The sequence below is a fragment of the Acidobacteriota bacterium genome, assembly GCA_016716905.1.
In the GTDB taxonomy this organism is placed as follows: Bacteria; Acidobacteriota; Vicinamibacteria; order Vicinamibacterales; family SCN-69-37; genus SYFT01.
Window position 1 is genome coordinate 1 of the sequence record JADJUS010000003.1, and the last position, 115343, is coordinate 115343.

Genomic DNA, 115343 nt, shown 5'->3' on the forward strand with positions numbered 1-115343 from the left:
GATCGCCGTGGTGGGCGTGGCCGGTGTGCTCGCGTTTTCGGTGAGCGCGCGGACGCATGAGTTCGGTGTGCGTCTGGCGATCGGTTCGTCGCCGCGTCATTTTGCTGATGGGGGTGCTGCGGCAGGGCGCCGTCATCGCCGGCATTGGCATCGTGGCCGGTGTGGTGGGCGGTCTGATCCTTGTGCAGCTGGTGGGCGCCGTCGTTCCAGAGGTGCACATTCCAGGCGCACTGCCCATCGTTGGCGCGGCGATTCTGCTGGCGGGTGCGGCCGTCCTCGCATCAGTGGTGCCGGCTGCGCGGGCTGCACGCGTGGACGTGATGGAGGCGCTGCGCTCGGAGTAGGTGGTTTCGGGCCTACTCCAGCGGGTTTTCGATTCGAACGCCCTGAATCGTCTGCCCCGGATTCAGGTCTTCGCTGCCACCACCTCGCACCCGCTGGACGCCGCAGCGGCGACGATGAGCGCGTCCCAGAAGGAATTCGGTTGAGGACCGAGCAGTCGATGGCGTCTTCAATGAGGTCAGGTGACGTCTGGACGATCTCGAACACCTTGAACGTGTGCAGCACGCTCTTTGCGGCCAGAGGCGCGACGCCGAGTTTGCGCGTCGCGGCGACGTAGAACTCCTGGATTACTTGCGTGGAGATCACACCGGTGCCGGACACCGCCAAGGCGGCGATGACCTCGCGGCTGCGACGCCGTTTCGCGGGCGAGTCCTTGTCCTGCGCGTAGACCAGGATGTTGGCGTCGAGAAAGACCTTACCTGCGGGCATGGAGTTCGTCGCGGGTCCAGCGTTTGCCGCGCGAACGGCCAGGCGCATCGTCCATCAGGCGGAACATCTCGGCCGCGGTCGCCTGTCGATTGGTGTTGACCGTCTTGGCCAGCAGATCGCGCACCAGCGCATTCAGCGTCGTGTGGTGCCGCTCGGCATGCCCGGCCCGCCGCGAGCGTCTCTCTTCATCGAGCGCCAGGGTGATGTTCTTCATTTTACACATAATATGTGTGCACATGTCGTGTGTCAAACACACGCCTGTCCGTGACCTGCAGGGGCCCTACCAGTTCACCCGCGCTGGCGCTGATGGACTCGCGTCGTTGCGCGGACTCCCTGACGGCGCTCTCGGAAATTCCAGCCGCGTTGGCGCAGACCGCCGCGTGGTTCGAGTCGCTGGCGGCCGCTGCGTCGCCGATCGATGTGCGCGACGGCCGGCAGGCGTCCGTTACGCTGACGGTCGGACGGTGAACGTCATGGACGCGCTGCGCTCGGAGTGAGTAGGACTCGGGCTTGAGGAACAGCCCGAGCTACGTGCTTGAGCCCCAGCCCGGGTGAATTCAAGCGGTGATTGCAACGGTCCACGGAGGTGGAGCGTGCAAGCATTCGACATGAGCGAAGTCCTGAAAGCAGAGATCTGGGCGCGGCGACAACGGGGCGAAACGTACGCGGCGATGGGGGCGGCGGTCGGCGCGTCGGGCCAAACGATCCATAGCGTGATTCGCGAGTGGGGCGGCATCCCGCCGCGCCCCCGGCGTCGCGCCCCGCGGACGCTGACGGCGGCGGAGCGCGAGGAGATTTCGCGTGGGGTGGCGGCCACGACAGCTTCGCGGCCATCGGCCGACGGCTGCACCGTCCGACGTCGACCATCAGCCGCGAAGTGCATCGGCATGGCGGACGCACGCGGTATCGCGCGGCCACCGCCGACCACGCGGCGTGGCGGCGGGCCCGGCGACCGAAACCCTGTCGGTTGGCCCAGCAGCCGCGCTTACGCGCGGTCGTCGCGGCCGCCTTGACGCAGGATTGGTCGCCGCAGCAGATTGCCGCGTGGTTGCGGCGACGCTACCGTGATAATCCCGAGATGCAAGTCTCACACGAGACGATTTATCGCAGTCTGTTTGTCCAGGCCCGCGGCGTCCTCAAGCGCGCCCTCGTGCAGCATTTACGACGCGCGGGGGCGTTACGACGCCCACGGCGCCGGCCCGCCCTGACGCACTGCGCATTGCGGATCTGGTCTCGATTCGGGAGCGGCCGGCCGAGGCGACCGATCGCGCCGTCCCGGGTCACTGGGAAGGCGATCTGCTCCGCGGGGGCGCACCATTCCCACATTGCCACGCTGGTCGAACGGCACTCGCGGTTCGTGATGCTGGTGCGCACGCCGCAGATCGATGCGTCCAGCGTCGCGCGCACCCTCGCGCGTCACATTCGGCAGCTACCGCCACAGCTGCGACGCTCGCTCACCTGGGATCGGGGATCGGAGATGGCGGCCCATCGGCAATTCACGATGGCCACCAACGTGCAAGTGTATTTCTGCGATCCGCAGAGCCCGTGGCAGCGCGGCACCAACGAAAACACCAATGGGCTGCTCCGGCGGTGCTTTTCCCGAGGCACGGACCTGCGCACCTTCAGCCAGGCGAAACTCAACCGGATTGCGGATCGGCTCAATACGCGTCCGCGCAAAACGCTCGATTATGAAACGCCTGCGGATAGACTAGCGGCGGCCGTTGCATCGACCGCGTGAATCGAACCGAGCTACGTGCCGGCTCGATGTCTTCCCGTACGTAGCTCGGCCTGGTTCTCAAGGCCGAGGCCTGCGCCGGTGCAGCGGCTCGTAGCCGCGGCCGCGTAGCAGCGGCTTCAGCTGACAGCCGCGCTCGTCGATCAGGTAGTCGTAGCCCATCGCTTGCCACTGGTGGGCGGGGTCGATGGTCACGTAACGCTCGTGCCGTTTCCGGCGGTCCTCCGGGTCGATCATCCTCAGGTGATAGACGATGAGGTCGGCCCAGGGGAACTCGCCGTTCTCGCGGGCGTCGGCCGGCGCCCAGGTTCCGTGCAGCGCCCGATCGTTGAAGAGGTGGTCGGTGCGTGCGCGGAAGAGCGACGCCATTCGCTTCCGTCCCCACACCCCGTCATCACGATAGGTATCGGGACGATCCCACAGCTCAAGAAACCTGTACGCGTAGGCACGGTGGCCCTCGCGATCGGCACGCGCGATCGCGCGAAGCGCACGCCGGCGGAAATCACGCTCAAGCCGCTGATCGGCATCGTGCGCAAGCAGCCAGTCGGGCTGGTGGCGCAGCGCCGCCTCGATGAGCAACCGCTGGTTTCGCGGCTCGTCCCACTCGTGGTCATTGCGGGGCGGCAACCGGATCAGTTCGAGCACGCCGGACTGCGCCGCCACGAAATCCCCTGAGCCATCCACGGACCCGTCATCGAGGGCCACGATGCCGTCCACATGAGGCGCGACGTTCTCAAAGTAGCCGGGCAGGTAGGCCATCTCGTCGCGGAAGGCGAGGAGCGCGAGGATCCGCGGCGGCTGCGATGCCACCGGAACGGTATGAGCATTCGACACGCCGCTCGTACTCGCGCACAACACGCCGAGTGCGTCAGCACAGGAAGCCAGCGCGATCCAGGGCGATGCGGTCCACGCCAGCTTCATCGACTGCAGCGCGCCGGCCCCGACCTTCCGAAGCTCCCGCCACCGCCGCGTCCGCCCAGTCGTCTGGAGGTTCGCGACTACGCGCAGGGCGCCGCGCCGGTATTGATCGCGCGCGAGCGATGCCATTGTGGTTGGATGCTGGTGGGCCGTTCGGACTTCAGGGGCCCATTCGATCGGCACGGCGCCTGACAGCCGGCCGTTGAAATCCGTGTCTTCACCGGAGCGCAGATCCTCGCGGAACCGCCCGAAGCGATCGAACAACGTTCGGGCATACGAGACCCCGTAGTGTCGCGCAAACACCAGCGCCTGCGACGCGCACGCGGAGAAGTTGTCGGGCGTCGGGTTCGTAATCGCGCTCGACACGGCGAGCGCCCCACCTGCGTGCCGCTTCAGCCTGGCGCTCACCCATCCTGGTTCAGCGACACAGTCGGCGGCGAGGAACGCCACAAAAGGTGCGCGCGTTTGCGCCACGCCGATGTTGCGCGCAGCGCCCGCGGATAACTGATCCTCGACGTTGACGATGCGCACGCGGGCGGCGGCCTCGCCGAGCGTCTCGGTTGGCCAGCCTCCGCCCGAGTTGACGACGAGGATTTCGACGGGGGAGTCCTGATTCAGGAGTGATTGCACCGCGTCGGCGAGGCGGGGCGGGCTACCAACACTGATGACCACGCAGGCGAGGGTCACTCTTTAAGCACCCGCTGGATGGCCTCCAGATAGCCGCGGCCGAACTTCTGATCCGGCTCCAGGTAGTTTCCTTCGGCCCACTCGTTCCACGACCTGATCATCACAAGCCGCTGGTCCAGCGGACGGTCCCTGACCTGCGCGATCGCGCGCCGTAGATAGGCGGCGAACGCTTCGGGTGTTGAATTGGCCAGCACGGACCCGCGGCGTCCGCATCGCGGGGTGTTATCCCAGTTGGACATGACGAGAGGGAACTCGTGCGGCGCCAGCCGGCCCTCATAGACATTCCGGAATACGGTGGCGTAGTCGAGCACCGCCGGACCTTCGTCCAGCGGGCGCGGCCGCACGGCGCGGCGAAGGCGACGCGCGACTCGACTCAGCGGCGTTGAGGTGTCAGGGGGCCGCCATTTCGGCATCTCGAGCGGCACACGGGCGTCGAAGCCGTTCGCGATCGGATCCCAGTCGGCTTCATGCTGGCCCACGAGGAACAGGCCGCCGAGTCCGTGCTGCCTGGCCAGGTCGCGCCAGAGGGCAGCGAATCGCTGCGGCTCTGGCAACTGCGCCGGCCGGTAGACGAAGAACACGGGACGGCCATCTACTCGGACGTACCGCCGATCCGCGAATGCAGGGAGCAGCGCTGCGAAGTGCGCGCGATGATCGTCTTCGCCCGGGTAGGTCTGTTCGATCAGGACGCGTCCGGGGGCCCCGTGCCAGATGCCCGACCACGTCTGGTTGGCCCACGCCAGGCAGAAAGGGAAGTCCGGCGTCTGGGTGTGAAGGACTTCGTCGAACGGCCGTTCGAGTAACCGCCGGCCCGCAAACCAGTAGTGCCAGTAACAGAACGCCTCGATGCCGTGGGTCTGCGCCAGCGCAGCCTGCGCCGCGCGGACCTCGGGTACGCGCAGGTCGTAGAAGCCGAGTTCCCCGGGCAGTCGCGGCTGCAGGTGACCCGCATAGAGCGGGCGCGCCCGCGACACGTTGGTCCACTCCGTGAACCCTGGTTCCCACCAGGTGTCGTTCTCGGGAATCGGATGGAATTGCGGCAGGTAGAGCGCCAGCAACCGCGCGCGTCGTTCGTCCGGCACCGGCGCTGATGTTGTCACAAATCACCCGGCTGTGGACGCTGCCGCCAAGGGTCACCCGATAGTATGATGCGCACTCGGAGGCGGGCAGGTGCCAGAAGACACGAGGCGACGTCCTTCAGATGTCACGCGAATTCTCGCAGAGTGGCAGGCAGGAGCCGATGGCGCCTTCGACCGTCTCCTGCCCATCGTCTACGATGAACTAAAATCCCTGGCCCGCCGGCAACTTCGCCAGCGGCGCACCACGCACGACACGCTCGGCACGACCGCCCTCGTCCACGAGGCGTGCTGAAACTCGTCGGCCACACGCCGGCGACGATGCGCGATCGGCAGCATTTCCTGTCGGTGGCGGCCACAGCCATGCGCCACATTCTCGTGGACTACGCCAGGCGCCGGAACGCCGGCAAACGCGGCGGCGGCCGCCTCTGGCCGCTCGAGGACGCCGATCTCGCAGTGGACGACCACCCGATCGACGTCATCGCGATGCACGTCGCGATCGGCCGTCTCGAGTCCATTGACCCGCGACTGGCGCGTCTTGTCGATTTACGGGTGTTCGCCGGTCTGTCGGTCGAAGAGGCCGCCGCCCTGCTCGATGTGTCCGCCCGCACGGTCAAACGCGAGTGGCAGAAGGCCCGGACGTTCCTGGCCGGGGAACTGGGCGATCCGTCCGGAGGGTAACGTGCCGCATTCATCGGATGACTGGCGCCGGATCTTCGATCTCTTCGATCGTGCCGCCGACCGTCCCGTCGAAGAGCGCGACGCGTGGCTCGAACGCGAATGTCGCGGCGACGATCCGGCGATCCTCGCGGCCGTTCGCAGGATGATCGAGAACCCGACGGATCTGGGAGACGATCGGCTGGTCCATCACGCGGCGGCGAGCGTGCGTCATGAGCTTGAAGCGATGGCTGAGGGCGACGCGTCCGGCGCGGGCGACATCCGTCTTGGCCCGTGGCGCGTGATCAGGGAAATCGGCCGCGGCGGCATGGGTGTCGTCTATCTCGCGGAGCGCGCTGATGGCGGGTTCGACCAATGTGCCGCCGTCAAGTGCATCCGGCGTGGCCTGGATACCGACGAGGTGCTGGCGAGGTTTCTGCGCGAGCGCCAGATCCTGGCGCGACTGCAGCACCCCGGTATCGCGCGCCTTATCGACGGCGGTGCCGACCATCTAGGCCGGCCCTATTTCGTCATGGAGTATGTGGAGGGCGAGCCCATCACCACGTACTGCGACCGCCGCGGTCTCTCGGTGGAGCAACGCCTCCGGCTGTTTCTCGCCGCGTGTCGGTGTGGAGTTCGCCCACCGCAATCTCGTCGTGCATCGCGACCTGAAACCGTCGAACATCATGGTCACGGCCGACGGTGCGGTGAAGTTGCTCGACTTCGGCATCGCCAAGTTGCTGACCGGCGATGGGACCGAGGGGCGGACGCAACCGGCACGGGGATGGCCGCGCTGACCCCGGCCTACGCCGCGCCCGAACAGATTCGCGGCGAGCCGGCGACGACCGCGACAGACTGTACGGCCTCGGCGGCGTGTTATGCGAGTTGCTCGCAGGTTGCCGCGCCCTCGACGCGCCCGACGAGAGTCCGCTCACGCTGGCGCGCACCATCCTCGAACGGGATCCGGCTGCGCCGTCGTCGCGACTCACGGGCGCTGGGCGCCGGCGGCTCCGCGGTGAGCTCGATGCGGTGGTCCTGACGGCGCTTCGACGCGAGCCGGAGGCGCGGTACGGGTCAGTGGCCGCGCTCTGCGCCGACATCAATCGGCACCTCGACGGTCTGCCGGTGCAGGTGCGTCGCGCGCATGTGTCGTTGCGCATGCGCAAGTTCGTGTCGCGTCACTGGATCGGCGTCTCTGCCACGGGCCTCGTCTGCCTCGCCATCGCGGCCGGCATCGTCGCGACGCTCTGGCAGGCGAATCAGGCCGCCCGAGCCGCGAGCCGCGCGGAGGCGGTGACGGCGTTTCTGACCAGCATTTTCCAGGAGTCAGACCCGTCGGCAGCCCGCGGCGCCACGGTCACGGCCCGCGAGGTGCTCGACCGTGGCGCGGCGCGCGTCGAACACGAATTGGCCAGCCAGCCTGAGCTTACAGGCCGAGATGTACCGGGTGACCGGCGAGTTGTATCGACAACTGGGCCTGCTCGAGCAAGCAGCGCCGTTGCTGGAACGGGCCGTCACCCTCGCCGGCGCGCTGCAGGGCCCCGAGAGCGCTGAAGCGGGCGCCGCGCTCGATCGATGGGGCGTGCTGCTGTGGGATCGCGGCGAATATCCGCAGGCGGCCGGGGTGCTCGAGCGAGCGCTGGCCATCCGGAGAAGGGTCTACGGACCGCGCAGCGCCGAAGTCTCCTCGACGCTGGGCTCGCTGGCGTCGGTGTACTCCGATCTGGACCGGAATGACGAAGCGGAAGGACTGCACCGCGAGGCGTATGACATTGACCGTTCGCGGTACGGCGACGAGTCGCTCGATGCCGCCACGAGCGCGGCCAATCTCGCCACGAAGCTCGAGGAACGCGGCGCGATGGAGGAAGCCGAACAACTGCATCACCGCGCACTCGATGTCCGCCGGCGACTTGGAGGTCCGAATCACCCCGACGTCGCCGACAGCTTGTTGGCGCTTGGCGTGCTGCGCTCGAGGGGCGGCCGCTACGAGGAGGCCGAGCGCGATCTGCGCGAGGCGCTGGCGATCAGCCAGCGCGTGTTGGGGCCCGACCATCACAAGGTGGCGCACATCATGGACAACCTCGGGGTCGCGCTCGAACATCGTGGGGCCCTGGCCGACGCGGTCGCGACGGCACGCGAAGCCCTCGCCATTCGGCGCCGGGTGCTGCCGGTCGATCATCCCGATCTGGGACTGTCGGTCAACAACTTCGCGGTCCTTTCCTATCGGCTGGGGTTCTTCGAGGACGCCGAGCGAGGGTTTCGCGAAGCGTTTGCGCTCTTCGAACGCACCCTCGGCTCCGGCCACAATTACACGACCACCGCGATGGCGAACGTCGGCGTCGTCCTGCGGGAGCGAAGTGCGACCGCCGATGCCGAGGTCATGACGCGCCGGGCGCTCGCCCTGCGTCGCACGACGCGTGGCGAAGACAGCCCGGAAGTCGCCCAGTCACTCCGCACGCTTGGCCTGATCCTGACCGATCGCCGGGCGTTCGTGGAAGCCGATCGCGCATCTCACGGACGTGGTGGCGCGATCGCGGCGCGTCTATCCGCCGGCGCATCCACGTCTGGCCGAAGCCCTCGTCGCGTGGGGGCGATTGCGCCAGGCGCAGAACGCCCCGGCCGCGGCGGTGCCGGCGTTTCGCGAGGCCCTGGACATCAGGGAATCGAAGATCGGACCCGACGCGTGGCAGACCGCGGAGGCGCGCATGTTCCTGGGCGCGGCGACATGCACACCGGCGACGGCCGAGGAAGCGCTGGCGCTCATTCGCGCGGCTGAGAGCTCTCTCAGCCGCCAGCCGTCGCTGCCGGCCTGGCGGACGGCGGAAGCACGCGCGGCCGAAGGCGCTTGCCTCATTCAAGTGGGCCGCGAGGCCGCGGGCCGCCGCCTGCTCACACAGAGCCTGGGGGAGGTTGAAGCCGCCCTCGGCCCCCGCCATTACCTGACACAGTCCATCCGGCTGGCGCTCAGGCTCGAAGCTCCAATGGCCCCGCCCGCGGCCGGTTTGCGTTCTCCATCTTGAACAACCCGTCACGTGTTCGGGGTGGAGGAACCTATGAAGCCTGGAATGGGAATCCGAAAAGTGCTACTTGCCGGCGTTGCTGTGGTCACGTGTCTCGGATCAGCGACGCTGGCCACCGCGCCGGCGCCTGCGCCGGCACCCGCGCGCACCGCGATGCCGCAACTCCGGGGGGCGGGGAGTTTCTCGGGGACCATTGCCGTCCACGGATGCACCGTGACGCCCGAAGACCTCATGGTGCGGGCGCGGCGGGTCTCTCCGCGCAATCCCGTGGCGCCGGGCGGTCTGCGCCAGCCCGACGATGCGAGAGTTGGTTCGCAGGTCGTCAGAGTGCGCGCCACGGCGCCTGGCCAGTTCGAGTTCTCGTTCCAGGGCCTGATCCCGTTCACGCCGTACCGCGTGGGCGTGAAGCTGATGGGCCGGAGCGCAAGGCGCTGCGACCAGGTGGTGTGGGACGCGTCCCGCGATCCGCTCGTCCTAGCTGACTCCGAGCCGCTGGCATTCGATGCCTACGTCGTGAACTCGAGACTGGCGATCTGGGGCGCGGCGCAGGAGGGCCGATCCCGCGCCGCCTGGGTGGCCGCTGATTTCGTAGACTTTGACGACCCGACCACCGCCATGCGCCGGTTCCGGTGGCGCTCGGTCGATCCCGACGTCGCCGAAGGGCGATTGCAGGTGTCGACCGCGCCATTCCCGAGAGTGGGCAGCCGGGCATTCAATCCATGTTCGGCAGATCCAACCGCGGTCGTCTATCAACAGGACTTCACTTCCGAGCCCGGCGCCTGGGCCATCGTCCCCGTGGACTTCGAAGCCATCGTCGGAGGTGGAGGCCGCACGGACCTGCCGGGTGCAGGCCTCGACCCGGATGATGGTGACACCGGCCCTGGCCCGGTGATCGACGACAACATGCGGACCCGCCTCGAGCTTGGCCGTCCCCTGTACGTCCGGGTGCTGCCGATGCCCTGCGATCCCGAACGTGGGGTACCGGCGGAAGTGCTGGTCGCCAAACCGCCGAAGAAGAAGAACCAGGCTCCGCCACCGGAGGGACCTGTCTTCGCGATCACTGAGATCATCTACGCACAGCCGTTCATTGGCGCCAGACCGAAGGCGGGCGAGACTTGCTATCGCGTCACTGAGGACCATTACGTCGTCCCACCCACCCCGGGATCATTCGGAACGGTCTGGGACATGATGGTCGATGCACACATGTCTGGTGTGAGCTACGGCCAGACCGCCTCATCCACGTTTCCAAACAACATGTTCTGCGTGCCTGCCGCAAGCGATGATGATGGCTGGCTCGAATCGTTCACCAATACGGTCGGCGCCGTGTTGACCGGCCTGGTAGACGAGATCGCGAAGCTCGTGAATTCCGCGAGCGAACTGTGGGAGCAGATCCAGGACTATGCCGTGCAGGCGGTGGCTGCCGGGCTGAACGTGATTCCGGGCGTCAACTGTCCGCCGACACCGTGCCAGGCCGCCCTCGAGATGGGTCTTGAAGTCGCGCTCGCCACCATGGGCGTACCGCCGTCGATTCCGAACTTCGATCAACTGATGGACCAGGGGTTCGATTACGCCGCCGCGCAACTGGCGTCACAGGTCGGCGTGCCGAGTGTCATTGCTGATGTTGCTTCGGACGAAGCCCAGAAGTTCATCAAGCAGGCCGTGCAGGATATGCAGGGCCGGCCGTACAGCATTCCGAAGCTCCCGCCGTGGCTGGTGCCCGACATTCGTTTCAACCCAGCCGTGCTGACGCTCAGAATCCAGCGTACGACTGAGCTCTTCGACACGCTGCCCTCGCGCCCGACGCTCATCCGCGACAGCGATCCGATCTACCACGGCCGGTCCGTGCAGTTGCCCACGAAGCTGCCGCCGCCATCGGCAGCGATGGGCCTCGCGTTTCCGATGGTGCTCGAACCGAATCTCACCAATCTGCCGGCGCCCCCGGCGAAATGCTCTGCGCAGCAGCGCGCGGCGTATGTCACCCTCTTCGGCCCGTCGGCTGCCGCTGCACTTTGTGACATCACGGAATACGAGGCCGCCGTGTGGGACAAGAACAAGTGGGTGTCGTTGCGCTACAAGAACGGCTGCTATCACCTCGTGCTGACCGGTCTGGCGCCCGTTCTTGACCCGATCTTCGTGCTGAGCGACGTACTTCACGACGGAGAACGTGCTGCCCTGCACGCCGAAGAAGTAGGAAGGCGGGGAGCCGCGCGCCCGACAGGCCCTGGCCAGCGGTGGTGGCGGGGTGGATTACCCGGCCGTGTCAGGCCGCCCCCGCTTCCGAGATTCCAGAAAGGCGACAGCCGCAGAAGCGGCGATGCCACTCGCGTAGCGCGCCACCTCCTGGCCACTGTGGTACCCTAGCCCGCGAAAAGCGAGGCTCCACCTATGCAGCATCCGCAACGATCCCTCAACGTCTACGCCGAAGTGTTGAACGACGAGTTGTGTCTGTGCGACCGGACACGCCGGACCGTACACGCGCTCAATCCCTCTCTGGCGCGGGTGTGGGACATGTGCGATGGACAGACGAGTCCGGCGGACATGGCCGCCCGCCTGCGCGTTGACCTTGCACCGGAGGTCAGCGCTGACGAGGCCGACGCCCTGGTGTGGAGCGGCCTGTCGCAACTCGGCGCGGCGCAGCTGCTGCAAGGCGAGTTGCCCCCGGCGTCAGCCCAGGCGGTGTGGTCACGGCGGGAAGTGATGAAGACAGGGTTGATCGCCGGGTTGGTGCCGGTCCTCATCTCGATTGTTGCGCCAACTCCCGCGGCAGCGCAGTCGGCCGGCACGCGCATCATCCTCTACCAGGCGAATGACGGCGCAAGTTTTGACGGCAACCTGGGTGGCCGCGCGGGTGCCGACGCGTTGTGCGCCAACAGCACGAACAAGCCTTCCGGCTACACCAACTACCGCGCGTTCATCTCGACGAGCGCGACGGATGAAATCCGCGACATGCCCGCGAACTACAGCGTGCCCACCACCCTGCCGATCACAGGACCTGGTCCGGGCTTCACGCAGGTCGCCTCCGACTGGGCGAACCTGCTCGACGGCGGCATCGACGCCACCTTGAGCGCCGCAGGCGTCTCTCCAGGCGACCAGCGGTGGTGGAGTGGGAGCAGCTCCAACGGACAGCTGAGCTCAAACCACTGCATCGGTTGGACGACGAACTCGGTCGACGTTGGTGCTGACGGTGGAAACAGCACGTTGACCACTTCCGGCTGGATGAACGATTTCACCGTGCCTTGCAGCGTGAACAACCGACGCGTCCTCTGTATTGCCTACTGATGTCAGCGGCAGGCACGCGACTGAGTCGATGCCCTTGCCCACCCTGCCACAGATCACGGTCTGCCAGGAGAAGGTCGACCGGCTCGGCTGGACCGAAGGAACCACCTATTCGGCGTTCGGTTTGCGCTTTGGTCTCCGCAGCAACGACCCATCGGCGCTGACCGAGGCCACACGACACGCACCACTGGGCTGGCAGTCCAGTCCAATGGAGGTGGTGGACATCCTGCTCGCTTCGCGTGGCCGCACCGAGTCCGCGACGAGGACAGCGCAATTTCAACCTGCTCTATTGCGGCTCTGGACTCATTGCGCGCTCGTTCGATCTGGCCCCGCTTTTCACCGCGTTCCACCGCCACGCCGAACTGCTGACGGCTCTTCGCGCACAGAATTGCGTGTTTCTTCATGCCGGCGTCGTCGGTTGGCGAGGGCGCGCACTGATCATCCCCGGTCGATCGATGACCGGCAAGACGACCCTCGTGAGCGCGCTGGTGCGCGCGGGCGCCGAGCACTACTCCGACGAATTCGCCGTTCTGGACAAGGCCGGGCAGGTCCACCCGTATCCGGTTCCGCTGTCGGTGCGGGGCACTGCTGGCGAGCCCGGCGTGCCGACTCCGGTCGAGTCGCTGGGCGGGCAGGCCGGCACCGGACCACTTCCGCTCGGGCTGATCGTCGTCACGCGGTATGCACCCACGGCCACGTGGTGCCCGCTCCCGCTTTCGCCGGCGGTCGCGCTGCTTGCCTGCATGGACAACGCCGTTGCGGCGCAACGCGAGCCCGAGTCCACCATGCCGATCCTGCGCCTGGCTGTGCTTGGCGCCCATGCAATCGAAAGCGAGCGCGGTGAGGCGCACGTCGTCGCGCCCCTGCTGCTGCAAGAACTCGACGGCCGATAGTCCCATGAAGAACGTCCGGGATGTGCTGGGTGGTCCGGATGTCGTCCGCGACTGGCTCATGACCGCTTCGCTCGCGCAGAGCGATGAGGCCGTTCGCGCGTGGAGGGAATGGTCCGGCCGCCGAGCCGCCGCCGCGCGCACTGGAATCGAAGCGCGCTGGTTGCCACTGGTCGCGCGCAATCTCGCGAGACTTGGTGCACCTGAGGCGAATGACGAACTCTTGCGACGCGCGCGCCGTGAGGCGTGGGCCAGCAACCAGCTCATCTTCGACCGGGCCAGGCCTGCGCTGACTGCCCTCCATCGCGCCGGCATCCGCACCGTGCTGCTCAAGGGCGCCGCGCTGTCACTCGCTGTGTACCCCGATCGCGGGGCGCGGCCGTTTGGCGACGTGGACGCGTTGATCGAACCGACGTCGATCGATGCGGCGCGGCCGATCCTCGCCGAACTGGGGTGGACGTGTCCCCACACACCGGGTGCATTGGCTCAAACAGGCCGGCACAGTTTCAGCTACTCGTCGCCAGACGGCGGGGCCCTCGACATGCATCAATATGTGCTCCAGGAAAACACATGGCCCGGAGTTGATGCGGGGCTCTGGCGACGGACAGTGTCAATCGAGGACGAGCAGACGCGTTGGCTTGTGCAGAGCCCTGCCGATCAGCTGCTGCATGTGTGCATCCACGGTCTGAGGTGGAGTCGCGTTCATGCCGGTACCTGGGTGGCCGACGCAGTCGAAGTGCTCCATCGGGCTGGCGATACGCTGGACTGGGACGTAGTTGTGGCCGAAGCCCGACAGCGGCAGCTGTCCCACCAGCTGCTGTCGGCCCTCCGGCTAATGGCCGACATACCCGGCATCGTCGTGCCGGCGAAAGTGATGACGGAGTTGGACCGTTCGCCCACGTCGTGGGTAGACCGTCTGGAACGCCACGTGAAGACGCGACCGGTGGCCCCGCCCGTGAGCCTCTGGTTGTTCTGGCGTGGCTGGCGTCGAGCGAGGCGCGCCCATCCTGGAACCCCCGGGTTCGTGCGATTCACGGCTGGCCTTGTCGGGCTCGACTCCCGACGCCATCTGGTTCCATGGCTGATGCGCCGCGTGCGACATCGATAGCCGGACAAGGCGCCAATGTCTCGCGGCGGAGGCACGGCCGGTATGTAGGGCGTGGCTTTAGCCGCGCCAATTGCAGTTCGGAGGGCATGGCTTTCCGCCTCCGCGCGGCTACAATCGCGCCATGCGCGCATGGGCTTTTGCGGCGGCGACCTTGGCAGCGGTCGGCATGACGATCAACGCCCAAGTGATGAGTCCAACCCAGGTTCAGTCGGCCGAGGAGCGTGCTCGAAAATTCGTTGAGAAGAAGGCAGAGGAAGTGCTGCCTCGAGCCATGGCTACGACGGTGGGAGCATTAAACGCCGAGACGAATTCGGCGTTGTGGCGATGGGATGAGGCAGTCTGGATCTGGAAGAAAGAAAAAAACGCCGGAGCCGCGCCTTTGCTGGCTGAGGGCGTCTTGCTGGACTGCCTCGGGCGAATGCAAGGAGTGACTACTCGACTGGTGAGCAACGAAAAACCTGTGCCGCCGCCCTTTATCAATCAAAGCCAACTCAGGCCTGGCCTGGCCGCCAAGCTCTTCGATGCGGCCCTCAAGATTGATCCGCGACTGACGGAGGCTCGCATGCGTGCGGCTCGAATCCGCGGCGCTGGCAACCGGGACGCCATGCGCGCACTCGAAGCGATTGCGGAAACGCCTGATGGCGGGTCACTTGCATATGTGGCAGCGGTGAGTCGCGCCGAAGCCGCGCGCCAACGTGACGAACCGGCAATTGCGTCCAGGTGGTATCAGCGCGCGCTCGCCCTTCATCCGGGCTCCGCTGCCGCAACGATCGGCCTGACGTCCATGAGACCTCCCAGCTCAGTGGCGTTTGAGGAACTTGACGCTGACGATCTGTACTATTCGTACCCATGCAGGGTGCTGACACCACACGTCCAGTCGGCGCTCGCCGAGCGCATACAAAAAGTGGTGCCTGGGCCGAGGAAGCGGAAGTGAAGGCCTTCTTCATCATCGCGGCGCTGGTGTCGGTGGTGGTGTCGGCTTCGACGCAGCAGCCGCAGTTCAAAGCCTCCACAGCAGCGGTCCGGCTCGAAGTGAGCGTCACTGATGAACGTGGCGCGGTTCAGGGGTTGCAGGCGCGCGACTTTGTCGTCGAAGACAGCGGCAAACGCCAGGTGGTGCGGAGCGAGGAGTCGACCGACGTGCCGCTCGACCTCGTCATGGTCGCGCAGCCACTATCGTCGCTCGCTTACACGTCCCAAGAACAAACTCCCCTCATGGGGGCGGGACTCACGGCATTCCTGACCCAGGTGGAAGAGCGCGATCGACTGGCGGCGATCGTTGCGGGCGCGCCTCCGTCCCGAATTCAGCCCCTGACATTCGGCAAACCGTCGTTTGATAGTCGAGCCTTTAAGGGAGGAGACTTTGCAGCGCCGTTCGATGCCATTGCTGCCGCACTTGGTGAATTTGTCCCGTCAGACCGCCGACGAGCTCTGGTCGCCTTCACCAGCGCGGCGGACTTTCGGAGCACACTCAGCTTCGAAGCGCTTGAAAGGATCACGCGCCGGCTAGGCCCGGCTTTTGTGCTGGTTGGCACTCCTGTCAGGGTGGAGGAGCATAACCGATTCTTCGTTGATGGACCGACTGGACGACAAATCGCCGACACCCAGGACGCCGTTGTCTCCGGGGCAGTCTTTCCTAGAAACCTGGAGAGGCTGGCAGATCGGACCGGCGGTATCACCGTCAATCTGGGCGATGGCAATCCCGACGAGCTCATGGAGCGCATGTTCACCTGGCTCCGAACCCAATACGTGATTTCGTATCAGCCGCCGGCCGGCCAGGGTTGGCACCCCGTCAGCGTGAAGGTCAATCGCAAGGGTGCGACTGTCACTGTCCGCGAAGGCTACTTCGTTGATGGGCCGCCGGGCTGAAGACCCCGGGCTTGGGGATCCCGTTCGCTGTTCGCACACCAGCAACTCGGTCCGGACCGAGCACGATTCTTGCGTCATCTGCCGGCCTGCGCGTCATGTCCCTTCGTATCACGACGATTTTCGGGCGCTCAGCGCAATTTTACCGGCCAACTCGGTCCAGACCGAGTTGGACGCGACGTCGCGCAGTACGGGCTGGGAGCAAGCCCCCGTACCCGGTAGGCGTATCATCTGTGGCCATGACTACATTTGGACGGTTCCTCACGGTCGCGGCTGTGGTGATGGCCACTTCGGTTCAGGCGCAACGCGCGGACGATCCGATTGCCAAAATTCGGGAGGCGGACATCAAGGCCGACCTCTTCGCGCTGGCCGGCGATGAGATGCGTGGCCGCGAGGGAGGCACCCTCGACGAGATGGACGCGTCGGTCTGGATCGCCGAACGCGCCCGCGAGGCGGGGCTGTTGCCGGCGGGGGATAACGGCACCTACTTTCAGTTCTTTCCGCTCGAACGATTTCGAACCTCACCTGGCAGCACGTTGACGATCGGCGGCACGGCGCTGCGCATGGGGCGCGACGTTGTGACCGATGCCCCCGTGCTCGCAATGGTGGACGCACCTGTCGTGGTGACGACGATGGAGGCGGCGGCGAAGGCTGACGTGAAGGGGCGCGCGATGATCGTGCGGTTTGTGCCCCCGGTCGTGGACCCCGCCGCACCGGCGCAAGCCGGCGCCGCCGCCAACGTCCTTCGCAACTGGGCGCGCGCGCTTCAGCGCAACGTCGCGCCCCTCGAGCCCGCCGCGGTGATCGTGCTGGTCGGTGAGGCACATGCCGACCAGTGGAATCGGGTCGCGTTTCCGTTTTCACGTGGGACCTATGCGCTCGATGTCGAAGGCACCGCGGCACCACGCGCGCCGACAAAGGGCATCCCGCTCCTGTACGTGCGCGAGTCGGCTGCCGGGACCATCGCGCCCGAGGCTCGGGTGGAGGCCGCGATCTTCACCGACACCTTCACCTATCCATCCGTCAACATCGTCGCCAAACTGCACGGACGGGATCCCGTGCTGGCGACTGAATACGTGCTCTTCAGCGCGCATCAGGACCATGATGGCGAGCGATATCCGGTTAACGGCGACGCGATCTGGAACGGCGCCGACGACAACGCGACGACGTCGGTGGCGCTGCTGGCGATCGGACGCGCGTTTGCCGCGGCGCCTGGGCGACGGTCGGCCTTATTCGTGTGGCATGGGGCGGAGGAGCGTGGACTCATGGGCTCGCGGTGGTATGCCAAACACCCGACCGTGCCGATCACCTCCATCGTGGCCGTGCTCAACGGCGACATGATGGGCCGCAACGATCCCAAGACGGCCGCGCTGCTGGGCGCGGTGCCGCCGCATCGCAACTCGCCGGATCTGGTGGAGATGGCGCACCAGGCCAACCAGGCCGTCACCCAGTTCGAGGTGGACTCGTCGTGGGATGAACCGGCCCATCGCGAAGGCTGGTATTACCGGAGTGACCACCTGCCGTATGCCCGCGTGGGCATTCCGGCGATCTTCTTCTCGACGTTGCTGCACCCCGACTACCACACGCCGTTCGACAATCCGGATCGGATCGACATCGGGAAGCTCACCAAGATGACCAAGTGGATGTACGCGACAGGCCGCGCCGTCGCGGAACGTCCCGTGCGACCCGCTTTGGACCCGGCGTTCAAACTCGAACGCTGCCGCGACTTCACCGGCAACTACTGCAGCTAGCACCGAGGGGTACTATTACGACCGCGATCATCACCAGGCGCGTCGATCTCACCGCCGATCTCTGGAAGATCCGCCTCAAGCCAGAGCGGCCTTTTGTCTTCATGCCGGGACAGTACTGCACCATCGGCACAGGCGGCGTTGAGCGACCCTATTCCATTGCGTCCGCGCCCCATGAAGAGGAACTCGAGCTGTTCATTGAGCTGGTCCAGCCGCCCCACGGAAAGCTCACCAGATTGCTCCACCAGTTGCAGGAGGGTGCGGCGGTCACCTTGAGACCGCAACCGAAGGGACGCTTTGCGTTCAGGCCGGAGTTCAGGAACCATGTCTTTGTCGCCACGGTTACGGGAATCGCGCCGTTCGTGTCGATGCTTCGATCGCACCTGCATCGTCCCACCGGCGAGCCGCAGTTCCACGTGCTGGAAGGCGCCAGCTACGCGGATGAGTTCGGGTACGCCACCGAGATGCGCGACCTGGCCGCCACTCATGCCTTCGTGCACTACGTGCCGTCGGTCAGCCGCCCCGGCGATGCACGCAACGCCGGGTGGACGGGAGCCACGGGTCGCATCAACGCACTCGTTGAGCCCCACCTGGCCTCCCATGCCCTTGCCCCCGACGAGACCTGCATCTACGCCTGCGGCCATCCCGCGATGATCGACGATGTGCGGGAGCGCCTTGGCGGCGCCTACACGGTCGAACTCGAGCGGTTCTGGACAGACGCCGTGTAGGTCACGGGCCCGCCATTGCAGAATCTGCAGGGTCTCCGGTAGGCTCCAGGAACTATGAAGGTCGATTTATCGCCCGCCCTGGAACGCTACGTGACCGAACAGGTTAAAGAAGGCCGTTATCTTGACGCCGCCGAGGTGGTCCGAGAGGCCGTGCGGCGGATGGAGGCGGCCGGGCCCGCAGTCCCCGGGTTGGGGACCCACATGGGCGGATTCGCCGGCGTGCCAGCCGGTGACGACATCATGGCCATGGCGTTTGCCGTGATGAGGGAGGCGGCGCAGTCGGCGCGCGAAGACCTCAAGGCGATCATGGCCGGCGTCAAAGCGATCAACGAACAAAAAGCCGGGTGGCGCGCGATTGCGAATACGTTGAACGGCTTCGCGGCCGCCGGTGCGGGTAAGCCCGATGACTTCGCGGCCCACCAGATGGGCAGCACGATCCCGCAAGGGCCGGCGTCCAGTCTGCAAGGCAAGCCGGTGGGGGCCGGGACCCTCGATCGTGACGCGCTGTTCTTCAACATGCCGGATTCCAACGGCGCAAGCGTCACAGGCGGCTTCAGTGTTCAGGGTACGGGGCCGCAAGGCGGCATGGTCACAAAGAAGGACATCGACCGCGCGAAGGAAATCGTCAAGGACAGGCTCGACAGCATGAGCGAGATGGGCGAAATGGAATCGCTGCGCCTACAGATGGCGATGGACCGCATGTCCAAGATGATGTCCACGTTGTCGAACCTGCTCAAGAAGATCAGCGATACCGCCTCGGACATCACGCAGAACATCAAGTAGCGCCGCTCTGTCTAAAAGGAGGATTCACTATGGCGTTGGACGCGTACCTCAAGTTGAAGGGGCAGCAAACCGGTGACATCAAAGGCGGGGTCATCAAGAAGGGACGCGAGGGCCGGATCGCGGTCATCGCGGTGTCTCACGAAATCGTCAGCCCGCGTGATGTCGCCACGGGGCAGGCCACCGGGAAACGGCAACACAAGCCCTTCGTCATCACGAAAGAAATAGACCAGTCGTCGCCGCGCCTCTATGGCGCGCTGGCCAACAACGAGGTCATGACGGAGTGGGAACTCCAGTTCTGGGCGCCCCAGAACATTGGTGTTGGCCCCAGCGGCGAAGCGGTGCTGCGGTACACCGTCACGCTCACCAGCGCCAGCATTGCGTCCATCGCTTTTCGCATGGCCAACAACAAGGATTCCGAGTTGGCGAACCGGGCAGAGTATGAAGAAATCGCCTTCACCTACCAGGCCATCGAGTGGAACTGGAAGCTCGGCAACGTGGCGATGACCGATAACTGGTAGGGCTCGTCGAAGCCGCGGCACAGTGGCTGTCCTCGTTGCCGGACAGCGGAAAATGCTCCGACGACTGGAATTCCTATAAAGCCCCACTAAAGAACACAAAGTGTTCCTCGCCGTACGGCACGTTCCTTGAAGAGGAAGGGTGCGAGGAGAAATACCATGCGAATTGTGCCTGGATGGGTTGTTGGAGCGTTGGGCGTTGGTGTTGTCGCTGGAGCGTTCGTCCTGGGTGGTCGATTGGCGGCATCTGACCTGTCGCCGGCAGCGGCTGTTGCTGTGACCTCCGCTCCGGCTCCGGGCCTTCAGGTGGAGGCGACGCCGTATATCGCGTCGGCACCGCGAATGGTGCGGACGTCATCGGTGCGAACGGTGTCGCGCGCACCCGTGCAGCGGAACCGCTCAACCAAAAAGAGCGTGGCGATCATTGCGGGCTCCACGGCTGCGGGTGCCATCGTGGGTGGCGTGGCCAAGGGCAAGAAGGGGGCGCTGATCGGTGGCCTCATTGGCGGCGGCGCCGCGGCCATCTGGGACCAGGTCACCCGTCGCAAAGGCAACTGACATCGGCGATGGAGGTGGGAGCCCGGGGGCACCCCCCGGGCTCCGCGACCTGCAGGGCTACTTGAGCACGAGGAACGGGTCGATCGGTTGGCCTTGCCACCACTTCTTCTCCTTCGTGAGCTCGAAGATGGCGAAGTGCAGGTGCGGCGTGTCCTTGGGTGCATTTCCCGTGACGCCTACGTAGCCAAGAGTCTGGCCACGTTGAATCACGGCGCCGTCGCTGAGACCCGGGGCGTAGCCGTCCAGGTGCGCGTAGTAGTAGGCGTACCGGGTTGTCGGGTCGAACTGATAGATCGTGATTCCGCCGGCGTCGCTCAGAAACAACTTGGCGATGGTTCCGTCCTCCACCGCCACGACCGGAGTGCCCTTCGGCGCCAGAATGTCGATCGCTTCATGCGCGCGTGAACTCCCGCGCGCATCGTCAAACATGCTTCGCAACGTGTCAGGTCGTATCCCGAGTACGGGCATGACGAGGTGTCGCTCGCGCAAGTCGGCGAGCGAATCGCCTTTGAATGCCGGGGCCGCCTCGGGCGTTGGCGCGTGCAGAGTCGCTGAAGGCTCCGGCGTGGGGTCGAGTCCCGTCAGCGCGTCGACCACGGCCGGAGGGCGCGTCGCATCGGCCCCTGCCGACGAAGCCTGTCTGCGCTCCCGCAGCATCACACCCACCGAAACGACGAGGGCTCCGCAGAGAAAACCCGCCGTCGCGCTGGACACGGCCAGTCGCATGTCAACGTGCGCGCGACCTGATCGTAAATTCCGTTCCCCGCACGAGCTGTGACGGTCCATCCTGGTTACCCAGCAGCACGGTCGCTGCACCGCCACCGCCGCCGAGCACCGCACCGATGGCGGCACCCTTGCCCCCGCCGACGATGGCGCCCACGACGGCGCCCACCGCCGCGCCAATGGCGCCGCGCTCGATCGTCTGTCGGGTCTGGTCGCCGGCTGTCGCCTGCTCACCATCAAACGGCACCGTCTCACCGTTGGGCCCGATCATCCGCTCGATGACGCCGTCGAACTCCGAGCTGCGGCCGTTGCGCAGCCGGATTTGATCGAACTGCAGGACCACACCCTTGTCGTCGGTGGACCGTCGCACATAACCTTCGATCGTGGCGCCGTCGAGTTCAGAGCGCGACGCATTGTGCACCACCAGCGTCACGCGGTCGTCATCACGAGCGGTACGGAGGTTGACGGTCTGGTCGAGGCGGGCCTCGAGCGTGACGCCGTCGGGCACGAGCATGTCGGATCGCTCATCCCTCATGTCTTCGCCGCGCTCGCTCATCGTCCAATCCGGCGTCTCTGAGGTGCGCCGATACACCGTCCGCACGGTGACGGGCTGGCTCAAGCCGTCGTTGTAAATGCGTCGTGTGACCTGCAGGTCACGGCCGCCGGCCAGCGGCTCAAACGTGACGGAATAGTCCAGATTGTTGGCGTTGCCTGAGTTGCGTGAGTTGCCAGAGTTGCCCGCGGTATCAGAGCCGCTCGTCGTGATTTCGAGCCGGTCGCCGAACAGCGTGGCGCGCGTGTTTAGCGCCCGCCCACCATTGCCCGATTCGCGGCGCGTCTGACCGTCGGCGTCAAACGTCACCTGGGGCCCAAGCGACGACGCGATGATGACGGTGCGGCCGTTGCGGTCAATGGCCAGCGTGTTCGGTGGATCCAGCTGGCGCCTGAGCTGACGGGTGACCCGGGCCTTGTTCGACGCAGACACCGTACGCAACGCCGTGTCGATCGCCCGCTGCGGGTTGTCGCTCCGTGCCGTGTCCACCTGATACGTGCCCGTCAGTCGCTCGTAGACGCCGGTGCCCGGGGTGCCCGGATATTCGGGGTTCTGCCAGTCCCAGGTGATGGAATACGCAGTCGCGAGGCTTTCGACGTCGCGGCGGATGTTTCGCCACGCGGTTTGTGAGGCGGCCGAGCCCGGGTTCCGGGTGAGCACCTCGTCAAGCGCCTCTGCACGGCCCAGCAAATCATCCACGTCCGTACGCGTGGTTTCCCGTCGGGTCACGTGGTCGCTCAGGTGCACGGTGGCCTGCACCAGATCGTCCACCAGGTACGCCACGTCTCCGGTTTGACGCGTGCGTGAACCAAAGATGCTGCCGCGAGGGCGAACGCCATCGACGGCGGTGAGGACCGCTTCGGCATTGCTGCGAATCCTTGTGAGGATGACCTGTATCTGCCGATCCGTCAGCCGCGACTGGATCTGATTCTGCGACACAGCGTGACTCTCCAGCGTCCGCGCCGAGAGCGCATCGCCGGAACCTGCGAACGCGAGTACGCCCGTCAAGACGACAGCCGATGTAAATGTTTTCATGAGGCCAGTCTCACACACGCACGTCACATGCTCGTGTGCACTTGTGCACTAGTACGCGGTGGGATCGCCACGCGCTCAAGGGGCGTGCAGCATTCGCAGCCAGGGCCGTATAATGCCCTCTGTCTCATGGCCCCGAGCGGTTCCAGCAAGAAGGTGGCAAACAGTCTGGTCACGCTGAGTTCAGCGGGGATCCTGGCGGTGTATGCCGCCGGCCTGATGAAGACCCGCGCTGCGGCCGAGCAAATGGACCAGGCGTCGAACGAACGCCGGCCAACAATGCCTGCGCCGGCGACGGCGGGCGAGACCACCACGCCGCCGCCGATCGAACCGCCCATCACCGTGGCTGTGCCGACCACCGCGAAGTCGCCCGCGATTCCGGTCGCGCCGCAGCCGGTGGCCACGGCACCGGCGGCGAGCGCGGCCCCAGCACTTCCGCCGAAGGCGAAGAAGGCCGTCGAAACGACGCCCACGGCTGCGCCGGCAGACCCGGTGCCCACGCCGGTCGCTCCGCCTGCGGTGCCCGCCACAACAGCCCCACCAGCCACGACGGTTGAGGCCGAAGACAAGCCGGCGCCCCGGCTGCGCCCCAAAGAGCACTACAACGACGGCACGTTCCTCGGCTGGGGGACGTCGCGCCATGGCGACATCCAGGCGTCGGTGAAGATCGAGGATGGCCGCATCGTGGCCGCCTCCATCGCACAGTGCTGGACGCGGTATTCGTGCTCGTGGGTGGCTCACCTGCCTCCACAAGTGGTTGCGCGGCAGAGCGCCGAAGTGGACTACGTGAGCGGTGCCACACAAAGCGCGAACGCCTTTTACTGGGCCGTCATCGACGCTCTCAACAAGGCCAAGTGAACGGTTCCTCGGCCTCCCGAAGTGAAGTGCACCTCGGGACCGTGGTTTCGATCTCGATCGAGGACCTGCCGGGTGCGTCGAGCGCCGTGGACCGGGCATTCCTGTGGTTTCGCGACGTCGAAGTTGTTTGCAGCCGTTTTGATCCCCACAGTGAACTGATGCGGTTGATCCAACAGGTCGGCTCCGCCGTGCCTGTCAGTCAACTGCTGTTCGAGGCGGTTCGATTTGCCTGTGAGATGGCCGCGCGCACCGATGGCGCGTTTGATCCGACGGTGGGGCGCGTGATGGAAACGCGTGGCTTCAATCGCGAGCACCGCAGTGGCGCTGAAGTGCGCACCGACATCAGTCCGACCGCGGACGTGAGTTATCGCGATGTCGTCTGTGACGCCGACGCCATGACGATCACCCTGAGGCGCCCCGTGGTGCTCGACCTCGGCGCAGTGGCCAAGGGCCTGGCGCTCGACATGGCCGCGATGGAACTGCGGCCGTTCCGAAATTTTGCGATCGACGCCGGCGGCGACTTGTACCTCGGCGGCCACAACCCGAAGGGCGAGCGTTGGTCGGTGGGCATCCGCCATCCGAGACGTGACGGCGAGTTGATCGACGCCGTACTGGCCTCCGATCAGGCGGTCTGCACATCGGGCGACTACGAACGGCGCACCAACGCCGGGCACCACATCCTGAATCCGAGAACGGGCCAGCCCGTCGAGGGCGTGGCCAGTGTGACGGTGCTGGCGCCATCAGCCATGCTGGCCGACGCCACGGCCACGGCGGCCTTTGTCCTGGGCCCGGTCAAGGGGCTGCAGTTGTGCGCGGCCATCGGCCTTGAAGCGCTCCTGATCACCACAGACCTCGAGCGCCGTGAAACGCCCGGCCTGCGAGACCAGTAAATAGCAGCCAGTGCGAAGGTTCTTTCGAACACCCAAAGGTCTGCTCTTGCTGGTACTCCTGGCCCTGACGGCGGCTGCGGCGCCTGTGGAAGGCACCAGCCGGGTGTTACCGGGCGTGCTGAGCGCCGTCGGTGCTGCCGCGCTGCTCGATCTGGTGCTGCTTCGTTTGCGTCACCCACGCTGGGAACTTCCCAGCGGCGCCATGCTCACCGGGCTGATCGTGGCGATGGTGTTGAGCCCGTTTGAGCCCTGGTATGTTCCGCCGGCCACGGCGGTGATTGCCATCGCGAGCAAGCATCTGCTGCGGACGCCCTCTGGAAACATCTTCAACCCGGCCGCACTGGCGCTGGTCGTGTCGTTTTATGCGTTCAATACAGGCCAGAGCTGGTGGGGGGCGCTGCCCGAACTGCCGCCCTTGGCCATCGTGGCGTTGTTCGCCACAGGAGTGTTCATCACAGATCGCGTCAACAAGATGCCTGTCGTGATCGCCTTCTTCGGCGTCTACTATCTGTTGTTCACGGCCACCGCGTTCATCGGCGACCCGCGCACGGTCGCTGAGATCTTCCGGGCGCCGGACCTGCACGCGGTGGTGTACTTCGCGTTTTTTATGCTGACCGATCCGCCCACGGTGCCGATCCGCTACCGTGACCAGATTCTTTGTGGTGTGTTGGTCGCCACCGTGAGCTACCTGCTCTTCGAACTCTCTGGCGTCGTCTACTACTTGCTGGCCGGGCTTCTTGTCGGCAATGCCTGGGAAGCGTGGCGGCGTATCTCGTCCAGGAGGCGCCCACGCGCAGCGGTGAGCCTTGCCGTGTAACCCACTGGGCGCGGAAGGTGTTCCTTCCGCGCCTGGGCCGAGTCACAACTACTTCACGGTGAAATTCAGGGGATTCGCCATCTTCTTCTGCTCGCCGGCCGCTCTGTCCTGCACCATGTTGCCCGCGTTGGTTGCTCCCCAACTGAAGCCGCCGGCTGCCTGCTCCAATTGTTCCGGGGTCAGCTCCTCTGGATCATTTTTCGGATTCTTGTCGTCAGCCATGTGATTCCCTTGTTTCGTTGCCCCAATCGGCACCACAGATTGCGGCCGGTAGTATACGCGAATAGAGGCCTTGGGCCGGCTTGCCGGCGGCCTCCGACGGACCGCAACGGCTGGTATCCTCTGTGCCATGCACAAGCGCGTTTTGGTGCTCGGCGCCGGCTTCGGCGGCCTCGAGCTGACCACCATCCTCTCAGAGACCTTCGGTTGTGACATCGATGTGACACTCGTCGACAAGGCCGACTCGTTTGTGTTCGGCTTCTCGAAGCTCGACGTCATGTTCGGCCGACAACTGCCGTCCGACGTTCGTCACGCATACGCCGACATCGTGAAGCCGGGCGTCAGGTTCGTGCAGGCCGCGGTGCTTTCGATCGATCCGGAAGGCCGGCGTGTTGTGACAGACGCGGGATCGTTCGAGGCCGACGTGCTGGTGGTGGCGCTCGGCGCAGACTACGACGTGGCTGCCACGCCGGGTCTGGCCGAGGGCGGCAACGAGTTCTATTCGATCGCAGGCGCCTTCGCGCTGCGCGACATCCTGCCGCACTTCGAAGGAGGCCCGGTCATCGTCGGCGTGACCGGGAAGTCGTTCAAGTGCCCACCCGCGCCCAGCGAGACCGCATTGCTGCTGCACGATTACCTCACCACGCGCGGACGACGAGAGGCCACGGAGATTTCGGTGGTGATGCCGTTTGGCACGCCCATCCCGCCGTCGCCAGATACCTCAAAGGCCGTGCTCGCGGCGTTCGCCGAGCGTGGGATCAGGTTCGTCAAAGACAACTTGGTGACGTCGATCGACCCGGCCAGGAAGGTGGCCGTGTTGACCGATGGCACCGAGATGCCGTTTGCACTGTTCCTCGGCATTCCTGTCCACCGGGTGCCGCAAGTGGTGATCGACTCCGGACTGTCAGCGCACGCGCACGACTGGGTGGCCGTGAACAAGCAGACGCTTGAAACGCGGTTTCCGGGCGTCTACGCCGTTGGTGACGTCAATGGCGTTGGCACGCCCAAGGCCGGCGTCTTCGCTGAAGGCGCCGCCCGCGTCGTCGCCGAAGCGATCATCGCGCAGGTGCGCGGTGATGCGGCTCCAGCAGCCTACACGGGGCAGGGCTCGTGTTACCTCGAGTTTGGCAACAACCAGGTGGGACGCGTCGACGTGGACTTCCTGAGCGGCCCCAAACCCACAGGCGCGTTTCACGAACCGTCAGAGGCGCTCGTCGCCGACAAGAAACTTTTCGGATCAAGCCGTCTGCGCCGCTGGTTCGGCAAGTAGGGCTACGGCGCACCGCAGGTCTTCCTCACCGCTGCCAGGCTCGCGATCGCGGCCTCGCGACCGTCAACCCTGGCGCCTTGCACCGCCGTGGTCAGCACATCGATCGACAGCGCGACGTCGCGGCAATCGCGCTTCTTGTCGAAATCGTACGACGTGCCTGGCTTCGCCGGCGCGATGAGCAAGTCGGCGGTGGCCTTGATCACGCCGAGCGCCTCCGCCGCGTACTTGCCGGACGGGTGGCGCCGCAGGTATTCACCGTGGAGACGATTGCGCCAGACGAGATAACAGGGCAGATGGCCCTCACATTCGCCGGCCAGTCCGTTGCCGACCGCGAACCAGCCAATCTCATCGGCCGACGTTGTCTCTGACTGTTCGCCGTGCACGTCCCACACGGTGGTGTCTGTGAGCATCCAGCGGCCGCCGGGTTCGTCGTATGTGACGAAGCCTTTGCGGGCTGCGAGCCACGACGCATAGGGCTCGCGCCGGCCGGCTCCAAAAGGAATCGCCGACAGGGCAGCCGAGGTGGCGCGCAGGCGTGCGAGTTCGATTCGTCCGCGGCCATCCCGATCGGTGTACTCAGGTGCGACCCGCTCGATGAACGCCACGAGTTCGGTCGCACTCGGAAACCCGTCGCCCTTGCGGTTCAGGCGGTCCGCGATGATGCGATCGAACGCGGGCCATGGCCAGTTGCGGTCAAACGGCCTCGCAAGACTCGCCTGCAGCCACCCTTCACGGCCATCCGTCTGGCGCACGCGCACCCAGGTTTTTTCGAGGCCCGCGGGACCGGCTTCGACCAGTTCGGTACCGAGCGGCAGTTGCGCCACCGCGGCCGCATCCGCCGACGGCATGGCGCGTAACGTGACATTCGCCGCAGCGGTGATCCGGGCGGATTCAACCTGCGACGAAGCGTAAGTGATGGGCGTGTGAATTGAGGAAAGCGCGGCGACAAGCACGAGGCAGGACGAGACGACGAGCGACGGGCGAACGAGCGACATGCGGTGACCCCTCCAGGGATCACCCGCCGCTATTGCAACTGGCGTGCCGTGGGAGACACGGCCAAAATTGCCGCGGAAGACCGTCCGGTCGCAGGAGCCGATCGTTTCTACACGGTCAGTTTCTCCTCCCTGCGACTCGCGGGTGCCAGTTACCGGATCTTCACCATGAAGGGCCATGAAGATCCATGAAGGCCTGGGGTTGAGCGCCGCCTTCGGCGGCATGCACGAGCGGAAGGAAGCCACAAACGAACACAGCGGTTAGGCAAAACGACCTCTGAGGTAATTACCGTCGCCGACTACCGGTAATTACCTCAGAGGGAGTTTTCCCAATCGCTGCGTTCGTTTGTGGCTTCCTTCCGCTCGCGCCGCCCGGCGCAGCCGGGCCCTCAACCCCGCGCTTTCAGATCGACCGCCCGACATCTGGTGAACCTTCATGGATCTTCATGGAGCTTCATGGTGAAGGGATCGGGCTAGACTCATGGCCGACGGCAGATTCCAGTCCGTCGGAGGGTATCGATGAGAATTCAGACGCTCGCCGTCGTCGCAATCGCGCTGGCCATGACCGGCTGTGCCGGCGCCAAACCTGACCTGGAAGCGCGCCGTTATATCGAGCCGCGCACGGCGGCCGACACCACGCAGGGCCCGTTCAGTGCGGCCGTGCAGGTGGGGAACACCCTGTATTTGTCGGGTGACATCGGTGTGGATGACAAGCTGCAGGTGCCCGCCACGGCGGAAGCCGAGGCGACCGCCGTCCTGAACGCCATTCAGGAAACACTCAGGAAGGCCGGCATGGCCATGGACGACCTGGTCTACCTGCAGGTGTTCTGTTCCAATGTGGCGCACTACGGCGCCTTTAACAGCGTCTACCGCACGTACTTCAAGAAGGAGTTCCCCGCACGCGCGTTCATCGGCTCCGGCCCGCTGCTGTTCGGCGCCAGGTTCGAAGTGCAGGGCATAGCCGTGAAACGCTGAAGGCGCAACGGCACGCCGACCGATTGAGTCGTGATTGACGACAAAAGTGCACAGGAGCAGACTGGGTTCAGGAGGGTTCCCCTCTGGAAGGAGGCAGTTTTGAGCTGCACCAAGCACTTTCTCAATCTGGAATGGCCGCACCACACCTGGAAGCGTGAGGTGGTCCACACCGACACGCTGTCGTTCAAGGAAACAGACATGTGGGGGCGCAAGTTCGGCGCTGATCATGTGTTGTGCCACGCGCGACTTGTGTGCCAGGAATGCGGCGCGGTGAAAGACGACGGTGATTGCGGGTGTGAGCCCGAAGAGGGCGCGCGCTGCCGAGTGCGGCTCGAACATCTGCGCCAGACGCCGCCGCAAAAAATCTGACCGAGCGCAGGGCACGGGGCTGGGTGTAGACTCCGACCGGAATCTTTCCGGAAGGGTCTCCTCATGCGAATCTCTCATCCCCTGCTGACCGTACTCCTGCCGGGCGCCTTCGTGGCCGCCCTGGCCGTCACTCCACGCGTGGCCGCGCAGTTCGGCGGCGCTCCCGCGCCTCCGCCGCCGATGCGCGCAGCCACAGGCGATGCTGTCACCGACGCGCTCCGCGGCCTGAGCTTCCGCTCGATTGGCCCCGCCAACATGGGCGGTCGCGTGACCGCGATCCTCGGCGTCCCAGGCGATCCCAAAACGTTCTGGGTGGGTGGCGCCGATGGAGGCGTGTGGAAGACCGTCGATGCCGGCACCACGTTCCAGGGCGTCTTCGAAGATTATTTTGCGTACTCAGTGGGCGCCCTCGCGCTTGCGCCATCGGACCACAACGTCGTGTGGCTGGGCTCCGGCGAGGGCGACCCTCGCAATTCCGTCGGATACGGCAACGGCGTCTATCGCTCAACCGATGGCGGGCTGACCTGGAAACACCTGGGCCTCAGCGACTCCGAACGTATCAAGCGCATCGTCGTCCACCCTAAGAACCCGGATGTGGCGCTTGTGTGCGCCATGGGCCACGAGTGGGGCGACAACGAAGAACGTGGCGTCTTCAAGACCACCGACGCCTGCCAGACCTGGAAGAAGGTGCTGTACCTCAACGCCCGTACCGGATGTTCGGACATCGATATGGACTTGAGCAACCCGCGCAACGTCTACGCGGGCATGTGGACGTTCCAGCGGAAGCCGTGGCGTTTTGACGACGGCGGCAAGGACACCGCGTTGTACGTGAGCCGCGACGGCGGCGACACCTGGAAGAAGATCACCACTACACCCAGTGAGCCGATGGCCCGCATCGGCGTGTCGGTGGCGCAAAGCAACCCACGCGTGGTGTATCTCATCACCGAATACCCGACCGCCGGCACGCTCTTCCGCTCCAACGACTACGGCGAGACGTGGACGATGGTGAATGGCGATCGGAACCTGAACTTCCGGCCGTTTTATTACTCTGATGTCGTCGCCGACCCAAATGACGAAAATACGCTGTTCACACTATCTGGCGGGCAGTCGAAATCCACGGATGGTGGCCGGACCTTCGTGCGCACGGCCAACAGTGTGCACGGCGACCATCAGGCGTTGTGGATCGATCCGAAAGACTCGGCCCGGGTCCTGAGCGGTTCGGACGGCGGCTATCAAATCAGTTACGACGGCGGCATCAATTACCACATCTTCCGCAACGTCGTGTTGTCGCAGTTCTACCAGATCAACTATGACGACCGGGACCCGTATTTCGTATGCGGCGGCCTGCAGGACAACGGCAACTGGTGCGGCCCCAGCCGCTCGAAGGCCGGCTCAATTCTCACAGACGACTGGTTCACCGTGAGCGGCGGCGACGGCTTTTATACCGTGCCCGTGCCCGGCAAACCGCACATCATCTATTCGAATTCGCAGGGCGGCTACTTCACCGTGACCGACACCCGCACCGGCCGCGCGCGCAGCATCCCGCCATATCCCAGAATGATTGGATCGGTCGGGCAGGGCATGTTCCGCGCCAAATGCCCGCTTCAACTGGGACGCGCCGATTCACATTTCGCCGCACGACGCGAACGTCACCTACTGGGGCGGCAACGTGTTGTTCCGCAGCAAGGACGAGTTCTACACATTCGACATCATCAGTCCTGACCTGACCAATGCCGAGCCGCACAAGTTGCTGGATTCCGGCGGCGAGATCTACCTCGACAACACCGCGGCCGAGTTTCACGCCACCATCCTCACGGTGGCGGAGTCGCCGCGCGAAAAGGGCGTGATTTGGGTGGGCACCGACGATGGCAACGTGCAGGTCACGCGCAACGATGGTGGCGCATGGACGAAGGTCAACGCGCGGATTCCCGGCTTCCCGGCAGAGTCGTGGGTGGGCAAGATCGACGCGTCGAACCACGTCAATGGGCGTGCTTACATCACGGTGGACCAGCATCGCCTGAATGACTTCAAGCCGCACGTGTTCCGGTGCGACGACTACGGCCAGCGCTGTGAGAACCTGTCGGCCGGCTTGCCGCAGGACGACTACGTCGTTGTGGTCCGGGAGGATCCGAAGAACCCCGACGTGCTCTACGCCGGGATGGAGCGCGGCCTTCAGGTGAGTCTCGACGCCGGCAAGAGCTGGCACGACTTCCGGCTGAATCTGCCGCGCGTCTCGGTGCGCGACATCAAGATTCACCCGCGCGAGAACGACATCATCGTCGCCACGCACGGACGTGGAGTCTGGATTCTCGACGACATCGCGGCCGTCCAGAACCTGGCGACGGCGATGACGTCGGATGTGACGCTGTTTGATGTCCACCGGGCCACGCGATGGGAGAGCTGGGACAAAGACTCGAACCTGGGCGCAAGCACGTGGCTTGGCGAGAATCCGCCGGCCGGCGCGATGATCAATTACTACCTGAAGGCCGATGCGCCGGCGACTGGCGCGGGGGCGGTGACGTTGACGATCACTGACGCCGCCGGCACGGTGGTGAACCGCATGACCAGCCGGGGCCGCGCGGGAGTGAACCGTGTGCTGTGGGATTTGACCTGGGCGAATCCGGCTGGGCTGGCGGCCGGCGGCGGCCGGGGTGGCCGTGGCGGGGGAGCGCGGCTACCCGCAGTGCCAGGAAGAAATACAGTCACGGTGAGCGCCGCAGGCAAAACGCTGTCGAAGCCGTTTGAGCTTCGCGGCGACCCGGACGTGAACCTGCCGGCGGCGGATTACCAGGCGCAGTTCGACGCGGCCAAAAAGGCGCGCGACCTCGCCGTTCGTGCCACGCAGCTGGTGACCACGGTGGACGACCTCACACAGCAGGTGACCAATGCCGAGTCGCAGGCGCGCAAGGCCGGCATGGCCAACATCGATCAGGTGCCTGAGCAGGCCGGCAGCGCGAAAGCGCAACTGACCGCGCTGATGGACAAGCTGCGCCGCCCGCAGCCGGCGATGAATTACCGCATGTATCCTCGACTGAGCGAAGAGGTGGGCACCACGCTCGGCGGCATCGTTGGACCGCAGGCGCGGCCGACGGCAGGACAACTCACCGTGCTCGGCGAACTTGAGGGGCGACGCAGCCGCGCGGCAGCAGGAGCTCACGAAAATCATCGATGGGTCGATCGCCGCGCTTAACAAGATGCTGGGCGATCAGCCGAAGGTGATCGTGCCCAGGGCCGGCGGGCGGTTGCCATGATTGCGCGAGCGAATCGACTACCGGTCATCGCACTGTTGTGCGGCGTGACGACGGCCGTCACTGCCGGTGGCGGCGCGGTGGCCGACCTCGCGCGCGGCCGGCCCGTGGTGCCGGCCGTGGAGGCGTCCACGGTGGACGTGACCGACACGCGGCTCCTCGAGCAGCCCGCGCTCAGCGCCGCGCATGTGGCCTTCATCTACGCGGGTGACCTGTGGGCAGCGAGCCATGACGGCAGCAACGTGCGGCGGCTCACCACCGACATCGGGGTCGAATCGAGCCCGGCGTTTTCGCCCGACGGTCGCCGCATCGCATTCAGTGCGCAGTACGAAGGCAACACGGACGTGTACCTCGTGCCCGTGGAGGGCGGCGTGCCCACGCGCCTGACCTGGCACCCGGGCGCGGATTTGGTGCAGGCGTTCACCACGGACGGCACTGGCGTCCTGTTCACGTCGCAGCGGTCTGTGTTCACCACCAGGTATTCGCAGCTGTTCAAGGTGTCGCTCACGGGCGGGATGCCAGAATTGGTGCCCATCCCGAATGTGGCAGAAGCGGTGCAGGGTCCGGGCGGCCGCATCGCCTACAACCCAATCGCCGGGCGCTACCAGCAGTGGAAGGAGTACCGGGGCGGCACGGTCTCGCGGATCTGGATCTATGACCCGCAGGGAAAGGAATTGGAAAAGATCCCGCAGCCCGCCACACGGTCGAATGATGCGGATCCGATGTGGATCGGCAACTCGGTGTTCTTCCGTTCCGATCGCAGCGGCGAGTTCAACATCTTCTCCTATGACCCCCGAACGAAGGCGGTGCGCCAGGTCACCCAGTACGACGACTTTCCGATCCTCAACGCGTCGGCGGGTGGCGGCAAGATTGTCTTCGAGCAAGCGGGCTATCTGCACCTGTTCGATCCGGCGACGTCGCGGTCTACCCGTCTGAAGATTGGTGTGGCGGCTGACCTGCCGGAAGCCCGGCCCAGATTCGCGAGCGGCGCGCAGTGGATTCGCGGGGCATCGCTTTCGCCTACAGGCATGCGAGCGGCGTTTGAGTACCGGGGCGAAATCGTGACGGTGCCTGCGGAGAAAGGCGACGCGCGCAATTTGACCAACACGACGAACTGGCACGAGCGGTCGCCGGCGTGGTCACCCGATGGTCAGCAGCTCGCGTATTTCTCCGACGACGGCGGCGAGTACACCCTGCGGATCGCCGGCCAGGACGGCAAGGCGCCCGTGCGCACCATCAAGGTCCAGGGCAACGGGTTCTACACCTCGCCGGCATTCTCGCCAGACGGCAAGCGCCTCTCCTACGTGGACAATTCGCAGAGTGTGTACTGGGTGGACCTGGACTCGGGCGTTTCGACGCGCATCGACGGCCACCGCGTCTACACGCCCCAGGGCATCTCGCCGCATGCCTGGTCGCCCGACTCCAAATGGATCGCCTACGTCGTCAACTCCCAACCATTGGTGACGGCCGTCCACCTGTACTCGGTGGATCAGAAGAAGTCATTCCAGATTACCGATGGCCTTGGCGATGTGGCGAATCCCGTGTTCGATCGCAGCGGCAAGTACCTGTTCTTCTTTGGTTCGACGGACGCGGGACCCGCGGTGGATTGGTTTGCGCAGTCGAGCGCGGACATGCGCGCCTCGCGCAACGTCTATCTGGCGGTGTTGCGAAACGACCTGCCGTCGCCGCTCGCGCGCGAAAGTGATGAAGAGAAACCGGCTGCGGCGCCCGGCCCACCGGCCGCACCACCTGCGCCGGGCGCCGACCCGATGCGCATCGACATAGACGACATCACGTTCCGCATCCTGGACATGCCCATCGCGGCCGGCCAGCTTGCCGACCTCCAGACCGGCGCAGCCGGGATGGTGTATTACCGCCGCACCGTGGACAACCGATCGGCGCTTGAACGGTACGACCTCAATGCCCGCAAGACCGAAACGCTGTTGCCCGAGGTGGCCGGCTACACACTCTCGGCCGACGGAAAGAAGCTGCTGTACGCCAGCGCCAACACCTGGTCCATCGTCTCTACGACGGGCCGCATTGAGCCGGCAGCGGGCCGCATCGGCGTCGCGGCCGTCCAGGTGAAGGTTGATCCGCGTGCGGAGTGGCGGCAGATCTTCGACGAGTCATGGCGCGTCAACCGCGACTTCTTCTACGCGCCGAACATGCACGGCGTGGACTGGGCCGCCATGAAACGCAAGTACGAGCCGTTCCTGGCAGACCTTGCCACACGCAACGATCTGAATCGCGTCATCCAGTGGATGTCGTCCGAACTGTCGGTCGGTCATCACCGCGTCGGTGGTGGCGACACGCCTGCGCCACCCAACCCGGTGCCCGGAGGGCTGCTCGGCGCAGACTACGCGGTTGAGAATGGCCGCTACCGATTCAAGAAGGTCTACGGCGGCCTGAACTGGAATCCGCAACTTCGGTCGCCCCTCACCGAGCCCGGCGTGAACGTTCGCGAAGGCGAGTACCTGCTGGCTGTGCGAGGGCGTGATGTGGTGCCGCCGGTGAACGTCTACAGCTTCTTCGAAAACACGTCCGGCAAAATCGTGGAGATTACCGTCGGCCCGAACGCGGATGGCTCGAGTGCGCGCACGGTTCAGGTGGTGCCGATCGGAAACGAGGCCGCGCTCCGCAATCGCGACTGGGTGGAGGGCAACCTCCGCAAGGTGAACGCGGCGACACAGGGCCGCGTGGCGTATGTGTATGTGCCGAATACGACGACGCAGGGGCACGAGTACTTCAAGCGGTATTTCTTTCCGCAGGCACACAAGGACGCCATCATCGTGGACGAGCGCTTCAACGGCGGCGGCCAGGTGGCCGACTACTACATCGATCTGCTGCGACGACCACACGTGTCCAATTGGGCGATGCGTTACGGTGCGGATCTCAAGACACCCACCGCGTCCATTCAGGGGCCGAAGGTCATGATCATCGACGAGTCAGCGGGGTCCGGCGGTGACCTGCTGCCATGGATGTTCCGCAAGTTCGAACTTGGCCCGCTCGTCGGTCAGCGCACGTGGGGCGGTCTCGTCGGCACTCTGGGATTCCCGACACTTATGGATGGCGGGTCGATTACCGCACCGAACCTGGCGATCTGGACCGCCGAAGAGGGTTGGGTCGTGGAGAACGAAGGTGTCGCGCCAGATATCGAAGTGGAGCAGACACCGGCCGATGTGATGGCTGGGCGCGATCCTCAGCTCGAGAAGGCGATTGAGGTCGTCTTGCAGGCGCTCAAGTCGAAGCCCACAGTCGATCCGAAACGGCCGCCCTATCCGGTGAAAGGGAAGACGTTGAGGGGAACGGTCAGATAGCCCGGTGATCTGCCCGGCGGCAGGCAAGGCGTCTGCGTCTGCGTCGGTGCGGCGCCCGAACACGGCGGTCGGTCGTCCGGCCTCCGCGTCGCAGGGCTCGAAACCTGCACCTCCGCCGGCTTGTCTCGCTGTCAGATCGCGTGGGGGCCCCCATCCCCACGCCTGGTGTCTTCGACTTCGGCGCAGGTTTCATGCATTCGATTCGCCCTGCTCCGAGTCGCCCTGACGACCGACCCCCGTGGTCGGCCGCCGATTGTCGGTGTCGCCACGGAGGGTGCGTGCCTGCGGGCATGGCTGTGACTCGCCTGCAGCCATCCCACCTGATGCCTTCATTGAGCAATAGCGGCAACCATGCAAGTGTTGAGGTTTGCCAGGTCGATGGCTATCATGCGTCAGGTCAACGAGATAGGGAGAGGCCGGTGTGGCCGTGCCCGTGCATGGCTGCGGGGGGTCGTTTAGCGGTCTACTCCATGACTTGTTAGCCAGATCAACATGCTATTGCAAAGAGCTGTCGCCCTTAGCCTGGCCGTCACGAGCGCTGCCGCATGCTCAGTCGAGCCCTCGGATGTGCCTACACCGAAGTCCCCGGCTTCCCTTGAGCAGCTCGTGCCTCAAGTTCCCCCAGCCCGACCGAAAGTGCCGTGGGAAGATGACATCTCAAGCCAGGACTTTCCGGATCCCCTTCCCGTTTCGGACGCAGAGCGGATTCTGAAGGAGACCGGACTCTTCAATCGAAACGCGTGGAGGCAGGTCCAAGCCTACAACGTGCTCATGGACCAACCTGACAGTCTCGCTCGATTCCAAGCCATCGCCAGGAACGCCAAGCGAGCAGGGCAAGTCTACGCGTTGTGCGCTCTGTGGGCACTCGACGAACCAGGCGCAAAGGCCTTGGCGGAACAACTGGCGCCGGTCACCGACGAGATTGCTGAAATGCACGAGGACGTGATCTGGAATCGGTCAATAGGTGAACTGGTTCGTCTCGTTCAGGACGAGCGTATTTGGGTCGAGCTGCGAAGTCTTCGAGACGAGGCCTACCTGCGCTACAAGAAGACTGGCTAACCAGCGCATGCAGCCGACAGCGGCGCGTGTCAGAATGACCGCCGCTGCGGCTGATGCCCAGCGTTAGGCAGACAGAAGTGTCGACATGACCAGAAAGGTAAGAGGACCTCTCAAAATGAGTGCCGACCAGTGGCAGCTCTGGATCGCAATCTATGGGGCGGTGATGGCATCTCTGGCTGTGGGCTGGCAGGTCTGGACGACCGTAAAAGACAAACCCCTCCTGCAGGCTTCAGCGGTCGCTCCCAATGCCCTCATGCGGCACGAGATTCGACTTCCCAATCCCGACAGCTCGCGATTTACCCTCGTCTATCCGATTGCGATCTCAAACGCTGGCTTGCGCACCATGACAGTTGTATCCGGCCGCCTGAGCCTCAATCTCACAACCAAGAACTCCGGAATGGGGTTCGAGGGAGCCGAACGAGAGAATTTCCCTTTAGGCACCTTCCCGCTCAAGTTGGAGGCTGGTGAAGCCAAGCACGTGTTTCTTCCGCTGTTGTTTGAAGCGGCACCTGGCTCACTGCTGAAGGCGGAGGACGACGGGCTGATCCACGGCGACCTGGTCCTCACGCTTGAGACAACAGAGGGGCGGATCCTTCGCACGGTCGAGTTCCGCGTCAGCCAGTTTCAGCTGAATGATGTTCGCACGCGCCACATTTATCACTGAACTCGTTCGGTTCGCCAAGGGTTCAGTGGATGATGCTGCCTAACACGCGTTGCACCGGACGGCGGCCAGTGCGATCATGAGCCGCCGCCGGTGAACGCTGGCGTTAGGCCGATAGAATCTCAGCGAATCTTTGGTGGTGTTTGTGAAATCCGACAAGGTTGCCGTTCTACTGCACGGGCCTCCATGCGCCGGGAAAACCCAAGTCAAACTGGCCATAAGTGCGTTAGCCGAACCTGGAGTTGTGCGACATCTGTCCCTTGACGAGGGTTGGGGCGTGGGCCAGCAGCGGCACTCAGGTGGTAGCCAGCGCTACTCGGATATCGTCAGCACCACGGAGTCCGTCCTAGTGATTGAGTTGGGGTGCGGCGAGCCCGCTGACCTCTCGTTCGACGGCGCCACTAGGGCAGCCGCTGAATGGGTTGGGATCCTGCGGAAGTGCGGGCGCACGCTTCATTCCTTCTTACTGGTCGTCAATCCGGATGATGTGCTTGAGCGGTTGAGAAAGAGGTACGCGGCAGACCCGGATGCCTTGTTTTGCATCTGGCAGGACTTCGGGCTGTACGGGCTCTATCAACAAGGCGATCCTATCGCGACGTTCCCGCCCAGCACGGACATCTTGGAACAGAAGATTTCCACGTCCGGCCGCTCCATCAATGACGTTGCGCTAGAGATCATGGGAAAGGCCGGGATACGTCACCACACGGCCTAACCCCTATCAGCCCTCCGGTTGTCAAGACGACAGACCCGTATCGTCACCGGGTGCGTCGCGTGTCCCAGTGAAGTAGGTCGTTACGGTCGCGGCCGTCCGTCGTCGCGGTCTTCGTTTCTCACACTGGTGCGTCAGATTGCGACGGCACCCAACACCTATTGAGGCTCAGCCTCCGCGTGGCGGAGTGCGAGCGCGCATGCGCTCGCGGCCTAGAAACTCAGTCGTGCCCTTGTACCGGCCTCCTCATGACGGGCGACGTCACCGTGCGGTGCGTCCGTTATCTCCAGGCTCGGGGAAGGGGCCGCGGCAATCGGGGCCGCGCGATGCAGCGAGGCGAAGGTGAGCGTCTCATCATCGGCGGGGGCTGCCGGACTTGGGGTCCATGATCATGCGGCGGCGCTCGAGACGCACGAGTGCACGATCCTGGGGACTCAGTCCCGAGTGGCTCCACTTAGACGTCTGGTTCGTCCCACCCTCGCCTCGCTACGCCGCGAGGAACTTCTCCATCGAGAAGACGGTGTGGCGCGCGAGCATGTAGTAGACCGCGCGTCCGATCTTGTGCGCGAGGATCGAGAGCGCTTTCCCCTTGCCGTGGCGCCGTTCGAGCCGCGCCTTGAGCCGTTGGCCCTCCCGGTTCTGACGCAGAAACGTGACGGCCGCTTCTGAAAACGCCCACTTGAGATGGACATTGCCCTGCTTCGCGCCTCCACCCCCGACGACTTTGCCCGCCGATTCGTGGCGGCCCTTCACCAGGCGGGCATACGAGGCGAACTCCTGCACGCGGTCGAAGCGCGTGATGTCATGAATCTCGTAGAGGATGGTCAGCGCGAGGATCTTGCCGATGCCCGGCACGGACCGCAACCGGTGAAACGCGTCGGCATCGTGCCGCTTCGCTTCGCGGACGATGGTCAGTTCCAGATCCGTGATGAGTTCATCGTAATGATCGATCAGCGACAGGTCGACCTCGACACTCTTGCGCACGCTGGGATCCGGGAAGTGGTCCGGGACTCCGTCGCGATTGGCCGCGTAGGCCAGGCGCTTCTCGAACACGGGCAGATTGTATTGGGCGCGGGTGTTCTGAATGTGCGCGAGGAGCTCGCCTCGCTTCCGCACGAGGTGGAGCCGCCGGCGAAGCAGGTCGCGGGTCGATCGCATCGTGGCGGGGTAGACGTACGCTTGCGGCAGCAGGCCGCCTCGCAGCAGGACGGCAATCTTGTGGGAATCGATCTTGTCGTTCTTGGCCTTGCCGCCGTGGATGGCCTTCATCGCCAGGGCGTGCCCCAGCACGAACGCGATGCCGTCGTCCGCACAGACATCGGCCAGCCAGTACCACGTGAACATGCACTCGACCGCGACGACCAGGCCCTGGCGATAGGGCGCGACGACGTCGCGGAACGCCTCCGGCGTCGATGGCATGTTCCGGTGCACCAAGACCTTGCCGGCCGCATCGAGGATGCACACGTACATGGTCTTCACGTGGAGATCGATCCCGCAATAGTGCTCGTGTGTCTGGTTGTAGAATCGCATTTGGTCCTCCTTCTGCGCGCTCTGCGCATTCACCCTGCTACGAGCCTACCGTCACGGTGGAGCAGGAGGAGGGCTGTATGAGAATCATCGGCTTGCAGCCGACGGCTGATCTTCCCTCGATAAAGTAGACACTTCGACCTAACTGCAGGAGGTGTCCCATGGGACGACCCGGTCCGCGGAAGGTGCAGTGTTACAGCCTGGACTTCAAACGCACGGCGGTGGGGTTGAGTCGTCAACCCGGCATGCAGGTCCAGGTCGTCGCGGCCGCGCTTGAGATTCACCCCTTCATGCTCTCGCGATGGCGCAAGGAGTTCCGCGAGGGACGTTTGAAGCCGTCGCGTCGCGCACCGCGACCGCGGCCGCCGAAGGTCGCGGTGGTCCGCGAACTCCGCCGCCTACAGGCCTTGGAAGTCGCGCACCGCGTGCTGCAGGAGGAGCACGCCCTGTTAAAAAAAGCCATCAGGTTCTGTTCCGCTCGAAGGGCGACGTCTTCGCGTTCATCGAAGCGCAACAGAGGACCTGGTCGGTGACGCGATTGTGTCGGCGGTATGGCGTCACGCGCGCCGGTTTTTATGCGTGGCGCCGCCGCCCGGTGTCGGCACGCCTCAGGCAGGACGAGCAGTTGCTGATGGTCATGCGCCCGCTCTTTGAGGCGAGCCACGGCACCTACGGGAGTCCGCGGCTGCATCAAGCGCTCCGACAGGCCGGGTACGCGGTCAGTCGGCGCCGCGTCGAACGTCTGATGCGGACGGCCGGCTGGCGGGCACGTATGGTGCGCGTGTACCGACCGAAGGCCGGCACGCATCGGTGGTTTGGGCAGCATACCAATCACGTGCAGCGCATCCGCGCGGATCGGCTCAATCAAATCTGGGTCGGCGACCTGACGTATCTGTCAGTGTCTGGGCGCTGGTGGTATCTCGCGGTGATCCTCGACCAATGCTCGCGCCGGGTGCTGGCGTGGCGCGTGGGATCGGTGCGCGACTCGCGCCTGACCAGCGCGGTGCTGTCGGCGGCCTTGCGGCGCCGACGCCCAGCGCCGGGCCTGATCTTTCACACCGATCGAGGGAGCGAATTCCTCGGGGCACGCGTGCGCCAACAACTCCATCAGGTCCACGCCCGCCAGAGCATGACGCGTGGGGGCGCGCCCGGCGAGAACGCCCACATGGAATCGTTCTTTCATTCCATGAAGGCGGACGGCATCCACGGGCGCACGTTTCACACCGTGCGTGACCTCCGCCAGCACCTGCGGCAGTACCTGCGCTACTACAATCACCAGCGCCTGCATTCGGCGCTGGGCTATCGTTCTCCAATTGACTATGAGCAGCACGCAGCGTAGAACATCTACCTGTCTACGAAACCGAGGGAAGATCCAAGCGGCGCGTGTCAGAATGAGCGCCGCTGCGGCTGATGCCAGTCGTTAGCCACACGAGGGCAAGATGCCAGACGCACCACCAGAAGTCGATGCGCAACAGAACCTGTCGGCCGCGCCGACGAAGTATGTGTTCTTCGTCTACATCGTGGAATCGCCGTCGGCTCCGGACTTGTACCACGGCCGCTCCGAGGGCGCCCTTGTGGCAAGCGCGCTCGCATTAGATCAGATACCCTGCGTCAGTCGGACCGCCATCAATCGGCAGGCTTTCGAGGCCGCTCTCCAGATCGGCTTGCCCGAAGCCATGAAACAGTTCGCCGGCCGGTACCCAATCCTCCATTTGAGTGCGCACGGCGCGAGTGATGGGATCCAGCTGTCGAGCGGCGATATCATCGGCTGGGCGGAACTTCGAGAATTGCTCGTACCCATCAACGAGAGTCTTGGGGGCGCACTCCTCTTGTGCATGTCAGCTTGCAAGGGCTACAGCGCATGCCGAATGGCAATGCAGCACCAAGACGACGCGAAGCACCCGTATTTCGCAATGGTCGGGAACTTCGGTCAGCCAACCTGGTCTGACACAGCGGTGTCGTATCTAGCGTTCTACCATCTATTGGCGAAAGGGCGCAGCATCCCGGAAGGCGTTGGTGCCATGAACGCGACCTCCGGCGACCAATCTTGGACAGCGGAATCTGCCGAAGAGACTCGCCAGAGCTTTATCGAGTTTCTAAAGACGAAGAGCGAGCCTCAAGAGGCACAGCGAGAACTTGAGGCCGTCGCTGACCTCGCGGAATTGTCGCCGGATGCCAAGGCTCTTGAAAGTGGGGTCGGTGGCTAACCTCGGCTTGCAGCCGACGGCGGATGGTGCAAGCATTCAATTCCGCCGCGGCTGAAGCCGGGCGTCAGCCAGACGAGGGGCGAATCATGGTGGTCGTGCGAAATACATTTCCAGAAGGGTGCGAGAAGTGCTTGCATTGTGGTGGTACAAGTAAATGCAGGTGCGCGACCTGCGGTAAGGAAATGAGCGAGTTCGAAGTGATGAAGAGTCCACCAGGAGTCTTCCGATTTGAAGGGGTCTGCACTGTCTGTAAGGGCCTCGGCTACGTGCCCTTGCCTCGGCGTTGAATAGCCGGTTCGCAGGGCTGCAGAGCGACACGTAAGCGAAGACCCATCGAATATGGACTCAGCCGAACTGAAACCGAGGCTTTGGCATCTGGCATCCATTCAGCCTCGCGCCTGAGCTGTCCGCTCAATTGGAGACAGTGACCGAGGAGGTTGTCGTCCTGGACAACGACGTCCGGAGCAAACGCCCCGTCTCTGAGGTAGTGGACCTGATTCGGAGAGCGCAACTATGGCTTTGGTTTCGAAACCAGCAGGATATGGGGCACGGCTGAGGTCAGGCGATCTGCTGCCATGGATGTTCCGTAATTCGCCGGCATACTCGGTTTCCCGACCCTTATGGATGGCGGGTCGATCACTGCACCGAACCTGGCGATCTGGACAGCCGAAGAGGGTTGGGTGGTGGAGAACGAAGGCGTCGCGCCCGACATTGAAGTGGAGCAGACGCCTGCCGATGTCATGGCCGGTCGTGATCCTCAGCTCGAAAAAGCGATTGAGGTCGTCCTGCAGGCGCTTAAGGCGAAGCCCGCAGTCGATCCGAAACGGCCGCCCTATCCGGTGAAAGGGAAGACGTTGAGGGGAACGGTCAGATAGGACTCGGCGCACTTGACGTGGCCACATGGACGACGATAATGTGGCCACATGTCAAATATTGGCGTTCGTGAACTGAAGGCGCAGTTGAGTCGGCAGCTCAAGCGTGTGCAGCGAGGCAGCCGTCTCACCATCACCGACCGCGGCAGGGCCATCGCCGTGTTGTCGCCTGTGGAGGCGCAGTCGGGTGCTGAATGGGCGTGGCGCATGGTGGCCGCTGGCAAGGCCAGTTGGAGTGGTGGCAAGCCGCGCGGTCTCACGCCGTTGGCCAACGCCAGAGGTAAGGCCACCTCCGAGATGGTGATCGAGGACCGGCGGTGACGTTGTACCTCGATACCTCGGTCATCGTGAAGCTCTACATTCGTGAAGATGACTCAGACGACGTGGTGGATGCCGTTGCAGAGGCGACCGTTGTGGCCACCTCGTGGCTCGCGTATCCGGAAGGCTGCGCGGCGTTTGAACGGCGGCGGCGCGACAGGAGCGTCAGCCCTGCCGCGCTGAAGGCGGCCAGGCAGGCTTTTGAGGCCGATTGGACGTCGTGGATCGCGGTGGGCATCGACACCGATCTCGTCCGCCACTCTGCGCGCCTTGCCGAGAAGTACGGCCTGCGCGCGGCCGATGCCGTGCACCTCGCCTCCTTCGAGCGCATTCTCGCCTCGGCTGAGGATGACGATGTGCGGTTCATGTGTGCCGACGATCGCTTGAGCAAGGCCGCACGCAGCCTCGGCTGAGCCTTGCCGAAGCCCGGCCATCGTCATTGAGCATAAACTGACCAAATGGCCAGTTCGGATCCTGCCAGGGCCCTTGTGGGGTGGCCGCGTGCCGGCCGGGCGCTTGCGGTCGCGCTCGTGCTGACCCTCGCCGCCGGCGCCGTCGATCTCCCTGGTCAATCGAAGCCGCCATCCACTCAGCCCGCCAAACGTTTCCGGACCCACACCGACACCTATCCAGCGCCCAGGTTCGAGTCGGTGGACGCGTGGAAGAGGCGCGCCTCGTACATTCGCGAACATGTGCTGGCGTCGGCCGGACTTTTGCCGATGCCCGAGCGAACCCCGCTGCGCGCGCACGAGTTCGGCAAGGTGCAACACGACGATTATTCCGTGTCGAAGGTGTACTTCGAGAGCTTGCCGGGGTTCCTGGTCACCGGCAATGTCTATCGCCCCGCCGGCAAGGGGCCGTTCCCAGCGGTCCTCTCTGCGCATGGGCACTTTGAGGGCGGACGACTGGAGAACACGCCGCTCGTCTCCGGGCCGGGCCGTGCGATCAGTCTTGCCAGGCAGGGCTTCGTGGTGCTGGCCTCCGACACGATCGGCTTCACTGACAGCCGGCAGCTGACACATGACTTCGGCGGCCGGCTCGAAGCACTGTGGGGCTTGAGTCTTGGGGGGCTGCAGCTCTGGAACTCGATACGGGCTCTGGATTTTCTTGAGAGCCTGCCCGAAGTGCGGCGCGGCGCTATCGGCGCGGCCGGGGCCTCCGGGGGCGCGACCCAGGCGTTCCTGCTGGCGGCGGTTGATGACCGCGTGGCCGCCGTAGCGCCTGTGAACATGATTTCCCTCAGCGAGCAGGGGGGATGCGTGTGTGAGAACCCGCCGGGGCTGCGCCTCGATACGACCAACGTCGAGATTGCCGCGACAATCGCGCCGCGCCCGCTCCTCCTGGTGTCTGCGATTGGAGACTGGACATCCAACACCCTTGAAAGGGAGTACCCGGCCATCCGCACGCTGTACAACCTCTCGGGCGGCCAGAACCTCGTGCAGGCGGTGCGGTTTTACGCCGAGCACAACTTCAATCGCGACGCCCGCGAAACGGTGTACGCGTGGATGGCGCATTGGCTTCAGGGCGCCCCCGCCGGTGTGGTGCGACTCGAGCGGCCATTCACCGTCGAGCCCCCGGGCGACCTTCTGGTGTTCCACGAACGTCCGCTGCCCGATGGCCTCCTGACCCCCTCAGAGCTGACCGCCGCGTGGATCGATGCCGCGCGCCGCCAGCTTGCTGTGACCTCTGCCGACGTTCGCGTTCGAGCGCTTCGGCACGCACTGGGCTACGGGTATGAAACAGCGGTCACGGCGCCGCCTCGGCCGAAAGCCGGCGACAAGACCGTATTGCTGGCCGGCGTGAGTAGTGCGCTGACCGCCGCGGTGCGACGAGCCGGCTACACGGTCCGGTCCATCGCGTTTTCGCCGTTCGACGCCAAAGCCGCCGCAGAGACGCCGCACTTCGACACGTACAACCGGACGCAGGCCGCCGCTCGAGTCGCCGATATGGTTGCCGCCATACGTGCGAATCCAGGCGCGCCTCTGATTGCGTCAGGTCACGCCGCGCTTGCCGGCCTGCTCGCTGTCGCCGTCGCGCCGGTGCCGCTGGCGGTGCTCGACGTTGACCGGTTCGATACGTCGAGTGATGCCGCGCTCCTTGAGCACCTCTACGTCCCCGGACTGCAGCGCGCGGGCGGGCTACAGACTGCAGCCACGGCGGCCGCCGGCCGCGTGCTCGTCCACGACGCAGGCACGGCCTTTCGGCTGAACGGAATAGACGTGCAGCCGGCCCCACTCACCCCCGCCGCCATCGTCAATCTCCTCCGCGCCAGACGGCCTTGAGGTAGCCATCCTCGTAGCGCGGCCTGGGTCTCAAGGCCGCGGACACCCGCGCTAGTGCGTGAGGCCGTAGATGATGGCGTTGACGCCCAGCTTGAACGCTTCGTTTGACTGCTCGATCGGCCGCAGCCCGCGGCCAGACCACTCCCAGAACTGCGAGATGTCGGTGTTGTAGTTCACGAACATCTGCATCCGCTTGCTCGGGTCATTGCCTTCAAACAGCCCGCGGAAGATCGGCCGGCCCGCGTTGTAGGCCTGCGGAAAGATGTCGAGCGATTCGATCGCAAAGAACTGGCTGAAGATCGGATGCGAGATATCGAGGTCGATGAACTTTCCCTGCGGCATCACGCGCTGCATGTTGTCGGCAAACTGATCCCACCCGCGGCCACCGCGCCACTCGGCCGTCTTGAAGTCGTCCACGATGACGAAGCCGCCTTTGTCGAGGAACGCGCGCAGATTACGTCCTTCGACGTCGGTCATCTGCCACCAACTCACTTCAATGAGATAGAGCACCGGGTAGTTGAAGATCTCGGGATCTTCGAGCGAAAGAGTATTGGTGCTTTGATGACCGGTGACCGTCGTGAACGACTCGAGAATCTTCATCAGATTCTGTTCCGACGTGGGGTAGCCGTGTGACCACGCCGGCTGGCCGCGGTACCAATAGCCGCCGGGCAACGTCTCGTATGTGAGCCGGACGAACGCGAAGCGGCCGTCGTAGGGAATGTTGGTGGCGGTAGGCACTCGGCCCAGCGCCGAGTCGAGCGCGCCGAAACGGCCCCTCTGGGCGATCACCACCCCAGCCCCTGCCAGGCCGGCCAGCAGGAGGGCGATGCCGACGCCGACGCGCACCTTCATGAAAGAAAGCATAGTGTATCGGAAGGATGTTCCGCGGACTGGCCCTCGCACTCATCTTCCTGCTGACCCCGCACACCGGCGTGGTCCAGGTGGCCAGTGTCCTCCGCATCACGGTCATCGTCGTCGACAGCACTGGGCGCGCGACGCCGGTGCCGCGCCATGCGCTGCTCATCAGCGAAAACCCCGCGAGCGCTCCGCCGCGGCGGATCCTGACGTCGCTTGAAGGCGCCGCCGAGATTCGACTTGCGCCGGGTAACTACACGGTGGAGTCGGACCGCCCCGTGGCGCTTGATGGCAAGGCCTACCAGTGGACGATGGTCGTGGACGTGGTGGGCGGCCGCGACGCGGTGCTCGAGTTGACGGGTGAGAACGCCGATGTGGGGCCCATCACGGATGCGGCAAATTCGACGGCGGCCGCACCAGATGCAGATCCATCCTCGCTGCTCGCCACGTGGAAGGACAGCGTCGTGGCCATCTGGACCGCCACAGCCCACGGGTCGGGACTCCTCATCGATGCACAAGGACTCGTACTCGCCGACCAGAACGTGATCGGCACGGCGGCGTCAGTGGAAGTGCAATTGTCGGCGAGCGTGAAGGTGGCCGGCGTCGTTGTCGCATCAGATGCCGTGCGTGGGATTGCGATCGTCAGAATCAACCCGTCAGTGGCGGCGTCGGCGAAGACCCAACCGCTCGCGTGTGAGACGACGGCCGGGCCTGTCGTGGTGGTGGGTGACGACATCACCGCGATCGAGGCGCCGCTTGACCGGTTGCGGGGAAGCAGGAGCGGATCGATCGACGTCATCCTCCCGAATGTCATCGACTCCAGCCTTCGCGCGAGTGTCGGCGGCAGCGGCGCACCAGTGTTTGGGCCCGCGGGCCAGTTCATCGGACTCACCACACTGGTTCCCGAGCGCGACGGCGAACGGTCCGACCGCACCCGGATTGTACGGGTGGGCCGATTGTGTGAGGTCGTCGGGTCGGCGGCAGAGAAAATCACAGCCACCCCGCCGCCTTCGGCCGCGCAATTACCCGTGGAGTCGCTCCGGCCGTTCCCGCCCGTTCCAGCCGGTGCTGCTCCGCAGAGCGGCGCAGGCCGGCCGACTCCGTATCAACTGGCGACGTCGGACTTCGATGTTGAGTTCATCACGCCGGTGCAGGTCAGGGCTTCCCAGGCCGCCCAGGCTACCGGGGTTCGACAATTCGGCTTTGGCAACTGGTCCAGGTACGTTGAGGAAGTGCCGCCGGTGTTGCTGATTCGTGTCACGCCAAGGTTCGTCGAGAGTTTCTGGGCGAGAGTCGCGCGTGGCGCGGTGATGACCCAGGGCGTCTCACTGCCGCCGCTCAAACGCCCCAAATCCAATTTTGAACGGATGCGCGCGATGTGTGGTGACGCCGAGGTGGTGCCTGTGCACCCTTTCACACTCGAGCATCGACTGACCGACAAGGACACCATCGTTGAAGGCCTCTATGCGTTTGATCCCGAGGCACTGACACCTACGTGCAAGACCGTCACGCTCCAGGTGTTCTCGGAAAAAGAGCCTCGGAATGCGGACACGCTCGTCGTGGACGCCAAGGTGATTCAACAAATCTGGCAGGACTTCGCGCCTCACCGGGTTACTCCGGGCCTGGCCGCAGGACCGGCCGGATCGTCATCACGTCCCGCTCAAACAGCGACGGCTGCTCGGGGTCGCTGAAGACCGCTGCGTGGTCGTCTGCCCCGAACGCACGCTCAAGCCGTGAGGCAAAGTTGTCGGTGAGGACGCGGACGTAGTGCGCGGCGTCGTAGTCGTGCGTGTCGATCCACACAGACGTCGCATACGCGTCCTCATCACGTTCCGGCACAAGCGCGCCGGTGCCTCGTGACGTCCTGTACACCCGTACGCGTTCGCCGACTCCCCACGTCGTGCGCCCGGACGCGAGGACCGCTTCATAAGACAGTTCACGCCGGGTTGCGCGGACGGCCTCGTACTCTTCAGGCGATTTCGTGAGACGCACTCGAGACGACACGTCATACGTCGCCATCGTCCGTCTGCGGAGGGCAAAGACGCTGTGGAGGTAGGCCTGTCTGACGCCCGGCACATCTTCGGTCAGCAGGCACCGAATCGCGCGGCGCAGAAACGCCTCGCCAAACGGTTCCGCGCGGCTTGAACGAAAGGCCACACCACGCAGGGTGAGACGGTCGTCGTACGAGAGCAGGGCGTAGTTCTTCGGCTCGTGCGACAGCATCGCGGCATAGCGGCCTTCGAACTCCAGGTGCACAAGCGGTGGCAGCAGTGCCGCCACTTCGGACACCACCCGGCGTTCGTCGCTTTCTGTCCAGGTGTCGCCGACTGAAAAATACACACCGTCTGTGTCAGCCTCAAGCAACTGGACTCCGCGAGCAGCCAGCTCACGGCAAATCAGCGCAAGCGTTTCCCGGCCCCGTCTGGTGACTTCGTTTGCCGCGTTGACGTCGGCAAATCGCGTCAGGCCCCCACCAGCCGCGAGATAGCCGTAGGCCGAGTTGACCACCAACTTGATGGCCGCCGACATCGCTTCGTGGGAATGGCGCTCCGCCGAACCCGGCGGCGCGGCCTTTCCTGCCGCCTTCGCAGCCAGGCGGCGCTCGACCAGGCGATCGACGATGGTGAGGAGGACGCCGAGGCGGTCGCGTGATGGCCCGATCCGGAAGGCACGCATGAGGGACGGGTACAGGCTGGCGACGTCGGCTTTGACCACGCGCTGGGCCACGCCGCTGGCAAAGAGGTGCAGGGCCGCGCCGGTGTGCTCGGTGCCATCACCGGGGCGATGGGCCGGCAGGGCCGCGTTGGCGCGCACGTACGCACGCACAATGAGAGGGTCGATGATGCCGGTGGCGGCCCCTGCGTCGGCGAGTCTCTCGTATCGTCGTGGCGCCATCTTCGCGAGCGCGAATGCGGCGCCTCCGAGGATGCGCGCGATGGCGGCGGCCTCCTCGACGTCTGCGGCCGCGTAGCGACGGACGCGGGCGGGATCGGTCCGAAAGACGTTGAAGATCTGATCGCCTCGGATCAACTCGCGATCGGGCCCCGCCACACCCAGGTGCCTTGCCACGGCCTTGAGGCCGTGCCCGGGCAACTCACGCACCGCGAAGTCATAAGCGCGAACAGCATCGAGCGTGTCGATCAGCTCACGGCCCGGTGCCACGAACCGCACGCGCCGCGCACTGCCTTCGTCATCACGCACGCCGCGACGAGCCGCCCGGCGACGAAGGGAGGCACCCGGCACTCTGCCCAGTTGCAGCTGGAGGCCGAGCGTTCGAGCGCGCCGTTCCAGGAACGGCAGATCGAATCCGTGCAGGTTGTGATTCTCGATGACGTCCGGATCGGCTTCCGCAAGCACAGCCGCCAGTCTGCGGAGCAACTCCCTTTCTGCCCGGTCGTCGTCGCCGTCGGCTTCCAGCATGTGCACGCGGCCTTCGGGGTCACGCACGGCGATCATGAACACCCGGCTTCGCCTCGGGTCAAGACCGGTGGTTTCAATGTCGAACTGAAGGCGCCGCAGGTCGTCGAAGGCGAGACCACCGAAATACGTTCGGCCACTTGCGACCAGTGCTGCTCCTCGGGCGAGAGATTCAGGATGGGCGTCTTGTCCAGGTCTCCGATGTGAGACACCGCGCGACCGAACCTGGCGGAGGCCGCAGCCAGAAGGGCATGGGTCAACGTACGGCCGTCATCGGCGCTGACGTGGAAGCGAAGCGCGCCCGGACCTTCGAGCTCGTGCCAGCTGACATTGGCTTCAAGCAGGTGATCGATGCTGTCCACCAGCACCCAGGGCCGATACCGGACCTGCTCACTATGCAGACTTCCACGTTCGCGCCGCCACACCCAGGCGCGACCGCTGCCGTCGGCCCAAACCGAGACGATGCCCGGAGTCTGGTCCCAGCCCCAGAGCCACTCGTCGTTTATTGCTGATGACTTTGCAGCCACGTCAGAAGCTTCTTCAACGGCCAGCAATTGATGACGCGCGCGGGTGGCACACCAGCGAGCCGTGCGTGCGCCAGCGCGATGTCCGAGAAGACGAGTTCTTCCGTGGCATGCGCATCACTGTCTATCGCGAACACGCAGCCGGCGTCGAGCGCCTGGCACACGAGCGCGTAGCCGAGATCCTGCCGGGACGGATCGCCGTCGAGTTCAATGGCCACGTTCCGGCGGGCGGCCTCCTTGAACACGCGACTCCAGCGGACGTTGAGGCCCGCGCGTTTGCCGAACTTGCGCCCGCTCGGGTGGGCCAGCACGTGCACGCCTGGCGTATTGACCGTCGCGAGCACGCGGTCGGTCTGGTCGCCCGGCTCATCCAGCCGTGAATGCGGCGCGGCTAGCACGATGTCGCAACGCTGCATCTCATCGGCGCTCACATCGAGCCGTCCGTCAGCCAGAATGTTGGCTTCGATTCCTTTGAGCACGCGCATCTTGCCGTCGAGCGAGTCGTTGAGGGCGTCGATCTCGCGGTGCTGTGCCTTCATAGACTCGGCCGACAGGCCTCGCGCAATGGTCAGGCCGCGCGCGTGGTCTGTGACGGCGAAATGGGTGTAGCCGCGTTCGGAACAGCCAAACGCCATTTCAGCGATGGTCTGTGCGCCGTCGCTCCACTGTGAGTGCATCTGGAAATCGGCCCGGTAGTGTTTCCGTCCGATCACTCCAGGCGCCGCCTGAACCAGCACCTGACGGGCGACCGCCATGCTCATGAATCCTTCGCGAAGCGTGTGTCGTCGCGCGATGTCCGTGCTTCGCCCACTCGCCGCCAGGGCCTTCGTGACCGTCGCCGATCCACCTGAAGCCAGTGCTTCATTGACGACGCGCAGTGCGGACTTTCCCATGTGGGGAAACGCCGCGATGTCGGCTGCAGACATGTCTGGGAGCGGCGACGGCATCAAGGCGGCGCTGCGTGCGGAGCGCTCATACGCACGCCTGGCGTACACCGACGACTGGATCGCGGCCATGTCGTCCAGCAGGCCGCCGACCAGCATGTTGAAATCAGTCACCACGTTCCGTTGGCACCAAGCGCAGCCTAACACGGCCCCAGGGCTACAGGCGGCGTGGCCCCGCGCCGAAATGATTGACGTGCGTTTTCCCCGATCAGGCGCCGTGGCGCTCACACTGGCCGCTCTGGGGCTGTATTTCCTGCGCGTCGATGACATCGCCGGCCTCATTGGCGACGATGCGTGGTACATGGTGTTGGCCAAGGCCATTTCGGAAGGGGCAGGCCCGCGGCTCATCAGTTCGGCGGGCACCGAGTTTCTTTCGAACGTATACCCCCCGGGTTTCCCGGCGATTCTCTCGCTGGTCTTCCTCATCAGCCCGCAGTTTCCCGATAACGTCGTGCTGCTCAAAGGAATCTCAATCGCCGCGATGATCGGCGCCGGGGCACTCACGTGCCCGCTACGTCGTGCAGCACCGTTCGTTGCCGCCCTCGCTGGCGATGGCCATCACGGTGGCAACCGTCGCCACACCGGCACTCGTGTTTCTGGCCACGTCGACAATGATGTCGGAGGCGGTGTTCCTGTTCATTCAACTGCTGGCCGTCCTGCTCATCGAGCGTACGGCGCGGTTGGCCGAGGCTCGATCATCGCGAGGGATGGCCGTGTTGGCCGGTGTGCTCGCGGCTGCGGCGTTTCTGACGCGCACGGCTGGCGTGACGGTGGCGGCGGCCGGAGTGCTCTACCTCGCGCGAGAGCGGCGGTGGCGGTCTGTCGCCATCTTCGGTGCGACGGCGGCGATCTGCGTGATGCCCTGGCTGCTGTACGCGCGTGCGCATGCGCCGACGCGAGCCGAACTCGTCGACCACGGCGGGTTGATGGCGGTGGCCTACGCAGACCAGTTCTGGACCACCGAAGCCGGCACCGTCACTGCCCGGCCGGCCGGCGTCGAAATGCTGCCGGGCCGCGTCGTGGACAATGTCACGAACATTGCCATCCGTGACGTGGGCGGCATATTTGTTCCGCTGTTGTTCCGCACATCCGGCGAGAGCGGGCTCGAGGTCATTGGACTTGGGCCGCCGCAGGACGTGGGCGCGCCCAGTATGGGTTCGGCGCTCGGCACCAAAGTCGTTTCCCTGGCGCTCAGCATGCTTGTTGTCCTGGGCTTCGTCGCCGCGTGCCGCCGGCGTGTGACAGTGGCCGAACCGCTGGTAGTGCTGGCGCTCGGCATGATCGTGTTGTGGCCGTTCTGGACGTTCCGATTCGTGCTGCCGCTGGTGCCGTTCCTGTTTGTGTACCTGGTGCTCGGTGCTGAAACTGTTGCGGGCTGGCTGGGCCGGCTTCGTCAGGGCGGAGTCGCGCCGTACGCGGTTGCACGAATCCTCCTGATGGTCATCATCGGGCTGCACGCCCTGGACCACGCGCAGTACATCGCACAGGCCTACGGTAACCCGCGCGGCGGCTCATGGAAGTCGCAGGCCGACGACATTAACCAGGTTCTGGATTGGGTCCGACAACATCCCGAGCCTGTAGGGGCGGTTGCGGCGGACAATCCGGCGTTGGTGTATCTGCACACCGGCCGCCGCACCGTGGCCATCAACAGCTTCGATGACAAGTGGAGCCGATGGCAGCGCATGGGCGTCCGTTACGTGGTCTCGCTCGTTGATGGCGAGCCGCTGCTCGATGCCCGCGCCGAGCTCCGCTTCAAGCTCCAGGACAAGAATGTCTGGGTCTACGAGCTTCTGCCCGGGCCCCCGCCGCTCAATCAGTAGCCTCGACCACCCACATCCCTGACCGCGTGGTTTTGAACAGCACGCGATAGGGCAGCGACGGGTCGGGCAGTTCCTGTCCACGCAGAGACACGACGTAGCGGACGCCAAGTGCGCGCCAGTCCTGCCATCGTCCGCGGGCGTCATCAATCGCGAGGCTCTTCCGCCCGGTGCGCAGGTAGATCAGCGCCGGGTTCGTGGAGGCGACGTGCCCTGGCGTCGTCAATTCGCGCTGCATCCAGGCGATCACTTCATCCGCCTCGCGGGCATCTTCAAGCCATGGTGCCTGCTGGCGCTGTAGCCAGTACATCCCGTGATCGATGACGTGCAGGCTCAGGATACATGCCAGGGCGATGCGAAGAACCCTTGGCCAGACCGGCGTCAACGTCTGCACACCCGCCACGAGGTAGCCGTAGAGAAACGGCGTCAACGGCAGTACGAGGCGGTACGCCCAGTGCGGAAAGAACACAATCGGCAGCAGCGCCAGCGGAACGAAGTAGTCGGCCACGTCAGCGCCGCGCCGCCATCGGGCCACGAAGCCGATCAATGCCAGCGCGCTCAAGAGGCCCGACACCACCATGGTGCCGGCCGTATTGCCCATGCTGCCGGTGGAAATCGTGCTGCGTTCACCGCCAACCGACAGCGTCTCTTCACCACTCTCCATCGAGGATCGGTACAGCTCGGGGAGCACGATCGCGCCGACGTCGCGGCCGAAGATGTCCACGATGGCATCCTTGACCCGGCCGGGCAGCTCACTCGCGGTGATTTGTCCCGACTGGATGTCGCCGGCGCGCCGCATCCAGAACTGCTCCTGATACGTGAACACATGCGCACCCCCGTGCGCGAGGCGCTGTTCGACTGGTGTCGCATACGCACGCGCATACATCGCCCAGGGGAGCAGCAGCACGATCGCCGTGGCGGCAAACAGCGCGGCCGCGCGGCGTTCGCGCCGCACCAGATACCAGATCACAGCGGCCACCAGCAGCGGCAGGCCAGCCGATCGAATCAGGACGCTGGCCGCGGCTGCTACGCCACCCAGTACGGGCCGCCGCCTCCCCACGAGCACCACGGTCGCGATCTGCGCCAGCGTGAACAACGGCTCCGACATCACCGTGGACGTCGCCAGCCAGACAAAGGCCGGCGTGAGGATGACCACGAGCGCAAGGGTGGCGGCGAGTGGCGCAGTCAGCCCGCGATCGCGGTAGTACGTCGCGGCCAGCAGGCCGACGCCGAGCATCGCGAGCACCGAGACCATCTTCAGGACGATGACGTTGCCGGGGAACGCCGGCGTGAGTGAGGCGACGAGCGCCAGAGTGAGGGCGAATCCAGGTGGACTGGATGGCAGCACCGCAGCCATCTCCGCCGACGGCGCGTTGATCAGGTGGTAACCCTGTCCAGAGGCAATCGCGTTTGCAAACAGCACGTACCACGCGTCGTCCACGTACATGCCGGCGACGCCGTTCAGGCGCAGCACGTAGACAAGGAGCGCCAGGGCACCGGTGGCGATCGCGAGCGTGCGCACGGACGTCATGAGCGCCAAATCATACGTCCGCGCAGCCCTGCCCGTATAATCCACACGGCATGACGCACTCGCGGATCCACCGCCTCCTGCACACGCCGGTGCCGGTTCCCCAGATTCGCCGTTGGAGCGCGCACGTCATCTTTGCCGCGATCGCGTGGCCCTGTCTCACCACCCTTGGCACGGCGTTCGCGCTCGCGATGATGCCGTACTACGCCCTCTCGCTGGGGCAGGCGCTGCTGGCCGGCGCCGCAGGGACGCTGCTCCGTCTGCCCGACATGATTCTGGTGGGAGCGATCTTCTTCGGCCTCTCGGGATTCATCTTCAGCCGCCTCGGGGCCGAGCCGCGCGCCGGACGGGGCGGCGCCGCCCGGCTTCTGCTCGAGCCTCTCGTGACGTTCGTCATCGGGTGCGTTGGCATCGCGGTGTGGTACCCGGCCGTGCTCAGCCAGCCACTGTTTGAACTGTTTGCCACCCTTCCGGTCGCAGGCCTGCTGCTCCTGCTTGCTGCCCTGGGACTTGTCGGCGTGGTCGTCACCGGCCGGTCCGGCATGCGTATGAAACTCGCGGCCGCGCTGTTCGCGGTGGGGCTCTTGAGCCCCGGGCCCCAGTGGCTGCGCGCGCGAATCGAACCGTTCTTTGGGGCCGCGCCATCGGTGGTCCTGCTCGGCGTCGATTCCATCTCGCACAGCGACGACATCGCGCCACTGGCCGATTGGGTGAAGGCCGGAGGCGGCACGTGGTACGAACGTGCGGTCACGCCAGGTCTGTTCACCAACGCGGTCTGGACGAGCATCCTGACGATGCGGCCGGTTCGGGAGCACGGCGTGTTCCATGGGTTCCAGCGCGTGCAACGTGCAGATGCGACGCTGCTGCACACCGCGCGGAGCCGGGGCTATCGCACCATCGCCCACTTCACGGACCAGCTCACAGCCGCTGTGGGGTCAAGCGCAGGCTTCGATGAGGACCACAGCGGTCCGGTGGGCTGGCGGCAGGTGCTGCTGCCGATGGTGGCGAACAGTTCGGTGCTGGTGCCAGTCCTGGGGCCGGCGTTGCCCCGGCCGTGGCCGGGCGCGTCCCCATCGAACGAGGCCGGTACGTTTACCTACGACGTGCGGCGCGAGGTCCGGCAAATCCTGAGAGCCGGCGCGAAAGGCGAGCGCACGTTTGTGGCGGCGCATCTGACGTACACCCATCTGCCTGCGTACCCAGGCTCCCTTGAGATGTCGATGACCGAGATTAAAGCGGTGCTGAGGGCGCCGGCGTGGACGGTGCGCGACCGCACGATCGACTGGCAGGATGTGGACGGACCCGACGATCCACTGCCGTTGAACCAATGGAAGATTCGTCGCCTGCAGACGGTGATTCAGCGCGAGGTGTCTGACGCGCAATTCCTGCAGCAGGGAGGCCAACTCGTGCTGTTCTCCGACCACGGCAGTCGCCGGTCGGTGACCCTCGACAATTTCAAGGACCACCGGTATCACCATGTTGTGTTGGCGACCTTTGGGTTGGCGCCTCGGTGTCCAGCCGAGCCCATCTCGCTCATCGACATCGGCGGGCTGATGGGTTTTTCCGACAGCCGGGCCGAGCCGACACTGGAGTTCACGTTTGCCGGGCCCGAGCAATGGCCCGAGCTCTTTCGAACCGCTCGTCTCCGCTGGTCGGGTGACGTCGATCTGGACGAAACGCTGCTTGCACAAGTCTTTGTCGGCCTGCGCCGGCACACGCCCTGGCCGGTGGCCGCAGCGACCGGTGCTGTCACCGATCCTGCGTGCCGCTGAGCGGGCGCAAAACGGCCATCCTGTGTGTGTGCTCTTCGGTACAGGCTTTCCTGCATCCGCGGGAATAGCGTGAGGGCATGACCTGGAAAGACAAGCTCGAGATTGGTTTAAAAGAAGATGCGCCGTTCCGGCGCGACAACCTGCCCGACTTTCAGAAAGATCCTGATGGTCCCGACACACGCCCCGACGATCCGACGCGATCGCCGGTGGAACCTGGTGCGCGGGAGGCCGCCCAAGCCGCCCAGGATACACACGAACTCGGGCCACTGGAGCCCGTCGCCGAGACCACCTGCGAGGACGGACACAGGGCCAAGCCCAAAGCCGCCCAATAGGTTTCATCAAAAAGCTGTGCAATTGCGAACAGCCATTGGTGGTTGAAGCGGATAGCCTGCGCACAGTGCCCGACACCAGACGAAAACGGCCAACCAAGGCGCGGTCACCCAAGACGCCCAAGAAATTACTGAAGTCTCCCACCGGCATCCAGGGTCTGGACGAAATTACAGGTGGCGGCCTGCCCACGGGCCGTCCCACGCTGGTCAGCGGCGGCGCCGGCTCCGGCAAGACCTTGTTCGGACTCGAATTCCTGGTGCGCGGCGCCACGCAGTTCGATGAGCCCGGCGTGTTCATCTCGTTTGAGGAAACGCTGCCCGATCTGGCGGTGAACGTGGCGTCGCTTGGTTTCGACCTGGACCAGCTCGTGAAAGAAAAGAAGCTGTTCCTGGACCACGTGCACATTGCGCGCAACGAGATCGCGGAAACCGGCGAGTACGACCTTGATGGCCTGTTCATTCGCATCGCCGACGCCGTCCGGCAAGTGGGGGCGAAACGCATCGTCCTCGACACGCTCGAGGCCCTGTTCAGCGCGTTACCGAACCCCGGCATCCTGCGCGCCGAGATTCGCCGTCTGTTTGGCTGGCTCAAGGACGAGGGGCTGACGACGGTCCTGACGGCTGAGCGCGATCGACCGGACCAGTTGACCAGACACGGCATCGAAGAGTTCGTGTCGGACTGCGTGATCGTGCTGGACCATCGCATCCGCGACGAGGTCTCAACCCGCCGCCTGCGCATCGTCAAGTACCGTGGGTCAACGCACGGCACGAATGAGTATCCCTTCCTGATCGATCAGCACGGTCTGTCCGTGTTGCCCATCTCGTCACTCGGCCTGGATCATCACGCGCCGCTCGAACGCATTTCCACTGGTATCGAGCGGCTCGACGGCATGATGGGCGGCAAGGGCTTCTTCAGGGGAAGCAGCATCCTCATGTCGGGCACGTCCGGTACCGGCAAGACCAGTGTGGCCGCGCACTTCGTTGATGCGGCGTGCCGTCGCGGCGAGCGGTGCCTGTATTTTGCCTTTGAGGAATCGCCCCGACAAATCGTCCGGAACCTGCGCTCGATCGGCATCGATCTGGAGCCGTGGATGAAAAATGGGCTGCTGCAATTTCATGCGGCTCGTCCCACGTACGGGGGCATTGAAGAAGTGCTGCTCGTGACCCACAAAGAGATTGCCAGCTTTCAGCCAAGCGTCGTGGTGGTGGATCCCATTACGAACCTGCTGACGGTCAGCACCATGAACGAAGTGCGATCGATGCTGACGAGGCTGATCGATGTGTTGAAGACGCAGCAAATCACCGCACTGTTTGCCAGCCTGACGGCTGCCGGCGGCGATCTGGAAACGAACGAGGCCGATGTGTCGTCGCTCATGGACACCTGGCTGCTGCTCAAGACGGTGGAGGTCGGCGGCGAACGCAACCGCGCGATGTATGTGCTGAAGTCGCGGGGCATGAATCACTCCAATCAGATTCGCGAATTCGTGATCACGAACGACGGAGTCCGCCTGCTCGACGTCTACCTTGGTCCCGAGGGTGTGCTGACCGGTTCTGCTCGGATGTCACAGGAGGCGCGCGAGAAGGCCGAGAGCACGTTCCGCAGCCAGCAGACCCTGGGCCGCGGCCGCGAACTGGAGCGTAAGCGCCAGATCTTCGAGGCGCGCATGACTATGCTCAAGGCCGAATTCGAAGTGGAAGAAGAGGTCATCCAGCAAAGCATCTCCGAGTCGAAGCTGCTCGACGCAGAAGTCCTCGAGGGCCGCGGCCAGATGGAACAAAGCCGGGAAGCGGATGCCTCGGCGTACACGAAGGTCAAGCGCGCGCCAGCGTCGCAGCGACGATAAGTGATGGCAAAAAAGACCGCGGCCTCCAAGTCTCCTGCGCCGACCATCTTCAAGCTGCGGCTATTCGTGGCCGGTGAGACCCCCAAGTCGACCCGCGCCATTGCCAACCTGAAAGTCCTGTGCGAGCAGCACTTGAAGAGCCGCTACCGGATTGAAGTCATCGACCTCCTGGAACATCCGCATCTGGCGCGCGGGAACCAGATCGTCGCCATCCCGACTCTCGAAATCAAACTTCCGAAAGAAGTGCGGAAGATCATTGGCGACCTGTCCGACACCGACCGGGTGCTGGTGGGTCTTGCACTGCAACAGGTTGTTTAAACGTCCATGCACGCACAGTCCCTTTCCGCGCAGGCCCTGTACATCCTGCACCTTTACGTGAATCCGGCCGCGGCGACGTCGCAGTTGGCCGTGAAGAACCTGAAGCGGGTGTGCGAAGAACACCTGAAGGGCCGCTACGACCTGAAGGTCATCAATATCCACACAAATGCCGGCCTGGCACGCACGCACCAGATCGTCGCTGTGCCCACTCTCATCAAGCGGTGTCCCGCGCCAGTGAATCGGCTGGTCGGCGACATGTCCAATGTGGACGGCGTGTTGCGTGGATTGGACGTTCAACTGTGAGAACCCCAAGTGCCGAGCGCTGAAAAGGGGCCAACGCCGCTGCCCCGACCGCCCGAGCCGGCCGTGATTGCGCGCGGCGCCCTGCCCCGGTTGGCCGTGCCGCAGGTGGCCGCGGCGATCGCCGACGCTCCGCTGGTGCAATGGGCACGCCTGCTGGCGGGGATCGCCGAAGGCAAGAGCCTCGTGGAATACCGGGCGAGCCGCACCATCTTCATGCAGGGGCAGCCGGCCGATTGCCTGCTGTTTGTGGTGCAGGGCAAGGTTCGGCTGGCCGTGGGATCGAAAGAAGGCAAGGAAGCGATCGTCGCCACACTGGGCCCGGGCGAGTTCTTTGGTGAAGGGTGCCTGGTGGGGCAGTCGGTGCGTATGTCCACGGCGACCACCGTGGGCGGTTGCACGCTCATACGGGTGGAGAGACAGGCGATGTCGGCGCAGCTGCGTGATGGCCAGCTCGCGGGAGTCTTCATCAACCAGTTGCTCGCGCGTCTGGTCCGTTACGAAGCGGATCTTGCCGACCAGATGGTCAACTCGAGTGAGAAGCGGCTGGCTCGGATGCTGCTGCTCTTGTCGCATTTCGGCCCGAAGAGCGTGACCGAATCCGTGGCGCCCGGCGTGAGCCAGGAGCACCTCGCGCAAATGGTAGGCACCACACGATCGCGCATCAACTTCTTCATGAACAAGTTCAGGAAGCTCGGGTACGTGACGTACACAAGCAAGGCCGGGCTGACGGTGCATCGCAGCCTCCGTACATTCACGATGCGCGACTAGTTCGTGTTGCGCGTAACGTGCAGGCCTCGGCCTTGAAGAGCAGGCCGAGCTACGCGGGCATTTATCGATCCGGCACGTAGCCGGGCTGCTTCTCCCAGTACGTAGCTCGGGCTGGTTCTCAAGCCCGAGATGACCTCAGCCGCCAAACGTGAGCGTCATCGCCGTGTAACCGTCGGTGTTGGCCCCGGTGGGTGGGAACGTGATCGTGATCGCCCGATCGGTGTCGGCGCCCGGCGCGCGGAGACGGAACACATAACTTCGTCCGGCGATGCCTTCCATCGACACGGCGTAACGCCCGCCCTCGACAAGCCGTTCGCTCAGGATGCGGGGCGCCGAGGACCGTTGCCCGATGAGCGGACGCGTGACGGGCGGCACGATGCTCCAGCCGCCGGAGTACGACACGGCCAACTCGGCCTGGCCGGTGACCATGGCCTTGATGGTTCCGTGGACATCGCCCTCGGTCGTCTGCGTCACGGTGCCGGGCCCCTCAATCCGGGCGCCCAGTGGCAGCGCGGGCGAGAACACCACTTCGAGCGGCGTCGCGTCGCCGGTGCGCCGCACTGATGCGGTGATGCGACCGGCCGTGCGTCGAATCGCGAACGACAATTCGCCGGCGCCAACCGGCACATGGTCCACCTCGATGGCGTCCCAGTCGGGAGGCAAGTGCGGAGCGATGGTGACGCGCCTGGCCGGAGCGTCCACGTCGATGCCCAGCAAGCCGCGGATGAGGGGTGTGAGCACCATCGACGTCGCGAAGAATTGCTGCGGCACGGCGGTGTCGAGTGGTTTGTACAACCGGCCGGAGAAGAGTTCAGGATTGCGCCCGAGCGACTGGTCGAAGGCCGTGCGCGCGATGCTCTGCAGGGCGAACCAACCCGCGGGTGCGTTGTGGTACCTGTATTCGGCGAGCGCGACGAATCCGGTGACAAACGGCCAGACCGCGCCGTTGTTGTAGTGCAGCGGATCGAAGAGCGCGTTGTCGGCGCCAAGCGGCCGGGCGCCCCAGTCCGTCATGATCGTGGATGACGCCAACCGGGCAGCCATATCCGCACCGCGCGCCGCGTCGAGGACGTCGAACGACATGGCGGTGGCCGGCCAGGCGGTGAGCGCAGGGTTGACTGAGCCGTCCTGCAACAGGGCGAAGGCGTACTGTTTCAGTGCCGGGTTCCACAGCTTTGACTCCATGGTCGCGAGCGCCCGCCGGCGAATGGCGAGCGCCTGATCGGACAGCGCCGGTTCACCCATGGCCACCGCCATGCGTGCAAAGCGATCGAGTGACGCCACCCACACGCCGCTGAGGTAGACGTCAGAGAGGATGCCGATCTGCAGGTCGCCCACCTCGAGGGCCCCGGCGCCGGCTGACGGATTCTCCATGAGGCCGTCGCCATCTACGTCGGTCGTGCGCGACCATTCAAAGGCGCGCTTGAGGTTGGGCCACAGGCTGCGCACGAGATCGTTGTCACCGGTCTGGCGCCAGTACTCACCGGCCGCCAGGATCCAATAGGGAGTCGTGTCGCCGTGATAGAAGGGATACGGATAGCTGAACCAGTCCACGCGCCCGGCGCCCTGGGAAATCTCGTGCGTGATCTTGCCGTCGGCGCGTTGATACTTCGCGAAAAACTGCAACACGCCCTCGCGCACCAGGGGCGATTGCCCGACGGCATTCATGGCGAAGGAGTTGATGGACGCATCACCGCCAAAGAACCATCCGAAACCCGGCCGGTCGCTCGCGCCGCCAGACAATCCGTAGCCGGCCACCAGCCCGCAGCCCAGGTCGGGATTGCAGACCATCGACTCGTCCAGGTTCACCTTGGCGTATTCAACGGCGCGGTTGAGCAACGCGTCGGGCGAACGCAGAGAGAACATTCGCTCGCGCAGGCCATCCGCATGCGCGACGCGCTTCTTCCATTCCTGCTCAGCTGCGCCTGGCGCAATCAGCCGGCGGTACAACGCCAGCGCGGCATCGCGCGGCATCTGCCCGCCGGCGATGACGATCGGAATGTAGGCTGCGCGCAGGTTGACGTTGCGCCCTGACGGTTCGCCCAACCGGGGTGCGGTATAACGCTCGGTCGCGCCACCCACGCCAAGCACGAGTTGCGGTCGCTCAGCCGCGAGCATGTGGGCCGGCACGTCGGACGCCTGCGTCACCGCTGGTGAGCCGAGGAACGCGTTGATCTGGCTCTTGCCTTCGGAGAAGAGGAAGGCGCGCGCGTTCTGCTCCCACACCAGGTACTGACCGCCAAGCCCGGCCGGCCACGCGTAATGAATGTCCGGCGTGAACTTCGCGACGATGTCGAGCGGGCGAATGGCGTCCACCTCGAGGAGCATCACCACCGCCGGTTCATCAAGTGGGACGAAGATGTGCTGCCGCACGGTGAACTGCTCGTGCGTGTATTCGATGGTGATGCCTTCGGGGCGCGTGAGCACCGACGTGGCGACCGAACGGCCGGGAATCGCAGCGGTGTATTTCGGGATGCGGAACGTGAGTTCGAAGTCGTGCAGCCACTTGATCGGCCACGACCAGAGCTCCAGCAGCCCGTCCTCAGTGCCCATCGCGATGGCGCGTCGCCCGACGGCCGACATGAACATGCCCGGGCGTGACGGCCCGCCCAACGCCAGGGGCGAGTCTCCCAGCGGGAAAAATGGAATCGTCGTCGCGCCGCTGTCAAAGACCTTGTCCGTGACCGCAGCAGGCGCGCCAGGCGCGCGCGGCGGCGGATCCTGCGCGGCGGCGGGCTGCCACAGCAGGGCGGCGCAGGCCAGGGCCGTGATCAACCCGGTGGTGCGAAACGTGGAGGGAGAGACGCCAAGTCCGATCATGCCGCGATAGTAACCGCGTTGCCGCCTCATCTACACTTGATGCGCCGTGGCCACAGAGACCGACCTCGATGCCCTTCGTGCGCGCATTCGCGAACTCGATCGCGGGCTGATTGACCTCGCGGCGGAACGTGTGGCGGTGGCCCGGCAGGTCGGCGAGGCCAAGCGCCGGGCCGACCAGCCGATTGTGGACTACGCCCAGGAGCGCGTGGTGCTCGAGCGCACACGGGTCGCCGCGCAGGAGGCGGGCCTCGATGCCCGTGTGGCCGAGGCCATTCTCGTCACGTTGATTCGCGCCGCCGTGAGCGCCCAGGATCAAGACAGCTGGCGCCATGCTTCGGTTGGGCTCGGCAAGACGGCGGTCGTGGTGGGCGGCGAAGGCCGCATGGGCCGCTGGTTTACGCGCTTCCTGGCCGATCAGGGATATATCGTTGGCGCGCTCGATATCAGCGCGGGTGGCGACGAGCGCGCATGGGCCGAGTCCGTCCTGCCGACCGCCGATCTGGTGGTGTGCTCCACGCCGCCGGCGGCCACCGCAACCTTGTACGAGAGTTGGATGGTTGCACCTCCAGCCGGTGTCATCGTGGACATCGCCAGCATCAAGACGCCGCTCATCGCGCCCATTCGCCGGCTGCAGGCGGCCGGCGCGTCGGTCGCATCAATTCACCCGATGTTCGGGCCGTCCGTGGTGCTCCTGCGTGAGTGCGACGTGGTGATCTGCGATACCGGAGACGCCGTGGCGACGGCGACGGTCGCCGAACTCTTCACCTCAACCACCGCGCGGCTGATCAGCCTGCCTCTTGAGGAACACGATCGCCAGATGGCCGATGCGTTGACGTTGGCGCATGCCACCGTCATCGCGTTTGCCCTGGCGCTGCCGGAGGCCGGCGTCCCCGTACGCAGCACCACGCTTGGCGCCCTGCAGACCCTGTCGGCGAATCTCGTCCGCGAGAGTCCCGACGTGTACTACGAAATCCAGGCCCTCAATCCCAATTCCGCCGGTGCGCTCGACAGGCTCGCCGGTGCGCTCAACCGCGTGCGCGACGCCATCAGGTCGCGTGATGCGGGAGCGTTTACCGCGCTGATGCGCGAAGGCGAAGGGAAGACCGGTCCTTCCTGAGGGGCAGGGTAAACGCCGAGGCCTCTCTGGTAGTATGCCGGGACCATGACCGAGCGTGTTTCCCAGATTCCTGTCGCTGAACGTGTGTTGCCAGCCATGCTGGCGTTGTTTGTCGGGAGCGGCTGCGCCGCCCTGATTTACGAAGTCGTCTGGTTCCAGATGCTTCAGTTGTCGCTGGGCTCGTCGGCGGTCTCGCTGGGGGTGCTCCTGGGCACGTTCATGGGCGGCATGTGTCTGGGGAGTTGGCTGTTCCCGAAATATGTGGGCAACCAGAACCATCCGCTGCGGATGTACGCGTATCTCGAACTCGGGATTGGCGTGTGCGGCATCCTGGTGCTTCTGGTGGTGCCGCTGCTGGGCGGCGTCTACACGGCGATTGCCGGCACCGGCCAGTTCAGTGTGTTCATGCGCGGCCTCGTCGCTGCCGTGGTCTTGCTGCCACCCACACTGATGATGGGCGCCACCCTGCCGGCAATTTCCCGCTGGGTGGAAGCGACGCCACGCGGCGTCGGCTGGCTGGGCTTCTTCTACGGCGGCAACATCGCGGGCGCCGTCGTTGGCTGCCTTCTGGCCGGCTTTTATCTGTTGCGCGTGTTTGACATGGCCACGGCGACGTTTGTGGCCGTCGCGCTTAACGTGATTGTGGGCCTGCTGGCCCTGACCATCGCGAACCGGGCTCCGTACGATGCGCCGGACCCGAACCGCGCCCAGGTCGGTCCTGCGCCAGGCTCCCGCGTGGTGTACATCACCATTGCGTTGTCGGGTCTGACGGCGCTCGCTGCTCAGGTGATCTGGACGCGTGTCCTTTCCCTGCTCTTCGGCGCCACGGTTTATACCTTCTCCTTGATCCTGGCGGTGTTCCTCGTCGGGCTGGGCATCGGCAGCAGCCTGGGCGCGTCGATGGCACGCAGTATGAAGAACCCGCGCGCGGCCCTGGGCTGGACACAGATGTTGCTCTGCGTGGCGCTGGCCTATGCGGCCTACATGACCAACGCCTCCATGCCGTTCTGGCCCATCAATCCGCAGATTACGTCCGGCCAGCCGTTCATGAATTTCCAGCTCGACCTTATGCGGGCAACATTCGTCATTCTGCCTGGCGCGATTCTCTGGGGCATGAGCTTCCCGCTGGCGCTGGCGTCTGTGGCCAGCAGGAACCAGGATCCCGCGCGCCTGGTCGGCGGCGTCTATGCCGCCAACACCGTCGGGGCCATCGTCGGCGCCTTGTTCGCCAGCCTCCTCGCGGTGGCGTGGATCGGATCGCAGCAGACGCAGATGGCGCTCATCGGCATTTCGGCGATCGCCGGCCTCATGATGCTGGCATCATCTGCCGACGATGCCGGCAAGGGCCGCACACAGTTGGCCACCATGTTCATCTTGATCCTGGTGACCGGCGGCGCGGGCCTGCTGGCGCGCTCGGTTCCCCCGATGCCCTGGCTGCTCGTGGCCTACGGCCGCTACGCGGCCACCTGGGTGGGACAGAACGAGATCATCTACATGGGTGAAGGCATGACCGCGTCGGTGGCCGTGTCGCGCACACCCAACGGCGTGCTGAATTATCACAACGCCGGCAAGGTGCAGGCATCGAGCGAGCCCCAGGACATGCGGCTGCAGCGCCTGCTCGGCCACATGACCACGCTGATTCCGGAAAACCCGAAGTCGGTGCTGGTCATCGGATGCGGCGCTGGCGTCACGGCCGGGGCGGTCTCGATCGACCCCGTGCTCTCGGCGGTCACGATTGCCGAAATCGAACCGCTCGTGCCCGAAGTGGTCTCGAAGTACTTTTCGGAGCACAACTTCGCGGTGGTGCAGAACCCGAAGGTGCGTGTGCACCTCGACGACGCGCGCCACTTCCTGCTGACGACCAAGGAGAAGTTTGACGCCGTCACGTCTGACCCGCTTGACCCCTGGGTCAAGGGCGCGGCCACGCTCTACACGCGCGAGTTCTTTGACGTGGTGAAGGCGCATCTCAACCCCGGTGGTGTGGTGACGTTGTTCGTGCAGCTCTACGAGAGCAGCGATGCGGCCGTGAAGAGTGAAATCGCGACGTTCCTGGAGGCGTTCCCTCAGGGCGTGGTGTTCGCCAACACAATCAACGGACAGGGCTACGACCTGGTCCTGGTGGGGCAGCTTGACCCGAAGCCGATCGATGTCGATCGCGTGCAGGCGCGCCTCAGCGACCCGGCGAACGCGGCGATTGCGAAGTCGCTGTCCGAAATCGGAGTGTTTTCTGCAGTTGACCTGTTCGGCACCTACGGCGGCCGCAAGGATGACATGGGAGGCTGGCTTGCCGGCGCCCAGATCAACCGCGACCGGAACCTCCGACTCCAATACCTGGCAGGGCTTGGCCTGAACCTGTACGAGGCGGCGGCGATTTACAGGAACATGTCCTCAGAGAGCCGGTATCCGGAAGGCTTGTTTACCGGATCGCCCGAAACGATTGAAGCCCTTCGGGCTGCCATCGCGAGGGCGCACGGCCGGTAGCCAGCTCGCGTCTTCGTGGTACCATCCCGGGCGACACCCGTCATGCCTATCCGTCACCGACTGACCGTCGTGGGCTTGGGGCTCGGCCTGTGGATGGCTGTGCCCGCGGCCCAGGCGCCAGTGCCGGCGCCGGTGACGGCCACGCAGGTGGCGAAGGCGCTGCCCGAGAAACTGTCAGACGCGGAGTACTGGGCACTCAGCGAGAGCCTGTCGGAACCCGGCGGCACATTCCGATCAGACAATCTGGTCTCAAACGAGATCTACATGCAGTCGATCATTCCCGAGCTGCAGACCGTGACCCGGCCCGGCCGCGTCTATCTGGGTGTGGGCCCCGAGCAGAACTTCACGTACATCACGGCGCTGAAACCGCGCATGGTGTTTATCATCGACATCAGGCGCGGCAACCTGCACACACAGTTGATGTACAAGGCGCTCTTCGAGCTCTCGAAGGACCGCGCCGACTTTGTGTCGAAGTTGTTCTCCAAGAAGCGGCCTGAGGGCTTGACCGCCAGGGCCACCGCGCAGGAGTTGTTCGCCGCGTTTGCCGGCGTTGATTCCAGCGAGGCGCTGTATAAGGAGAACCTCGCGGCTATCGAGTCGCACTTGACGCGTGCGCATGAGTTTCCGCTCTCGAAGGACGACCTTGAGGGCATCGCGTATGTGTATAACAACTTCTATTGGTTCGGGCCGAGCCTGACCTATTCGTCCAGCAGCGGGGGCACCGGCGGCCGAGGCAACTTCGTCAATTACCAGGCGCTGATGGTGGCCGACGATGGCGCGGGTGTCTCGCGCAGTTTCCTGGCCAATGATGAGAACTTCATGTTCATGAAGGACCTCGAGACCAGGAACCTGCTCGTGCCGGTGGTGGGAAATTTTGGCGGGCCAAAAGCCATCCGTAGTGTCGGCAAGTATGTTCGTGACCGGGGCGGTCTGGTGTCGGCCTTCTACCTGTCGAACGTCGAGCAGTACCTGACGCAGCAAGGGCTGTGGTACACCTTCTGCGGAAACTTCGCCACGCTCCCGCTCGACGAGTCCAGCACGTTCATCTATTCCCAGAGCGGGGGCAGTGGAGGTGGCGGCGGCGGCAACCTGCTCTCCTGGTATCGCCCGATTCTCGCCGACGTCAAGGCCAACAAGTGCGACGCTGGTGGACCGTCCTCGCTCAGCCGCTAGCGCTCGTTGCGGTTGGCCTGCTGCTGCTCGGGGCAGCAGCGCGTGCGGGTGCGCCCGACCACACCGTTCCCGATCGACTCTCCGACCGCGAATTCTGGGGCCTCGTGTCCGGCATGTCCGAGACCGGCGGCTACTTCCAGTCTGACAACCTCGTCAGCAACGAGCTGACATTCCAGTGGGTCATTCCAGAACTCCAGCGCCGATGGGTGACGGGCCGTGCCTACCTTGGCGTAGGCCCCGATCAGAACTTCACCTACATCGCCTCGCTCCAACCCAGCATCGCGTTCATCGTGGACATCCGCCGTGACAATTTGCGCCTGCAGTTCATGTACAAGGCGCTCCTCGAATTGTCGCCCACGAGAGCGGAGTTTCTGTCGCGCCTGTTTTCCCGCGAACGACCGGCTGGATTGGCCGACGACGCGCCCATCGGGCAACTCATGGCGGCGTACACAAGCGTGCCGCAGTCGCCAGAACGATTTCAGGAAACGCTGAAGCTCATCCGGCACCATCTGGCCGTGCAGCACGGCTTTGCGTTGACGCCGGAGGACTTCGCCGGCATCGAGTACGTCCTGTCGGCGTTTCAATATGGTGGACCGTTACTGGCGTACGCGAACACCGGACGTATGACCCGCTACCCGACATATCAGGACCTCATGGAGGCCACCGACCAGGCGGGTGAATTCCACGGGTATCTGTCCAGTGAGATGCAGTACGGCCGGCTGCGTTCGCTTCAGCTCAGGAACCTGGTGGTGCCGGTGGTGGGTGACTTCGCGGGCACCAAGGCGCTGCGCCAGGTGGCCGACTACCTGAAGGCGCGTGCCGCGGTGGTCGGCGCCATCTACACTTCGAATGTGGAGCAGTATCTGTTTCAGTACGGCACGTGGCAAAGCTACTACGCCAACATCGCGACGATGCCGATTGACGAGAACAGTATGTTCGTGCGGTCGTGTTTTAACTCGTGCGCCACCACAGCGCGCTCACGATCGGCGCAATTGCTCGACCCCGTCGCGTTGCTCCTGCGCGACGTCGCCGCCGGGCGAATCCAGGCGTACTACGACGTTCTCTCGCGCAGGTGATGTCGGTGTTGCCCCTGCGTCGCGGCGTGTCAGCGGGCGTCCTGGCGCTGGCGCTTGGCCTGGTGTCTCTGGCCAGCGCGCCGGGACTGCGGGTGGACACGGGGCCGCTGCCCGAACGGCTGGGGAATGCCGAGTTCTGGGCCCTTGTGGAAGCGTTCTCGGAGCCGGGCGGTTACTTCCAGTCCGACAACCTCGTCTCGAACGAGCACACCTTCCAGTACGTCGTGCCGACGCTCGAGAAGGTGGCGCGTCCCGGCCGCGTCTATCTGGGCGTGGCGCCCGACCAGAACTTCACGTATCTGTTGGCGCTGAAGCCGCAGATCGCGTTCATCGTGGACATCCGGCGCGGCAACCTGCAGACGCAGTTGATGTACAAGGCGCTTGTCGAGTTGTCGCTCGACCGCGCCGACTTCGTCGGCCGCCTGTTTGCCCGGCCGCGTCCTGAGGGCCTCACGACGTTTTCGACGGTGGACGACATCTTCATGTCGTATGCCCGGACGGTGTCGCAGGGCGATCTCCGGACGACAGTATTGGCCGAGATGCTTGATCACCTGACGGTGACGCGCGGGTTCCGACTTGCGCCCGAGGACATCACCGGCATCGAGGACATCTACGACCAGTTCGTGAGGTTCGGGCCGTCGATCACATACTCGTCCAGTTCCTCAAACCTCTCGGGCCGGTCGGGCTTTGGGCGGTCCGGCCGTGGCCGCAGCAACTTTCCGACCTACGCAGACTTGATGCGGCAGCACGATGGCACGGGTGTCCAAAGGGGCTATCTCGCCACCGAAGAGCAGTTCCGGGCCCTGAAGCAGATGCAGGAGCGCAATCTCATCGTGCCTGTAGTTGGAGACTTCGCCGGGGAGAAGGCGTTGCGCGCGGTCGGGCGCTACGTCCGCGACCATGGAGCGACCATCGGCGCGTTTTACACATCGAACGTCGAACAGTATCTGTTCCGCAACGGTGTATGGCGCGGGTTCTACGCCAACCTGGCGGGTCTGCCCGTGGATGATGCGAGTGTCATCATCAGATCGGTCTCGCCGCGCGACGGATACCTCGGCGTGCCGCAGGGCCCCGACGGCCGCGCCAACGTCCTCGATCCGGTGGCCGCGCTCGTGCGCGACTTCCGCGCGGGCCGCATCACGTCGTACTTCGACGTCACCTCGCGCGTCCAATAGAACGCGTCCCTTCTTGTTGCGTGTGTTGTTGGGTTTCTTACCATGAAGATCCATGAAGATCCATGAAGGGCGCGGGGTTGGGTGCCCGGCTCCGCCGGGCAGCACGATCGGAGGGAAGTCCCACACGAACGCAGCTGTTTTGGTTGTCGGCTGCGTTCGTGTGGGACTTCCCTCCGATCGTGCATGCCGCCAAAGGCGGCCCCCAACCCCGCGCCTTCTGACAGCGCAAACGCCTGAGCTTCATGGAACTTCATGGCCCTTCATGGTGAAGGGCTCTTGGCCACGCTTTACGGCATCGGGTGTGCGCGCTGAATCAGGTGCAGGATGTTGCCGTCGGGATCTTCGAAGAAGACAATTCGGTTGCCGGGCGCCGGCGACGGCTCACTGAGGAACGTCACGTTCAGGTGATGCAGGCGCTCGCAGGCGGCGTCGAAGTCGTCCACGCCGATGGCCAGATGGCGAATGCCGGGGTCGGTGCGCTGGTTTGGTCCGCGCGGCCCGGTCGACGGAATGATTTCCATCAGCGCACCGCTCCGGTCGCGCAGGAACACGTTGCCATCAGAGATGTGGACGACCCTGAACTCCAAGGTGTCGCAGTACCAGGTGGCCAGGCCCTCTGGATCGGGCGCTGCGATCGCGGTGTGTTCGACCCCGTTGAACATCCGGTGGATTCTAGCCTACGATACACCCGCTCGACAGGCTGCTGAATTCGAGCACCAGAAAGATTGCACTGTGTCGAGTTCTCCAAGTCCAACGGCGTTGTCCGGTGAGGAAATTCTCGCCCGCATCCATGGGCTGCGGCACGTCAGCAATTCCGACCCCGGCAGCGACGCCGAGACACGTCGCAAACTGAACGAACACGGCATCGACGACAACGAGATCGCCAGGCAGTTGGCCACTCTGCGGTCCAACACGGCCGGTGGCGCCGGAGTGTTGATCAATTATTCACTGCTGCACAGCCTGCAACATCTGGACGTCGTTCTGACGCGATCGCCCCGACTGCCACATGCGGCCGAAGCCGCGGTGACGATCTTCCGATGCGCCGAAATCGTGCTCGGTTGCATGGCCGATCTCGCCGAGCGCATGGCCGCGAATCTTGAACGAGAGAATGTGGAGCGGTTCGTGGCCAATGCGCGCTGGCGCGCGGCGCTGCACGAGCTGCTGTACCGCCTGTCGGCGCTTGTCGTGGAGGTTGCTCCGGGCCCTGGCTCAGACAGCGACGGGTGGCTCGATATTCGTTTGTCTGGCACGTGGAAGCGGTATGAGGCGCAGACGGCCCGCCTGCAGCAGGGCCTGAAGACTCGATGGCCCGAACCGGCATCCGACATCTTTGGTGCGGGCCTGGACCGGCCGAGCCGCTTCGTGTTCTTCAACGAATTCGTCAACACCTCCGACGAGCGCATCTGGTTGTCGCGCCTGAGCCGCGTACGCCTTGCCGGAGTGTCAGCGCACGAAGGAGAAGACGCCGCGGGTTTCTACGAACGCATTATTGGCGCCGAAGACATTGCCGCCATGCTGGCCGCACTTGAGACCCACGAGGAAACCGACCTTCTGCCGTTCCGCGTGGTGCACCAGGTCTCGGAAGTCATCGCCAACACCGTGCACCAGCATCTGAGCGACGTCGTCGAGTCGGTGCTCGATGCCGGCATACCGTTGGCGGATGCCGCACGCGTGTTTGAGGTCGCGAATCGGCTGCTGGCTGGTGTTGATGACAGCATCAAGATGATGTTGCGCGCGCTGACGCCGGCCGCGTACAGCGCTGTGCGCCCCAATCTCGGCATGGTCCAGGGCACGTCGTCGGTGGTGTTGCGCAAGGTCCTGTTCAACACCGTCTACCCGATGTTGGTGCGCGCGTACCGGCTGCGGCTTTGCGCCGGGGCAGCCGAATCGGCCGGCGATGATGCGGTGGTGGAGGCCGAGGCGCGCGAGCGACTACTTGGCAGCGGTGAGGTTCAACGGCAGGAAGCGGCCATCCTTCGCAGCCTGGTCGTGCTCTACCAGCATGTGCGGACGTGGCGCGACAACCACCTGCAACTGCCCAAGACCCATCTGGGTATCAGTCCGCCTCAGGCGCCGCCCACGGTGTCGTTGTCGGGATCGGATGGCGCGGTGGGCATCGCGCACCAGTTGCGACGGGTTCATGGTGCCGACCCGATTACGCCGCTGTACCGAGCCGCCCTGGGCACCGAGCCGCCGCCGGTTCATCCGATGATGGCCGAAGGTGGTTTCGACCAGTACATGGCCACCCAGACGGCCACCGCGGTCTTCGACGTCTACGGCGTCGTGCAGAAGCGCTTCGACGAACGCAAACGCCGGCTCGCCGGAAAACCCGCCGGCCGGGGCTAGTCAGATGGCAGCGCCGTCTCCCGCCAGGGACCTCCTGGGCTACGTCGGCATCTTCGCGCGCTTTCCGCGCGTCCTGCGCCGCTTCATCCGAAACCCGCTGACGCTCCCCGAGGCCCGCCGCCTGGTCCGTGAACAGCTGGCCCAACGCGACCAAAGTTTCCTCCGGCTCATGGAGACGTGTGTCTTCGGACATCCGCAGAGCCCGTATCGGCCGCTGCTGGAGATGGCCGGGTGCGAACTGGGAGACGTGCGGGCGATGGTGGCTGGCAAAGGCGTGGATGACACACTCCGCGCCTTGCGCGCCGCGGGCGTATACGTCACGTTCGAAGAGTTCAAGGGGCGTAAGCCCATCGAGCGCGGAGGCAGAAGCTACGTCGTCGCGGCGTCGGATTTTGACAATCCGAACGCCCGCCGCGATCTGACGCTCACCACCGGCGGCTCCACGGGCCAGGCGAATCTTGTGTATCAGGATCTGGATCACGTCGGCGAACTGGCGGTCAGCGAAATGGTGGGGTTGGCCGAACACGGTGCGCTCGACGCCCCGACCGTCCACTGGTCTCACATCCTGCCCGGCAGTGGCGTCAGGTACCTGCTGGAGCGAGTGCGGCACGGGCAGTTGGAACACCGCTGGTTCAGTCCCGGCGGCTGGCGCGATACGAAGGCCTGGCGGAAGTACGCTGCGGCCACGAAATACATGGTCTGGTGCCTGAGGCGCGCGGGCGTGCGTATTGACGGTCCGGTGATTGTCCGCCCCGACGACGCCCTCGTGGTCGCTCAGGCCGTGCGGGATGCGATCGATCGTCACGGCCGCTGCCTGGTGCGCACTCCGGTCAGCCTGGCCGTCCGGATGTCGCTGGCGGCCCGCGCCGCCGGTTTCAGCCTCGAAGGTGCTGTGGTGCGAGTCATGTCGGAGCCGCTGACGCCTGCCAAGCGGCAGCGCATCGAAGAGTCGGGCGCGCGCGTGATGGCCGGCTACGGCAGCATCGAGACGGGCGTCATGGCGCACGGCTGCCTCAATCCCAAACATGCCGACGACGTCCATCTGCTGCAGGACGCGTTTGCCCTGATCGACCATCCGCATACGGTGCCGGGCACCGACACGGTCGTGCGTGCCTTCAACCTGACCGGACTCCGTGCGTCGGCGCCGAAGGTGATGCTCAACTACCAGATCGACGATCACGGCGTGGTGGAGCGCCGCCGTTGCGGCTGCGGCTTCGATGCACTCGGCTACGACGTGCATGTGCACTCGATCCGCAGCTACACGAAGCTGGTGGGGGAGGGCGTGACCCTGGTCGGCAACGACCTCCTGCGCATTCTCGAAGAGGTTCTGCCTGAGCGGTTTGGGGGGACCACGCTCGATTACCAGTTGCAGGAGCAAGAGGACGAGCACGGGCTCACGCGTCTTGTGCTGGCCATCAGTCCGCGCGTGCATTTGGCCGATGAGGCCGAGGTCGTGGAGTTTCTGCTCCAGCAACTCAGCGCGACGTCGCCCATGGCGGATGCGGCCGGCTCCGTGTGGCGGCGCGCCGGCACCCTGCGCGTCGTCCGGCGCGAGCCCGTCCTGACCGCGCGCACCAAGTTCCAGTCGTTTCACACGGTGCGCAAGCCGCAGTGACGCCTCAGTAGCGCCAGGCCGTGACATCGGCGCCCTTCGGCGCGTGTTTCACGATGTGATTCACCATACGTTGATGCAGGTCGGCTCCGCGCGGTCCCCAGCAGTGAGGCGCCATCGGCTGGAAGACCACCTCGCCGGTGAAGGGCGGGTCCTTGGCACGCTCGCGGAAGAAGTCATCGAGTTGCCGCACACCCATGTTCAGGTAGTACGAGTCCATGTCGCCGATGTAGACGTGTGTCTTGTGCGCCACCTTCGGCCCGAGCGTCGTCCAATTCGTCTCGAGAATGTGTCGCAGGTCGTACTTCTTCCACGACGCTGCCACGGTCTTGTTGATGACGCCGGTCTTTTTGTCCCACAGGCGTTGCGGGTAGCCGTCGGTGCCGACTGGCGAATATGTCGCTTCCCAGATATCCCACTGGCCTCCCGACCGCGATTTGTCGCCGACGATGAGTTCGTACCAGTTCTCGTCTTTCATCATGGAGACGATGTTGCCGTCTGGGCGGCGCTGGTTGGGTCGCTCGATGCGGGTCCAGTCGCGATCGAGCCAGTAGGCGTTGGCGTCCTCGTAGATGTTGACGATCTGGTGATAGCGGAAGTCCACGCCATCCGGGCACAGCGAGAATGTGCCGCCGTAGAAATCGGGATACAGCACCTGGAGGGCCAGGGCGATCCAGCCACCGGTGGAGCCGCCCGTGAGGACGCGGGCCCAGGGTTCGCGAATCACGCGAAAGCGGGTTTCGATGGCCGGCACCAGTTCGTTGAGAATCGCCGTGCCGAACGGGCCGTTGTTCTCAGAGTCAACGGCATACGAGTCGTCGTAGTACGGCGACGGGTGCTGCAGCGTGACGTAGATCACGCGCGGCGTGCCGTCGGCCAGCCAATACTTGCGGAAGGCCTCGTCGCGATCGAAACCCGCGGGCGCGGCCGTGGAAAAGTGCCCATGCTGAAAGACGATGGGGTACTTCACGTCGGGGTGCTTGTCGTAGTCGCGGGGCAGCAATACTGTGGCGCCCAGAAAAATCGGGTGCCCCCACCACTTGGTGAGGATGTCGCTCTGAATCTTGAAACGCTTGACGTATTCGGTGTCGGCCGGGGGCGTGATGGGCGGGATGACCTTGTCGGCCACGAGTCGAATCGGGCTGCCGGCGGCGGGATTGACGGTGACTTTGACCGGGTCGCCGAAGAGGTTGCCCGGCGAGGTCCGCCAGTCCTGGCCTTCCCACTGGTCCATGTGGAGCCAGACCGTGTGACCGTCGGCCCTCGGGAACCGCGTGTAGACGTTGACGAAGGGTTGGACCCAGTATTCGCCTGCGGGCAACTGCCCCAGGGTGGCGACCGGGTGGCCCTGGACGGCCGGATTGAACCGAACCTCGGAGCCCGGGGCAAGATCGGTCACGGCGACCGAGAAGAGAGGGGCCCCTACCGGACCCGCCTGCCGCACCGGGGTTTGCCGTTCATTGACCCGGCTGATGGCCACATAGACCATGCCGGTGACGGCCTCGGGCCTGGCGCCGGCGGCAAAAGACACCGTAAACATTGGCTGGACCGCCTGGTCGGCGGCCAGGTTGAGGGCGGGGGCCAGGGTGAGGGCGAGCAGCGCCGCCAGGGCAAAACGTCTGAGCATGGGCGGATCTTGGCAGGAAAGGGGACGGGTGTCGATCTGTGGAAACTCCCGAGCGAAAACGACCTCTGAGGAGAAAAACGACCTCTGAGGTAGTTTTTTTCAAAGTAAGCAACAAAAACTACCTCAGAGGTCGTTTTTTTCCTCCAGAGGTCGTTTTCCTGGGGGAGTTTTCCACAGACCGACACCCGTCCCCCTTTTTTTCGTAGGTACGTTGCTGTTGAAAGGTTGTTCTGCTAGACTCGACAGGTTCTTCGGGCTGTAGGACACCCTATCTATAGCCCGCATCAAGCCGAACGAACGAATCAGGCTTGGCTGTAACTGAGCGATTTGCCCGCCGCGTCATGCGCGGTCACTGCAATCGCCACGCTGACACCAGCAATAGGGGGAATGTCTCAAGTACCGAACCGCGAGGTGACTCGTCGTTCCCAGGCTTGAGGCGACATGCATCGCCGGATGCTGGCGACGCCATTGGCGTTGCCGTCTGGCGACTCGCGTGACCGACGTATTTGTGAGTGGGACGAGAAGGTTTCAGCTATGCCGACGATTAGCCAACTGGTTCGCAAGGGTCGAGACCGGGTGCTCTGGAAGACCAAGAGCCCCGCACTGCAGGGCAGCCCGCAAAAGCGCGGCGTGTGCGTGCGTGTGTTCACCCAGACTCCCAAGAAGCCGAATTCCGCGCTGCGCAAGGTCGCCCGCGTGCGCCTGACCAACGGCATTGAAGTGACCACCTACATCCCGGGCGTGGGCCACAACCTGCAGGAGCACTCGCTGGTGCTCATCCGTGGCGGCCGCGTCAAGGACCTGCCGGGTGTGCGGTATCACGTCGTGCGCGGCACGCTCGACACGGTGGGTGTCGCGGGCCGTATGCAGGGGCGTTCGAAGTACGGGGCCAAGCGCCCCAAGAAGGCATAAGGGGAAGCCATGCCGCGTAGAAGAGAGATTGCCAAACGTGAAGTGCCCGCGGACCCGATTTACGCGAGCCCGCTGGTCACCAAGTTCATCCGCACCATCATGGAAGATGGCAAGCGCAGCACGGCCGAACGCATCATGTATGGCGCGCTCGACATCGTGAAGGAAAAGACGGCCGACGATCCGCTCAAGGTCTTCAAGAAGGCCGTGGACAACGTCAAGCCGGCGCTGGAAGTGAAGTCGCGCCGCGTGGGCGGCTCCAACTACCAGGTGCCGATCGAGGTCAACCCCACCCGTCGTTTGTCCCTGTCGCTCCGCTGGCTGTCGGGCTTTGCCGCCGACCGCGGCGACGGCAAGACGATGCAGGAAAAGCTGGCCAACGAATTCATGGATGCGGCGAACCTGCGCGGTGGCGCGGTGAAGAAGCGCGAAGACGTGCACCGCATGGCCGAAGCCAACAAAGCGTTCGCGCACTACCGGTTCTAACGATCATGGCGAGACAAGTTCCCCTGTTGCGCTGCCGGAATATCGGCATCATGGCGCACATTGATGCCGGCAAGACCACGACGACCGAGCGCGTACTGTTTTATACGGGCATCACCTACAAGATCGGCGAAGTGCACGAAGGCACCGCCGTGATGGACTGGATGGAGCAGGAGCAGGAGCGCGGCATCACGATTACGTCGGCTGCCACCACCTGCACGTGGCGCGACATCCGCATCAACATCATTGATACCCCCGGCCACGTCGACTTCACGGCCGAAGTTGAGCGCTCACTGCGCGTGCTCGACGGCGCCGTGGCCGTGTTCGACTCGGTGGCCGGCGTCGAGCCACAGTCCGAAACGGTCTGGCGCCAGGCCGACAAGTACCGCGTGCCGCGCATCTGCTTTGTGAACAAGATGGACCGCATCGGCGCGGACTTCCTGCGCACGTATGAGCAGATCACCACGAAGCTGCAGGGCAATCCGGTGGCCATCCACCTGCCGATCGGCTCCGAAGACAAGTACCTGGGCGTGGTGGACCTCATCCAGATGAAGGCTCTCGTGTGGGAAGCCGACGCCGCGATGGGTTCGGAAGCCACGGTCAAAGAAATTCCGGAAGACATGATGGAACTCGCCAAGGAGTTCCGCGAGAAGCTGATCGAAAAAGTCAGCGAAGTGGACGACTCGATTCTCGAGAAGTACCTGCACGGCGAAGAGATTCCGGCCGAACAGATCAAGGCCGCCATTCGCAAGCGCACCATTTCGTCCGTGCACAAGGAAAAAGCGGCCTTCGTGCCGGTGATCTGCGGCTCGGCCTTCAAGAACAAAGGCGTGCAGCCGCTGCTCGACGCCGTTGTGGACTTCCTGCCCTCGCCGCTCGACATTCCGTTTGTCACCGGGATCGACCCGAACGGCGGCGAAGGCGCCACCACCGAGCGTCGTCCCGATGACGATGCGCCGATGTCGGGGTTGGCGTTCAAGATCATGACCGACCCGTTTGTCGGCCAGCTCACGTTCATCCGGCTCTACTCGGGGCAGTTGGTCTCGGGCCAGGCGGTCTACAACTCGACCAAGCAGAAGTCGGAGCGTATTGGACGCCTGCTCAAGATGCACGCGAACAAGCGTGAAGAAATCAAGGAAGTGCTCGCCGGCGACATCGCGGCGGCCGTGGGCCTGAAATCAGTCTCAACGGGCGACACGATTTGCGACGAGAAGCACCCCGTGATTCTTGAAGCGATGGACTTCCCGGAGCCGGTCATTTCGCTCGCCATCGAGCCGAAGACCAAGGCCGACCAGGAAAAGCTGGGCCTGGGCCTGTCGAAGCTGATGGCCGAAGACCCGACCTTCCGCGTGAAGACCGACCAGGACACCGGTCAGGTGGTCATCGCCGGCATGGGCGAACTGCACCTGGAAATCATCGTGGACCGCCTCAAGCGCGAGTTCAGCGTGGAAGCCACCGTCGGCAAGCCTCAGGTGGCCTACAAAGAGACCATCACGAAGGCCGCGCAGGGCGAAGGCCGCTACATCAAACAGACCGGTGGCCGCGGCCAGTACGGTCACGCGAAGATTCGCCTCATTCCCCGCAAGCCGGGTGAGGGGTACCTCTTCGAGAACAAGATTGTCGGCGGCACGATTCCGAAGGAATTCATCAAGCCGATCGACCAGGGCATCCAGGAAGCGCTCACCACGGGCGTGCTTGCCGGCTACCCGATCGACGACGTGCTGATTGAGCTCTATGACGGGTCGTACCACGACGTGGACTCAAACGAAATGGCGTTCAAGATCGCCGGGTCGATGGCGTTCAAGGACGCCGCCGCCAGGGCGCATCCGGCGCTGCTCGAGCCGGTGATGCGCGTGGAAGTGACGGTGCCCGAAGATCACATGGGCGATGTCATCGGCGACATTACGAGCCGGCGCGGCCACATCCAGTCGATGGACTCGCGCGGCGGGACGCAAATCATCAATTCGCGCGTGCCGTTGTCCGAGATGTTCGGATATTCGACCGACCTGCGGTCACGGACCCAGGGGCGCGGCGCCTACTCGATGCACTTTGATCGGTATGAGCAGGCGCCGGCGGCAATCAGCCAGGAAGTTATTGCGCGCGTGCAGGGAAAGTAGACCATGGCCACTACATTCAGCGACAAAATCCGCATCAGGTTGAAGGCGTACGACTACCGGGTGCTTGACCAGTCCACGACCGAAATCGTCGAGACGGCAAAGCGCACGGGCGCCCGCCTGGCCGGCCCCGTGCCGCTGCCCACTGAGAAGAACAAGTGGACGGTGCTGCGGTCGCCGCACGTGGACAAGAAGTCGCGCGAGCAGTTCGAGATTCGGACCCATCGGCGGCTGATTGACATCTTTGAACCGACACCGCAGACCGTGGACGCGCTGATGAAGCTCGACCTGCCGGCCGGCGTCGACGTCGAAATCAAGGCGTTCGGGAAGGAACACAAATAATGGTCACCGGAATTCTCGGTCGCAAGCTGGGCATGACCCAGATCTTCCTGCCGGACGGCACGGCGGTGCCGGCGACGGTCATCAAGGCCGGACCGTGTGTGGTGGTGCAGGCCAAGACAGCCGGCAAGGACGGTTACGAAGCCGTGCAGCTCGGTCTGGTGGATGCCACCCCCGCGCCCGCCAACAAGGCCACCGCGGGCCACTTCAAGAAGGCCGGCGTCCCTGCCACGCGCATTCGTCGCGAGGTTGCGGTGGCCAAGGGCGCTGAAGCGCCGAAGCCCGGCGATCAGGTGCTCGTGGACATGTTCAAGGCCGGCGAGCGCGTGGACGTGGTCGCGAACGGCCGCGGCAAGGGGTTCCAGGGCGTCATGAAACGGCACGGGTTTTCCGGCGGCGCCGCGACCCACGGTTCGATGTTCCACCGCGCCCCCGGCTCGATCGGCGCGTCCTCGTATCCGTCGAGGGTGGTCAAGGGCATGCGGATGGGTGGCCGCATGGGCGGCAAGCGCATCACGACGCTGAACCTCAAGGTGGTGAGCATTGACACCGAGCAGAACCTGCTGGTGTTGCGCGGCGCAGTGCCTGGCGCACCCGATGGCGTGGTGCTGGTGCGGCGCGCGGTCGCCAAGAAGAAGGATCCGCAGCCCCAGGTCGAGAAGGCCAAAAAGGGAAAGAAGTAGGCCATGACTCTAGATGTAGTCAATTCGCAGAATCAGAAGGTCGGCGCCGTCGACCTGAGCGATGCGGTATTCGGCGGCACCATCAAGAAGGATCTCGTCTGGGAATCCGTGGTGCGCGAGAACGCGTCGGAACGTCGCGGCACGCATGCGACGAAGAACCGCGCACTGGTCAGTGGCGGCGGCAAGAAGCCCTACAAGCAGAAGGGCACAGGGCGCGCGCAGGCTGGGTCGTCGCGGTCGCCGCTGTGGCGCAAGGGCGGCACGGTGTTTGGCCCCCAGCCCCGCAGCTATGCCTACCAGTTGCCGAAGAAGGTGGAGAAGGGTGCGCTTCGCGCCGCTCTGCAGTCGCGGCTCAAGGACGGCGTGGTGACGATCGTCGACGAAATCTCGGTCGGCGAGGTCAAGACGAAGGGCGCCGTGGAATTCCTCAAGCGGCTCGGCGCGACCGGCAAGACGCTGGTGGTGGACGTGCAGCTCAATGAAAACTTCGTGCTGTCGGCGCGCAACATCGCCGGCGTCCGGATGGTGCGGAGCGGGCGGTTGACCGCGCGTGACGTGATGAATACCGGGCGGATCGTGGCCACGCGCGCCGCGGTGGAACGCCTGCAGGAGGTGTTGGGATGAAAACGACACGCGTCATTCGTCGTCCGTTGATCACCGAGAAGACCACGGTTGCCAGGGAAACCGGCAACGTGATGGTGTTCGAAGTGGCCCGCGAGGCGACCAAGATTGATATTCGTAGGGCCGTCGAGACCCTGTTTGGCTCGAAGGTCGCCGCAGTGCGCACGCAGTTGCAGCACGGCAAGATCAAGCGCCAGGGACGTTTCTCGGGACAGCGACCGGACTGGAAGAAGGCATGGGTCCGGTTGAAGGCTGGCGAGAAAGTGCCTGAGTTCCTGGAAGGGGCCTAAAGGATCATGGGGATTCGTAACTACAAGCCCACCTCACCGGCGCGCCGGTTCTACAGCGTGCAGACGTTCGACGAGATCACCTCGACGACGCCGCACAAGCCGCTGCTCGAACCGCTGCACCGCTCAGGGGGCCGCAACAACAAGGGCGAGATCACGTCGTGGTGGCGCGGTGGCGGCCACAAGCGCAACTATCGCGTCATCGACTTCAAGCGCGACAAGTTCAATATCCCCGGCAAGATCACGACGGTCGAGTACGACCCGAACCGCAGCGCGCGTATTGCGCTCGTGACCTACGCCGATGGCGAAAAGCGCTACATCCTGCATCCGCTCGGGATGAAGGTGGGCGACCCGGTGATGTCGGGCGACGGCGTGGACATCCTGCCGGGCAACTGCCTCAAGCTGAAGCTGATTCCCCTGGGCACCATGGTGCACAACGTGGAACTCAAGCCCGGCAAGGGCGGCCAGATCGCGCGGTCGGCCGGCTCGGCCGTGCAGCTGGTGGCGAAGGACGGCGAGTACGCATCGGTGAAGATGCCCTCGAGCGAAATCCGTCACATCAACAGCGAGTGCCTGGCCACCATCGGGCAGGTGGGCAATCTCGACCACGAGAACATCTCGATCGGCAAGGCCGGTCGCAGCCGGTGGCTGGGCAAGCGGCCGCACGTGCGCGGCGTCGCCATGAACCCGGTGGACCACCCGCTCGGCGGCGGCGAAGGCAAGACCTCGGGTGGACGTCACCCGGTCACGCCGTGGGGTATTCCGACCAAGGGCTACAAGACGCGCCGTAACAAGCGCACGGATTCGTTCATCGTCGAACGGCGGAAGAAGTAGTTATGGGCAGATCACTCAAGAAGGGCCCGTTCATCGACCTGCACCTGCTCGAGAAGGTGGAAGCCATGAACCGGGCGAACGAGAAAAAGGTCATCAAGACCTGGTCGCGCCGGTCCACGGTGGTTCCCGAAATGATCGGGCATACCGTGGCGGTGCACAACGGACGGAAGTTCATCCCCGTGTACCTGACCGAGAACATGGTTGGCCACAAGTTGGGTGAGTTCGCGCCGAGCCGGGCCTTCAAGGGCCACACGACGCGAGCCGACAAGGCGGCAACCGCCGCGCCCGCCAAGGGAGGCGCCTAATGGTGCAGGCTCAGGCAACCGCGAAGTTCGTGCGGACCTCGGCGCAGAAAGCCGGGCTCGTGCTGGACCAGATTCGCGGATGTGACGCGAACAAGGCGCTGGCCACCCTGATGTTCTCGCGCAAGAAAGTGGCGAAGGACATCGAGAAGGTGCTGCGCTCGGCGATGGCGAACGCGCGGCAGGCCGAAGGGTTTGGCGGCGACGACGACCGGCTGTTTGTGTCGAGTTGCTACGCCGACCAGGGCCCGGGCATGAAGCGTGTGCGGCCTGCCCCGATGGGCCGGGCGTTCCGCGTGGTCAAGCGCACGACGCACCTGACGGTGGCGGTGGGCGAGCGGCCGGCGAAGGCGTTGGGCGTGGGCGGATCGGCAACGTCGAAGGCGCGTGCGGCGCGTGTTGCAGGGTCGGCTGGCGCGAAGAAGAAGACGGCCGGCGCGCAGGGCGCCGCTGCGGCGAAGGCGGAGTAACGCATATGGGTCAGAAAGTTCATCCCTACGGATTCCGGCTCGGGTTCAACAAGACCTGGCAGTCGCGCTGGTTCGCGGACCGCGACTACAGCAAGTTGCTCCACGAGGACTTGAAGCTGCGTGCCGAGCTCAAGACGCGGTTCGCGCACGCCGGTGTGGCGCGCATCGACATCGAACGTGCGGCCAACAAGCTGAAGATCGACATTCACACGTCGCGCCCCGGCATCATCATCGGCCGCAAGGGCACCGAAGTGGACAAGCTCCGCCAGGAGCTCACCAAGGTGACTGGCCGCGAAGTGTTCATCAACATCCTCGAGATCCAGAAGCCGGAACTCGATGCGCAGCTCATCGGTGAGTCGGTGGCGATGCAGCTCGAAAAGCGCGTGGCGTTCCGCCGTGCGATGCGCAAGGCCGTGGAATCGGCGCTGCGGTTTGGCGCCAAGGGCATCAAGGTGCGCGTGTCGGGCCGTCTCAACGGCGCCGAGATCGCGCGGTCGGAGTGGTATCTGCACGGGCAGCTGCCGCTGCAGACCTTGCGCGCGGATATCGATTACGGGTTTGCACAGGCGTTTACAACCTACGGCACGATTGGCGTGAAGGTGTGGTTGTACAAGGGCGAGCGGCTGACGCCGCGTGTCGGACGCGAAGAAGAGTACCGGCAGCCGCGTCGCGCGGCGCGGGCGTAACAGAACCCGTTCGGATTAAAGAAGAGAAAGGTTCGGAGACATCGTCATGTTGATGCCGAAGAAGGTCAAGTACAGGAAACAGCAGCGCGGCCGGATGCGCGGCAAAGCCTACCGTGGGTGCACGGTGGCGTTTGGCGACTTCGGGCTGATGGCGATGGAACCGTGCTGGATGACCGACCGACAGATTGAAGCGGCGCGAGTCGCGATGGCGCGCGGAATCAAGCGCGGCGGCAAGATCTGGATCCGGGTGTTCCCGGACAAGCCGATCACCAAGAAGCCGCAGGAAACGCGAATGGGCAAGGGTAAGGGCGCCCCCGAAGGTTGGGTGGTGGTCGTGAAACCAGGCCGCATTCTGTTTGAGATGGAAGGCGTGTCGGAAGTGGACGCGCGCGCCGCCATGCGTCTGGCGCAGGCGAAGCTGCCGATCAAGACCCGGTTTGCGACGCGCTTTGCCGAGGAGAAAGTGTCATGAAGGTAAGCGAGCAGCGCACCGAGCTTCGCGGCCTGTCGGCTGACGAGCTGCAGCAGCGCGCGAAGGATTTGGAAGACCTGACGTTCCGGATGCGAATCCAGAAGTCGATGGGCCAGACCGAGTCGGCCAACAAGATGCGGCCGCTCCGCAGGGAGATGGCGCGGATTCAGACGCTCCTGCGCGAGAAGGGTGTCAGGAGCTAACGATGGCGAACACAGAGATTACGGGCAGGGTTGTCAGCAACAAGATGACCAAGACGGTGGTGGTCACCACGCAGCGCCAGGTCCGCGATGAGCGGTACGGCAAGCAGATGAAGCGCACGACGCGGTTCATGGCGCATGACGAAAAAGAAGACGCCAAGATTGGCGATTTGGTGGCGATCGTGCCGACGCGTCCGTTGAGCCGGCTGAAGCGCTGGGTTGTGACGCGGATCGTGGAGCGGGCGCGGCGGTAGCCGTTTCGCGAGCAGGCAGCAGGCAATTCAGGAGATACGACCATGATTCAAATGCTTTCGGTCCTCGACGTCGCCGACAACTCAGGCGCGCGCAAGATCGCCGTCATCAATCCGATTGGCGGATCCACGGGGCGCTACGCGCGCATCGGGGACATCGTCACCGCGTCGGTGAAGGAAGCGACGCCGGATGCCACGGTCAAGAAGGGCCAGGTGGTGAAGGCCGTGATTGTGCGCACCCGCAAGGAACTGCGCCGGCGCGACGGCTCGTACATCCGGTTCGACCGGAATGCGGCGGTCATCGTGAACGACGAAGGTGAGCCGGTGGGGACCCGCGTGTTCGGGCCCGTGGCGCGCGAACTGCGCGAGCGCCGGTTCATGAAGATCATTTCATTGGCGCCGGAGGTGCTGTGATGGCAGCGGGACAGTCATCGCTGAAGAAGAACGACAACGTGCTGGTGATCGCCGGCCGTGATCGGGGCAAGCGTGGGCGCGTGCTGGTGGTGAACCGCGTGAAAAACGGGGTCATCGTCGAGGGCGTGAACATGATCAAGCGCCACACGAAGCCGAATCCCCAGAAGAACGTGAAGGGCGGCATCGTCGAGCGCGAGACGTCGATGTCGGCCGCCAAAGTGCAGCTCGTGTGCCCCCAGTGCGGGGCGGCCACGCGCATCGGGCATCAGTTGTTGGAAGACGGCCGCAAAGTGCGGACCTGTCGCAAGTGCAAGGGAGTGGTGGACAAATGAGCCGCCTGAAAGAACGTTACGTCAAGGACGTCGTGCCGGCGTTGAAGCAGGAGTTCGGTTACACGAACCTGATGGCCGTCCCCAAGGTCACGAAGGTCGTCGTGAACATGGGCCTGGGCGAAGGCACGCAGAACGGCAAGATCGTGGAGACCGGCGCCGAGGAACTGGGCAAGATCACCGGCCAGAAGGCGGCGATTACCCGCTCGAAGAAGTCCATCGCGCAGTTCAAGGTGCGCGAGAACATGCCCATCGGCGCGATGGTGACCCTGCGCGGCCAGCGGATGTACGAGTTCCTGGACCGTCTGATTGCGGTGGCGCTGCCGCGCGTGCGCGACTTCCGAGGCATTTCGCCGAAGGGGTTTGACGGCCGCGGCAACTACACACTGGGCCTGCGCGATCAGCTGATCTTCCCGGAAATCGACTACATGAAGGTCGACAAGAACCGCGGCATGAACATTTCGGTCGTCACGACGGCCAAGACCAACGAAGAAGCGCGACGGTTGCTCCAATTGCTGGGCATGCCGTTCCGCCAGAACTAGTTCCGGACGGAAAAAGGACGATATCGATGGCCACGACTGCAAAACGCGTCAAGGATGCCCAGGGGCTCAAGTTCGAAGTGCGGCGGCGTAATCGCTGCCGGCGATGCGGCCGTCCGCGCGCCTACATGCGCAAGTTTGCCTTGTGCCGCCTCTGCTTCCGCGAACACGCGCTGCGGGGCGAAGTGGCCGGCGTCATCAAGAGCAGCTGGTAGGGCTGCCTGGGTTTTTGGACAGACTGAAGGACGACTGACATGACCGATCCGATCGCAGACATGCTGACCAGGCTCCGGAATGCCGTCAACGCGCGCCACGCGCGTGTTGATGTGCCGACCTCGCGCCTGAAGGCCGAGATCGCGCGCATTCTCGAGCGCGAGGGCTACATCCAGGGATACAAGATGATTGAACCGGTCGCCGAGAGCGACGGTCCGGTCATCAGGATTTTTCTGAAGTACGGCCCGCGTGGCGAGCAGGTGATTGCGGGCATCAGCCGCGTCAGCCGGCCCGGCCGCCGGGTGTACTTCGGGCGCGACGACGTGCCGAGGGTCATGGGCGGCCTGGGCACCAGCATCCTCACGACGTCGCACGGCGTGATGACCGGCCGCGAAGCGGTGAAGGCCGGCGTCGGTGGCGAAGTGCTCTGCAATATTTGGTGAGAACGCATATGTCACGAATTGGCAAGAAACCTATTCCAGTCCCCAAGGGCGTCACGGTCAACGTGAGCGCCGGGGCCGTTGAGGTCAAGGGGCCGAAGGGCTCGTTGAAGCAGGCTCTGCCTCCGGGCATCAAGTTCGAGCTCAAGGGCGCCGAACTGGTGGCCACGCAGGAGCAGGAAGGCAAGGAGTGGGGCAAGTTTCACGGCCTCGCCCGCAGCCTGGTGGCCAACGCGGTGGCCGGTGTGACCGACGGCTTCAAGCGCGAACTCGACATCGTCGGCGTCGGCTACCGTGCGGAGTTGAAGGGGTCGCAGGTCATCTTCGCGCTGGGGTACTCGCATCCGGTGGTGTTTGATGTGCCCAAGGGCATTGACCTGGTGGTGGACAAGCAGACGCACATCACGGTGACGGGTGTGGACTGCCAGCTCGTCGGGCAGGTGGCGGCCAACATCCGCCGGCTGCGCAAGCCCGATCCGTATAAGCAGAAGGGCGTTCGCTACATGGGCGAAGTGCTGAAGAAGAAGGTCGGCAAGACGGGCGCGTAAGCGCACTGTCTGCTGAATAACGGAGCGAAGTGTTATGAAGATCAAGACAAAGAGCGACCGCCGCGAGCGAATCCGCGTACGCCAGCGCAAGCGCATTGCCGGCACTGCCGAGCGGCCGCGCCTGTCCGTGTTCCGGTCCGTGTCGCATATCTATGCGCAGGTGATCGACGACCAGTCGAGCGCGACGGTGGCGGCGGCGTCCACGGCCGAGCCGGGCCTCAAGGCCCAGTTCACGGGCGAGGTGCGCGGCGGCAACAAGGCCGGCGCCGAAGCCATCGGGAAAATTATCGCGGAGCGCCTGAAGGAAAAGGGCATCACGCGCGTGGTGTTTGATCGCGGCGGACGTCTGTATCACGGCCGCGTGCGTGCCGTGGCGGAAGCGGCGCGCGCAGCGGGACTCGAGTTTTAGGCCGGAGATCAGATTATGGAATTTCGCGACAAAATTGACGGGTCCCAGATCGAACTGAAGGACACCGTCGTGAACATCGGCCGCGTGACGAAGGTCGTCAAGGGCGGCAAGAACATGAGCTTCAGCGCCCTGGTCGTGGTGGGTGATGGCGCCGGTGTGGTGGGCTTCGGCATTGGCAAGGCGAAGGAAGTGCCGTCGGCCATCAAGAAGGCCATCGAGGCCGCCAAGAAGTCCCTGATTCGTGTGCCGATGACGGGCTCGTCCATTCCGCACCCGGTGCTCGGCAAGTTCGGCGCCGGCGCCGTGCTGCTCAAGCCCGCGCCGGATGGCACGGGCATCATTGCCGGTGGCGCCGTGCGCGCCGTGGTGGAATCGGCGGGTATCCATAACGTGTTGACCAAGTCGTTGGGCTCGGCCAACCACCACAACGTGGTGCGCGCGACGTTTGATGCGTTGTCGCGGCTGAAGGATCCGGCGCTATCGCCCGGCTCCGCGGCAAGGAACTTGAAGAACTGGTGGGAGCGTAAGTCATGGCACGCGCAAAGGCCGCCGCGGCGAAAGTCACCCACGTGAAGGTCACTCAGTTGAAGAGCCCGATCGGGTTCAACAAGTCGCAGGCCGTGGTGCTGCGATCGCTCGGGTTGCGGCGCATCCGTCATTCGGTGATGGTGCTCGACACGCCGTCGATCCGGGGCATGCTGCGTACCGTTCGGCATCTGGTTGAGGTTCAGGAGTAACGATGTCACTCAATAATCTGCGTCCTCCCAAGGGCGCGAAACACAGCAAACGGCGCGTCGGTCGCGGTCATGGTTCGGGCTACGGCAAGACGGCCGGGCGCGGCCACAAGGGCGCGCAGTCGCGGTCGGGCTTCAGCTTCAAGCGCGGATTTGAAGGCGGCCAGATGCCGCTGCACCGCCGGGTGCCCAAGCGTGGATTCACGAATCCCTTCCGCGTCGAATACGCCATCGTCAATCTCGACACGCTGGTGGAGGTGTTTGACGCCGGTTCCGACGTCACGCCCGAGCTGCTGCGCGAGCGCGGCCTGGTGCGCGAGAAGCGGGCGCTCATCAAGGTACTCGGTCGCGGCGACGTGACCAAGAAGCTGACGGTGCGTGCGCACAAGTTCAGCGACACGGCGGCGCAGAAGATTGCGGCGGCCGGAGGCGTGGCGGAAGTCATCGCCGGGTAATCTATGGATAGCCTCAAAAACATCTTCGCCGTTCCGGAACTGCGCAAGCGGGTGTTGTTCACCTTCGGCTTGCTCGCGGTGTACCGGCTCGGCAGCAAGATCCCGACTCCCGGCATCAACACCGCGGCACTGCAGGAGCTGGCGGATAGGGCGCAGGGCACGATGTTCGGCCTCTACGACATGTTCTCGGGGAACAACCTGTCGCAGATGACGATCTTCGCGCTCGGCATCATGCCCTACATCAGCGCGTCGATCATCCTGCAGCTGCTGACGGTGGTGTGGCCGTATCTGGAGCGCCTCTCGAAAGAAGGCGATCTGGGCCGCCGCAAGATCACGCAATACACACGCTACGGCACGATCGCGCTCAGCATCGTGCAGGGCCTGGGCATTGCGTTTTTCCTTGAAGGCAACACCAACATGACCGGCGGTCTGCCGCTGGTGTTTAATCCGGGCTGGGGCTTCCGGATGATGACGGTGCTGACGCTGACCACCGGGTCGGTGTTTGTCATGTGGCTCGGTGAGCAGATTACCGAACGTGGCATCGGCAACGGGATGTCACTGCTCATCTTCGCCGGCATTGTCGTCGGGCTCCCGAGCGCGGTGGCGGCCACCATCGGGCAGTTGCAGACGAACGAGATGGGTCTGTTCCGGTTGATTGCCCTCGTCGCCGTCATGGTGCTTGTGGTGGCGGTCATTGTGTTCGTGGAGCGCGCGCACCGGAAGGTGACTGTGCAATACGCCAGGCGCATGGTGGGCCGGCGGATGTACGGCGGCGCGAGCACGCACATTCCGCTGAAGGTCAACACGGGCGGCGTCATGCCGGTGATCTTCGCGTCGTCGATTCTGGCGTTCCCCGCGACGATTGCGTCGATGCCGTTCCTGGCCAACAACGCAGTGGCGCGTGGCATCGTGGCGCAACTGGGCCAGGGGTATCCGCTCTACATCCTGCTGTATGTCGGGATGATCATCTTCTTCGCGTACTTCTACACGGCCATCATCTTTAATCCGGATGATGTGGCCGAGAACATGCGGAAGTACGGCGGGTTTGTGCCCGGTATTCGGCCCGGCAAGCGGACGGCCGAGTACATCGATGGCATCCTGGCCCGCATTACGCTGGCCGGCGCGATCTATCTGGCCGTGGTGGCGTTGCTGCCCGAGTTCCTGCTCACCGGTTTCAAGGTGGAGCCGATACCGTTCATCGGCGAACGGCTTGACGCCATCATGCCGGGCTGGATCACGAACGGCATGAACGTACAGTTCTATTTTGGTGGCACGTCACTGCTGATTATCGTTGGTGTCGCGATGGATACAGTGCAGCAGGTGGAATCCCAGCTGATCATGAGGCATTACGATGGCTTCATGAAAAAGACTCGGATTCGAGGGCGACGAGGTTGAGCGCCGGGACCAACGGCGTGGTGCGGCTGGTGATGCTGGGGCCGCCTGGAGCGGGCAAAGGCACGCAGGCGGAGCGGTTCGCGAAGACGCGCGGCATCCCGCGTGTCTCCACGGGCGACATCCTGCGCGAAGCCGTGCAGGCCGGCACCGAGATGGGCCGGGCTGCGCGTGAAGTGATGGACGCCGGCCGCCTGGTGGGCGACGACATCATGATCGGCATCGTGACCGAGCGGCTGAGCCGCCCCGACACACGCGCCGGATTCGTGCTGGAGGGTTTCCCCCGGACGGTGGCCCAGGCCGAGGCGCTCGATGCGATGCTCGACGATGGGGCGCCGCTGGTGGTGGTGGATATCGAGGTGCCCGAGGACGTGCTGGTCAAGCGGCTGCAGATTCGCCGCATCTGCGGCGCGTGCGGCTGGACGGCGCCCCCGGGGACGAAGGTCTGCGCCAAGTGTGGCGGCGCGCTGGTGCAGCGCACCGACGACAACGAGGCCGTGGTGCGGGAGCGCCTGTCGGTGTATGCGCGCAGCACGCAGTCGATTCTGGACTTCTACCATCGGCGGAACACGTTCCGGTCGGTGGACGGGGATCAGACCGAAGGCGGCGTGGCGGCGGATTTGTCGGCCGCGGTCGCATCGGTGCTGGGGGGATCGCGCTAATGCCCTGGGGCGTCCGGTGATCAACTGCCGTTCTACGGCTGAGATTGCCCGGATGCGGGCCGCCAATCGGCTGGTGGCCCAGGTGCTGGAAGCGCTCGAATCGGCGGTGGCGCCTGGAGTGACGACCGCGGACCTGGACGCAGCGGCCGAGCGGATGGTACGGGATGGTGGCGCAGTGCCGGCGTTCAAGGGGTATCGCGGGTTTCCCGCCACCCTGTGCACGTCGGTGAACACGCAGGTGGTGCACGGGATTCCGTCACCGAAGGTGGTGCTGGCCGACGGCGACATCGTGTCGATTGACATCGGAGTCAAGCTCGACGGGTTTTACGGCGATTCCGCCGTGACGGTGCCGGTGGGTGTGGTGCCGGCGCGCACGCAGGAGTTGTTGAAGGTCACGCGCGAGTCGCTCGAGCGTGGCATCGCCGAAGTCAAGGTCGGCGGGCGGTTGTCGGACGTGAGTCACGCCGTGCAGAAGTGGGTGGAAGCGCACGGGTTTTCAGTGGTGCGCGAGTTCGTGGGGCACGGGATTGGCGAGCAGCTGCACGAAGAGCCGCCCATTCCGAACTTCGGGCAGCCCGGACGAGGGCCCAAGTTGGCCGTCGGGATGGTGTTGGCGATTGAGCCGATGGTGGCGATGGGGCGACCCGAGGTGAAGGTGCTGGGCGACGGCTGGACAGCCGTCACCAAGGATGGCAGCTTGGCCGCGCACTTCGAGCACACGGTGGCCGTGAGCGAAGACGGGCCGCTCATCCTGACCGCACGGACGGTGTCGGCGGGAGTGGTGGCGGCCGCGCGGTAGTCGCGAGGCCAGGGACAGCATGGGCGGGTCCCCGGTTGAGGTGGAAGGTACGGTGCTGGCGGTGTTGCCGCGGGCGTTGTATCGGGTGGCGATTGAAGGGGGACGTGAGGTGCAGGCACATGCGTTGTCTGGGCCCCGCGCCAACTTCATCCGGTTGATTGTCGGGGATCGCGTGATGGTGGCGCTGGCGCCGAAGGATCACACGCGGGGCCGGGTCATCAGGCGGTTGCCGAAAGGCAGATGAGGAACAGGCGATGAAGGTACGAGCATCGGTGAAACGAATTTGTGTCAAGTGCAAGATCGTGCGGCGGCAGGGTGTCGTGCGCGTGATCTGCCCGAATCAGAAGCACAAGCAGCGTCAGGGATAAGAACATGGCACGAATTTCAGGCGTCGACCTTCCGCGCACGAAGCGGATCGAGATTGGACTCACGTACATCTACGGCATCGGGCGGAAACGCGCGACCGACATTCTTGTCGCGGCCGAGGTGAGCGGCGACATCCGGGTGAAGGACCTGTCGGAAGACGACGTCCGCAAGATCAGCCGGGTCATCGAGGAGCAGGGGCGCGTCGAGGGCGACCTGCGCAAGGAAGTCTCGATGAACATCAAGCGGTTGGTGGAAATCGGCAGCTATCGCGGCTCGAGGCATCGGCGCAACCTGCCGGTCCGTGGCCAGCGCACGCGCACGAATTCCCGCACACGGAAGGGTCCGCGCAAAGGCGCGGTTGCCCGTAAGAAGACAGAGTAGAGGACGTCACACATGGCCAAGACCCAAGCAGCAGACGCCGCCACGCCTGAAGGCGCCAAAGGCAAATCCAAGGCAGGCAAGCCCAAGAAGGCGTTCAAGAAGCGCGGCGAAAAGCGCGTGGTGCACCACGGTTTCGCCCACATCCAGGCGTCGTTCAACAACACGGTGATCACCATCACGGATACCGAAGGCAACGTGATTGCCTGGTCGAGTTCGGGTGGCATCGGCTTCAAGGGGTCGCGCAAGGGCACGCCGTTTGCGGCCACCCAGGCCGCGATGTCGGCGGGCAACGTGGCGAAGACCTACGGCCTGCGGTCGCTTGAAGTGCGCATCAAAGGACCCGGCGCCGGCCGTGAGTCGGCGATTCGCGCCCTGCAGACGGTGGGCATTGATGTGAAATCGATTCGCGACGTGACGCCGATTCCGCACAACGGGTGCCGCCCGTCCAAGCGCCGGCGCGTCTGAGTTTCAGCAGAGGGATATAAAAGACATGGCGAGATATATCGGACCGGTTTGCCGGTTGTGCCGGCGAGAGGGCATGAAGCTCTTCCTCAAGGGCGAACGTTGCTACACGGAGAAGTGCGCGATCGAGAAGCGCAATGTGCCTCCGGGCCAGCATGGCCCCTCGCGGCGTCGGGCGAAGGTGGCCGGCTACGGCATCCAGCTGCGCGAGAAGCAGAAGGTCAAGCGCACTTACGGCGTGCTCGAGAACCAGTTCCGCCGCTACTTCGAAGCGGCCGACCGGCAGAAGGGCGTGACGGGCGAGTTGCTCCTGCAGTCGCTCGAACGCCGGCTCGACAACGTCATCTACCGGGTGGGGTTCTCCACCTCGCGTGCCCAGGCACGGCAGCTGGTGCGCCATGGTCACTTTCTGGTGAACGGCAAAAAGGTGGACATCCCGTCGTACGCAGTGCGCCAGGGCGACACGATCGCCGTGCGCCAGGGCAGCGTCGAGAACGCGTCCATCAAACACGCGATGGAAGAGGTCAAGGGCCGCGGCGTGCCCGAGTGGCTGACCATTGATGCGTCCGGCTCTGCCGCGCGCATTTCGTCGCTGCCGACACGCCAGCAGATCAATCTGCCGGTGCAGGAACAGCTGATCGTCGAGTTGTATTCGAAGTAAGAACGGAGGCCGGGTCTTCAGACCCGGCAAATTAGCGCACGACGCGCCAGTTCCCGGCCCGCAGCTCTTCAGACCTGCAGCGGGAGGCCGGGAACATCATTGCAGGTCTGGACGAGCCGGGATTCCGGTTCGTGCGGCGAAAGGAAAAAGACGATGTTGTGGAAAGGTTTTCAACGGCCCAAGCGGCTGGACTTTGAGCGCGAGACCCTGACGGACCGGTTTGGCCGGTTCACGGCGCAGCCCTTCGAGCGTGGCTTCGGCACGACCGTTGGTAATGCGATGCGTCGCGTGCTGCTGTCGTCGATCGAAGGCGCAGCGGTGACGGCGGTCAAGATCGAGGGCGTGCAGCACGAGTTCTCGCCGATTCAGGGCGTGGTCGAGGACGCGACCGACCTGATCCTGAACCTCAAGCAGATCCCCCTCAAGGTGCACACTGACCAGGCCAAGACGCTCACGTTGCGCGTCACCAAGGCCGGCGAAGTGCGTGCGCGCGACATCCAGGTGGACAGCGACGTGGAAATCCTGGAACCGGATGCCCACATCGCCACCGTGAGTGAAGGCGGCAAGCTGGAGATGGAACTGCGGATCAAGCGCGGCCGCGGCTACGTCTCGGCCGACAAGAACTTCGACGAGGATCTGGGCATCGGCTGGATTCCGATGGACTCGGTGCACTCGCCGATCAAAAAGGTCAATTACGTGGTGGAAGCCGCGCGTGTCGGTCAGACCACCGACTACGACAAGCTCACGCTTGAAGTGTGGTCGAATGGCGCCGTGACGCCGCGTGACGCCGTGTCACTGGCGGCCAAGCTCATTCGCGACCACTTCACCATCTTCGTGAGTCTCGAAGACCTCGGGGAGTCGGCGCTTGACGCGGCCGGCGACCAGCCAATGACCTCGGGCAACGAGCACCTCGACAAGAGTGTCGAGGAGCTGGAGTTGTCGGTGCGTTCGTACAACTGCCTCAAGAACGCGAACATCCGCACGATTCGCGAGCTGGTGCAGAAGAGCGAAGGCGAGATGCTCAAGACGAAGAACTTCGGGCGCAAGTCGCTCAACGAAATCAAGGAAATCCTCACCACCATGGGCCTGAGCCTGGGCATGCGCCTGGATCAATCGGGTTCGGGCGAGTAGGCACGAACAGTCAGGAACGGATGTTATGCGTCATCGGGTAGCACATCGAAAACTCGGCCGGGTTACTGAACACCGGATCGCCATGCTTCGCAATCAGGCCTCCGACCTGATCAAGTACGGGCACATCACCACGACCGTGGCGCGGGGCAAGGAACTGCGCCCGTTCGTCGAGCGGCTCATCACGCTGGCCAAGCGCAGTCTCGGCGACGAGCCGAGCTCGCCCAAAGGCGTGACCGCGCGACGAGCCGTGGCCATGGACATCGTGGACAAGGCGGTGGTCAAGACGCTGTTCACGACCATTGCGCCCCGTTATGCGGATCGCAAGGGCGGCTACACGCGCCTGCGTCGTGCCGGGTACCGGCGCGGCGACAGTGCGGAAATTGCGGAAATCGAACTGCTCGGCAGCGAGTTCGATCCGAATGCGGAGGCCGCGAAGACGAAGTCGGCCGAAGCGGACAAGCCGAAGAAGACCTCGGTGGGCGGCCGTATCCGTCAGGCACTGACGGGCGGACGTTCGAAAGCCGATGGCGCCGGCGGCGCCAAGGCCGACAAGCAGGCCAAGGGCGGCAAGCGTGTCACCACGCCGCGCAAGGCCGGCGGCGCGTAGGCGAATCGGCAATCTCGAAAGACCAATCGAAGGGCCCGGCAGCATCTGTTGCCGGGCCCTTCGTCTTTTTGCATCCACGACGGATCACAGGAGGCGCAGAGACACAGAGGCTCTTTTTCGAAGGGCTTCACGTCACGCTGCATCCCTGACTCCAGGATCCGCCTCCGCGGGTGCGGCAGGCCAAGTCAGTCGATACAGATCCAGGCGCCGACAGATGCCGATGCGACGCCCGGCAGAGCCCGAACCTGCGCCACCAGGGCATCCTCGATGAGGACCGTGAAGATCTTCGAGAATGAATACCGCGACAGAACTTGCCCTCCGAGGTTCTGAACAGCCGTGACGTCTTCATTCGTCGGGATATGGTCGAGCGAGACGTAAAGAGTTACCAGCGTTGACGCCAGGTTTACGACCGTCACAGCCCGAGAGAGCCCGACTGGGGCTGCCATCAGGGGTGGCAGGCGGTCGAGGTCGATTTCTACGCGAACTATGGGCCCGGCGACGAACTCGTGCTTTATGACGCCGCCGTTGAGACGAAGTGTCTGGAGGACGAACTGGGAGACAGGCGCGGGACCAGGGAACTGCGCGTCCACCACCGTGCGTGCCACAGGGGGCACCGACGGGCTCCATTGTCCGCAGGCCAGGATGAACGGGATTCCCAAGAGCTCAACTTCGGGCGTCGGTGCCGTCGGACTCGAGCTTGAGCAGGCGCCGAATGCGATCAAAGTCGAGAACACAAACCAGAGCGTGAACCGCCGTCGCATCGACCCATCATGTGGCCAGGCCTGTCCGCCTGTCCACGCCGGATCACAGGAGGCGCCACACTCCATCGCTGCCCCCTGGACTCCTGGCCCCCGGGACCCCGACGAGGACCCTGGCCCCTGGCCCCTGGACCCTGGACCCTGGACCCTGGACCCTGGACCATAATGTGTGGCGATGCTTGCCCCCACACTCTCCGATTTTGTTGCCGCGCGCGCGCGGATGGAACCGCACGTCAAACACACGCCGCTGCTGACCTCGCGTGTGTTGTCGGAACGCACCGGATTCGACGTGCGCCTCAAGGCCGAATTGTTTCAGCGCACCGGGTCGTACAAGATTCGTGGTCCGCTCAACAAGTTTCCGTTTCTCACTGATGAGCAGAAGCGTCGCGGCGTGATTTGTTCGTCCGCGGGAAACCACGCGCAGGGCGTGGCGCTGGCGGCAAAGATCCACGGCATCCGCGCCGTGGTGGCGATGGCAGAGAATGCGACGCCGTCCAAAATCGCAGCGACAAAAGGTTATGGAGCCGAGGTCGTCCTGCATGGCCGCATTTGGGATGAGGCCAACGAGAAGGCTCTCGAACTGGTGGCGAGCGAGGGGCTCACCTACATCCATCCGTTTGATGACGACCAGCTGATCATGGGGCAGGGGACCGTCGGCCTCGAGATTGTGCAGGACTGGGCGGATGTTGATGTGGTCGTTGTGCCGATTGGCGGAGGCGGGTTGATCTCTGGTGTCTCCATGGCGCTCAAAGCGCACAACCCGAAGATCCGCGTCATCGGCGTGGAGTCATCAGGGGCCCCGGGCATGCAGCGCAGCGTCGCTGAGGGGCACCTCGTCACGCTCGACAAGGTGGACTGCATCATCGACGGCCTGCGCGTGAAGCGCGTCGGCACCCGTAACTTCGAGATTGTCCGGCAGTTTGTGGACGAAATCGTCTCGCTCCCCGATGAGCAGATCTTTGACGCGGTGCTGTGGGTGATGCACTACGCGAAGCTGGTGCCGGAAGGCGCGGCCGCTGCCCCCGTTGCCGCGCTGCTCCAGGGGCTGATCAACGTTCCGCCCGGCTCACGCGTCGTCTGCATCCTCAGCGGAGGCAACATCAACCTCGATCAGCTGAAGGGCAAGAGCTGGAACTGATCGCATCCGTTGTAATGGCGAAATGTCACAAATGTCCGAAATGGCGAACTGCGGACAAACCAATGCGGACAACCATTGCAGGGGAGAATGTTCGAATGTCGAAGGCGCGCAGTGGATGAATGACCTTGAAGATGCAGATTCAACCATTGGAGGGCAAAGACATTCCTACACTCTTCCCTGCAATCGGTTTGTCCGCATTTCGCCATTTCGGACATTTGTGACATTTCGCCATTTACAGGTGGTTCAGGCTAATGGACTTTATCGGACAGCACCCCCGCCGAAATGGCATAGGAGTTGGAACAGTTGTAATCAATGAGCGCGTGGTAGTTGCGATAGACGAGGAAGTGCTGATTGACGCCGCGCACGAGCGACGCGTCCATCGCGGCGGTGGGCAGCGGACGCCCGTTGGCCTGCAGCACACCGAGCTTCGCCCACTGGCTGAGCGGCCTGGCCTGGGTCATCTCCCTGACCGCGCGGCATCCTGATGCACGCATGGGCACTTGCCGTTCGATGCGATCCAGGACCGCCCGGCTGACCCTGACCTGCCGTCCCCATCGTTCACCCTTCGTCCAGCCGGCGTTTTTCAGGTAGTTGGCAATCGACGCGAACACGTCCGCTTGCGTGTTCCAGATGTCGGCGCGTCCGTCTTCGTCGAAGTCCACCGCGTGTCTGAGGTAACTCGACGGCATGAACTGCGGCTGGCCCATGGCGCCCGCCCACGAGCCCTTGAGCTCATCGATGGTGATGTGCCCCTGATCGAGGATGGTCAGCGCGTGAAACAGCTCGGCGCGAAAGAGCGTGGGGCGCCGCGTGTCGAAGGCGAGCGTCGCCAGAGCTGTGATGACCGGTCGTGAGCCGGTGAACTGGCCGAAGTTGGATTCGATGCCCCAGATCGCCACGAGGGTTTCGCGTGGAACGCCATAGCGCGCCTCAACCCGCTTGAGCACCGCCTGATACTTGTCATGCATCGCGTTGGCTGACGCGAGCGTCCGTCGCGACAAACGCTGCTTCAGGTACGCATCCAGGCTCTGCACCTGTTCAGGTTGGGCGCGGTCCCGAGCCACCACGACGGGCTCGATCTCAAGGCCGGTGAACGCCCGGTCAATGGTGGCAGCGCTGATGCCCCTCTGGACGGCCTCAGCGCGCACGCCATCAAGCCACGCGCCGAAGTCTGGCTGCGGCGCCGGCAGCGGCTCCTGCGCGGCGCCAGGCGTCAGGAGCACGGTCAGGACGGCCACCGCTCCCACGAGCAGGGCAAGGCGGAAACGTGTGGGCATGTGAAAACCACTGTAACAAAGTCCGTCGGCGCAGGTTCTACCGGACCCCTGGGACCCCTGGGACCCCAGGACCCCAGGACCGCAGGACCCTGGACCCTGGACCCTGGACTCTCTGGACCCTCTAGTCGGCTCTGATCGCCTCTGCTGGATCGATTGCCGCGGCCCGGCGGGCGGGGCCCACTCCGGCGATGATGCCCACGAGCGCGAGGAGGCTCACCGCGACAAATGCGGTGAACACGGAGATGTGTGGCTCGGCGCCCTGGGGAATGGGGAAGAGGCGTGCGACTTGTGTGAGCAGCCACGCCATCAGGATCCCAATGGCTCCACCGCCTACGGTAAGTGCGAGGGCCTCAACCAGGAAGCCAAGGAAGACATCCTGCTTCCTGGCGCCGATGGCCCGTCGCACGCCAATTTCCTGCGTGCGTTCACGCACCGAGACGAGCAGGACATTCGCCACGCCGACGGCGCCGACGAAGAGCCCGATGCCGCCGACCAGCCCCACAGCCAGCTTGAGTCCGTTCACCACGAGTGTGAACTCCGCCATACGCTCGGCCGCATTCCGGAACTCATAGTGACCGCTCGTCTTGCCAAGCAACGCGGCTCGCCTGGTGAGCAGGCCACGGACGTCGGCCACAGCGGCGGCCTCGGTACCTGGTGTCTTGACGCGAAGGGAGAGCTGAGTGGCCACCTGGTTGCCACGGAAGACCGAGGCCACCGTTTGAAACGGCATGTACATCATCCGGTCGTTGAAGTTCCTGAATTCCCCCGTGGGTTCGCCCAGCCACGCCAGTACGCCGATGACACGGAACGGCCAATCGCCGAGGATCACGTTCTGGCCCACAGGGTCCGTTTTTCCAAACACCTGCTCGGCTGCGGCCGGGCCCAGCACCACCAGGCGTGCGCCGTCGGTGAACTCCAGCGGCGTTGGCAGTCGGCCGTTGGCCAGCCGCAATCCCAGAACCTCAAAGCCGCCGTCGGTGATGCCACGAATCTGCGCGGAGTACGCGCGCGGGCCGCGCATCTGCACAAACTGCCCCGTCGCCTGATTCATGACGAAGTTGCGGTCTTGCACCGCCACTCCGCGCACCGTGGCGTTCGTGCCATTCAGAGCCACCGCCAGGTCATAGTACGGGCTTGCCCGAAGCACCGCCTCGGCATCACTGGCGTAGAGGACGATCTGTGCGGAGTCGGGCTCGGTGTTGGCTGGGTCTTCCTGCGCGAACACCGACACCACGTTGGCACCGGCCGCATTGATTTGCTGCAGCGCCATGCGGTGAATGCCCGACACGATGGAGACGAGCAGCACCACCGCCGCGATGCCGGTAGCGATCCCGAACGCAGACAGGGCAGCCTGCATGCGCCGTGCACTCAGATTCGCAAACGCCTCGATGATGACCGAACGCAGAATGATCATCCGCGAGGTCACGGGGCGCATGGCGGTCAGCGGCACAGAATGACCTGCCCGGCCGTCAGGCCCTTCTTCACTTCCACCCGATCCTTCTCGACCGTGCCCAGTTCAACGGTCACGCTCGTCGGGGGGCCCGACCCTGATTTGATGAACGCCTGGGGCTGGCCGCCTGGCGTCGTGCGCAGGCAGCCGTCGGGCACCACCAGCACCTCCGGCCGCTGGCCGATGACAATTTCAGCCTGGGCCGGAATGTTGATCCACGACGAGTTGGGATCCACTTCCACTTCGATGATGACCGGGAACGTCGTGAGTCTCGTTGCGGTGTCCTGTTCGCCCGCGGCGGCCACCGACTGCACGCGCCCATTGCGAACCTTGTCGGGTTCGGTGTCGAGTTTGAGCCGCGTCGCCAGGCCCGTCTTCAGGCGACGCGCGTCGGCCGCGGTGACCTTGGCCTGCAGTGAGGCCTGCCGCGCATCGCCGAGCGTCACAACGATCGTGCCGCCCGTGGACGACTGCGCCACACCGGCAACACCCGATCCCACTTCGACATGGCGCCGGATGACCCAGGCGTCGAGGGGCGAGCGCACAATCGTGTGCTGCAACTGCGCTTGCGCGCGTTCGACGGCCGCCTTGAGTTGTTCGATGCGCGCGCGGTTGGTGTCCATGTTGCGCCGCGCCCGTTCCAACGCCCGCTCCGACACCCTGACTTCGAGCTCCCGTGTTTCCAACTCGCTGCTCGCGACCAGGCCCTTGGCCAGCAGTTCCTTCGTGCGGTCCCGCGTCTTGCGGCGCAGCGCCAGCGTGTCTTCATCCAGGTCGATTTCCGCGGCGGCCTGCTGCATCTCGGCCTGCTTGAGATTGGCGTCCGCTTCCTGCACCGCGGTGTGTGCCACGCGGGAATCCAGGCGAATCAACTCCTGGCCCGCCTTGACGCGGTCGCCGTCCTTCACGAACACCGCTTCCACCAGACCCGACGCTTCGGCGCGCAGGTCGATGGTCACCGCCGGCTTGACCAGACCGTTCACCAGCAGCAGATCTTCGATCGTGGCCGTCGCCACCGTGTGTTCCTTGCTTCCAGTTTCGGCAACCGGCACGGCAGACTGAAACGCAAAGCGCCAGCCGATGGCTGCGCCCGCGACGATCAGCAGGCCAACGATATTGCGGAGTCTGAAGAGTCGTCGCAGTTTTGACATCACATCCTGGGGCTAACCCTCGTCGTCAGACGCCTCCGCGGTCCGGTCGGTCTTGGATGCCGCAATGATTTTGGCATGCAGGTGACCGGGGACTTCGGCGTAGTGGTGGAACTCCATGTGGTATCCGCCACGGCCGCCCGTGGCCGCAGTCAGCGTCTGTTCGTACGTGAGCATCTCGGACATCGGCACTTGCGCGCGGATGACCGTATTGGCTCCCCGGGTATCCATGCCCGCAATCTGTCCGCGTCGTCCGTTGAGGTCGCCCATCAGGTCACCCGCAAAGTCGGATGGCGCGTAGATTTCGACCGCCATCACCGGTTCAAGCAATGTGGGCTTGGCGCGAGTCATGGCATCCCGTACGGCGAGTCGGCCCGCCATCTTGAACGACATCTCGTTCGAGTCCACGTCATGGTACGACCCGTCGTACACCGTCACCTTGAGATCGACCATCGGGTAGCCGGCCAGGAAACCGCGGGCGCACGCTTCGCGCACACCCTTTTCCACGGCCGGCACGAACTGGCGTGGAATGGATCCGCCGAAGATATCGTCCTCAAATTCCACGCCCGAGCCCGGGGGCAGCGGCGCCACCCGGATCTTGCAGTCACCGAATTGCCCGTGCCCGCCGGTCTGCTTCTTGTGCCGGCCGTGGGCCTCAGTCGGCAGGGCAATGGTCTCTCGATACGGGATGTGCGGTGGCTTGAGCTCCACTTCGACACCGAAACGCCGGCGCAACTTGGCCACCGTCACCTCGATGTGCATCTGCCCCTGACCCGAGAGCAACAGGTCATGCGTCTGTTCGTCTCGGGTGTACCCGATGGACGGGTCTTCATCCTGCAGCCGATGCATGGACGTGCTGATCTTGTCTTCGTCGCCGCGCGTTTTCGGCACGATCGCGTACGAGAGCACCGCCTCGGGGAACGACAGCGGGTGCACGGTGAAGCCGGCCTTCGGGTCGCCCAGGATGTCGCCCGAATGTGTGTCCTTGAGCTTCGCCACGGCACCAAGATCGCCTGCGTGGACCTCCGGCACGTGCGCCTGCGTCTTGCCCTCGAGGGCCACCAGGTGGCCGGCGCGTTCGGGCGCCTGTCGCGTGAGGTTCTGCACGGTACTGTCGGACTTGAACGTCCCCGAGATCACCCGGAACAGGGAAATGCGTCCCGCAAACTGGTCCGCGATTGTCTTGAAGACCCACACCACCAGCGGGGCAGACGGGTCGGCGGCGCGGCTCGTGTCGGTACCATCCGGTGCGACGCCGGGGAACGGCCGGACAGCGGGCGACGGCACAAGCGCCGTGATCGCGTCGGCCAGCAGCGGTCCGCCGATGTTCCGGAGGCCCGACATGCACAACACCGGAAACACATGGCTGGCGCGTACGGCGGCCGCAAGCCCGTTGGTGAGGTCGTCCTGTGACAGTGTGCCGTTTTCGAAGAAGCGCTCCATCAGCGCCTCGTCGGTCTCGGCCACGGCCTCGACGAGCGTGGCTCTGGCGCCATCCACGTCTGCGCGGACGGAGTCGGGAATGGGAATTTCCGTCGCCTTGCCGCTGCCGTCTTCGGCAAACGTCCACGCCTTCATCGTCACCAGGTCCACGATGCCTGTGAATGCGTCTTCTTCACCGATGGGCCAGTGCACGGCCACCGCGGATCGCGACAGCGTCTGGCGCAGCGAGTCGAGCGCGCGCGGCAAGCTCGCCCGTTCACGATCCAGCCGGTTGACCACGATGAGCCTGGGAAGATTCAGCGATGCGGCAGTTTCCCAGATCTGCTCGGTGGACACTTGCACGCCCGAAACGCCGTCCACGACCACTACGGCAGCTTCCACCACACGTAGCGCCGCGCGGGCATCACTCAGGAAGTTGCCCATGCCCGGCGTGTCGATCAGATTAACTTTGCGCTTGTTGAATTCGAACCAGGCGAGTGAAGAGGAGAGTGTGTGTTTGCGCGCGATGGCTTCTTCATCGTAATCGGTGACGGTGGTGCCTTCGTCCACCTTCCCGAGCCGGGGCGTTGCTCCCGTGTCGTACAGCAAGGCTGCGGCCAACTGCGTCTTGCCGGCTCCACTGTGTCCGACCAGCGCGACATTCCGTATATCTGCGGCGTCAAAGACCTTCATAAGCGATCCCTCCGAGCGATCAGCTAGAGGATATCGCTATTCGTAGCGCAATGACTCAATCGGATCGAGCCGCGACGCTCTGATCGCAGGGACCATGCCGAAGAACACGCCGATGCTGGCCGAGAACCCGATGCCGATCGCAAACGACCACCAGGGCAGGGAGACGGGGAATCCGGTAATCAGATGGACGCTCAGGCCCAGGGTGCTTCCGCAGATGATGCCCAGTATGCCGCCGGCGGATGTCAGGAAGACGGCCTCAAGGAGGAACTGCCACAGGATCTCCACCCGCCGGGCGCCCAGGGCTTTGCGGACGCCGATTTCACGCGTCCGTTCGGTGACCGTGATGGTCATGATGCTCATCACGCCGATACCGCCCACCATCAGCGCGATGGACGAAATGACCACCAGCGCCAGGAAGGTGCCCTGGCTGATCTGGTCCCAGAGGGCGAGGACCGCGTCCTGGGTCACGAGGTCAAAATCGTTGGGCTGGTCGAGGCGGAGACCATGCCGCGTGCGCATGATCTCTTCAACTTCCCGCAACGCGACGCCGCGGGCCACGCCCTCACGCGGCACCGCAGAAATGATGATCGCGCGCATTTCGCCACGGCCCATGTTGAAGGCACGTACGCCGAACTGCTTCTGATACGTCGTCTGCGGAATGACCACGAAATCGTCAACGCCCAGGTTGAAGCCGCCCGGGCTGGGTCGTTTGGCCACCACACCAATGACCTCGTACTCCTGCAGCCCGAGGCGCACCGTCTTGCCCACGGGATCCCCGGTCGTGAACAGGGCCTGCGCCGGAGTTTGTCCGAGAACGATGACGTGCCGGCGCCGCTGGACCTCGCCAGACGTGAAGAACCGTCCCTCCTCGAGTGGGAGGCGGGTCACGTCGGTCCACCGTTCGGTCGTCCCCAGCACAGAGATCTGCTTCGACTTCAGGTTCTTGTAGTAGACCCGTTCCTGGGTTGGCGGACCACCGTCGCCCAGGGTGACGTCGACCATCGCAATCGACGGGGCATCGCGCTCGATGGCGGCCCCGTCTTCCGGCGTCATGTTCGGGCGCATGAGCAGCGCCTGGAAGTCGGCACCGCCCGCCATGCTGACGCCCGAGAACTTCGCGACGACGATCGTATCCGGGCCGAGCGACTGAATCGAATCACGCAGCGACTGGTCGAACCCCCGAATCAGCGCGGTCATACCGACAATGGAGGTGATGCCGATGACGATGCCAAGCACGGTCAACGCCGAGCGCATCTTGTTGGCGCGGAGGGTATCCACCGACATCCGCAGAATCTCGTCGAAGAGGCTCCAGCGCACGGTTATTCCCTCCTCAGGGCTTCAATGGGATCGAGTGAGGCCGCTCGCATCGCGGGGTACAACCCGAAAAACAATCCCACCACAGCGGTGACCCCGATACCGAGCATGACCGACCAGGGCTCCACGGCCGCCGGCAGCGGCGTGAACCTGCTGATGGCGAACGCCACCAGGAAACCCAGAGTGGTGCCGACAATGCCGCCGAACGTGGACAACGTGATGGACTCCGTGAGGATCTGCCACAACACGTCGCGGCGTCTCGCGCCAAGCGACTTGCGCAGGCCGATCTCGCGCGTCCGTTCGCTGACCACCATCAGCATGATGTTCATGATGACAATGCCGCCGACCACGAGCGACAGGCTGACGACGCCGATGAGAATCGCGAAGATCCCCGACGTCACCTGGTTATAGAGCTCAAGGAAGGTATCGGACGTCACCACGCCGAAGTTGTCGGGCTCGGCCGGCCGAAGCCGCCGCGTCACGCGCAACGCGATTGTGGCATCGTCCATCGCGGTGCGAATCACCGACGGGTCAGAGGGCAGCACGGTGAGGCGCAGCGACTGCCGGCTGCCGAAAAGTCGCTGGAAGGCGCCCAGGGGAATCACGGCGAACTCGTCCTGCGACTGCCCGAAGATGGCGCCCTTCTTCTTGTGAATGCCGACCACGCGGAACTGGATGCCGGCGATGGAGATGAACTTTTCGAGCGGATCGATCGCCCCGAAGAGCCGGTCGGCGGCGTCCCAGCCAATCACCGCGACGTTGCGCTTGCCGTCAAACTCGCCGGCGGTCATCACTCGGCCGGCTTCAATGAGCGTCGTGGGGAGCAAGGCGTATTCCTTCGTGACGCCCTGAATCTGGAGGCTGTCGAGCGTCTCTTGACGCGTCTTGGCCTCAGCACTGCTGCTCGCCGTTGCCATCACCAGCCGGATGCGGTCGCTCGCGTTGCGAATGGCCTCCGCGTCTTCCAGTGTCACGCGTGGGTTGCCCGCTGCCCGAAGCTGTTCCTCCTCGGTCCTGGTCGGGCCGCTGCGCCCGATCGAGAAGGAGTCTGCGCCGACCTGCGACGTGATGGCGCCCGACACCGAGGCGTTGAGGCCCTGGATGAGCGACACCACCGCGATGATCGAGGTCACCGCGACGATGTTGCCCAGCATCGTCAGGAACGATCGAAGTTTGTTCGACCAGATCGCCGAGAGGGCGATACCGGCGGCCTCAAGGAACTGCTGCATCGCGCTACTTGCCGGTCGAGTTGGCGAACGTGGTGGTGACCTTGACGGCGTCACCATCCTTGAGCGAGCGCACCGATGTGAAGGGGCCCGTGATGACCTCGTCACCGTCCTTGAGTCCGCTCAGGACTTCGAAGAACTTCTCGCCGGCAATGCCCACCTTGATCGGGGTGAACACGGCCTTGCCGTCGGTGACGACGAACGCGCCTTCGATTTCCTTGCGGGTCTGGCCCGGCTGGAGTTCGGTGGGCGCCGTCACGCGCCGGGCCGGAGCGCCGGGGGGCGTCGGCGCCACGCGCACCAGGCTGCCGTCAGCATTGACCACCATCTCGCGCACCGTCGTGGCCTGAATCGGCACGGACAGCACCTTCTGACGGGTGGCGGTGGTGATGACGGCCGTGCAGGTGAAGCCGGGCCGCACGTCGGGCACCGTGCCGTCGAGCGTCACCACGACCTTGAAGTTGGTGGCGCGAGTGGTGGCGGCCGCGCCGGTCGCCTGGATCGCACTGTTCCCAACCTCGGTCACCTTGCCCGTGAACTTCTGATCGGTCAGGGCGTCAATCGTCACCACGGCCGTCTGACCGAGCTTGATGAAGGGGATATCGGTTTCGTCCACTTCAACTTCGGTCTCGATGACCGACAAGTCGGCGATGGCCAGCAACACGGTGCCGGCGTTGTTCATGGTGCCGACGACCACCGTTTCACCCTCTTCGATGTTGCGCCGCGTGACGATGCCCGAGATGGGCGACACGATGCGGACCTTGTTCAGGTCGTACTGCGCATTCTCGACGTTGGCTTCTTCCTGCTTGATGCGCGTTTCCTGCGTCTTGACCGACTGCTCACGCGACGTCAGGTCCGACTGGCGCAACTTGACGTCGCTTTCGGCGCGGTCGAGTGTTTCGCGGGGCGTTAACCCCGACTTGATGAGTTCGCGCTGGCGCTCCAGGTTGTCCTGCGCCTGCTTGAGATTGGTGCGCGCGTTTTCGACCGCGATACGCGTTTCCGCCAACTGCGACTGTGCGGCCGCGAGGCTGGCGCCGGTGCGGTTGACCTGCGTCTGCAGGTTGCGCGGATCGATCTGCAGCAGGAACTGGCCGGCGGTGACCATGTCGCCTTCGTTGACGGCGAGTCCCACCACTTTGCCCATGGTGTCGGCGCTGATGTTGACCGACTTCTTCGGGCGGATCTTGCCGCTGGCCGACACAATCGCTTCCAGGTCGCGCATCGCGAGTTTCTCGATGTTGACCTCGATGCCCGTGGTGCGCTTGAAGTTCAGGTTCGCGTACGCGACGGCGCCGATGACAACAACGATGAGGACGCCGATGATAACTTTTTTCCGATTCATTTTTACCCTGCGGTGAAGTACGCAATCACGATGAGGATCAAGCCGTAGAAGGTGAAGAGGCCGGTGGCAATGCTGCTGGACTTCTTCCGGTAGAGGGCGGCGAGTCCGATCGACAGCACCACCACCCACCAGATCACAAAGAGGTCAATGCCTCCGAGAAGTTTCGCGAGGAAGCTGGTTTCGTCCAGCATCGGCAGCAGCGCGCCCAGGTTCGCGATGCTGGTGCTCATGACGCCGCGGGCATACATGATGGGCGCCGAAATGATGGCGCCCAGTGCGGAGACCGCTTGTGAGTGCGCGACCACGGACATCACGTGTTTGAACGACGCGGTGCCGCCCATGATCGTGTTGAACGCCACCCACAGCAGCACGGTCATGATCACCGCCCCGAACGGGATGGCCACGAACATGCCCACGATCGACGAGTACGCACCCAGGTTGGAGTGCGAGCGCTGCTCCATTTGCTGGTACATCTCGTCGGTCACCGCAACACCGAAGCGCTCCATCTGCTGCACCTGCATCTCCAGGGCCGCGGCGCGGCCTCGTTCGGTCAGCTGCGGCAGACCCTGGGCCAGGCCCATCACGAGCGCCACGAGGAAGAGCATGCCCGCCACTTTCGGCGTTCGCACCACATGCGCAAACGTCGCACCAGGTGAGGTGATGACACCGATCGCGCGCGAAAGCAGGTTCGGAATGGGTTCGGCGGGGGGGATGGAACTGGCAGTGGCGGTCACGTCGGACATGGGTGCGGTCTCCTCGGCGTCAGTCCGCCGCGTGGGGTAGCCACGTATTGTACCGCCCCGAACACATACGGCGCGAGCCGTGTTCGGGTTCCTGATAGGCTCGACCCATGCGCCAAATCCTGGTTTCCCTTTGCGGGTGTCTCTTGCTGGTCTCGGCGTTTCCGATGCCCTCGGCCGCCCAACAGACGTTTGAGGTGGTGGGGAGCCGGGCCCTTGGCATGGGGGGAGCCTTCGTCGCCGTGGCCGATGACCCGAGCGCGGTCTTCTGGAACCCCGCCGGCCTCGCCAGCGGCCAACCGGCCGGAGCGACAATAGAGTGGGTCCGCTTTCGAAATGGTGATCGGAACGGGGCTCCGGCGGCCGGGCCATGGCAGCGTTCGGCCAAGTTTGTCAGTTTGGGCACTTGGCCAATCGGCATGAGCTACGTCGGCTTCGACGAGACCGTTTTGGTAGCCGACGCCACGTCCGCCGGCCTGGTCGCCCGCCGGTTCTCCACCAAACATTACGGCGCCACCCTGCTGCAGACCGTGACCGAGGGGCTGGTGGTGGGCACCACGTTGAAGTACGTCCGTGGAACCGTGGCAGCCGGGCCCGTCACCGAGGCGAACTCGGGGGAAGCCCTGAGTGCGGGGGCGGCCCGGGACGGCGTGACCCACGGGGTTTTTGACCTGGATGCGTCGGTGATGTTTGATGCCCGGGTCTTTCGAATTGGCTGGACGTTGCGGAATCTGCGATCTCCCACCTTTGAAGGTTCGCCAGGAACTGCAATAGAGCTCGAACGCCGGTCCCGGATAGGCGTGGCTATCCTGCCGGCTGATGGCCTGATCTTTGCTGTAGACCTTGACCTGGATACGGCCGATCTCCCGGGTGGACCGAGTCGGACGGTGGCGGTGGGGGCAGAGCACACACTCTGGTCGCGCCTGGCCGTCCGGGGTGGGGCACGTTGGAACCTCGAGGGTGCCCGCACGCCGGTGGGTTCGCTTGGGGCGAGTTTCGCGTTACGGCCGGGCGCGTGGCTGGATGGCCACGTGACGCACGGGCGGGCGCAGGGAGAGCGAGGGTTCGGTCTGGCACTTCGTGCCGGATGGTAAAACCCGGATAACGGCCGTGAGACGGGCGCGCGATGCGCCCGTCGGTGTTGGGACTAGGGGGTCATGGCCGTACGTCTGGGTGAACTGCTGCTGCGCGAAAAGCGCATCACGCCCGTCCAACTGCAGGAGGCGCTGGCCCACCAGCGCTCCAACGGTGGTCGGCTGGGCTTGAGCCTCGTCAAGCTGGGCCTCGTCAAAGACGAAGAAATCACGCAGGTGCTGAGCCGCCAGTATGGCGTGCCGGCTATCGCGCTTGGCGGTTTTGAGCTCGACCAGGCGATCGTCCGGCTCGTGCCGGTGGAAACCGCCGTCAAGTACCTGGTCATCCCGGTCGCCCGTTCCGGCACTGCGCTGACGCTGGCGATGGCGGACCCCACCAACGTGTTCGCCATGGACGACATCAAGTTCATGACGGGCCTGCAGATCGAGCCGGTGGTGGCGTCGGAAATGGCCCTGCGCGAAGCCATCGCGCGTTATTACGGGCGCGGCACCTCAGCCGCCGGGGCGACCACCGCCTCCACCGACGCCGTGACGCGTGCTCTGGAGGACCTGAGCGGCGACGACGAAGGGCTGGAGGTGGTGAGCGACGCCGAAGCCGACGCCGCGACGCTGGAAGGCAAGAACCTCGAGGCGCCGGTCATCAGACTGGTCAACGCGCTGATGCTGTCGGCCATCCATCGAGGGGCGAGCGACATCCACCTGGAGCCGTACGAACGCGAAATGCGGATTCGGTTCCGCATCGACGGTGTCCTGCAGCCGGTGCTGGCGCCCGCCCTGAAGTACCGCGACGCCATCACCTCGCGCCTGAAGATCATGGCGCAGCTCGACATCGCCGAAAAACGTCTGCCGCAGGACGGCCGCATCAAGGCGCGTTTCAACGATCAGGGCGTGCCCGGGGAACAGATGGTGCGCGAGATCGACTTTCGTGTCTCCTGCCTGCCCACCCTGTTCGGCGAAAAGATCGTGCTGCGATTGCTGGACCGGCAACAGTTGCGCCTGGACATGACGCAACTCGGCTTCGAGGCCGGGGCCCTCGCAAAGTTCTCGGCCGCCATTCGACGGCCCTGGGGCATGGTCCTTGTGACCGGTCCCACAGGAAGCGGCAAGACCAACACGCTGTACTCGGCGATCTCTCAACTCAACCAACCGGGTGTCAACATCATCACTGCCGAGGACCCGGTGGAGTTCAACCTGGCCGGGATCAATCAGGTGCAGGTTCGCGACGGGATCGGGCTGAGCTTCGCCACGGCGCTCCGCTCGTTCCTGCGGCAGGATCCCAACGTCATTCTCGTGGGTGAAATCCGCGATGCCGAAACGGCGGCGATCGCCGTCAAGGCCGCGCTCACCGGACACATGGTGCTGTCCACCCTGCATACCAACGACGCCCCCAGTACGGTGGGCCGCCTCATCAACATGGGTGTGGATCCGTTCCTCGTGGCCAGTTCCCTGCAACTCATCGTGGCCCAGCGCCTGGTGCGGCGCATCTGCCAGCAGTGCCGCGAGGTGGACACGCTTCAGCCGAGCCTCCTGATTGAGGCGGGGTTTTCGCCCGATGAGGTCTCGACTCTGGTCGTCCAGCGCGGCCGCGGCTGCACGCGTTGCGGGGGCACCGGCTACAAGGGCCGCGTCGGCCTCTTCGAAGTCATGGCGTCGTCGGAAGTGATCCGCAAGCTGATCTTGGAAGGCGCGCCGGTCTCCGAATTGCGGCGGCAGGCGATGGAAGAGGGCATGGTGACGCTGCGTCAAACCGGATTGCAGATGGTGCGCCAGGGGTTGACCACGGTAGATGACGTAATCCGGGAGACGGTGGTGTGATGACGTTGCCTGATTTGTTGACGACCACGCTTTCACTGGGGGGATCGGACCTCCATCTGTCGGTGGACAGCCCACCGCAGGTGCGCGTGAACGGCCTGCTGCAACGCCTGGATCAACCGGTGCTGACGCCCGAACTGACGCAGTCGCTGGTGTATTCGGTGCTGACCGATGCGCAGAAGAAGGTCTTCGAGGAAAACTGGGAGCAGGACCTCGCGTTCGGCTTGAAGGGTGTCGGGCGTTTCCGGTGCAACGTATTTCGCCAGAAGGGCGCGGTGGGCGCGGTCTTCCGGTTGGTGCCCGAGCGCATCCCCACGCTTGAAGATCTCGGGCTGCCGCCCGTGCTGGCGAAACTGGCCGACCGGCCCCGCGGGCTGGTGCTGGTGACGGGGCCGACCGGATGCGGCAAATCCACCACGCTGGCCGCCATGGTCGACCGTATCAATGCCTCGCGGGCGGCGCACATCATCACGGTCGAAGATCCGATCGAGTACATGCACGAGCACAAGATGGCGCTGGTCAATCAGCGCGAACTGCACGCCGATACGAAGACCTTTGCCAATGCGCTTCGTGGCGCGTTGCGAGAAGACCCCGATGTGGTTCTGGTCGGCGAAATGCGAGACCTTGAAACCATGGCATCGGCTCTGCGACTGGCCGAGACGGGGCATCTCACGCTGGCCACCCTCCACACCAACTCGGCGGCGCAGACCATGACCCGTATCATCGACGCCTTCCCCGCGGAGCAGCAGGGGCAGATTCGGGCGCAGCTTTCGTTGGTCCTCGAAGGCATCGTGTGTCAGGCGCTGTTGCCCAAGGCCAACGGTACGGGCCGGGCGGCCGCGCTCGAAATTCTCGTGGCGACACCGGCCATCCGCAACCTGATCCGCGAAGACAAAGTGCACCAGATCTACTCGACCATGCAGTCGGGACAGGACAAATTTAATATGCAGACCATGAACCAGGCGTTGGCGAAGCTGATGATGAGCCGCGTCGTCTCGCGAGAGACCGGCCTCGCCGCGTCATCAAATCGAGAAGAACTGCTGCAGATCCTGGATCGCGGGAGGGAGAAAGTATGAGCGGCGCAGGGGCGACACAACGAGTGGCATCGGTGGCCGCGCCTCGGCGGGCGGCTGCGCCTGTGCCGTCGAAGCGGGCGCGAAAGGTCCCGGCCAAGAGTCTTGCCGTGTTCACGCGGCAGCTGTCGGTCATGATCGACGCAGGCCTGCCGCTGGTGCAGTGCCTTGAACTGCTCGCGAAAGAGGAGCCGGAAAAGCGGCTGGCGTCTGCCGTTCGCGCGGTGCGCGCGGACGTGGAGGCTGGCGCGTCGCTGGCTGAGGCCATGACGCGGCAGCCGCACGCGTTTAATGCGCTGTTCACCCACATGGTGGCGGCGGGCGAATCGGCGGGTATTCTCGACACCATCTTCAAGCGCCTTTCCACCTACATCGAAAAGCAGGTGAAGCTGCAGTCTCAGGTGCGCGCGGCGATGATCTACCCCGCGGCGGTCGTGACGATCGCGGGTATCGTGGTTGCCGTGCTGCTGTGGAAGGTCATTCCGACCTTCGCGTCCTTGTTCGCCGGGCTGGGCGCCAAGTTGCCACTGGCCACCAGAATCGTGATCCGGGCCAGCGAGCTCTTTGTCTTTGCCCTGCCGGCCCTCGTGGCGGGCGGATTCGCGCTGGCATTCGTGTTACGCCGGTACTACGCCACCGAGGCCGGCCGGCTCAGAATTGACGGAATCCTGCTGCGGGTGCCCCTGCTCGGCGCCATCCTGCGAAAAGTGGCGGTGGCGCGGTTCTGCCGCACACTCAGTACCTTGATCAGCGCGGGCGTGCCGATTCTGACCGGGCTCGACATCACCGGGCGCACCTCAGGCAACGCCGTCGTCGAGGCCGCCGTCAGGCAGGCGCGGGTCGGTATCGAGCGCGGCGAGACGATTGCCGCGCCCCTGCGGGCCACCGGGGTGTTCCCGCCGATGGTGGCGCAGATGATTGGCGCTGGTGAGAACACCGGTGCCCTGGACCTGATGCTGGCCAAGATTGCCGAGTTCTATGAAGAGGAAGTGGACGTGGCCGTGGCCGGCCTCCTGACCGTACTTGAACCCGTGATGATTGCGATTTTGGGCGTCATCGTCGGCGGCATCATCATTTCGATGTATCTGCCGCTGTTCGAGTTGATCAATCAGCTGGTGTAATGACAAATACCAAGCCGCAGATGACAATTGTGACGTCTTAATGGTGAGGCAACGGGGCGTCTCGACAGGTGTGGTAGACGCTGATTCCTATAAGTCCATACAGCGCAGTATGTTACGAGGAATCAACCGCCGGTATCCGGAACTGGTACCGAAGTTGCCTAAGAGAGTTGCCGGATGGTGCCACGGTGAGCCGGCTTCATAACGAAGCGGACATCGGGGCCGATATGGAAAAAGGGACACAGATCATGACGGGCAAACGAGACCAGGGTTTTACGCTTATTGAATTGTTGATCGTCGTTGCAATCATCAGCATCATCGCGGCCATTGCAGTGCCGGGCCTGCTGCGCGCACGTATGAGCGGTAACGAGACGTCGGCGCTCGCGTCGCTGAAGGTCGTCAACTCCTCAGAGGTTGCGTATTCGGCCTCCTGCGGCAACAACGGCTACGCGACCGCGTTCACGGTGCTGGCAACGCCTTCCCCGACGATGGGCTTCATCTCGGCGGACCTCGGCGTGGCGACCCCGATCAAGAGCGGCTACAACTTCGCGCTGGCGGCGGGCGCCGGTTCAGCGGCCGGTCCGGCCGACTGCAACGCGGTTGTGACGCGGACGGGCTACTACGCGTCGGCCGTGCCGACGGGTTACGGCACCACGGGCAGCAAGTCGTACGCGACCAACGCCGGCAACACGGTGTACCAGATCTGGGCGGCCACCGCGCCGGCAGAGCCGTTTGCCGCTCCCGCGATTCCGATCGGTTGATCGGTTGTGTTAGTGCCGCCGCTCAGGGCCGGGGCCAAGCCCCGGACCTGAGCGGCGGGTTCTTTTCGAAGTCTCTCCTGTGGTACAACACCCCCGTATGACTCCTCGTATCCGGTCGCTGGTGTTGTTGTTCGGTCTCGTTGGGCTGGGGTTTGCCGGCGCATCCGCCTGGGTGCACTACCAGCTGCTGACGAATCCAAGTTACACAAGTTTCTGTGACGTCAACGCCACATTCAATTGTTCGCAGGTGTACCTGAGTCAGTACGGCTCATTCCAGGGTGTGTCTACGGCGGTTGGTGGGCTCATCTGGTTTGGATTGGCTGTGGTGCTGGCTGCGTTCGGCGGTGCTCCGGCTCCGGTGGACGCCAGGAGCAAGGCGCCAACCAGTCCGGTGGGCGCCTATCTGTTCGCGTGGTCCACGATCGGCCTCGCGGTGATTCTGTATCTGGCGTACGCGTCGTTCTTTATTCTGGGTACCGCGTGCCTGCTCTGCATCGGCACCTACGTTTGTGTCATTGCCATTTTTGTGCTCTCCGGCGTGTCGTCGTCGGTTCCCATGGCGGAACTGCCGGCGCGGCTGGTTGATGATCTGAGGGGCGTCATGAAGAATCCGGCCATGCTGACCGTCGCCGTGGTGTTCCTGGCCGGTGTCGCCAGCACGCTCGCGTTTTTCCCGCACGACGCCCAGCCTGCCACTGCCGAGGAAGCCGCGGCCCAGGTCAATCAGGCGGCGCCGCCGCCGGCTGATCAGGTGCAGGCCTGGCTGCTGGAGTGGGAGAAGGCGCCGCGCGAAGAGACGGGCGTGCCCGCCGAGGGTGCCAAGGTAGTGGTGATCAAGTTCAACGACTTCCAGTGCCCGTCGTGTCGCATGGGGTGGGCGGCGCTCAAGCCCGTCATTGACGAGTTCGCCAAGACCCATCCGGGCGCGGTGCGATACGTCATCAAGGATTTCCCGCTTGAAGGCGAGTGCAATTTTTCGACGCCCAGCATGGATCACTACGCGTCGTGTGAAGCGTCTGCTGCGCTGCGGATGGCACGCGCGGTGGGCAAAGCCGACGAGATGGAAGCGTGGCTGTTTGCGAACCAGACCCGCCTGATCGGCGGCGTGGACGTGGTCACAGAAGGACTCAAAGCCGTGACCGGCCTGACCAATTTCGCCGAGCAGTATCCACAGATGCTCATTCCGATTCGCCAGGACGTCTCGGATGGCGTGGCGCTGCGCATCGGGGGAACCCCGACGTACTTCGTCAACGGGGTCAGGCTCACGCAGAACCTGCCGCCGGCCTACTTCAAGGCCGCCATCGAACACGAGTTGAAGAAGGCCGGAGGCCTTTGATACGGGACGTCTCGCCCGATTGACGTTGTGTCTGTCGTCCTTCGACTTGACCGTCTGACAAAAGATTTCTCGGCCGGCCTGTTCGGCCGGAGAAAACAACGTGCGCTCGACGAGGTGTCGTTCGAGTTGTCGCGCGGCGAAGTGTTCGGCCTGCTGGGACCAAACGGGGCCGGCAAAACCACCACGCTCAAACTGATTACAGGCTTGCTTCGCCCGACCTCGGGGCACGTCACCGTCTTTGGTGGCGCTCCAGGTGATCGCGCAGCGCGCGCGGCTCTGGGATTCCTGCCCGAGCACCCCGTGTTTTACGACCATCTGACTGCCGAGGAGTTGCTCGCGTATTTCGCCGGTTTGTGCGGAATCTCGGGCGCCGACCGCACCCGCCGCGTGTCTCAGGTGCTTGACGATGTGGGGCTGGGCGACGCGAGGCGTCGTCCCATGCGCCAGTATTCGAAGGGGATGTTGCAGCGGGTCGGCCTGGCGCAGGCGTTAATCAACGAGCCGGCGCTCGTGATTCTTGACGAGCCGATGTCGGGGCTGGACCCAATCGGGCGGCGCGAAGTGCGCGAGCTCATTTTGAAACTGCGCGACGGCAGCCGCACCGTGCTGTTCAGCTCACACATCCTGTCGGATGCCGAGACACTGTGTTCGCGCGTGGCGATACTCGCCCGCGGCCGCCTCATGGCCAGCGGCGCGGTGGGGGACCTCACCGCAGGCAAGGCCGGCGGTTGGGAAGTGATTGCCGCCAATTTGTCGCCTGCCGCAGTGGCTGCGCTGCAGGCGCGCACCACACGCGCAACTCGAATCGCGCACGGGCGCTACACCTTTGAATTGGCAGAGGGCGAACGGCCCGAGCCGTTCATCGCGGCGCTGACCGAGTTGGGCGGCGCGCTGGTCTCGGCGTCACCCACGCGGGCCACGCTCGAAGATGTGTTCGTGGAGCAGGTGTCATGACGCGCGTACGGCTGGTGGCCTGGCACGTCTTCAAGGAAAGCGTGCGCGATCGCGTCCTGTTCGCGATCGCGGGGTTCGCGCTGATCCTGGTCGCGGCGTCGGTCCTCATCGGGCAGATTACCGCCGGGCAGGACGTGAAGATCATCAAGGACATCGGGCTCGCCACCCTTGAACTGGCCGGTGTCCTGATGGCGGTGTTTATCGGCGTGGGACTCGTGGCCAGGGAAATTGAACGCCGGAGCGTCTACGCTCTGCTCGCCAAGCCGGTGCACCGCTGGGAGTTTGTGGTGGGCAAGTTCGCCGGGTTGGTGGGCACCATCACCGTCAATTTGCTGCTGATGACACTTGCGCTCTTTGCGCTGCTGGCGTGGCTTGAGTGGAAGATGCCCGACCTGGCGCTGTTCAAGGCCG

The 115343-nt window shown here is 64.5% G+C and carries 116 protein-coding genes and 5 pseudogenes (1 of these 121 running past the window's edge); 97 read left to right on the plus strand and 24 right to left on the minus strand.

Going from position 1 to position 115343, the window contains the following annotated elements:
* The first annotated feature begins 56 nt into the window (after positions 1-56).
* Complete coding sequence (locus IPL75_00235; GenBank protein ID MBK9238698.1) at positions 57-344, plus strand: hypothetical protein; 288 nt, start codon at positions 57-59, stop codon at positions 342-344.
* Between the two features lie 413 nt (positions 345-757).
* Here IPL75_00235 and IPL75_00240 read toward each other — a convergent pair whose 3' ends face one another.
* Positions 758-985, minus strand: coding sequence for a hypothetical protein (locus tag IPL75_00240; protein MBK9238699.1), 228 nt, complete (start codon positions 983-985; stop codon positions 758-760).
* A gap of 92 nt (positions 986-1077) precedes the next feature.
* Between IPL75_00240 and IPL75_00245 the strand changes: the two genes are divergently transcribed.
* The gene (locus IPL75_00245; protein ID MBK9238700.1) at positions 1078-1239 is read left to right on the plus strand and encodes a hypothetical protein; all 162 of its coding nucleotides are present in this window, start codon (positions 1078-1080) and stop codon (positions 1237-1239) included.
* A 140-nt stretch (positions 1240-1379) separates the two neighbouring features.
* Positions 1380-2509: pseudogene (locus tag IPL75_00250) on the plus strand (IS30 family transposase).
* A 57-nt stretch (positions 2510-2566) separates the two neighbouring features.
* On the opposite strand, the gene IPL75_00255 reads toward IPL75_00250, so the two are convergent.
* Positions 2567-4111: a glycosyltransferase family 2 protein gene (locus IPL75_00255; GenBank protein ID MBK9238701.1), complete on the minus strand. Its 1545-nt coding sequence runs from the start codon at positions 4109-4111 to the stop codon at positions 2567-2569.
* Complete coding sequence (locus IPL75_00260; protein MBK9238702.1) at positions 4108-5169, minus strand: glycoside hydrolase family 99-like domain-containing protein; 1062 nt, start codon at positions 5167-5169, stop codon at positions 4108-4110. Before IPL75_00260 ends, IPL75_00255 begins: the two co-directional genes overlap by 4 nt.
* 112 nt (positions 5170-5281) lie before the next feature.
* On the opposite strand from IPL75_00260, the pseudogene IPL75_00265 reads away from it, so the two are divergent.
* From IPL75_00265 to IPL75_00340, 16 genes and pseudogenes are all read left to right on the plus strand, one after another.
* Positions 5282-5868, plus strand: a pseudogene (locus tag IPL75_00265) (sigma-70 family RNA polymerase sigma factor).
* Positions 5783-6466, plus strand: a pseudogene (locus IPL75_00270) (protein kinase). Before IPL75_00265 ends, IPL75_00270 begins: the two co-directional pseudogenes overlap by 86 nt.
* Before the next feature lie 7 nt (positions 6467-6473).
* Positions 6474-6641 carry a protein kinase gene (locus IPL75_00275; GenBank protein MBK9238703.1) on the plus strand — a complete coding sequence of 56 codons (168 nt, stop codon included), beginning with the start codon at positions 6474-6476 and terminating at the stop codon, positions 6639-6641.
* A 76-nt stretch (positions 6642-6717) separates the two neighbouring features.
* Complete coding sequence (locus tag IPL75_00280; protein ID MBK9238704.1) at positions 6718-7398, plus strand: hypothetical protein; 681 nt, start codon at positions 6718-6720, stop codon at positions 7396-7398.
* Positions 7283-8620 (plus strand): tetratricopeptide repeat protein, encoded by a 1338-nt coding sequence (locus tag IPL75_00285; GenBank protein ID MBK9238705.1) that lies wholly within the window; start codon positions 7283-7285, stop codon positions 8618-8620. The genes IPL75_00280 and IPL75_00285 overlap by 116 nt, the downstream gene beginning before the upstream one ends.
* Positions 8621-8909: 289 nt before the next feature.
* Positions 8910-11225, plus strand: a complete 2316-nt coding sequence (locus IPL75_00290) for a hypothetical protein (protein ID MBK9238706.1) — start codon at positions 8910-8912, stop codon at positions 11223-11225.
* Positions 11226-11249: 24 nt separating this feature from the next.
* Positions 11250-12143: a hypothetical protein gene (locus tag IPL75_00295; GenBank protein MBK9238707.1), complete on the plus strand. Its 894-nt coding sequence runs from the start codon at positions 11250-11252 to the stop codon at positions 12141-12143.
* 236 nt (positions 12144-12379) lie between these two features.
* A complete protein-coding gene (locus IPL75_00300) occupies positions 12380-13033 on the plus strand; it encodes a hypothetical protein (GenBank protein MBK9238708.1) in 654 nt (217 codons plus the stop codon).
* Positions 13034-13037: 4 nt separating this feature from the next.
* Positions 13038-14138 carry a nucleotidyltransferase family protein gene (locus IPL75_00305; protein MBK9238709.1) on the plus strand — a complete coding sequence of 367 codons (1101 nt, stop codon included), beginning with the start codon at positions 13038-13040 and terminating at the stop codon, positions 14136-14138.
* Between the two features lie 121 nt (positions 14139-14259).
* Positions 14260-15072 (plus strand): hypothetical protein, encoded by an 813-nt coding sequence (locus IPL75_00310; protein ID MBK9238710.1) that lies wholly within the window; start codon positions 14260-14262, stop codon positions 15070-15072.
* Positions 15069-16007 (plus strand): hypothetical protein, encoded by a 939-nt coding sequence (locus IPL75_00315; GenBank protein ID MBK9238711.1) that lies wholly within the window; start codon positions 15069-15071, stop codon positions 16005-16007. The genes IPL75_00310 and IPL75_00315 overlap by 4 nt, the downstream gene beginning before the upstream one ends.
* Positions 16008-16243: 236 nt before the next feature.
* Positions 16244-17755 carry a M28 family peptidase gene (locus tag IPL75_00320; GenBank protein ID MBK9238712.1) on the plus strand — a complete coding sequence of 504 codons (1512 nt, stop codon included), beginning with the start codon at positions 16244-16246 and terminating at the stop codon, positions 17753-17755.
* Positions 17644-18480 (plus strand): ferredoxin--NADP reductase, encoded by an 837-nt coding sequence (locus tag IPL75_00325; protein ID MBK9238713.1) that lies wholly within the window; start codon positions 17644-17646, stop codon positions 18478-18480. The genes IPL75_00320 and IPL75_00325 overlap by 112 nt, the downstream gene beginning before the upstream one ends.
* 54 nt (positions 18481-18534) lie before the next feature.
* On the plus strand, positions 18535-19263 hold the full coding sequence (locus IPL75_00330) for a hypothetical protein (protein MBK9238714.1): 729 nt from the start codon (positions 18535-18537) through the stop codon (positions 19261-19263).
* Positions 19264-19292: 29 nt separating this feature from the next.
* Positions 19293-19781, plus strand: a complete 489-nt coding sequence (gene hcp, locus IPL75_00335; GenBank protein MBK9238715.1) for a type VI secretion system tube protein Hcp — start codon at positions 19293-19295, stop codon at positions 19779-19781.
* Positions 19782-19937: 156 nt separating this feature from the next.
* Positions 19938-20336, plus strand: a complete 399-nt coding sequence (locus IPL75_00340) for a hypothetical protein (protein MBK9238716.1) — start codon at positions 19938-19940, stop codon at positions 20334-20336.
* 57 nt (positions 20337-20393) lie between these two features.
* Here IPL75_00340 and IPL75_00345 read toward each other — a convergent pair whose 3' ends face one another.
* A complete protein-coding gene (locus tag IPL75_00345) occupies positions 20394-20993 on the minus strand; it encodes a M23 family metallopeptidase (protein MBK9238717.1) in 600 nt (199 codons plus the stop codon).
* A gap of 70 nt (positions 20994-21063) precedes the next feature.
* On the minus strand, positions 21064-22647 hold the full coding sequence (locus IPL75_00350) for a hypothetical protein (protein MBK9238718.1): 1584 nt from the start codon (positions 22645-22647) through the stop codon (positions 21064-21066).
* Between the two features lie 126 nt (positions 22648-22773).
* On the opposite strand from IPL75_00350, the gene IPL75_00355 reads away from it, so the two are divergent.
* The 3 genes from IPL75_00355 to IPL75_00365 are packed head-to-tail and all read left to right on the plus strand — an operon-like array spanning position 22774 to position 25209.
* Positions 22774-23502 (plus strand): FMN-binding protein, encoded by a 729-nt coding sequence (locus IPL75_00355; protein MBK9238719.1) that lies wholly within the window; start codon positions 22774-22776, stop codon positions 23500-23502.
* A complete protein-coding gene (locus IPL75_00360) occupies positions 23499-24392 on the plus strand; it encodes an FAD:protein FMN transferase (GenBank protein ID MBK9238720.1) in 894 nt (297 codons plus the stop codon). Before IPL75_00355 ends, IPL75_00360 begins: the two co-directional genes overlap by 4 nt.
* Positions 24393-24438: 46 nt before the next feature.
* Positions 24439-25209: an RnfABCDGE type electron transport complex subunit D gene (locus IPL75_00365; GenBank protein ID MBK9238721.1), complete on the plus strand. Its 771-nt coding sequence runs from the start codon at positions 24439-24441 to the stop codon at positions 25207-25209.
* Positions 25210-25257: 48 nt separating this feature from the next.
* Here IPL75_00365 and IPL75_00370 read toward each other — a convergent pair whose 3' ends face one another.
* Positions 25258-25431, minus strand: coding sequence for a hypothetical protein (locus IPL75_00370; protein MBK9238722.1), 174 nt, complete (start codon positions 25429-25431; stop codon positions 25258-25260).
* Between the two features lie 127 nt (positions 25432-25558).
* Here IPL75_00370 and IPL75_00375 point away from each other — a divergent pair, with 127 nt between their 5' ends.
* A complete protein-coding gene (locus IPL75_00375; GenBank protein ID MBK9238723.1) occupies positions 25559-26698 on the plus strand; it encodes an FAD-dependent oxidoreductase in 1140 nt (379 codons plus the stop codon).
* Between the two features lie 2 nt (positions 26699-26700).
* On the opposite strand, the gene IPL75_00380 is transcribed toward IPL75_00375, so the two are convergent.
* Positions 26701-27693 (minus strand): hypothetical protein, encoded by a 993-nt coding sequence (locus IPL75_00380; protein MBK9238724.1) that lies wholly within the window; start codon positions 27691-27693, stop codon positions 26701-26703.
* Between the two features lie 3 nt (positions 27694-27696).
* Here IPL75_00380 and IPL75_00385 point away from each other — a divergent pair, with 3 nt between their 5' ends.
* The 9 genes from IPL75_00385 (at position 27697) to IPL75_00425 (ending at position 38031) form a co-directional block, all read left to right on the plus strand.
* Positions 27697-27882, plus strand: a complete 186-nt coding sequence (locus IPL75_00385) for a hypothetical protein (GenBank protein MBK9238725.1) — start codon at positions 27697-27699, stop codon at positions 27880-27882.
* A 369-nt stretch (positions 27883-28251) separates the two neighbouring features.
* Positions 28252-28665 carry a RidA family protein gene (locus IPL75_00390; GenBank protein MBK9238726.1) on the plus strand — a complete coding sequence of 138 codons (414 nt, stop codon included), beginning with the start codon at positions 28252-28254 and terminating at the stop codon, positions 28663-28665.
* Positions 28666-28764: 99 nt separating this feature from the next.
* Positions 28765-29034 (plus strand): hypothetical protein, encoded by a 270-nt coding sequence (locus IPL75_00395; protein MBK9238727.1) that lies wholly within the window; start codon positions 28765-28767, stop codon positions 29032-29034.
* Between the two features lie 63 nt (positions 29035-29097).
* The gene (locus IPL75_00400; GenBank protein MBK9238728.1) at positions 29098-30756 is read left to right on the plus strand and encodes a hypothetical protein; all 1659 of its coding nucleotides are present in this window, start codon (positions 29098-29100) and stop codon (positions 30754-30756) included.
* Positions 30704-32224, plus strand: coding sequence for a hypothetical protein (locus tag IPL75_00405; protein ID MBK9238729.1), 1521 nt, complete (start codon positions 30704-30706; stop codon positions 32222-32224). Before IPL75_00400 ends, IPL75_00405 begins: the two co-directional genes overlap by 53 nt.
* Positions 32225-32281: 57 nt before the next feature.
* A complete protein-coding gene (locus tag IPL75_00410; protein MBK9238730.1) occupies positions 32282-35599 on the plus strand; it encodes a PD40 domain-containing protein in 3318 nt (1105 codons plus the stop codon).
* Between the two features lie 771 nt (positions 35600-36370).
* Complete coding sequence (locus IPL75_00415) at positions 36371-36658, plus strand: hypothetical protein (protein ID MBK9238731.1); 288 nt, start codon at positions 36371-36373, stop codon at positions 36656-36658.
* 85 nt (positions 36659-36743) lie between these two features.
* The gene (locus IPL75_00420) at positions 36744-37322 is read left to right on the plus strand and encodes a hypothetical protein (protein MBK9238732.1); all 579 of its coding nucleotides are present in this window, start codon (positions 36744-36746) and stop codon (positions 37320-37322) included.
* A 130-nt stretch (positions 37323-37452) separates the two neighbouring features.
* Positions 37453-38031 carry a hypothetical protein gene (locus IPL75_00425; protein MBK9238733.1) on the plus strand — a complete coding sequence of 193 codons (579 nt, stop codon included), beginning with the start codon at positions 37453-37455 and terminating at the stop codon, positions 38029-38031.
* Positions 38032-38514: 483 nt separating this feature from the next.
* Here the strand turns inward: IPL75_00425 and IPL75_00430 are convergent, their stop codons facing one another.
* Positions 38515-39558 (minus strand): IS110 family transposase, encoded by a 1044-nt coding sequence (locus IPL75_00430; protein ID MBK9238734.1) that lies wholly within the window; start codon positions 39556-39558, stop codon positions 38515-38517.
* Positions 39559-39716: 158 nt separating this feature from the next.
* Between IPL75_00430 and IPL75_00435 the strand changes: the two genes are divergently transcribed.
* From IPL75_00435 to IPL75_00465, 7 genes are all read left to right on the plus strand, one after another.
* Positions 39717-40088 carry a transposase gene (locus IPL75_00435; GenBank protein MBK9238735.1) on the plus strand — a complete coding sequence of 124 codons (372 nt, stop codon included), beginning with the start codon at positions 39717-39719 and terminating at the stop codon, positions 40086-40088.
* A complete protein-coding gene (locus tag IPL75_00440) occupies positions 40085-40894 on the plus strand; it encodes an IS3 family transposase (protein MBK9238736.1) in 810 nt (269 codons plus the stop codon). Before IPL75_00435 ends, IPL75_00440 begins: the two co-directional genes overlap by 4 nt.
* Positions 40895-40994: 100 nt before the next feature.
* Positions 40995-41762: a hypothetical protein gene (locus tag IPL75_00445; protein ID MBK9238737.1), complete on the plus strand. Its 768-nt coding sequence runs from the start codon at positions 40995-40997 to the stop codon at positions 41760-41762.
* A gap of 620 nt (positions 41763-42382) precedes the next feature.
* Positions 42383-42637, plus strand: a complete 255-nt coding sequence (locus IPL75_00450; GenBank protein MBK9238738.1) for a hypothetical protein — start codon at positions 42383-42385, stop codon at positions 42635-42637.
* Positions 42638-42685: 48 nt separating this feature from the next.
* Complete coding sequence (locus IPL75_00455) at positions 42686-42955, plus strand: type II toxin-antitoxin system prevent-host-death family antitoxin (protein MBK9238739.1); 270 nt, start codon at positions 42686-42688, stop codon at positions 42953-42955.
* Positions 42952-43365: a type II toxin-antitoxin system VapC family toxin gene (locus IPL75_00460; protein ID MBK9238740.1), complete on the plus strand. Its 414-nt coding sequence runs from the start codon at positions 42952-42954 to the stop codon at positions 43363-43365. Before IPL75_00455 ends, IPL75_00460 begins: the two co-directional genes overlap by 4 nt.
* A 45-nt stretch (positions 43366-43410) precedes the next feature.
* Positions 43411-45234, plus strand: a complete 1824-nt coding sequence (locus IPL75_00465; GenBank protein ID MBK9238741.1) for a hypothetical protein — start codon at positions 43411-43413, stop codon at positions 45232-45234.
* Between the two features lie 51 nt (positions 45235-45285).
* Here the strand turns inward: IPL75_00465 and IPL75_00470 are convergent, their stop codons facing one another.
* Entirely contained in the window at positions 45286-46086 is an 801-nt protein-coding gene (locus IPL75_00470) for a DUF4159 domain-containing protein (protein ID MBK9238742.1), read from the minus strand.
* A 26-nt stretch (positions 46087-46112) separates the two neighbouring features.
* On the opposite strand from IPL75_00470, the gene IPL75_00475 reads away from it, so the two are divergent.
* The gene (locus tag IPL75_00475; protein ID MBK9238743.1) at positions 46113-47780 is read left to right on the plus strand and encodes a trypsin-like peptidase domain-containing protein; all 1668 of its coding nucleotides are present in this window, start codon (positions 46113-46115) and stop codon (positions 47778-47780) included.
* Here IPL75_00475 and IPL75_00480 read toward each other — a convergent pair.
* Together IPL75_00480 and IPL75_00485 are read right to left on the minus strand one after the other, a co-directional pair.
* A pseudogene (locus IPL75_00480) lies at positions 47701-50012 on the minus strand (ribonuclease H-like domain-containing protein). The gene IPL75_00475 and the pseudogene IPL75_00480 sit on opposite strands and share 80 nt — an antisense overlap.
* Entirely contained in the window at positions 50009-51091 is a 1083-nt protein-coding gene (locus tag IPL75_00485; GenBank protein ID MBK9238744.1) for a PHP domain-containing protein, read from the minus strand. The pseudogene IPL75_00480 and the gene IPL75_00485 overlap by 4 nt, the downstream one beginning before the upstream one ends.
* Positions 51092-51492: 401 nt before the next feature.
* Here IPL75_00485 and IPL75_00490 point away from each other — a divergent pair, with 401 nt between their 5' ends.
* Positions 51493-52794: a hypothetical protein gene (locus IPL75_00490; GenBank protein ID MBK9238745.1), complete on the plus strand. Its 1302-nt coding sequence runs from the start codon at positions 51493-51495 to the stop codon at positions 52792-52794.
* Here the strand turns inward: IPL75_00490 and IPL75_00495 are convergent.
* The gene (locus tag IPL75_00495) at positions 52784-54322 is read right to left on the minus strand and encodes a hypothetical protein (protein MBK9238746.1); all 1539 of its coding nucleotides are present in this window, start codon (positions 54320-54322) and stop codon (positions 52784-52786) included. The genes IPL75_00490 and IPL75_00495 overlap by 11 nt on opposite strands.
* 50 nt (positions 54323-54372) lie before the next feature.
* On the opposite strand from IPL75_00495, the gene IPL75_00500 reads away from it, so the two are divergent.
* From IPL75_00500 to IPL75_00525, 6 genes are all read left to right on the plus strand, one after another.
* Positions 54373-56091, plus strand: coding sequence for a hypothetical protein (locus IPL75_00500; protein ID MBK9238747.1), 1719 nt, complete (start codon positions 54373-54375; stop codon positions 56089-56091).
* A 77-nt stretch (positions 56092-56168) separates the two neighbouring features.
* The gene (locus tag IPL75_00505; GenBank protein ID MBK9238748.1) at positions 56169-56423 is read left to right on the plus strand and encodes a hypothetical protein; all 255 of its coding nucleotides are present in this window, start codon (positions 56169-56171) and stop codon (positions 56421-56423) included.
* A gap of 65 nt (positions 56424-56488) precedes the next feature.
* Positions 56489-58264 carry a circadian clock protein KaiC gene (gene kaiC, locus IPL75_00510; GenBank protein MBK9238749.1) on the plus strand — a complete coding sequence of 592 codons (1776 nt, stop codon included), beginning with the start codon at positions 56489-56491 and terminating at the stop codon, positions 58262-58264.
* 3 nt (positions 58265-58267) lie between these two features.
* The gene (locus IPL75_00515) at positions 58268-58582 is read left to right on the plus strand and encodes a circadian clock KaiB family protein (protein MBK9238750.1); all 315 of its coding nucleotides are present in this window, start codon (positions 58268-58270) and stop codon (positions 58580-58582) included.
* Between the two features lie 6 nt (positions 58583-58588).
* Entirely contained in the window at positions 58589-58885 is a 297-nt protein-coding gene (locus IPL75_00520) for a circadian clock KaiB family protein (protein ID MBK9238751.1), read from the plus strand.
* Positions 58886-58894: 9 nt separating this feature from the next.
* Positions 58895-59653, plus strand: coding sequence for a Crp/Fnr family transcriptional regulator (locus IPL75_00525; GenBank protein MBK9238752.1), 759 nt, complete (start codon positions 58895-58897; stop codon positions 59651-59653).
* Positions 59654-59788: 135 nt separating this feature from the next.
* On the opposite strand, the gene IPL75_00530 is transcribed toward IPL75_00525, so the two are convergent.
* Positions 59789-62473, minus strand: coding sequence for a hypothetical protein (locus tag IPL75_00530; GenBank protein ID MBK9238753.1), 2685 nt, complete (start codon positions 62471-62473; stop codon positions 59789-59791).
* A gap of 46 nt (positions 62474-62519) precedes the next feature.
* On the opposite strand from IPL75_00530, the gene IPL75_00535 reads away from it, so the two are divergent.
* The 5 genes from IPL75_00535 to IPL75_00555 are packed head-to-tail and all read left to right on the plus strand — an operon-like array spanning position 62520 to position 69495.
* On the plus strand, positions 62520-63590 hold the full coding sequence (locus IPL75_00535) for a prephenate dehydrogenase/arogenate dehydrogenase family protein (protein MBK9238754.1): 1071 nt from the start codon (positions 62520-62522) through the stop codon (positions 63588-63590).
* A gap of 45 nt (positions 63591-63635) precedes the next feature.
* The gene (locus tag IPL75_00540; GenBank protein MBK9238755.1) at positions 63636-66071 is read left to right on the plus strand and encodes a fused MFS/spermidine synthase; all 2436 of its coding nucleotides are present in this window, start codon (positions 63636-63638) and stop codon (positions 66069-66071) included.
* Between the two features lie 42 nt (positions 66072-66113).
* Positions 66114-67244, plus strand: coding sequence for a hypothetical protein (locus IPL75_00545; GenBank protein ID MBK9238756.1), 1131 nt, complete (start codon positions 66114-66116; stop codon positions 67242-67244).
* On the plus strand, positions 67208-68320 hold the full coding sequence (locus IPL75_00550) for a hypothetical protein (protein MBK9238757.1): 1113 nt from the start codon (positions 67208-67210) through the stop codon (positions 68318-68320). The genes IPL75_00545 and IPL75_00550 overlap by 37 nt, the downstream gene beginning before the upstream one ends.
* Before the next feature lie 5 nt (positions 68321-68325).
* On the plus strand, positions 68326-69495 hold the full coding sequence (locus IPL75_00555; GenBank protein MBK9238758.1) for a hypothetical protein: 1170 nt from the start codon (positions 68326-68328) through the stop codon (positions 69493-69495).
* Between the two features lie 287 nt (positions 69496-69782).
* Here the strand turns inward: IPL75_00555 and IPL75_00560 are convergent, their stop codons facing one another.
* Positions 69783-70157 (minus strand): VOC family protein, encoded by a 375-nt coding sequence (locus tag IPL75_00560; protein MBK9238759.1) that lies wholly within the window; start codon positions 70155-70157, stop codon positions 69783-69785.
* A gap of 70 nt (positions 70158-70227) precedes the next feature.
* On the opposite strand from IPL75_00560, the gene IPL75_00565 reads away from it, so the two are divergent.
* Together IPL75_00565 and IPL75_00570 are read left to right on the plus strand one after the other, a co-directional pair.
* Positions 70228-71841, plus strand: a complete 1614-nt coding sequence (locus tag IPL75_00565) for a hypothetical protein (protein MBK9238760.1) — start codon at positions 70228-70230, stop codon at positions 71839-71841.
* A 4-nt stretch (positions 71842-71845) separates the two neighbouring features.
* Positions 71846-73456: a hypothetical protein gene (locus tag IPL75_00570; protein ID MBK9238761.1), complete on the plus strand. Its 1611-nt coding sequence runs from the start codon at positions 71846-71848 to the stop codon at positions 73454-73456.
* Positions 73457-73460: 4 nt separating this feature from the next.
* On the opposite strand, the gene IPL75_00575 is transcribed toward IPL75_00570, so the two are convergent.
* Positions 73461-75080: a hypothetical protein gene (locus IPL75_00575; protein ID MBK9238762.1), complete on the minus strand. Its 1620-nt coding sequence runs from the start codon at positions 75078-75080 to the stop codon at positions 73461-73463.
* 534 nt (positions 75081-75614) lie between these two features.
* Between IPL75_00575 and IPL75_00580 the strand changes: the two genes are divergently transcribed.
* From IPL75_00580 to rplQ, 34 genes and pseudogenes are all read left to right on the plus strand, one after another.
* A complete protein-coding gene (locus tag IPL75_00580; protein ID MBK9238763.1) occupies positions 75615-75992 on the plus strand; it encodes a 30S ribosomal protein S12 in 378 nt (125 codons plus the stop codon).
* Positions 75993-76001: 9 nt separating this feature from the next.
* Entirely contained in the window at positions 76002-76475 is a 474-nt protein-coding gene (rpsG, locus tag IPL75_00585; protein ID MBK9238764.1) for a 30S ribosomal protein S7, read from the plus strand.
* 5 nt (positions 76476-76480) lie between these two features.
* Positions 76481-78589, plus strand: coding sequence for an elongation factor G (gene fusA, locus IPL75_00590; GenBank protein ID MBK9238765.1), 2109 nt, complete (start codon positions 76481-76483; stop codon positions 78587-78589).
* A gap of 3 nt (positions 78590-78592) precedes the next feature.
* Entirely contained in the window at positions 78593-78928 is a 336-nt protein-coding gene (gene rpsJ, locus IPL75_00595; GenBank protein ID MBK9238766.1) for a 30S ribosomal protein S10, read from the plus strand.
* Positions 78928-79608: a 50S ribosomal protein L3 gene (gene rplC / locus IPL75_00600; protein ID MBK9238767.1), complete on the plus strand. Its 681-nt coding sequence runs from the start codon at positions 78928-78930 to the stop codon at positions 79606-79608. The genes rpsJ and rplC overlap by 1 nt, the downstream gene beginning before the upstream one ends.
* Positions 79609-79611: 3 nt before the next feature.
* Complete coding sequence (gene rplD / locus IPL75_00605; GenBank protein ID MBK9238768.1) at positions 79612-80232, plus strand: 50S ribosomal protein L4; 621 nt, start codon at positions 79612-79614, stop codon at positions 80230-80232.
* On the plus strand, positions 80229-80519 hold the full coding sequence (locus IPL75_00610; protein ID MBK9238769.1) for a 50S ribosomal protein L23: 291 nt from the start codon (positions 80229-80231) through the stop codon (positions 80517-80519). Before rplD ends, IPL75_00610 begins: the two co-directional genes overlap by 4 nt.
* 6 nt (positions 80520-80525) lie before the next feature.
* The gene (rplB, locus tag IPL75_00615) at positions 80526-81350 is read left to right on the plus strand and encodes a 50S ribosomal protein L2 (protein MBK9238770.1); all 825 of its coding nucleotides are present in this window, start codon (positions 80526-80528) and stop codon (positions 81348-81350) included.
* A 2-nt stretch (positions 81351-81352) separates the two neighbouring features.
* On the plus strand, positions 81353-81655 hold the full coding sequence (gene rpsS, locus IPL75_00620; protein ID MBK9238771.1) for a 30S ribosomal protein S19: 303 nt from the start codon (positions 81353-81355) through the stop codon (positions 81653-81655).
* Positions 81655-82122, plus strand: a complete 468-nt coding sequence (rplV, locus tag IPL75_00625; protein MBK9238772.1) for a 50S ribosomal protein L22 — start codon at positions 81655-81657, stop codon at positions 82120-82122. Before rpsS ends, rplV begins: the two co-directional genes overlap by 1 nt.
* 5 nt (positions 82123-82127) lie before the next feature.
* A complete protein-coding gene (gene rpsC, locus IPL75_00630; GenBank protein ID MBK9238773.1) occupies positions 82128-82808 on the plus strand; it encodes a 30S ribosomal protein S3 in 681 nt (226 codons plus the stop codon).
* 46 nt (positions 82809-82854) lie between these two features.
* Positions 82855-83280, plus strand: a complete 426-nt coding sequence (rplP, locus tag IPL75_00635) for a 50S ribosomal protein L16 (protein MBK9238774.1) — start codon at positions 82855-82857, stop codon at positions 83278-83280.
* The gene (gene rpmC, locus IPL75_00640; protein ID MBK9238775.1) at positions 83277-83483 is read left to right on the plus strand and encodes a 50S ribosomal protein L29; all 207 of its coding nucleotides are present in this window, start codon (positions 83277-83279) and stop codon (positions 83481-83483) included. Before rplP ends, rpmC begins: the two co-directional genes overlap by 4 nt.
* 2 nt (positions 83484-83485) lie before the next feature.
* Positions 83486-83734 carry a 30S ribosomal protein S17 gene (rpsQ, locus tag IPL75_00645; protein MBK9238776.1) on the plus strand — a complete coding sequence of 83 codons (249 nt, stop codon included), beginning with the start codon at positions 83486-83488 and terminating at the stop codon, positions 83732-83734.
* A gap of 42 nt (positions 83735-83776) precedes the next feature.
* On the plus strand, positions 83777-84145 hold the full coding sequence (gene rplN, locus IPL75_00650; GenBank protein MBK9238777.1) for a 50S ribosomal protein L14: 369 nt from the start codon (positions 83777-83779) through the stop codon (positions 84143-84145).
* A complete protein-coding gene (locus IPL75_00655; protein MBK9238778.1) occupies positions 84145-84477 on the plus strand; it encodes a 50S ribosomal protein L24 in 333 nt (110 codons plus the stop codon). The genes rplN and IPL75_00655 overlap by 1 nt, the downstream gene beginning before the upstream one ends.
* Positions 84474-85016, plus strand: a complete 543-nt coding sequence (rplE, locus tag IPL75_00660) for a 50S ribosomal protein L5 (GenBank protein MBK9238779.1) — start codon at positions 84474-84476, stop codon at positions 85014-85016. Before IPL75_00655 ends, rplE begins: the two co-directional genes overlap by 4 nt.
* A 26-nt stretch (positions 85017-85042) precedes the next feature.
* Positions 85043-85228 (plus strand): type Z 30S ribosomal protein S14, encoded by a 186-nt coding sequence (locus tag IPL75_00665; protein ID MBK9238780.1) that lies wholly within the window; start codon positions 85043-85045, stop codon positions 85226-85228.
* Positions 85229-85267: 39 nt separating this feature from the next.
* Positions 85268-85669 (plus strand): 30S ribosomal protein S8, encoded by a 402-nt coding sequence (gene rpsH, locus IPL75_00670; GenBank protein MBK9238781.1) that lies wholly within the window; start codon positions 85268-85270, stop codon positions 85667-85669.
* An 8-nt stretch (positions 85670-85677) separates the two neighbouring features.
* On the plus strand, positions 85678-86214 hold the full coding sequence (rplF, locus tag IPL75_00675) for a 50S ribosomal protein L6 (GenBank protein ID MBK9238782.1): 537 nt from the start codon (positions 85678-85680) through the stop codon (positions 86212-86214).
* A gap of 40 nt (positions 86215-86254) precedes the next feature.
* Entirely contained in the window at positions 86255-86623 is a 369-nt protein-coding gene (locus IPL75_00680; GenBank protein ID MBK9238783.1) for a 50S ribosomal protein L18, read from the plus strand.
* A 15-nt stretch (positions 86624-86638) separates the two neighbouring features.
* Positions 86639-87150 (plus strand): annotated as a pseudogene (gene rpsE / locus IPL75_00685) (30S ribosomal protein S5).
* 3 nt (positions 87151-87153) lie between these two features.
* On the plus strand, positions 87154-87360 hold the full coding sequence (gene rpmD, locus IPL75_00690) for a 50S ribosomal protein L30 (protein ID MBK9238784.1): 207 nt from the start codon (positions 87154-87156) through the stop codon (positions 87358-87360).
* A 2-nt stretch (positions 87361-87362) separates the two neighbouring features.
* On the plus strand, positions 87363-87812 hold the full coding sequence (rplO, locus tag IPL75_00695) for a 50S ribosomal protein L15 (protein MBK9238785.1): 450 nt from the start codon (positions 87363-87365) through the stop codon (positions 87810-87812).
* A gap of 3 nt (positions 87813-87815) precedes the next feature.
* Entirely contained in the window at positions 87816-89207 is a 1392-nt protein-coding gene (gene secY / locus IPL75_00700; protein MBK9238786.1) for a preprotein translocase subunit SecY, read from the plus strand.
* A gap of 20 nt (positions 89208-89227) precedes the next feature.
* Positions 89228-89866: an adenylate kinase gene (locus IPL75_00705; GenBank protein ID MBK9238787.1), complete on the plus strand. Its 639-nt coding sequence runs from the start codon at positions 89228-89230 to the stop codon at positions 89864-89866.
* A gap of 52 nt (positions 89867-89918) precedes the next feature.
* A complete protein-coding gene (map, locus tag IPL75_00710; protein ID MBK9238788.1) occupies positions 89919-90665 on the plus strand; it encodes a type I methionyl aminopeptidase in 747 nt (248 codons plus the stop codon).
* A 19-nt stretch (positions 90666-90684) separates the two neighbouring features.
* The gene (infA, locus tag IPL75_00715) at positions 90685-90909 is read left to right on the plus strand and encodes a translation initiation factor IF-1 (protein ID MBK9238789.1); all 225 of its coding nucleotides are present in this window, start codon (positions 90685-90687) and stop codon (positions 90907-90909) included.
* A gap of 10 nt (positions 90910-90919) precedes the next feature.
* The gene (gene rpmJ, locus IPL75_00720; protein MBK9238790.1) at positions 90920-91033 is read left to right on the plus strand and encodes a 50S ribosomal protein L36; all 114 of its coding nucleotides are present in this window, start codon (positions 90920-90922) and stop codon (positions 91031-91033) included.
* A gap of 4 nt (positions 91034-91037) precedes the next feature.
* Positions 91038-91412, plus strand: a complete 375-nt coding sequence (gene rpsM / locus IPL75_00725) for a 30S ribosomal protein S13 (protein ID MBK9238791.1) — start codon at positions 91038-91040, stop codon at positions 91410-91412.
* Positions 91413-91424: 12 nt separating this feature from the next.
* Positions 91425-91877: a 30S ribosomal protein S11 gene (gene rpsK, locus IPL75_00730; GenBank protein ID MBK9238792.1), complete on the plus strand. Its 453-nt coding sequence runs from the start codon at positions 91425-91427 to the stop codon at positions 91875-91877.
* 25 nt (positions 91878-91902) lie between these two features.
* Positions 91903-92535: a 30S ribosomal protein S4 gene (gene rpsD / locus IPL75_00735; GenBank protein ID MBK9238793.1), complete on the plus strand. Its 633-nt coding sequence runs from the start codon at positions 91903-91905 to the stop codon at positions 92533-92535.
* 153 nt (positions 92536-92688) lie between these two features.
* Positions 92689-93666, plus strand: coding sequence for a DNA-directed RNA polymerase subunit alpha (locus tag IPL75_00740; protein MBK9238794.1), 978 nt, complete (start codon positions 92689-92691; stop codon positions 93664-93666).
* A gap of 25 nt (positions 93667-93691) precedes the next feature.
* The gene (gene rplQ, locus IPL75_00745; protein ID MBK9238795.1) at positions 93692-94273 is read left to right on the plus strand and encodes a 50S ribosomal protein L17; all 582 of its coding nucleotides are present in this window, start codon (positions 93692-93694) and stop codon (positions 94271-94273) included.
* Positions 94274-94458: 185 nt separating this feature from the next.
* Here the strand turns inward: rplQ and IPL75_00750 are convergent, their stop codons facing one another.
* Complete coding sequence (locus IPL75_00750; GenBank protein ID MBK9238796.1) at positions 94459-95034, minus strand: hypothetical protein; 576 nt, start codon at positions 95032-95034, stop codon at positions 94459-94461.
* 172 nt (positions 95035-95206) lie between these two features.
* Here IPL75_00750 and ilvA point away from each other — a divergent pair, with 172 nt between their 5' ends.
* Positions 95207-96169 (plus strand): threonine ammonia-lyase, encoded by a 963-nt coding sequence (ilvA, locus tag IPL75_00755; GenBank protein MBK9238797.1) that lies wholly within the window; start codon positions 95207-95209, stop codon positions 96167-96169.
* A 248-nt stretch (positions 96170-96417) separates the two neighbouring features.
* On the opposite strand, the gene IPL75_00760 is transcribed toward ilvA, so the two are convergent.
* From IPL75_00760 to IPL75_00795, 8 genes are all read right to left on the minus strand, one after another.
* The gene (locus IPL75_00760) at positions 96418-97446 is read right to left on the minus strand and encodes a lytic murein transglycosylase (GenBank protein MBK9238798.1); all 1029 of its coding nucleotides are present in this window, start codon (positions 97444-97446) and stop codon (positions 96418-96420) included.
* Between the two features lie 121 nt (positions 97447-97567).
* Positions 97568-98881 carry an ABC transporter permease gene (locus IPL75_00765; protein ID MBK9238799.1) on the minus strand — a complete coding sequence of 438 codons (1314 nt, stop codon included), beginning with the start codon at positions 98879-98881 and terminating at the stop codon, positions 97568-97570.
* 5 nt (positions 98882-98886) lie between these two features.
* Positions 98887-100047: an efflux RND transporter periplasmic adaptor subunit gene (locus IPL75_00770; GenBank protein MBK9238800.1), complete on the minus strand. Its 1161-nt coding sequence runs from the start codon at positions 100045-100047 to the stop codon at positions 98887-98889.
* A gap of 12 nt (positions 100048-100059) precedes the next feature.
* Positions 100060-102159 carry an elongation factor G gene (locus IPL75_00775; GenBank protein MBK9238801.1) on the minus strand — a complete coding sequence of 700 codons (2100 nt, stop codon included), beginning with the start codon at positions 102157-102159 and terminating at the stop codon, positions 100060-100062.
* 36 nt (positions 102160-102195) lie between these two features.
* The gene (locus IPL75_00780) at positions 102196-103476 is read right to left on the minus strand and encodes an ABC transporter permease (protein MBK9238802.1); all 1281 of its coding nucleotides are present in this window, start codon (positions 103474-103476) and stop codon (positions 102196-102198) included.
* Between the two features lie 2 nt (positions 103477-103478).
* On the minus strand, positions 103479-104702 hold the full coding sequence (locus IPL75_00785) for an ABC transporter permease (GenBank protein MBK9238803.1): 1224 nt from the start codon (positions 104700-104702) through the stop codon (positions 103479-103481).
* Between the two features lie 4 nt (positions 104703-104706).
* On the minus strand, positions 104707-106044 hold the full coding sequence (locus tag IPL75_00790) for an efflux RND transporter periplasmic adaptor subunit (protein MBK9238804.1): 1338 nt from the start codon (positions 106042-106044) through the stop codon (positions 104707-104709).
* Positions 106045-106046: 2 nt separating this feature from the next.
* Complete coding sequence (locus IPL75_00795; protein MBK9238805.1) at positions 106047-106787, minus strand: YIP1 family protein; 741 nt, start codon at positions 106785-106787, stop codon at positions 106047-106049.
* A 107-nt stretch (positions 106788-106894) separates the two neighbouring features.
* On the opposite strand from IPL75_00795, the gene traF reads away from it, so the two are divergent.
* From traF to IPL75_00835, 8 genes are all read left to right on the plus strand, one after another.
* Positions 106895-107878, plus strand: a complete 984-nt coding sequence (traF, locus tag IPL75_00800) for a conjugal transfer protein TraF (protein ID MBK9238806.1) — start codon at positions 106895-106897, stop codon at positions 107876-107878.
* A gap of 63 nt (positions 107879-107941) precedes the next feature.
* The gene (pilB, locus tag IPL75_00805) at positions 107942-109693 is read left to right on the plus strand and encodes a type IV-A pilus assembly ATPase PilB (GenBank protein MBK9238807.1); all 1752 of its coding nucleotides are present in this window, start codon (positions 107942-107944) and stop codon (positions 109691-109693) included.
* Positions 109693-110766, plus strand: a complete 1074-nt coding sequence (locus IPL75_00810) for a type IV pilus twitching motility protein PilT (GenBank protein MBK9238808.1) — start codon at positions 109693-109695, stop codon at positions 110764-110766. The genes pilB and IPL75_00810 overlap by 1 nt, the downstream gene beginning before the upstream one ends.
* Positions 110763-111884, plus strand: coding sequence for a type II secretion system F family protein (locus IPL75_00815; GenBank protein MBK9238809.1), 1122 nt, complete (start codon positions 110763-110765; stop codon positions 111882-111884). The genes IPL75_00810 and IPL75_00815 overlap by 4 nt, the downstream gene beginning before the upstream one ends.
* A gap of 245 nt (positions 111885-112129) precedes the next feature.
* The gene (locus IPL75_00820) at positions 112130-112642 is read left to right on the plus strand and encodes a prepilin-type N-terminal cleavage/methylation domain-containing protein (protein ID MBK9238810.1); all 513 of its coding nucleotides are present in this window, start codon (positions 112130-112132) and stop codon (positions 112640-112642) included.
* A 97-nt stretch (positions 112643-112739) separates the two neighbouring features.
* Positions 112740-113978 (plus strand): thioredoxin domain-containing protein, encoded by a 1239-nt coding sequence (locus IPL75_00825; GenBank protein ID MBK9238811.1) that lies wholly within the window; start codon positions 112740-112742, stop codon positions 113976-113978.
* A gap of 18 nt (positions 113979-113996) precedes the next feature.
* Complete coding sequence (locus tag IPL75_00830) at positions 113997-114932, plus strand: ABC transporter ATP-binding protein (GenBank protein ID MBK9238812.1); 936 nt, start codon at positions 113997-113999, stop codon at positions 114930-114932.
* On the plus strand, positions 114929-115343 hold the 5' portion of the coding sequence (locus IPL75_00835; protein ID MBK9238813.1) for an ABC transporter permease subunit. It continues 362 nt past the right edge of the window; 415 of the gene's 777 nt are visible here — the first part of the coding sequence; its start codon is at positions 114929-114931; its stop codon lies off the right edge, out of view. Before IPL75_00830 ends, IPL75_00835 begins: the two co-directional genes overlap by 4 nt.

Bases quoted from the DNA above. Each gene is read 5' to 3' on its own strand.
- IPL75_00235 (MBK9238698.1), top strand. From the start codon at position 57: ATGAGTTCGGTGTGCGTCTGGCGATCGGTTCGTCGCCGCGTCATTTTG.
- IPL75_00240 (MBK9238699.1), bottom strand. From the start codon at position 985: ATGAAGAACATCACCCTGGCGCTCGATGAAGAGAGACGCTCGCGGCGG.
- IPL75_00245 (MBK9238700.1), top strand. From the start codon at position 1,078: ATGGACTCGCGTCGTTGCGCGGACTCCCTGACGGCGCTCTCGGAAATT.
- IPL75_00285 (MBK9238705.1), top strand. From the start codon at position 7,283: ATGTACCGGGTGACCGGCGAGTTGTATCGACAACTGGGCCTGCTCGAG.
- IPL75_00290 (MBK9238706.1), top strand. From the start codon at position 8,910: ATGGGAATCCGAAAAGTGCTACTTGCCGGCGTTGCTGTGGTCACGTGT.
- IPL75_00295 (MBK9238707.1), top strand. From the start codon at position 11,250: ATGCAGCATCCGCAACGATCCCTCAACGTCTACGCCGAAGTGTTGAAC.
- IPL75_00305 (MBK9238709.1), top strand. From the start codon at position 13,038: ATGAAGAACGTCCGGGATGTGCTGGGTGGTCCGGATGTCGTCCGCGAC.
- IPL75_00310 (MBK9238710.1), top strand. From the start codon at position 14,260: ATGCGCGCATGGGCTTTTGCGGCGGCGACCTTGGCAGCGGTCGGCATG.
- IPL75_00320 (MBK9238712.1), top strand. From the start codon at position 16,244: ATGACTACATTTGGACGGTTCCTCACGGTCGCGGCTGTGGTGATGGCC.
- IPL75_00330 (MBK9238714.1), top strand. From the start codon at position 18,535: ATGAAGGTCGATTTATCGCCCGCCCTGGAACGCTACGTGACCGAACAG.
- hcp (MBK9238715.1), top strand. From the start codon at position 19,293: ATGGCGTTGGACGCGTACCTCAAGTTGAAGGGGCAGCAAACCGGTGAC.
- IPL75_00340 (MBK9238716.1), top strand. From the start codon at position 19,938: ATGCGAATTGTGCCTGGATGGGTTGTTGGAGCGTTGGGCGTTGGTGTT.
- IPL75_00345 (MBK9238717.1), bottom strand. From the start codon at position 20,993: ATGCTGCGGGAGCGCAGACAGGCTTCGTCGGCAGGGGCCGATGCGACG.
- IPL75_00350 (MBK9238718.1), bottom strand. From the start codon at position 22,647: ATGAAAACATTTACATCGGCTGTCGTCTTGACGGGCGTACTCGCGTTC.
- IPL75_00355 (MBK9238719.1), top strand. From the start codon at position 22,774: ATGGCCCCGAGCGGTTCCAGCAAGAAGGTGGCAAACAGTCTGGTCACG.
- IPL75_00370 (MBK9238722.1), bottom strand. From the start codon at position 25,431: ATGGCTGACGACAAGAATCCGAAAAATGATCCAGAGGAGCTGACCCCG.
- IPL75_00375 (MBK9238723.1), top strand. From the start codon at position 25,559: ATGCACAAGCGCGTTTTGGTGCTCGGCGCCGGCTTCGGCGGCCTCGAG.
- IPL75_00380 (MBK9238724.1), bottom strand. From the start codon at position 27,693: ATGTCGCTCGTTCGCCCGTCGCTCGTCGTCTCGTCCTGCCTCGTGCTT.
- IPL75_00390 (MBK9238726.1), top strand. From the start codon at position 28,252: ATGACCGGCTGTGCCGGCGCCAAACCTGACCTGGAAGCGCGCCGTTAT.
- IPL75_00400 (MBK9238728.1), top strand. From the start codon at position 29,098: ATGCGAATCTCTCATCCCCTGCTGACCGTACTCCTGCCGGGCGCCTTC.
- IPL75_00410 (MBK9238730.1), top strand. From the start codon at position 32,282: ATGATTGCGCGAGCGAATCGACTACCGGTCATCGCACTGTTGTGCGGC.
- IPL75_00415 (MBK9238731.1), top strand. From the start codon at position 36,371: ATGGACCAACCTGACAGTCTCGCTCGATTCCAAGCCATCGCCAGGAAC.
- IPL75_00420 (MBK9238732.1), top strand. From the start codon at position 36,744: ATGACCAGAAAGGTAAGAGGACCTCTCAAAATGAGTGCCGACCAGTGG.
- IPL75_00430 (MBK9238734.1), bottom strand. From the start codon at position 39,558: ATGCGATTCTACAACCAGACACACGAGCACTATTGCGGGATCGATCTC.
- IPL75_00435 (MBK9238735.1), top strand. From the start codon at position 39,717: ATGGGACGACCCGGTCCGCGGAAGGTGCAGTGTTACAGCCTGGACTTC.
- IPL75_00445 (MBK9238737.1), top strand. From the start codon at position 40,995: ATGCCAGACGCACCACCAGAAGTCGATGCGCAACAGAACCTGTCGGCC.
- IPL75_00450 (MBK9238738.1), top strand. From the start codon at position 42,383: ATGGATGGCGGGTCGATCACTGCACCGAACCTGGCGATCTGGACAGCC.
- IPL75_00455 (MBK9238739.1), top strand. From the start codon at position 42,686: ATGTCAAATATTGGCGTTCGTGAACTGAAGGCGCAGTTGAGTCGGCAG.
- IPL75_00465 (MBK9238741.1), top strand. From the start codon at position 43,411: ATGGCCAGTTCGGATCCTGCCAGGGCCCTTGTGGGGTGGCCGCGTGCC.
- IPL75_00470 (MBK9238742.1), bottom strand. From the start codon at position 46,086: ATGAAGGTGCGCGTCGGCGTCGGCATCGCCCTCCTGCTGGCCGGCCTG.
- IPL75_00475 (MBK9238743.1), top strand. From the start codon at position 46,113: ATGTTCCGCGGACTGGCCCTCGCACTCATCTTCCTGCTGACCCCGCAC.
- IPL75_00495 (MBK9238746.1), bottom strand. From the start codon at position 54,322: ATGACGTCCGTGCGCACGCTCGCGATCGCCACCGGTGCCCTGGCGCTC.
- IPL75_00500 (MBK9238747.1), top strand. From the start codon at position 54,373: ATGACGCACTCGCGGATCCACCGCCTCCTGCACACGCCGGTGCCGGTT.
- IPL75_00505 (MBK9238748.1), top strand. From the start codon at position 56,169: ATGACCTGGAAAGACAAGCTCGAGATTGGTTTAAAAGAAGATGCGCCG.
- IPL75_00515 (MBK9238750.1), top strand. From the start codon at position 58,268: ATGGCAAAAAAGACCGCGGCCTCCAAGTCTCCTGCGCCGACCATCTTC.
- IPL75_00520 (MBK9238751.1), top strand. From the start codon at position 58,589: ATGCACGCACAGTCCCTTTCCGCGCAGGCCCTGTACATCCTGCACCTT.
- IPL75_00530 (MBK9238753.1), bottom strand. From the start codon at position 62,473: ATGATCGGACTTGGCGTCTCTCCCTCCACGTTTCGCACCACCGGGTTG.
- IPL75_00540 (MBK9238755.1), top strand. From the start codon at position 63,636: ATGACCGAGCGTGTTTCCCAGATTCCTGTCGCTGAACGTGTGTTGCCA.
- IPL75_00545 (MBK9238756.1), top strand. From the start codon at position 66,114: ATGCCTATCCGTCACCGACTGACCGTCGTGGGCTTGGGGCTCGGCCTG.
- IPL75_00560 (MBK9238759.1), bottom strand. From the start codon at position 70,157: ATGTTCAACGGGGTCGAACACACCGCGATCGCAGCGCCCGATCCAGAG.
- IPL75_00570 (MBK9238761.1), top strand. From the start codon at position 71,846: ATGGCAGCGCCGTCTCCCGCCAGGGACCTCCTGGGCTACGTCGGCATC.
- IPL75_00575 (MBK9238762.1), bottom strand. From the start codon at position 75,080: ATGCTCAGACGTTTTGCCCTGGCGGCGCTGCTCGCCCTCACCCTGGCC.
- IPL75_00580 (MBK9238763.1), top strand. From the start codon at position 75,615: ATGCCGACGATTAGCCAACTGGTTCGCAAGGGTCGAGACCGGGTGCTC.
- rpsG (MBK9238764.1), top strand. From the start codon at position 76,002: ATGCCGCGTAGAAGAGAGATTGCCAAACGTGAAGTGCCCGCGGACCCG.
- fusA (MBK9238765.1), top strand. From the start codon at position 76,481: ATGGCGAGACAAGTTCCCCTGTTGCGCTGCCGGAATATCGGCATCATG.
- rpsJ (MBK9238766.1), top strand. From the start codon at position 78,593: ATGGCCACTACATTCAGCGACAAAATCCGCATCAGGTTGAAGGCGTAC.
- rplC (MBK9238767.1), top strand. From the start codon at position 78,928: ATGGTCACCGGAATTCTCGGTCGCAAGCTGGGCATGACCCAGATCTTC.
- rplD (MBK9238768.1), top strand. From the start codon at position 79,612: ATGACTCTAGATGTAGTCAATTCGCAGAATCAGAAGGTCGGCGCCGTC.
- IPL75_00610 (MBK9238769.1), top strand. From the start codon at position 80,229: ATGAAAACGACACGCGTCATTCGTCGTCCGTTGATCACCGAGAAGACC.
- rplB (MBK9238770.1), top strand. From the start codon at position 80,526: ATGGGGATTCGTAACTACAAGCCCACCTCACCGGCGCGCCGGTTCTAC.
- rpsS (MBK9238771.1), top strand. From the start codon at position 81,353: ATGGGCAGATCACTCAAGAAGGGCCCGTTCATCGACCTGCACCTGCTC.
- rplV (MBK9238772.1), top strand. From the start codon at position 81,655: ATGGTGCAGGCTCAGGCAACCGCGAAGTTCGTGCGGACCTCGGCGCAG.
- rpsC (MBK9238773.1), top strand. From the start codon at position 82,128: ATGGGTCAGAAAGTTCATCCCTACGGATTCCGGCTCGGGTTCAACAAG.
- rplP (MBK9238774.1), top strand. From the start codon at position 82,855: ATGTTGATGCCGAAGAAGGTCAAGTACAGGAAACAGCAGCGCGGCCGG.
- rpmC (MBK9238775.1), top strand. From the start codon at position 83,277: ATGAAGGTAAGCGAGCAGCGCACCGAGCTTCGCGGCCTGTCGGCTGAC.
- rpsQ (MBK9238776.1), top strand. From the start codon at position 83,486: ATGGCGAACACAGAGATTACGGGCAGGGTTGTCAGCAACAAGATGACC.
- rplN (MBK9238777.1), top strand. From the start codon at position 83,777: ATGATTCAAATGCTTTCGGTCCTCGACGTCGCCGACAACTCAGGCGCG.
- IPL75_00655 (MBK9238778.1), top strand. From the start codon at position 84,145: ATGGCAGCGGGACAGTCATCGCTGAAGAAGAACGACAACGTGCTGGTG.
- rplE (MBK9238779.1), top strand. From the start codon at position 84,474: ATGAGCCGCCTGAAAGAACGTTACGTCAAGGACGTCGTGCCGGCGTTG.
- IPL75_00665 (MBK9238780.1), top strand. From the start codon at position 85,043: ATGGCCACGACTGCAAAACGCGTCAAGGATGCCCAGGGGCTCAAGTTC.
- rpsH (MBK9238781.1), top strand. From the start codon at position 85,268: ATGACCGATCCGATCGCAGACATGCTGACCAGGCTCCGGAATGCCGTC.
- rplF (MBK9238782.1), top strand. From the start codon at position 85,678: ATGTCACGAATTGGCAAGAAACCTATTCCAGTCCCCAAGGGCGTCACG.
- rpmD (MBK9238784.1), top strand. From the start codon at position 87,154: ATGGCACGCGCAAAGGCCGCCGCGGCGAAAGTCACCCACGTGAAGGTC.
- rplO (MBK9238785.1), top strand. From the start codon at position 87,363: ATGTCACTCAATAATCTGCGTCCTCCCAAGGGCGCGAAACACAGCAAA.
- secY (MBK9238786.1), top strand. From the start codon at position 87,816: ATGGATAGCCTCAAAAACATCTTCGCCGTTCCGGAACTGCGCAAGCGG.
- map (MBK9238788.1), top strand. From the start codon at position 89,919: ATGCGGGCCGCCAATCGGCTGGTGGCCCAGGTGCTGGAAGCGCTCGAA.
- infA (MBK9238789.1), top strand. From the start codon at position 90,685: ATGGGCGGGTCCCCGGTTGAGGTGGAAGGTACGGTGCTGGCGGTGTTG.
- rpmJ (MBK9238790.1), top strand. From the start codon at position 90,920: ATGAAGGTACGAGCATCGGTGAAACGAATTTGTGTCAAGTGCAAGATC.
- rpsM (MBK9238791.1), top strand. From the start codon at position 91,038: ATGGCACGAATTTCAGGCGTCGACCTTCCGCGCACGAAGCGGATCGAG.
- rpsK (MBK9238792.1), top strand. From the start codon at position 91,425: ATGGCCAAGACCCAAGCAGCAGACGCCGCCACGCCTGAAGGCGCCAAA.
- rpsD (MBK9238793.1), top strand. From the start codon at position 91,903: ATGGCGAGATATATCGGACCGGTTTGCCGGTTGTGCCGGCGAGAGGGC.
- IPL75_00740 (MBK9238794.1), top strand. From the start codon at position 92,689: ATGTTGTGGAAAGGTTTTCAACGGCCCAAGCGGCTGGACTTTGAGCGC.
- rplQ (MBK9238795.1), top strand. From the start codon at position 93,692: ATGCGTCATCGGGTAGCACATCGAAAACTCGGCCGGGTTACTGAACAC.
- IPL75_00750 (MBK9238796.1), bottom strand. From the start codon at position 95,034: ATGCGACGGCGGTTCACGCTCTGGTTTGTGTTCTCGACTTTGATCGCA.
- ilvA (MBK9238797.1), top strand. From the start codon at position 95,207: ATGCTTGCCCCCACACTCTCCGATTTTGTTGCCGCGCGCGCGCGGATG.
- IPL75_00760 (MBK9238798.1), bottom strand. From the start codon at position 97,446: ATGCCCACACGTTTCCGCCTTGCCCTGCTCGTGGGAGCGGTGGCCGTC.
- IPL75_00765 (MBK9238799.1), bottom strand. From the start codon at position 98,881: ATGCGCCCCGTGACCTCGCGGATGATCATTCTGCGTTCGGTCATCATC.
- IPL75_00770 (MBK9238800.1), bottom strand. From the start codon at position 100,047: ATGTCAAAACTGCGACGACTCTTCAGACTCCGCAATATCGTTGGCCTG.
- IPL75_00775 (MBK9238801.1), bottom strand. From the start codon at position 102,159: ATGAAGGTCTTTGACGCCGCAGATATACGGAATGTCGCGCTGGTCGGA.
- IPL75_00785 (MBK9238803.1), bottom strand. From the start codon at position 104,702: ATGCAGCAGTTCCTTGAGGCCGCCGGTATCGCCCTCTCGGCGATCTGG.
- IPL75_00790 (MBK9238804.1), bottom strand. From the start codon at position 106,044: ATGAATCGGAAAAAAGTTATCATCGGCGTCCTCATCGTTGTTGTCATC.
- IPL75_00795 (MBK9238805.1), bottom strand. From the start codon at position 106,787: ATGTCCGACGTGACCGCCACTGCCAGTTCCATCCCCCCCGCCGAACCC.
- traF (MBK9238806.1), top strand. From the start codon at position 106,895: ATGCGCCAAATCCTGGTTTCCCTTTGCGGGTGTCTCTTGCTGGTCTCG.
- pilB (MBK9238807.1), top strand. From the start codon at position 107,942: ATGGCCGTACGTCTGGGTGAACTGCTGCTGCGCGAAAAGCGCATCACG.
- IPL75_00810 (MBK9238808.1), top strand. From the start codon at position 109,693: ATGACGTTGCCTGATTTGTTGACGACCACGCTTTCACTGGGGGGATCG.
- IPL75_00815 (MBK9238809.1), top strand. From the start codon at position 110,763: ATGAGCGGCGCAGGGGCGACACAACGAGTGGCATCGGTGGCCGCGCCT.
- IPL75_00820 (MBK9238810.1), top strand. From the start codon at position 112,130: ATGACGGGCAAACGAGACCAGGGTTTTACGCTTATTGAATTGTTGATC.
- IPL75_00825 (MBK9238811.1), top strand. From the start codon at position 112,740: ATGACTCCTCGTATCCGGTCGCTGGTGTTGTTGTTCGGTCTCGTTGGG.